This window comes from Rhodococcus sp. 05-2254-2, assembly GCF_002259095.1.
Classification (GTDB): Bacteria; Actinomycetota; Actinomycetes; order Mycobacteriales; family Mycobacteriaceae; genus Rhodococcoides.
The window spans coordinates 341,259-453,858 of the sequence record NZ_NOZJ01000021.1 but is presented as its reverse complement, the minus strand read 5'-3'; the positions used below and the strand labels follow the sequence as shown (position 1 = coordinate 453,858).

General features: G+C 65.0%; 114 protein-coding genes and 2 tRNA genes (2 of these 116 only partly in view). 47 read left to right on the top strand and 69 right to left on the bottom strand.

Annotated features, from left to right (window positions below):
- Together CH283_RS25005 and CH283_RS25000 are read right to left on the bottom strand one after the other, a co-directional pair.
- A protein-coding gene (locus tag CH283_RS25005; RefSeq protein WP_094639565.1) for an ABC-F family ATP-binding cassette domain-containing protein crosses the window boundary here: on the bottom strand, positions 1-1,536 show its 5' portion. Its footprint begins 261 nt before the window's first position; the window shows 1,536 of its 1,797 coding nt (coding positions 1-1,536); its start codon is at positions 1,534-1,536; the stop codon falls past the left edge of the window.
- Positions 1,536-2,471, bottom strand: coding sequence for a 4-(cytidine 5'-diphospho)-2-C-methyl-D-erythritol kinase (locus CH283_RS25000; RefSeq protein WP_094633226.1), 936 nt, complete (start codon positions 2,469-2,471; stop codon positions 1,536-1,538). Before CH283_RS25000 ends, CH283_RS25005 begins: the two co-directional genes overlap by 1 nt.
- Before the next feature lie 194 nt (positions 2,472-2,665).
- Between CH283_RS25000 and CH283_RS28510 the strand changes: the two genes are divergently transcribed.
- Genes CH283_RS28510 through CH283_RS24985 form a run of 4 tightly spaced genes read left to right on the top strand, consistent with a single transcriptional unit; the run spans position 2,666 to position 5,255 of the window.
- Positions 2,666-2,866 (top strand): DUF5708 family protein, encoded by a 201-nt coding sequence (locus tag CH283_RS28510; RefSeq protein ID WP_094686668.1) that lies wholly within the window; start codon positions 2,666-2,668, stop codon positions 2,864-2,866.
- The gene (locus CH283_RS24995) at positions 2,863-3,381 is read left to right on the top strand and encodes a TetR/AcrR family transcriptional regulator (RefSeq protein ID WP_176460554.1); all 519 of its coding nucleotides are present in this window, start codon (positions 2,863-2,865) and stop codon (positions 3,379-3,381) included. Before CH283_RS28510 ends, CH283_RS24995 begins: the two co-directional genes overlap by 4 nt.
- 56 nt (positions 3,382-3,437) lie before the next feature.
- The gene (locus CH283_RS24990) at positions 3,438-4,427 is read left to right on the top strand and encodes a helix-turn-helix transcriptional regulator (RefSeq protein ID WP_094639809.1); all 990 of its coding nucleotides are present in this window, start codon (positions 3,438-3,440) and stop codon (positions 4,425-4,427) included.
- 12 nt (positions 4,428-4,439) lie between these two features.
- Positions 4,440-5,255: a DNA/RNA non-specific endonuclease gene (locus CH283_RS24985; protein ID WP_094639563.1), complete on the top strand. Its 816-nt coding sequence runs from the start codon at positions 4,440-4,442 to the stop codon at positions 5,253-5,255.
- A gap of 10 nt (positions 5,256-5,265) precedes the next feature.
- On the opposite strand, the gene rsmA is transcribed toward CH283_RS24985, so the two are convergent.
- The 3 genes from rsmA to CH283_RS24965 all read right to left on the bottom strand — a co-directional run bounded on the left by rsmA (position 5,266) and on the right by CH283_RS24965 (position 8,349).
- Positions 5,266-6,141, bottom strand: a complete 876-nt coding sequence (gene rsmA / locus CH283_RS24980) for a 16S rRNA (adenine(1518)-N(6)/adenine(1519)-N(6))-dimethyltransferase RsmA (protein ID WP_094639562.1) — start codon at positions 6,139-6,141, stop codon at positions 5,266-5,268.
- Between the two features lie 151 nt (positions 6,142-6,292).
- Positions 6,293-7,420: a resuscitation-promoting factor gene (locus CH283_RS24970; RefSeq protein WP_068049795.1), complete on the bottom strand. Its 1,128-nt coding sequence runs from the start codon at positions 7,418-7,420 to the stop codon at positions 6,293-6,295.
- A gap of 101 nt (positions 7,421-7,521) precedes the next feature.
- Complete coding sequence (locus CH283_RS24965; RefSeq protein WP_094639560.1) at positions 7,522-8,349, bottom strand: TatD family hydrolase; 828 nt, start codon at positions 8,347-8,349, stop codon at positions 7,522-7,524.
- 21 nt (positions 8,350-8,370) lie between these two features.
- Here CH283_RS24965 and metG point away from each other — a divergent pair, with 21 nt between their 5' ends.
- Positions 8,371-9,915, top strand: coding sequence for a methionine--tRNA ligase (gene metG, locus CH283_RS24960; protein WP_068049793.1), 1,545 nt, complete (start codon positions 8,371-8,373; stop codon positions 9,913-9,915).
- A gap of 71 nt (positions 9,916-9,986) precedes the next feature.
- Here the strand turns inward: metG and CH283_RS24955 are convergent, their stop codons facing one another.
- Entirely contained in the window at positions 9,987-11,366 is a 1,380-nt protein-coding gene (locus tag CH283_RS24955; protein ID WP_068049828.1) for a WS/DGAT/MGAT family O-acyltransferase, read from the bottom strand.
- A 171-nt stretch (positions 11,367-11,537) separates the two neighbouring features.
- Here CH283_RS24955 and CH283_RS24950 point away from each other — a divergent pair, with 171 nt between their 5' ends.
- Both CH283_RS24950 and CH283_RS24945 read left to right on the top strand, forming a co-directional pair.
- Positions 11,538-12,557, top strand: coding sequence for an alpha/beta hydrolase (locus tag CH283_RS24950; RefSeq protein ID WP_068049791.1), 1,020 nt, complete (start codon positions 11,538-11,540; stop codon positions 12,555-12,557).
- A 14-nt stretch (positions 12,558-12,571) separates the two neighbouring features.
- Positions 12,572-13,000 (top strand): SRPBCC family protein, encoded by a 429-nt coding sequence (locus CH283_RS24945; RefSeq protein ID WP_094639559.1) that lies wholly within the window; start codon positions 12,572-12,574, stop codon positions 12,998-13,000.
- 4 nt (positions 13,001-13,004) lie between these two features.
- Here the strand turns inward: CH283_RS24945 and rsmI are convergent, their stop codons facing one another.
- Positions 13,005-13,829, bottom strand: coding sequence for a 16S rRNA (cytidine(1402)-2'-O)-methyltransferase (gene rsmI / locus CH283_RS24940; protein ID WP_068049826.1), 825 nt, complete (start codon positions 13,827-13,829; stop codon positions 13,005-13,007).
- A gap of 107 nt (positions 13,830-13,936) precedes the next feature.
- Between rsmI and CH283_RS24935 the strand changes: the two genes are divergently transcribed.
- Entirely contained in the window at positions 13,937-15,448 is a 1,512-nt protein-coding gene (locus tag CH283_RS24935; protein ID WP_068049825.1) for a dolichyl-phosphate-mannose--protein mannosyltransferase, read from the top strand.
- A gap of 4 nt (positions 15,449-15,452) precedes the next feature.
- Here the strand turns inward: CH283_RS24935 and CH283_RS24930 are convergent, their stop codons facing one another.
- The 3 genes from CH283_RS24930 to CH283_RS24920 form a co-directional block, all read right to left on the bottom strand.
- Complete coding sequence (locus tag CH283_RS24930; protein ID WP_068049787.1) at positions 15,453-15,875, bottom strand: DoxX family protein; 423 nt, start codon at positions 15,873-15,875, stop codon at positions 15,453-15,455.
- Positions 15,876-15,941: 66 nt separating this feature from the next.
- Entirely contained in the window at positions 15,942-16,310 is a 369-nt protein-coding gene (locus tag CH283_RS24925; RefSeq protein WP_068049785.1) for a GntR family transcriptional regulator, read from the bottom strand.
- A gap of 10 nt (positions 16,311-16,320) precedes the next feature.
- Entirely contained in the window at positions 16,321-16,989 is a 669-nt protein-coding gene (locus CH283_RS24920) for an NAD(P)H-binding protein (protein ID WP_094639558.1), read from the bottom strand.
- Positions 16,990-17,051: 62 nt separating this feature from the next.
- Between CH283_RS24920 and arsC the strand changes: the two genes are divergently transcribed.
- On the top strand, positions 17,052-17,399 hold the full coding sequence (arsC, locus tag CH283_RS24915; RefSeq protein ID WP_094639557.1) for an arsenate reductase (glutaredoxin): 348 nt from the start codon (positions 17,052-17,054) through the stop codon (positions 17,397-17,399).
- A gap of 4 nt (positions 17,400-17,403) precedes the next feature.
- Here arsC and CH283_RS24910 read toward each other — a convergent pair whose 3' ends face one another.
- A complete protein-coding gene (locus CH283_RS24910; RefSeq protein WP_094639556.1) occupies positions 17,404-18,642 on the bottom strand; it encodes an arginine deiminase in 1,239 nt (412 codons plus the stop codon).
- Between the two features lie 64 nt (positions 18,643-18,706).
- Between CH283_RS24910 and soxR the strand changes: the two genes are divergently transcribed.
- A complete protein-coding gene (gene soxR, locus CH283_RS24905; RefSeq protein WP_094639555.1) occupies positions 18,707-19,207 on the top strand; it encodes a redox-sensitive transcriptional activator SoxR in 501 nt (166 codons plus the stop codon).
- On the opposite strand, the gene CH283_RS24900 is transcribed toward soxR, so the two are convergent.
- From CH283_RS24900 to CH283_RS24845, 13 genes are all read right to left on the bottom strand, one after another.
- Complete coding sequence (locus tag CH283_RS24900) at positions 19,123-20,025, bottom strand: SDR family oxidoreductase (protein WP_094639554.1); 903 nt, start codon at positions 20,023-20,025, stop codon at positions 19,123-19,125. The genes soxR and CH283_RS24900 overlap by 85 nt on opposite strands.
- A 75-nt stretch (positions 20,026-20,100) precedes the next feature.
- Entirely contained in the window at positions 20,101-20,271 is a 171-nt protein-coding gene (locus CH283_RS28505) for a hypothetical protein (protein ID WP_176460553.1), read from the bottom strand.
- A 59-nt stretch (positions 20,272-20,330) separates the two neighbouring features.
- A complete protein-coding gene (locus CH283_RS24895; RefSeq protein ID WP_068049771.1) occupies positions 20,331-21,005 on the bottom strand; it encodes a ScbR family autoregulator-binding transcription factor in 675 nt (224 codons plus the stop codon).
- Between the two features lie 188 nt (positions 21,006-21,193).
- Entirely contained in the window at positions 21,194-21,616 is a 423-nt protein-coding gene (locus CH283_RS24890) for an effector binding domain-containing protein (RefSeq protein ID WP_094639808.1), read from the bottom strand.
- 11 nt (positions 21,617-21,627) lie between these two features.
- Positions 21,628-22,080: a GyrI-like domain-containing protein gene (locus CH283_RS24885; RefSeq protein ID WP_068049769.1), complete on the bottom strand. Its 453-nt coding sequence runs from the start codon at positions 22,078-22,080 to the stop codon at positions 21,628-21,630.
- 368 nt (positions 22,081-22,448) lie between these two features.
- Entirely contained in the window at positions 22,449-23,312 is an 864-nt protein-coding gene (locus tag CH283_RS24880) for a glycosyltransferase family A protein (protein ID WP_176460589.1), read from the bottom strand.
- 166 nt (positions 23,313-23,478) lie between these two features.
- Positions 23,479-24,123, bottom strand: a complete 645-nt coding sequence (locus CH283_RS24875) for an acyltransferase (RefSeq protein WP_255183328.1) — start codon at positions 24,121-24,123, stop codon at positions 23,479-23,481.
- Positions 24,120-24,962 (bottom strand): glycosyltransferase family 2 protein, encoded by an 843-nt coding sequence (locus CH283_RS24870; protein WP_094639552.1) that lies wholly within the window; start codon positions 24,960-24,962, stop codon positions 24,120-24,122. The genes CH283_RS24875 and CH283_RS24870 overlap by 4 nt, the downstream gene beginning before the upstream one ends.
- Before the next feature lie 368 nt (positions 24,963-25,330).
- Positions 25,331-25,403: transfer RNA gene (locus tag CH283_RS24865), tRNA-Ala, on the bottom strand.
- Between the two features lie 55 nt (positions 25,404-25,458).
- The gene (gene sepX, locus CH283_RS24860) at positions 25,459-26,328 is read right to left on the bottom strand and encodes a divisome protein SepX/GlpR (RefSeq protein ID WP_068049759.1); all 870 of its coding nucleotides are present in this window, start codon (positions 26,326-26,328) and stop codon (positions 25,459-25,461) included.
- Between the two features lie 137 nt (positions 26,329-26,465).
- Positions 26,466-27,113, bottom strand: coding sequence for a GNAT family N-acetyltransferase (locus CH283_RS24855; RefSeq protein WP_068049757.1), 648 nt, complete (start codon positions 27,111-27,113; stop codon positions 26,466-26,468).
- Positions 27,114-27,218: 105 nt separating this feature from the next.
- Entirely contained in the window at positions 27,219-28,478 is a 1,260-nt protein-coding gene (glp, locus tag CH283_RS24850; RefSeq protein WP_032395737.1) for a molybdotransferase-like divisome protein Glp, read from the bottom strand.
- A gap of 33 nt (positions 28,479-28,511) precedes the next feature.
- The gene (locus CH283_RS24845) at positions 28,512-29,465 is read right to left on the bottom strand and encodes a UTP--glucose-1-phosphate uridylyltransferase (protein WP_037192236.1); all 954 of its coding nucleotides are present in this window, start codon (positions 29,463-29,465) and stop codon (positions 28,512-28,514) included.
- A gap of 107 nt (positions 29,466-29,572) precedes the next feature.
- Here CH283_RS24845 and CH283_RS24840 point away from each other — a divergent pair, with 107 nt between their 5' ends.
- From CH283_RS24840 to mscL, 4 genes are all read left to right on the top strand, one after another.
- Positions 29,573-30,166 (top strand): 5-formyltetrahydrofolate cyclo-ligase, encoded by a 594-nt coding sequence (locus tag CH283_RS24840; protein WP_094639551.1) that lies wholly within the window; start codon positions 29,573-29,575, stop codon positions 30,164-30,166.
- Between the two features lie 153 nt (positions 30,167-30,319).
- The gene (locus CH283_RS24835) at positions 30,320-30,664 is read left to right on the top strand and encodes an FmdB family zinc ribbon protein (RefSeq protein WP_094639550.1); all 345 of its coding nucleotides are present in this window, start codon (positions 30,320-30,322) and stop codon (positions 30,662-30,664) included.
- Positions 30,665-30,753: 89 nt separating this feature from the next.
- Positions 30,754-31,416 (top strand): SAF domain-containing protein, encoded by a 663-nt coding sequence (locus CH283_RS24830; protein WP_094639549.1) that lies wholly within the window; start codon positions 30,754-30,756, stop codon positions 31,414-31,416.
- Positions 31,417-31,459: 43 nt separating this feature from the next.
- Positions 31,460-31,933, top strand: coding sequence for a large conductance mechanosensitive channel protein MscL (gene mscL / locus CH283_RS24825; RefSeq protein WP_068049748.1), 474 nt, complete (start codon positions 31,460-31,462; stop codon positions 31,931-31,933).
- A gap of 92 nt (positions 31,934-32,025) precedes the next feature.
- On the opposite strand, the gene CH283_RS24820 is transcribed toward mscL, so the two are convergent.
- From CH283_RS24820 to CH283_RS24785, 8 genes are all read right to left on the bottom strand, one after another.
- The gene (locus CH283_RS24820; RefSeq protein WP_094639548.1) at positions 32,026-32,469 is read right to left on the bottom strand and encodes a hypothetical protein; all 444 of its coding nucleotides are present in this window, start codon (positions 32,467-32,469) and stop codon (positions 32,026-32,028) included.
- 145 nt (positions 32,470-32,614) lie between these two features.
- Positions 32,615-33,388, bottom strand: coding sequence for an MspA family porin (locus CH283_RS24815; protein ID WP_094639547.1), 774 nt, complete (start codon positions 33,386-33,388; stop codon positions 32,615-32,617).
- A 564-nt stretch (positions 33,389-33,952) separates the two neighbouring features.
- Positions 33,953-34,156, bottom strand: coding sequence for a hypothetical protein (locus CH283_RS24810; RefSeq protein ID WP_094639546.1), 204 nt, complete (start codon positions 34,154-34,156; stop codon positions 33,953-33,955).
- Positions 34,157-34,164: 8 nt separating this feature from the next.
- Positions 34,165-34,662 carry a MogA/MoaB family molybdenum cofactor biosynthesis protein gene (locus CH283_RS24805; protein ID WP_037191958.1) on the bottom strand — a complete coding sequence of 166 codons (498 nt, stop codon included), beginning with the start codon at positions 34,660-34,662 and terminating at the stop codon, positions 34,165-34,167.
- A gap of 89 nt (positions 34,663-34,751) precedes the next feature.
- On the bottom strand, positions 34,752-36,257 hold the full coding sequence (locus CH283_RS24800) for a S1C family serine protease (protein WP_094639545.1): 1,506 nt from the start codon (positions 36,255-36,257) through the stop codon (positions 34,752-34,754).
- Between the two features lie 101 nt (positions 36,258-36,358).
- Positions 36,359-37,810, bottom strand: a complete 1,452-nt coding sequence (locus tag CH283_RS24795; protein WP_068049736.1) for a HAMP domain-containing sensor histidine kinase — start codon at positions 37,808-37,810, stop codon at positions 36,359-36,361.
- Positions 37,810-38,496 carry a response regulator transcription factor gene (locus tag CH283_RS24790; RefSeq protein WP_032395747.1) on the bottom strand — a complete coding sequence of 229 codons (687 nt, stop codon included), beginning with the start codon at positions 38,494-38,496 and terminating at the stop codon, positions 37,810-37,812. Before CH283_RS24790 ends, CH283_RS24795 begins: the two co-directional genes overlap by 1 nt.
- A gap of 55 nt (positions 38,497-38,551) precedes the next feature.
- Entirely contained in the window at positions 38,552-39,166 is a 615-nt protein-coding gene (locus CH283_RS24785) for a trimeric intracellular cation channel family protein (RefSeq protein WP_068049734.1), read from the bottom strand.
- A gap of 112 nt (positions 39,167-39,278) precedes the next feature.
- Between CH283_RS24785 and CH283_RS24780 the strand changes: the two genes are divergently transcribed.
- Both CH283_RS24780 and CH283_RS24775 read left to right on the top strand, forming a co-directional pair.
- Positions 39,279-39,560 carry a PASTA domain-containing protein gene (locus CH283_RS24780; RefSeq protein WP_068049732.1) on the top strand — a complete coding sequence of 94 codons (282 nt, stop codon included), beginning with the start codon at positions 39,279-39,281 and terminating at the stop codon, positions 39,558-39,560.
- 109 nt (positions 39,561-39,669) lie between these two features.
- The gene (locus CH283_RS24775; RefSeq protein ID WP_068049738.1) at positions 39,670-40,686 is read left to right on the top strand and encodes a magnesium and cobalt transport protein CorA; all 1,017 of its coding nucleotides are present in this window, start codon (positions 39,670-39,672) and stop codon (positions 40,684-40,686) included.
- Between the two features lie 63 nt (positions 40,687-40,749).
- Here the strand turns inward: CH283_RS24775 and CH283_RS24770 are convergent, their stop codons facing one another.
- The 5 genes from CH283_RS24770 to mrf all read right to left on the bottom strand — a co-directional run bounded on the left by CH283_RS24770 (position 40,750) and on the right by mrf (position 45,444).
- Positions 40,750-42,468 (bottom strand): metallophosphoesterase, encoded by a 1,719-nt coding sequence (locus CH283_RS24770; RefSeq protein WP_094639544.1) that lies wholly within the window; start codon positions 42,466-42,468, stop codon positions 40,750-40,752.
- Between the two features lie 230 nt (positions 42,469-42,698).
- The gene (locus CH283_RS24765) at positions 42,699-43,757 is read right to left on the bottom strand and encodes a VIT1/CCC1 transporter family protein (protein ID WP_094639543.1); all 1,059 of its coding nucleotides are present in this window, start codon (positions 43,755-43,757) and stop codon (positions 42,699-42,701) included.
- Positions 43,758-43,783: 26 nt separating this feature from the next.
- The gene (gene rpmF / locus CH283_RS24760) at positions 43,784-43,951 is read right to left on the bottom strand and encodes a 50S ribosomal protein L32 (protein WP_094639542.1); all 168 of its coding nucleotides are present in this window, start codon (positions 43,949-43,951) and stop codon (positions 43,784-43,786) included.
- Positions 43,952-43,954: 3 nt separating this feature from the next.
- Positions 43,955-44,215 carry a type B 50S ribosomal protein L31 gene (locus tag CH283_RS24755; protein ID WP_094639541.1) on the bottom strand — a complete coding sequence of 87 codons (261 nt, stop codon included), beginning with the start codon at positions 44,213-44,215 and terminating at the stop codon, positions 43,955-43,957.
- A complete protein-coding gene (gene mrf, locus CH283_RS24750; RefSeq protein ID WP_094639806.1) occupies positions 44,212-45,444 on the bottom strand; it encodes a ribosome hibernation factor-recruiting GTPase MRF in 1,233 nt (410 codons plus the stop codon). The genes CH283_RS24755 and mrf overlap by 4 nt, the downstream gene beginning before the upstream one ends.
- A 137-nt stretch (positions 45,445-45,581) precedes the next feature.
- On the opposite strand from mrf, the gene rpmB reads away from it, so the two are divergent.
- The 7 genes from rpmB (at position 45,582) to CH283_RS24715 (ending at position 48,703) form a co-directional block, all read left to right on the top strand.
- Positions 45,582-45,818 (top strand): 50S ribosomal protein L28, encoded by a 237-nt coding sequence (gene rpmB / locus CH283_RS24745; RefSeq protein ID WP_032404320.1) that lies wholly within the window; start codon positions 45,582-45,584, stop codon positions 45,816-45,818.
- Positions 45,815-45,985 carry a 50S ribosomal protein L33 gene (gene rpmG / locus CH283_RS24740; RefSeq protein WP_170944568.1) on the top strand — a complete coding sequence of 57 codons (171 nt, stop codon included), beginning with the start codon at positions 45,815-45,817 and terminating at the stop codon, positions 45,983-45,985. The genes rpmB and rpmG overlap by 4 nt, the downstream gene beginning before the upstream one ends.
- Positions 45,986-45,987: 2 nt before the next feature.
- A complete protein-coding gene (rpsN, locus tag CH283_RS24735) occupies positions 45,988-46,293 on the top strand; it encodes a 30S ribosomal protein S14 (RefSeq protein WP_068050178.1) in 306 nt (101 codons plus the stop codon).
- A 16-nt stretch (positions 46,294-46,309) separates the two neighbouring features.
- A complete protein-coding gene (gene rpsR, locus CH283_RS24730; protein ID WP_008719028.1) occupies positions 46,310-46,564 on the top strand; it encodes a 30S ribosomal protein S18 in 255 nt (84 codons plus the stop codon).
- 85 nt (positions 46,565-46,649) lie between these two features.
- The gene (locus CH283_RS24725; protein WP_094639540.1) at positions 46,650-47,576 is read left to right on the top strand and encodes an AEC family transporter; all 927 of its coding nucleotides are present in this window, start codon (positions 46,650-46,652) and stop codon (positions 47,574-47,576) included.
- Between the two features lie 46 nt (positions 47,577-47,622).
- A complete protein-coding gene (locus CH283_RS24720) occupies positions 47,623-48,087 on the top strand; it encodes a hypothetical protein (RefSeq protein WP_068050174.1) in 465 nt (154 codons plus the stop codon).
- Between the two features lie 25 nt (positions 48,088-48,112).
- Complete coding sequence (locus tag CH283_RS24715) at positions 48,113-48,703, top strand: DUF1707 SHOCT-like domain-containing protein (RefSeq protein WP_094639539.1); 591 nt, start codon at positions 48,113-48,115, stop codon at positions 48,701-48,703.
- Here the strand turns inward: CH283_RS24715 and CH283_RS24710 are convergent.
- The 9 genes from CH283_RS24710 to CH283_RS24670 all read right to left on the bottom strand — a co-directional run bounded on the left by CH283_RS24710 (position 48,684) and on the right by CH283_RS24670 (position 60,692).
- Entirely contained in the window at positions 48,684-50,630 is a 1,947-nt protein-coding gene (locus CH283_RS24710) for a vWA domain-containing protein (protein WP_094639538.1), read from the bottom strand. The two genes, CH283_RS24715 and CH283_RS24710, sit on opposite strands and share 20 nt — an antisense overlap.
- Complete coding sequence (locus tag CH283_RS24705; protein WP_094639537.1) at positions 50,630-52,015, bottom strand: ATP-binding protein; 1,386 nt, start codon at positions 52,013-52,015, stop codon at positions 50,630-50,632. The genes CH283_RS24710 and CH283_RS24705 overlap by 1 nt, the downstream gene beginning before the upstream one ends.
- A 116-nt stretch (positions 52,016-52,131) precedes the next feature.
- On the bottom strand, positions 52,132-52,860 hold the full coding sequence (locus CH283_RS28500; protein ID WP_230596304.1) for an endonuclease domain-containing protein: 729 nt from the start codon (positions 52,858-52,860) through the stop codon (positions 52,132-52,134).
- A 290-nt stretch (positions 52,861-53,150) separates the two neighbouring features.
- Complete coding sequence (purH, locus tag CH283_RS24695) at positions 53,151-54,704, bottom strand: bifunctional phosphoribosylaminoimidazolecarboxamide formyltransferase/IMP cyclohydrolase (RefSeq protein WP_094639535.1); 1,554 nt, start codon at positions 54,702-54,704, stop codon at positions 53,151-53,153.
- Complete coding sequence (gene purN, locus CH283_RS24690; RefSeq protein ID WP_068050161.1) at positions 54,701-55,324, bottom strand: phosphoribosylglycinamide formyltransferase; 624 nt, start codon at positions 55,322-55,324, stop codon at positions 54,701-54,703. The genes purH and purN overlap by 4 nt, the downstream gene beginning before the upstream one ends.
- A 71-nt stretch (positions 55,325-55,395) precedes the next feature.
- Positions 55,396-56,862, bottom strand: coding sequence for a cell division protein PerM (locus CH283_RS24685; RefSeq protein ID WP_094639534.1), 1,467 nt, complete (start codon positions 56,860-56,862; stop codon positions 55,396-55,398).
- 71 nt (positions 56,863-56,933) lie between these two features.
- Positions 56,934-58,145, bottom strand: a complete 1,212-nt coding sequence (locus tag CH283_RS24680) for a DUF5336 domain-containing protein (RefSeq protein WP_141215355.1) — start codon at positions 58,143-58,145, stop codon at positions 56,934-56,936.
- Positions 58,146-58,240: 95 nt separating this feature from the next.
- The gene (gene sfnG / locus CH283_RS24675; RefSeq protein ID WP_068050155.1) at positions 58,241-59,365 is read right to left on the bottom strand and encodes a dimethylsulfone monooxygenase SfnG; all 1,125 of its coding nucleotides are present in this window, start codon (positions 59,363-59,365) and stop codon (positions 58,241-58,243) included.
- Positions 59,366-59,468: 103 nt separating this feature from the next.
- A complete protein-coding gene (locus CH283_RS24670; protein WP_094639532.1) occupies positions 59,469-60,692 on the bottom strand; it encodes an acyl-CoA dehydrogenase family protein in 1,224 nt (407 codons plus the stop codon).
- 209 nt (positions 60,693-60,901) lie between these two features.
- Between CH283_RS24670 and CH283_RS24665 the strand changes: the two genes are divergently transcribed.
- Entirely contained in the window at positions 60,902-61,420 is a 519-nt protein-coding gene (locus CH283_RS24665) for a hypothetical protein (RefSeq protein WP_094639531.1), read from the top strand.
- Between the two features lie 7 nt (positions 61,421-61,427).
- Entirely contained in the window at positions 61,428-62,438 is a 1,011-nt protein-coding gene (locus tag CH283_RS24660) for a hypothetical protein (RefSeq protein ID WP_094639530.1), read from the top strand.
- 72 nt (positions 62,439-62,510) lie between these two features.
- Here CH283_RS24660 and CH283_RS24655 read toward each other — a convergent pair whose 3' ends face one another.
- Complete coding sequence (locus CH283_RS24655; RefSeq protein WP_094639529.1) at positions 62,511-62,969, bottom strand: hypothetical protein; 459 nt, start codon at positions 62,967-62,969, stop codon at positions 62,511-62,513.
- Between the two features lie 73 nt (positions 62,970-63,042).
- Here CH283_RS24655 and CH283_RS28105 point away from each other — a divergent pair, with 73 nt between their 5' ends.
- Positions 63,043-63,357: a hypothetical protein gene (locus CH283_RS28105; protein ID WP_141215354.1), complete on the top strand. Its 315-nt coding sequence runs from the start codon at positions 63,043-63,045 to the stop codon at positions 63,355-63,357.
- 7 nt (positions 63,358-63,364) lie between these two features.
- On the opposite strand, the gene CH283_RS24650 is transcribed toward CH283_RS28105, so the two are convergent.
- The 4 genes from CH283_RS24650 to CH283_RS24635 form a co-directional block, all read right to left on the bottom strand.
- A complete protein-coding gene (locus tag CH283_RS24650) occupies positions 63,365-63,712 on the bottom strand; it encodes a DUF2200 domain-containing protein (protein ID WP_094639528.1) in 348 nt (115 codons plus the stop codon).
- 135 nt (positions 63,713-63,847) lie between these two features.
- Complete coding sequence (gene sucD / locus CH283_RS24645; protein ID WP_068050146.1) at positions 63,848-64,759, bottom strand: succinate--CoA ligase subunit alpha; 912 nt, start codon at positions 64,757-64,759, stop codon at positions 63,848-63,850.
- Positions 64,760-64,767: 8 nt separating this feature from the next.
- Positions 64,768-65,931, bottom strand: a complete 1,164-nt coding sequence (gene sucC / locus CH283_RS24640; protein ID WP_032377331.1) for an ADP-forming succinate--CoA ligase subunit beta — start codon at positions 65,929-65,931, stop codon at positions 64,768-64,770.
- Positions 65,932-66,077: 146 nt separating this feature from the next.
- Entirely contained in the window at positions 66,078-67,943 is a 1,866-nt protein-coding gene (locus CH283_RS24635) for a hypothetical protein (RefSeq protein ID WP_094653738.1), read from the bottom strand.
- Between the two features lie 240 nt (positions 67,944-68,183).
- Here CH283_RS24635 and CH283_RS24630 point away from each other — a divergent pair, with 240 nt between their 5' ends.
- Positions 68,184-69,203 (top strand): M23 family metallopeptidase, encoded by a 1,020-nt coding sequence (locus CH283_RS24630; protein ID WP_094639526.1) that lies wholly within the window; start codon positions 68,184-68,186, stop codon positions 69,201-69,203.
- Between the two features lie 69 nt (positions 69,204-69,272).
- On the opposite strand, the gene CH283_RS24625 is transcribed toward CH283_RS24630, so the two are convergent.
- Complete coding sequence (locus CH283_RS24625; protein WP_094639525.1) at positions 69,273-71,777, bottom strand: UvrD-helicase domain-containing protein; 2,505 nt, start codon at positions 71,775-71,777, stop codon at positions 69,273-69,275.
- Between the two features lie 295 nt (positions 71,778-72,072).
- Between CH283_RS24625 and CH283_RS24620 the strand changes: the two genes are divergently transcribed.
- Entirely contained in the window at positions 72,073-72,363 is a 291-nt protein-coding gene (locus tag CH283_RS24620; RefSeq protein WP_068050144.1) for a chorismate mutase, read from the top strand.
- 47 nt (positions 72,364-72,410) lie between these two features.
- Here CH283_RS24620 and CH283_RS24615 read toward each other — a convergent pair whose 3' ends face one another.
- Entirely contained in the window at positions 72,411-73,862 is a 1,452-nt protein-coding gene (locus CH283_RS24615) for an NAD-dependent succinate-semialdehyde dehydrogenase (RefSeq protein WP_094639805.1), read from the bottom strand.
- A gap of 83 nt (positions 73,863-73,945) precedes the next feature.
- On the opposite strand from CH283_RS24615, the gene pgi reads away from it, so the two are divergent.
- Both pgi and CH283_RS24605 read left to right on the top strand, forming a co-directional pair.
- Complete coding sequence (pgi, locus tag CH283_RS24610; RefSeq protein WP_094639524.1) at positions 73,946-75,595, top strand: glucose-6-phosphate isomerase; 1,650 nt, start codon at positions 73,946-73,948, stop codon at positions 75,593-75,595.
- Positions 75,596-75,720: 125 nt separating this feature from the next.
- Entirely contained in the window at positions 75,721-76,689 is a 969-nt protein-coding gene (locus CH283_RS24605) for a type IV toxin-antitoxin system AbiEi family antitoxin domain-containing protein (RefSeq protein WP_094639523.1), read from the top strand.
- 67 nt (positions 76,690-76,756) lie between these two features.
- On the opposite strand, the gene CH283_RS24600 is transcribed toward CH283_RS24605, so the two are convergent.
- Both CH283_RS24600 and CH283_RS24595 read right to left on the bottom strand, forming a co-directional pair.
- The gene (locus CH283_RS24600; protein ID WP_094639522.1) at positions 76,757-78,373 is read right to left on the bottom strand and encodes an acyl-CoA dehydrogenase family protein; all 1,617 of its coding nucleotides are present in this window, start codon (positions 78,371-78,373) and stop codon (positions 76,757-76,759) included.
- The gene (locus tag CH283_RS24595) at positions 78,360-78,962 is read right to left on the bottom strand and encodes a TetR/AcrR family transcriptional regulator (protein WP_094639804.1); all 603 of its coding nucleotides are present in this window, start codon (positions 78,960-78,962) and stop codon (positions 78,360-78,362) included. The genes CH283_RS24600 and CH283_RS24595 overlap by 14 nt, the downstream gene beginning before the upstream one ends.
- Positions 78,963-79,023: 61 nt before the next feature.
- Here CH283_RS24595 and CH283_RS24590 point away from each other — a divergent pair, with 61 nt between their 5' ends.
- The 3 genes from CH283_RS24590 to CH283_RS24580 are packed head-to-tail and all read left to right on the top strand — an operon-like array spanning position 79,024 to position 81,294.
- Positions 79,024-79,788 (top strand): crotonase/enoyl-CoA hydratase family protein, encoded by a 765-nt coding sequence (locus tag CH283_RS24590; protein ID WP_068050127.1) that lies wholly within the window; start codon positions 79,024-79,026, stop codon positions 79,786-79,788.
- Positions 79,785-81,032 (top strand): hypothetical protein, encoded by a 1,248-nt coding sequence (locus tag CH283_RS24585; RefSeq protein ID WP_094639521.1) that lies wholly within the window; start codon positions 79,785-79,787, stop codon positions 81,030-81,032. Before CH283_RS24590 ends, CH283_RS24585 begins: the two co-directional genes overlap by 4 nt.
- 16 nt (positions 81,033-81,048) lie before the next feature.
- A complete protein-coding gene (locus CH283_RS24580) occupies positions 81,049-81,294 on the top strand; it encodes a DUF2630 family protein (RefSeq protein WP_068050123.1) in 246 nt (81 codons plus the stop codon).
- Between the two features lie 13 nt (positions 81,295-81,307).
- On the opposite strand, the gene CH283_RS24575 is transcribed toward CH283_RS24580, so the two are convergent.
- Positions 81,308-82,066, bottom strand: coding sequence for an SDR family oxidoreductase (locus tag CH283_RS24575; protein WP_094639520.1), 759 nt, complete (start codon positions 82,064-82,066; stop codon positions 81,308-81,310).
- A 29-nt stretch (positions 82,067-82,095) separates the two neighbouring features.
- Here CH283_RS24575 and CH283_RS24570 point away from each other — a divergent pair, with 29 nt between their 5' ends.
- Positions 82,096-83,526 (top strand): dihydrolipoyl dehydrogenase family protein, encoded by a 1,431-nt coding sequence (locus tag CH283_RS24570; protein ID WP_094639519.1) that lies wholly within the window; start codon positions 82,096-82,098, stop codon positions 83,524-83,526.
- Positions 83,527-83,581: 55 nt separating this feature from the next.
- Positions 83,582-84,358 carry an IclR family transcriptional regulator gene (locus CH283_RS24565; protein ID WP_094639518.1) on the top strand — a complete coding sequence of 259 codons (777 nt, stop codon included), beginning with the start codon at positions 83,582-83,584 and terminating at the stop codon, positions 84,356-84,358.
- On the opposite strand, the gene CH283_RS24560 is transcribed toward CH283_RS24565, so the two are convergent.
- The 5 genes from CH283_RS24560 to CH283_RS24540 all read right to left on the bottom strand — a co-directional run bounded on the left by CH283_RS24560 (position 84,346) and on the right by CH283_RS24540 (position 89,587).
- Complete coding sequence (locus tag CH283_RS24560; protein ID WP_094639517.1) at positions 84,346-85,335, bottom strand: 2-hydroxyacid dehydrogenase; 990 nt, start codon at positions 85,333-85,335, stop codon at positions 84,346-84,348. The genes CH283_RS24565 and CH283_RS24560 overlap by 13 nt on opposite strands.
- On the bottom strand, positions 85,332-86,255 hold the full coding sequence (locus CH283_RS24555) for a hydroxymethylglutaryl-CoA lyase (RefSeq protein WP_094639516.1): 924 nt from the start codon (positions 86,253-86,255) through the stop codon (positions 85,332-85,334). Before CH283_RS24555 ends, CH283_RS24560 begins: the two co-directional genes overlap by 4 nt.
- The gene (locus CH283_RS24550) at positions 86,256-87,476 is read right to left on the bottom strand and encodes a CaiB/BaiF CoA transferase family protein (protein WP_068050101.1); all 1,221 of its coding nucleotides are present in this window, start codon (positions 87,474-87,476) and stop codon (positions 86,256-86,258) included. It abuts the gene before it with no gap.
- Positions 87,477-87,508: 32 nt separating this feature from the next.
- Complete coding sequence (locus CH283_RS24545) at positions 87,509-88,900, bottom strand: GntP family permease (RefSeq protein ID WP_068050099.1); 1,392 nt, start codon at positions 88,898-88,900, stop codon at positions 87,509-87,511.
- Positions 88,901-89,026: 126 nt separating this feature from the next.
- Positions 89,027-89,587 carry a molybdenum cofactor biosysynthesis protein gene (locus CH283_RS24540; protein WP_068050097.1) on the bottom strand — a complete coding sequence of 187 codons (561 nt, stop codon included), beginning with the start codon at positions 89,585-89,587 and terminating at the stop codon, positions 89,027-89,029.
- 74 nt (positions 89,588-89,661) lie between these two features.
- On the opposite strand from CH283_RS24540, the gene CH283_RS24535 reads away from it, so the two are divergent.
- Positions 89,662-91,206: a carboxylesterase/lipase family protein gene (locus tag CH283_RS24535; RefSeq protein WP_094639515.1), complete on the top strand. Its 1,545-nt coding sequence runs from the start codon at positions 89,662-89,664 to the stop codon at positions 91,204-91,206.
- Here the strand turns inward: CH283_RS24535 and CH283_RS24530 are convergent.
- The gene (locus tag CH283_RS24530; protein ID WP_094639514.1) at positions 91,199-92,065 is read right to left on the bottom strand and encodes a DNA-formamidopyrimidine glycosylase family protein; all 867 of its coding nucleotides are present in this window, start codon (positions 92,063-92,065) and stop codon (positions 91,199-91,201) included. The two genes, CH283_RS24535 and CH283_RS24530, sit on opposite strands and share 8 nt — an antisense overlap.
- 29 nt (positions 92,066-92,094) lie before the next feature.
- Here CH283_RS24530 and CH283_RS24525 point away from each other — a divergent pair, with 29 nt between their 5' ends.
- The 3 genes from CH283_RS24525 to CH283_RS24515 are packed head-to-tail and all read left to right on the top strand — an operon-like array spanning position 92,095 to position 93,782.
- On the top strand, positions 92,095-92,895 hold the full coding sequence (locus CH283_RS24525; RefSeq protein ID WP_303396125.1) for a thymidylate synthase: 801 nt from the start codon (positions 92,095-92,097) through the stop codon (positions 92,893-92,895).
- On the top strand, positions 92,892-93,401 hold the full coding sequence (locus CH283_RS24520) for a dihydrofolate reductase (protein WP_094639512.1): 510 nt from the start codon (positions 92,892-92,894) through the stop codon (positions 93,399-93,401). The genes CH283_RS24525 and CH283_RS24520 overlap by 4 nt, the downstream gene beginning before the upstream one ends.
- Positions 93,402-93,455: 54 nt before the next feature.
- Positions 93,456-93,782 (top strand): cupin domain-containing protein, encoded by a 327-nt coding sequence (locus CH283_RS24515; protein ID WP_068050089.1) that lies wholly within the window; start codon positions 93,456-93,458, stop codon positions 93,780-93,782.
- On the opposite strand, the gene CH283_RS24510 is transcribed toward CH283_RS24515, so the two are convergent.
- Positions 93,775-94,635, bottom strand: a complete 861-nt coding sequence (locus tag CH283_RS24510; protein WP_068050086.1) for a universal stress protein — start codon at positions 94,633-94,635, stop codon at positions 93,775-93,777. The genes CH283_RS24515 and CH283_RS24510 overlap by 8 nt on opposite strands.
- Positions 94,636-94,786: 151 nt before the next feature.
- Positions 94,787-95,692 (bottom strand): acyl-ACP desaturase, encoded by a 906-nt coding sequence (locus CH283_RS24505; RefSeq protein ID WP_094639511.1) that lies wholly within the window; start codon positions 95,690-95,692, stop codon positions 94,787-94,789.
- Positions 95,693-96,059: 367 nt separating this feature from the next.
- On the opposite strand from CH283_RS24505, the gene CH283_RS24500 reads away from it, so the two are divergent.
- From CH283_RS24500 to CH283_RS24460, 8 genes are all read left to right on the top strand, one after another.
- A complete protein-coding gene (locus tag CH283_RS24500; protein WP_230596303.1) occupies positions 96,060-97,259 on the top strand; it encodes a PucR family transcriptional regulator in 1,200 nt (399 codons plus the stop codon).
- Positions 97,260-97,343: 84 nt separating this feature from the next.
- On the top strand, positions 97,344-98,045 hold the full coding sequence (locus CH283_RS24495) for an ABC transporter ATP-binding protein (RefSeq protein WP_094639803.1): 702 nt from the start codon (positions 97,344-97,346) through the stop codon (positions 98,043-98,045).
- 50 nt (positions 98,046-98,095) lie between these two features.
- Entirely contained in the window at positions 98,096-100,513 is a 2,418-nt protein-coding gene (locus tag CH283_RS24490) for an FtsX-like permease family protein (protein WP_141215353.1), read from the top strand.
- 411 nt (positions 100,514-100,924) lie between these two features.
- Positions 100,925-101,000, top strand: a tRNA-Arg gene (locus CH283_RS24480).
- Positions 101,001-101,104: 104 nt separating this feature from the next.
- Positions 101,105-102,448 carry an HNH endonuclease gene (locus tag CH283_RS24475; RefSeq protein ID WP_176460551.1) on the top strand — a complete coding sequence of 448 codons (1,344 nt, stop codon included), beginning with the start codon at positions 101,105-101,107 and terminating at the stop codon, positions 102,446-102,448.
- Between the two features lie 223 nt (positions 102,449-102,671).
- Positions 102,672-104,072 carry a DEAD/DEAH box helicase gene (locus CH283_RS24470; RefSeq protein ID WP_068050079.1) on the top strand — a complete coding sequence of 467 codons (1,401 nt, stop codon included), beginning with the start codon at positions 102,672-102,674 and terminating at the stop codon, positions 104,070-104,072.
- An 8-nt stretch (positions 104,073-104,080) separates the two neighbouring features.
- A complete protein-coding gene (locus CH283_RS24465; protein WP_369597671.1) occupies positions 104,081-106,096 on the top strand; it encodes a DUF2232 domain-containing protein in 2,016 nt (671 codons plus the stop codon).
- Positions 106,093-106,830: an energy-coupling factor transporter transmembrane component T family protein gene (locus CH283_RS24460; protein ID WP_094639507.1), complete on the top strand. Its 738-nt coding sequence runs from the start codon at positions 106,093-106,095 to the stop codon at positions 106,828-106,830. The genes CH283_RS24465 and CH283_RS24460 overlap by 4 nt, the downstream gene beginning before the upstream one ends.
- A gap of 1 nt (position 106,831) precedes the next feature.
- Here CH283_RS24460 and CH283_RS24455 read toward each other — a convergent pair whose 3' ends face one another.
- From CH283_RS24455 to CH283_RS24435, 5 genes are all read right to left on the bottom strand, one after another.
- Positions 106,832-108,520 carry a substrate-binding domain-containing protein gene (locus CH283_RS24455; RefSeq protein ID WP_255183327.1) on the bottom strand — a complete coding sequence of 563 codons (1,689 nt, stop codon included), beginning with the start codon at positions 108,518-108,520 and terminating at the stop codon, positions 106,832-106,834.
- Positions 108,521-108,580: 60 nt separating this feature from the next.
- The gene (locus CH283_RS24450; protein ID WP_094639506.1) at positions 108,581-110,212 is read right to left on the bottom strand and encodes a substrate-binding and VWA domain-containing protein; all 1,632 of its coding nucleotides are present in this window, start codon (positions 110,210-110,212) and stop codon (positions 108,581-108,583) included.
- Positions 110,213-110,261: 49 nt separating this feature from the next.
- On the bottom strand, positions 110,262-110,693 hold the full coding sequence (locus tag CH283_RS24445) for a type II toxin-antitoxin system Rv0910 family toxin (protein ID WP_068050069.1): 432 nt from the start codon (positions 110,691-110,693) through the stop codon (positions 110,262-110,264).
- An 82-nt stretch (positions 110,694-110,775) separates the two neighbouring features.
- Complete coding sequence (locus tag CH283_RS24440) at positions 110,776-112,410, bottom strand: solute symporter family protein (RefSeq protein ID WP_176460550.1); 1,635 nt, start codon at positions 112,408-112,410, stop codon at positions 110,776-110,778.
- Positions 112,410-112,600: the 3' portion of a DUF485 domain-containing protein gene (locus tag CH283_RS24435; protein WP_032378306.1), read on the bottom strand. Its footprint extends 109 nt past the window's final position; only the last 191 of its 300 coding nucleotides appear in the window; its start codon lies off the right edge, out of view; it ends in the stop codon at positions 112,410-112,412. The genes CH283_RS24440 and CH283_RS24435 overlap by 1 nt, the downstream gene beginning before the upstream one ends.

Here is a 112,600-nt window from a genome sequence, read left to right as displayed (position 1 = left end):
CGGCGTCGCGTCGGCGGCGAGGACGGCCCGCCTGCGCAGGTACTCCTCGATGCCGCCTGGCAGGTTGGTGAGCTTGCCGTCGCCGAACAGTGCCCACGTGGAATCACAGATGCGCTCGATCAGGTACCGATCGTGACTGATGACGACGAGAGTGCCCGCCCAGCCGTCGAGGATGTCCTCGAGCTGCTGGAGGGTGTCGATGTCCAGATCGTTGGTGGGCTCGTCGAGCAACAGCACGTTCGGCTCGGCCATCAACACGCGAGTGAGCTGCAGCCGACGACGCTCGCCACCGGAGAGATCTCCGACGGGAGTGCGTTGACGCGCCGGGGTGAAACCGAGCCGCTCCGCGAGCTGCCCGGCAGAAATCTCTCTGTCGCCCAGCGTGATCCGCTCGGCCACTTCCTTGACCGCATCGAGAACACGCAGCTTCTTGGGCAGGTCGTCCAATTCCTGCTTCAGCCAACCGATCTTGACGGTCTGGCCCTGGATGCGCTTGCCGGCAGCAGGCTGCAGTTCACCGGCGAGCGTGCGGAGCATGGTCGTCTTGCCCGAACCGTTGACGCCGACGAGACCGACGCGCTCACCGGGAGCCAGGCGCCAGGTGAAGTCCTTCACCAATTCGCGGCCGTCGGGGGTCTCGAGGCGCGCGTCCTCGAGTTCGATGACGACCTTGCCGAGCCGGCGCTGAGCGAACGAGGACAACGCGACGGAGTCACGCGGGGCGGGAACGTCGGCGATCAGAGCCTCGGCCGCCTCGATGCGGTACTTCGGCTTGGAGGTACGGGCCGGGGCACCGCGGCGCAGCCAGGCCAGTTCCTTGCGCGCGAGGTTGCGTCGACGCTCCTCGGACGCGTCGGCCTGACGGGACCGCTCGGCCCGGGCGAACACCCAGTCGTTGTAACCACCCTCGTAGGCCTCGACGCCGCCACCGACCACTTCCCACGTGCGATTGGCGACGGTGTCGAGGAACCAGCGATCGTGGGTGACGACCACCAGCGCACTGCGACGGCTGACCAGGTGCGCAGCCAACCACTGCACGCCCTCGACGTCGAGGTGGTTGGTCGGCTCGTCGAGCACCAGCAGGTCCAGATCCTGAACCAGGGCCGCTGCCAACGCAACTCGTCGACGCTCGCCGCCCGAGAGGTTGTCGATCGGCGCGTCGAGTCCCGAACTACCTGCAGGCCCGAGATCGGCAATACCGATGCCCGTCAGGATGTTTCGCACCCGAGAGTCGCCCGCCCACTCGTGCTCGGCCATTCCGAGGGGGTCGAGGACCACCTGGCCGACGGTAGACCCGGGAGGCAGCACTCCGCGCTGGGTGACGACGGCCATGCGCAGGCCATTGACGCGGCTGACGCGTCCCGAATCGGGCGGCTCGATGCCCGCGAGCACCTCGAGGGTGGTGGTCTTGCCGCCGCCGTTGAGGCCGACCATGCCGATGCGTTCGCCCTCCTGCACGCCGAGGGAGACACCGTCGAGCAGCGGCTTGACGCCGAAGGACTTGCTGACGTTTTCGAGATTGACGAGATTGACCATCAGGAAAAACCAATCGATTCGCTAGTGACAACACGAGCACCGGGAACCGGTCCACTCGCAACACGGACGGTGCGGCACACGCCTGCACCGGAGAGTTCAGCGCTCACCGACACCGCCGCGTCGGCGTCGGCGCACAGGAACGCGCAGGTGGGGCCCGAGCCGGACACGATGCCCGCCAACGCCCCGGCGGTGACTCCCGCACGCAGCGTGCGACGCAACTGCGGCATCAGCGACACCGCAGCGGCCTGCAGGTCGTTGCCGAGCAGCGGCGCGAGTGCACGCGCATCGCCGGACGCCAACGCATGCATCAGATCCTCGGTGCCGCCCAGGCGAGGCGGATCACCCTTGGCCCGCAGTTCGTCGAGCTCGTTGTAGACGGCAGGCGTTTGCAGACCGCCCTTCGCCAACGCAAGCACCCAGTGAAAACTGTTGCGCGAGAGCACCGGAAGCAGCTTCTCCCCGCGACCGGTTCCGACCGCCGTTCCGCCGTGCAACGAGAACGGCACGTCGCTGCCGAGTTGAGCCGCCACCTCGTCGAGCTCGTCGCGCGAGAGATCGAGGTGCCACATCGCGTTCAGTGCCACCAGAGTCGCGGCAGCGTCGGCACTTCCGCCTGCCATCCCACCGGCCACCGGAATTCCCTTGTCGATGGTGATCTCCACCGACGGCTCTCGCCCGACGCGATGCCCCAGCAACTCGGCGGCCTTCCACACGAGATTCCGTGAATCGGTGGGAACCACTCTCGCGTCGTCGCCGCGCACCCGAACCGAGAGCGTCTTGGCCGGAACCACCGACAGTTCGTCCGAGAGCGAGAGCGCCTGGAACACCGTCGTCAGCTCGTGAAAGCCATCGGGACGCAGGTCACCGACCGACAGATGCAAATTCACCTTCGACGGGGCCCGAACGACGACGGGTGTGGGAACGACAGACAGCACGAGTAACCACAGTAGTGGAGAAACAGCGACCCAGTTCACCACCAGGGCCGACACCTGTCGAGCCTCGCGCACCCCAGTTCGAGCAGCGGTCGACGATTCCATCCGGCTCTGCGGTCCGGCCATGGCACCTCCTTGCCGGTCCGCTCCGATTGCTATACGTTCGTACTATACATTCGTACAGACGAGGAGGATTCATGAACAAGCACGACGGGGCACTTGTTGTCGGAATTGCCATGCTCATCGGGGGACTAGTTCTGTTCTTCGCCTTCAGAGACGTGGAGACACCCGTCATCGGCGTCCGCCAGGCCGGTGCCGTCATCGCGATTCTCGGTGTGATCGATATAGCGGCGACTGTCGTGTCGAAGATCGGGTCGACGCGACCGCAGGATCGATGACCGACAACCGGCTACTCGAGGGTGTACTGACAGTCCTGGCGGAGCAGGGCGTCGGCGCCCTGAGCGTTCGCAGTGTCGCCGCCGCAGCGGGGGTCTCACCCGCACAGGTGCAGTACTACTACCGCACGAAGACGGAGTTGGTGCGCGCCGGCTTCGAGTACGCGGGCACCCAGTTCCTGGAGGATGTAGCGGCCGCACAGCCCAACACGCTGATGGATGTCGTGTGGCAGTGGCTCCCACTCGACGACTCACGCGAACGACGCGCGCGCGTTTGGCTGGCCTACGCAACTATTTCGGCAGTCGACCCGGAACTTGCTGCCGCCTCGGCACAGCTCGACGAAGAGCTTCGCCGATGGTTTGTCGACCGAGGCCTTTCCGCTACCGCCGCCTCGCAACTCTTCGCATTGATCGACGGCGTCACCGTCCAGTGCCTCATGATGCCTCGATCGGCACGACCATCGCTGGTCGAGCGAACAATAGTGCCGTTCATCTCCGGCCTCGAGGCAACTTCGTAAAGGTGACCCGATCGATGCGGACCGAACATGTCCGCAATGCGTGGCATCGTGACGTCATGAAGGAAACATCGGCTCGGTTGTTGCGGCTGCTGTCCCTGCTGCAGACGCGTCGGGATTGGGCGGGCGCGGAATTGGCGGAGCGACTCGACGTCACTCCTCGGACGCTGCGGCGCGATGTGGACAAGCTGCGCGACATCGGTTACCCGGTCAATGCGACGCCGGGAGTCGGTGGTGGCTATCAGCTCGGTCCCGGTGCCGAGATGCCGCCGCTGTTGCTCGACGACGACGAGGCGTTGGCGGTGGCGTTCGGGTTGCAGTCGGCGGCCGGTGGCTCGGTGGCGGGCATCGGCGAGGCGTCGTTGCGGGCGTTGACGAAGTTGCGGCAGGTGATGCCGTCGCGCATCCAGCATCGGCTCGACGCGTTGCGGATCGACGTGGTGGAGCAGACCTCGCGTTCGGCGGTGGATGCGTCGGTGCTGTCCGCGGTGGCGGCGGTATGTCATGCCCACGAGCGGTTGCGGTTCGATTACCGCAAGCACGACGGTTCCGAGTCCAGGCGCGAGGTGGAGCCGTACAGCCTGGTGCGGGCGGGGGCACGCTGGTATCTGCTGGGTTGGGATGTGCTGCGGGAGGATTGGCGGTCGTATCGAGTGGATCGCCTGGATCCGAAGATTCCGACGGGTCCGCGGTTCACTCCGCGGGAGCTGCCGCCGGGCGGTGCGGCCGCGTTCGTCTCGAAGGGAATCGATCGTGCGTTCACTCAGGTTCAGGCGCGGATCGCGTTGCACGCCCCGATCGAGCAGATCGCCCCGATGATCGACGAGCAATGGGGCACACTGGAATCCATCGATGAGGGCACCTGCGCGGTGGTGTTGGCCGGAGATTCGCTGCCCTCGATCGCGCGGTGGCTCGCAGCGTTCGACACCGATTTCACAGTGCTCGATCCACCGGAACTACGCGAGGAATGCCGCATCGTGGCCGAGCGGCACGCGAGACTGAACGAGCGATACCTGGCGGCGGTTCACCCTCCGGTAACCGGTACGTGAGTCAATGGGCAGATGACGACACCACTCGGTTTCGACCCGAAGTTCCTGGCCGACATCGACGTTCCCTTGCCCGATCGCGCCGATGTGGTGGTTCTTCCGTACACGCACTTCTCGGTGTCCATCGACCCTGCCCGACGCCTCGCCGCGGTCACCGGCGTCAACATCGACGGCGCGAGCCTGCAGGATGTCGGACGCGGAGACAACTGGCGACTCGACGATCGACTACCGCCAGCGCAGCAGGCCGGCAACGAGTTGTACCGGAACAACGACCTCGATCGCGGGCATCTGGTTCGCCGGCGAGATCCGGTGTGGGGTGAGCGTGCAGTGGCCGAGCGCGCCAACGAGGACACGTTCCACTACACCGTGTGCGCTCCGCAGACGGCCACGCTGAACCAGTCGAAGACACTGTGGCTGGGGCTCGAGGATTACGTGCTGGGAAACGCCGAGCAGTACGACCGAAAGCTCTCGGTCTTCAGCGGCTGCATCTTCGCCGACGACGATCCGATCTACCGGGGCGTCGCCATTCCGCGGCAGTTCTTCAAGATCGCGGCCTGGTCGCAGGATTCGGCTCCAGCATGCACCGGATACGTTCTCGATCAATCGCCGTCTCTGGACCCGATCCTCGACAAACCGCTGCGGCTCGAGACCGATCCCCCGCCTCTCGGCCCGTACCGGACCTATCAGGTTCCGGTGGCCGACATCGCGTCGATGACAGGCCTGGACGTGGGCATTCTGATCGACGCCGACCGCTACGCGCCGGTGGCTGCTGCCCGCGAGGGCGCGTCGACGTGGACCGAGCTGACTGTCCTGACGGACATCCACCTGTAGAGAGTGGGCCTCAGGCTTCGGTGGCGGCCAAACGGACGAAAGCTGCGGCGTCGATGGTCTCGCCGCGAGCAGTGGGGTCGATCCCGGCCTCACGCAACCGCCGTTCGGCGGCAACCGGGGAGCCTGCCCACCCGGCCAGGGCTGCTCGTAGAGTCTTGCGTCGCTGCGCGAAGGCGGCATCGATCACCGCGAACACGGCCTTGCGATGCGCGGTGTCGGTCCGCCACGGCGGCTCGGCGTAACGATCGATGCGGACCAGCCCCGACTCGACCTTGGGTACCGGCCAGAACACCGAACGGCCCACTGCGCCTGCCCTTTTGACATCCCCGAAGAATCTGGCCTTGACGCTGGGGATGCCGTAGATCTTGCTTCCCGGTACCGCGGCGAGTCGATCGGCCACCTCGGCCTGGACCATCACCACGGCGACGCGAAGGCTCGGCAGTTCCGAGAACAGATGGATCAGTACGGGAACGGCAACGTTGTAGGGCAGGTTGGCCACCAGAGCGGTCGGCTCCCCCGCAATGTCCGCGGCTCGTACGCGCAGCGCGTCGGCCTCGATCACCGTCAGCCGATCGGCCAGAGTGGGGGCCCGGTCGGCCACCGTCGTGGGCAATCGGTTCGCGAGCTTGGGGTCGATCTCGACGGCGATGACGGCCTCGGCGACATCGAGCAGCGCGAGTGTCAGCGATCCGAGGCCGGGGCCGACCTCGAGGACCGTGTCCTGCGGGCCCACACCCGCGGAGGCGACGATGCGTCGAACAGTATTGGCGTCGTGCACGAAGTTCTGCCCGAGTTGTTTGGTGGGGCGCACGTCGAGCTCGGCGGCGAGGGAGCGGACTTCGGCAGGACCGAGCAGAGCCGCAGATCCCCTCACATGTTCGGACACGGCGGAAACTCTACGGGGCCAGGAGTGGAGCCCGCGGAACGACCCAGAAACGCAGGAGTGGAGCCCGCGGAACGACCCAGAAACGCAGGAGTGGAGCCCGCGGAACGACCCAGAAACGCAGGAGTGGAGCCCGCGGAACGACCCGGGACAGTCAGCGGTAACCCAGGCGCGAGGTGCAGGCGGGCCATGCGCCCCAGCCCTGCGACTTCTGTGTCACCGACGCGATGGCGATCTGTTCCTCGCGGGTGGCGAGGTCGGCGCGCGGTGCGTACTTGAGTCCGCCCTGGCGTTCCCAGGTGTTCTGGTCGAATTGCACGCCGCCGTAGAAGCCGTTGCCGGTGTTGATCGCCCAGTTGCCGGTCGCCTCGCACTGCGCGAGCGCGTCCCAGATCGCACCGTTCTCCACCGGCGGCACTTCGGTGCCCGGCTTGGCTCCGACGCGAACGGTCTTCGGCTGCGCGGGTACCTTGACCGTCTCGTCGACCTTCTCGCGACCGACCTCGATGCCGTTCACCATGTTGATCTTCCAGGTGATGTCGGAGACCCCCGGGGCACCCGGGTTCTCGACGACGGTGCGGCTCATGTTCATCGTCGGATCCTCGATGCGCTGCTCAGGAGCATCGGTGTCCGTGGTTTCGGTCTTGGTGACGGTGCGGTCACGCGTGACGACGATCTCGGCGCCGTCGGTGACGGCTGCGTCGGGATCGGGGCTGACGGTGTCGGCTTCCTCGAGCGGCGCGCCCGCTGCTTCGAGGAATTCACGCACGGTCGGTGCGGCCAGGGTGACCGGCGCGGCAGGTGCTCCGCCGTCGAGGAGCGAGACCTGCTTGGGCAGTGCCACATCGAGTTCGGTGCCGTCGAGCGGCAGTCGCTCGGAGCGCGAGGCGGAGACGTGCACGTCCTCGGCCAGACCGGTCTGCTGCAGAGCTTCCTCGACGGTCAGGGCGGTGGTCCAGATGTTCTCGGGCTGCCCGTCGACGTTCAGCGTGATCTCACGGGCGCGGCGCAGGACCACGGTGTCGCCGTCACTGAGATCGGAGTCCGGCGCAGGAACGACCAGATCCTTGTCCGACGGCGCGTAGCCGGCGTCGGCCAGAGCACTGTTGACGTCGGTCTTCATCGTGCTGAGCGAAATCATGTCGCCGTCGACATCGATGGTCACGGTCTTGTGACGGCTGACGGCCATGACGCCACCGGCGACCAGCGTCATCAACAGGGCCGCGACGACCAGGTAGAGCGTGGTCGAACGGGCGGAGTTGAGGCGTCTGATAGTCGACAAGTTTCGTATTCCTGGCGTTTGCGAGCTGACGTCGGCGTCGGAACGCCCGAGTTCGGTCACGGTACGGTAACGAATTAGTACCCACGCCGCAACTTCAGCAGCTACAGGCCGTACACGCGCTCCGCGTTGGCCGTGGCGTGTGCAGCGAGCTCCGCCGGATCCTGGCCACGAATCTCGGCTAGCGCCCGCGCGGTGTACGGCAGGCAGTACGACTCGTTGGGAGCACCGCGGAAGGGATGCGGAGTGAGGAACGGTGCGTCGGTCTCCACCAGCACCAGCTCGTCGGGCACCAGTACCGCGGCCTCCCGCAGTGCGTGCGCGTTCTTGAAACTGACGGTCCCCGAAAAGCTGAGAACGTAGCCGGCGTCGACGCACGCCTTCGCGGTCTCGGGACCGCCGGAGAAGCAGTGGAAGATCACCGTCTTGGGAGCGCCTTCCGTCGTCAGCACGGCGAGCAGGTCCTCGTCGGCCTCGCGATTGTGGATCATCAGCGGCTTACCCAGTCGTTTCGCCAGATCGATGTGCCACCGAAATCCGTCGTGCTGCTCGGCCACCGTGGCGCATCCGTCGAGCTTGCCGGGCCAGTAGTAGTCCAGCCCGGTCTCCCCGACGGCAACCACGCGAGGGTCGGACGCCAATCGCTCGATCTCGGCCTTGGCCGCGTCGTCGAGCACGTTCGCGCGCGTGGGATGGATCGCAACCGCGGCCCACACCCGAGGATCCCAGGACGCCGCGTCGACCGCGAACCGCGCGGCATCGAGATCGTCGGCGATCGTGACCACGCGCGTGACACCGACGGACTCGGCCTTGTCCATGATCGCGGCCACACTCGCCGCGTCGGTCGCCCCACACGCGTCGAGGTGGGTGTGCGCGTCGACGAGAGTGCCGACGGGCTCGGGCAACGGTGGTGCGGGACGGTCTCTGCTCACGCTAGTTAGAGTAGGCGCACCATGACTGCGCCAGCTGATGCCTCACGGCCACCCTTCTACGTCACCACGGCGATCGCGTACCCCAACGGCGCTCCGCACATCGGACACGCCTACGAGTACATCGCCACCGACACCATCGCGCGCTTCAAGCGCCTCGACGGCTACGACGTGCGATTCCTGACGGGCACCGACGAGCACGGCCTCAAGATGCAGCAGACCGCACAGACCGAGGGCGTGGACGTGCGCGAGCTCGCCGCGCGCAACTCCGACGCGTTCCAGGCTGCGCAGGACCTGCTGAAGATCTCGTACGGACGGTTCATCCGCACCACCGACGCCGATCACCACGCCGCCAGCCAGGAACTGTGGAAGCGGATGGAGGCGAACGGCGACATCTACCTCGATTCCTACTCCGGCTGGTACTCGGTGCGAGACGAGGCGTTCTACACCGAGGCCGAGACCACCCTCGCCGAGGACGGCTCGCGCGTCGCGACGGAGACGAACACTCCCGTCGAGTGGACCGAGGAGTCGTCGTACTTCTTCAAACTGTCGCAGTACCAGGACAAACTGCTCGAGCTGTACGACGCGTCGCCGGAGTTCATCGCGCCGAACACGCGCCGGAACGAGATCGTGAATTTCGTCAAGGGTGGCCTGCGGGATCTGTCGATCTCCCGAACCACGTTCGACTGGGGCGTTCCCGTCCCCGGCGATGAGAAGCACGTGATGTACGTGTGGGTCGACGCGCTCACCAACTACCTCACCGGTGCCGGCTATCCCGAGACCGAATCCGAGTCGTACCGGAAGTTCTGGCCTGCCGACCTGCACATCATCGGCAAGGACATCACGCGCTTCCACACCGTCTACTGGCCGGCATTCCTGATGTCTGCGGGCATCGAGCTACCCAAGCGGGTGTTCGTGCACGGGTTCCTGAACGTCAAGGGCGAGAAGATGTCCAAGTCCCTCGGCAACGTGCTGGACCCGAAGTCGTTGGTGGAGAACTACGGTCTCGATCCGGTGCGCTTCTTCTTCCTCCGCGAGGTCTCGTTCGGTCAGGACGGCAGCTACAGCCACGAGGCCATCGTTGCGCGCGTCAACGCCGACCTGTCCAACGAACTGGGCAACCTCGCGCAGCGTTCGCTGACGATGGTCGCCAAGAACCTCGAAGGAAAGCTCCCCACCCCGGGCGAGTTCACCGCCGAGGACGAGGCGATGTTGGCTCGCGCGGACGCGTTGCTGGAGATCTGCCGACGCGAATTCGACGTGCAGGCAATCCATTCCGCGCTCGAGGCGATCTGGTCGGTACTCGGCGAGACCAACCGCTACTTCTCGCTGCAGCAGCCGTGGGTGCTGCGCAAGACCGATCCCGATCGCATGGCCACCGTGCTGTACGTGACGATCGAGGTGCTGCGCATCGTCAGCATCCTGGCGCAACCCGTCATGCCCGATTCCGCGTCGCGCATCCTCGACCTGCTCGGGGCGTCGAACCGCGAATTCACCGACATCGCAACACGTTCGGTACCCGGCACTGCACTGCCGACCCCGACGCCGGTGTTCCCCAAGTACGAGTAGAGCGCTCCGCGCACGTGAGCGAAACCTCGACCCCCACTACGAGTTTCCGCTCACGTGCGGCGAAGCCGCTCTCACAAGGTCTTCTCGAGCTCCTCCAACGTGTTCTCCAGATGCGTCAGCATGCGCTGCAGATGCGGCACACTGCGTCGGCATCCGATGAGACCGAAGTTCAACGAATCACCGTTGCTGGCGACGGTGATGTTGAGCGCCTGCCCATCGGCCACGATCGACGCCGGGTAGATGCCGTCGAGTTTCGCGCCGTTCCAGTACAGGTCTTCCTTCGATCCGGGCACGTTGGAGATGATGACGTTGAACGGCGGCGGGGTGTAGTCGACGAATCCAGGCACCGGCCCGAACAGCAACGGGGCCATGGTGATCGCACCGACGGTGAGCGCTTCGAGGGTGTTCAACTCGCTCATCATCTGCTTGCCCTTGACGGTCGAATCCTTGATCCGCTCGAGCCGCAGGATCGGATCCGATTCGTCGGTTCCGAGATTGCACAGGATGGTCGTCACCGAGTTTCCGGCGTCCTTGTCGTCGCCCTCCTTGCGCAGCGAGACCGGCACCATGGCGATCAGCGGTTCCTCGGGCAGTTCGTTCTGGTCGATGAGATACGCACGGAGGGCCCCGGCGCACATCGCGAGCACCATGTCGTTGAGCGTGGCGTCGAGCGCAGTCCCGACCGTGCGAATGCGCTCGATCGACCAACTTTCGGCGGCGAAACGGCGGGCTCCTCCGATGGGCACGTTGAACATCGTCCTCGGCGCCTGCAACGGCAGTTGTGCACCCTCTTTCTTCAACGCGCGCAACCCGATTCGAGCCGATGCCGGCGCAAAATCCACCAGGTCCCCGACGATCTTGCGTCCCATCGAGAGCCCACTGCCCAGCTGCGCCAACCGCCCGGGCTGCTCGACGGCGACCTGCTTCTTGCGCCTACCGAACAGCGACGGGTCCCACGTTGCGACGCCGTTTCGATCGTCGGGATCGGTGGTGAGCGTGCGCTGCATCAGCTTCAGTGCACTGACACCGTCGACCAACGAGTGATGCACCTTGGTGTACAACGCGATTCGGCCGTCTGCCAATCCCTCGATGATGTGTAGTTCCCACATCGGCCGGTAGCGGTCCAGCGGTGCGCTGTGGTTGAGCGAAAGGAACTGGAACAGCTCGCGAATTCGTCCCGGTTGAGGCAACACGGTTCGTCGAACGTGGTACTCGAAGTCGACGTCCTGATCGAATGCCCACGCCAGGTTGCCCATGATCTGCACCGGACGCGACGGCCGCTTGCGGAAGAGCTCGTGCACCTCACCGGTGGTGAACTTGCGGTGCACTTCCTCGGCGAAGTCGTGCGGATCGCCGGGCGGGACGAACAACTCCAGACCGCCCACGTGCATCGGGTGCTCCCGTGACTCGGCGATCAGAAACATCGATTCGGTGATGGGCATGAGTGCCATGAGCTGTCCCTTTTCCATTTGTTTTAGGTCACGGTACGGCACCGAATGTGACTCAGAACACGACCTTACGTCTGGTCACGAAAAGCTACCCGCTATTGTCCGTTACCAGGGGTTCCAAATAGAGCGGGGTTCCAACGCACGGTGCACACGCGCCGCGCAACGACAACGGGGATGGAGGCGACGGCTATGAATCCGGCGCTCACCGTAGTGAAATCGACCGACCCGACAGCCACCGCACGCAGGCGCGATATCCGTGGCGCGAGTGTGCAGTCACAGATTCTGTCCAAGTCCCTGCAGTTCACGGTGCGACCGTTCCTGACCGTCTGGGCACAGGCACCGTCGCTTCCGTGGCCGATGGGGCTGGTCGACTACGCAGGCCTGCTCGTTCCGCAGATCAGCGGTACCACCCGCAGCCGGGTCATGTTGGCCGAGTGCGAGGCCGAATGGATTCGCGCCGAGGGCACCGGAAGCGATCGCGTCGTCCTGTACATGCACGGCGGCGCATTCGTCTGCTGCGGCCTGCGCACTCATCGCCGGATGACCTCGCGCGTCTCCGAGAACATCGACGGCGCTGTGCTGTCGGTGAACTATCGCATGATGCCTCGCAATCCGATCAGCCACGCGGTCGAGGACGGCGTCGACGCGTACCGCTTCCTGCTCGACTCCGGTTACCGCCCGGAACAGATCGTCCTCGGCGGTGATTCGGCGGGCGGATATCTCGCGTTCATGGTCGCGCTGGCGCTGCGCACCGTCGATTTGCCCGCCCCCGCAGGGATCTTCACCATGTCCCCGCTGACCGACATGGACCCCTCCGGCAAACTCGACCACGAGAACGCGTCGAAGTGTTCGATCTTTCCGCCCAACGCCGTTCCCGCACTGACAGCATTGGCCGATCGCGTCGATGCGCGCATCGTCGTCGAGGGCCAACGGGGCCCGCGGGTCTCACCCGTCGACAGTGATCTGGCCGGCATGCCGCCGGTGCTGATCCAGGTCGGTTCCACCGAAATGGTCTATGCCGACGCCGAACTCATGGCTCAGCGTCTCGCTGTCGCCGGAGTCGAGTGCGAACTTCAGGTGTACGAGGATCAGGTCCACGTGTTCCAGGCAGCCGATTTCGTTCCCGAGGCCCGCCGCGCGCTCAGAGCGATCGGCGAGTTCGCGCGGAACGTCAGCCCCCGTAGAGAAAGCTGAGATACCTTCTCCCCATGGCAGTCACAGCGAACAAGTCCGTCGACATCGGCGCAGACGCAGCGGCAATAATGGAAGTACTCGCAGACGTCGAGGGCATCCCGTCGTGGTCCCCGGTCCACAAGAAGTGCGAGGTCGTCGATCGGTTCGACGACGGCAAGCCACACCACGTCAAGATGAACGTCTCGATCATCGGCGTCAACGACGAGCAACTCGTCGAGTACACGTGGTCGGAGAACGAGGTGTCGTGGACACTCGTCGAGAGCACTCAGCAGAAGGCCCAGGACGGCCGATACACGTTGACGCCCAAGGGCAACGGCACCCATGTCGAGTTCGAGCTGACCGTGGACCCGAAGATCCCGCTACCCGGCTTCCTGGTGAAGAAGGGAACCAAGACGATCCTCGAAGCGGCCACCGAGGGTCTGCGTCAGCAAGTGGTGGGCTGAGCCCCTACTGCTCCTTACGTGCGGCGAGAACGGCCTCGTAGACCTCACGTTTGGAGACGCCGTCGACCGCCACCTGAGCGCAGGCGTCCTTCAACCGCATGCCCGACGCCACCAGCGTTTCCACGTCGGCAACGAGATCCTCGGGCTCTTCGGCGACGGCGACGGCTCCTTCGAGCACGACGGTGATTTCTCCGCGCACCCCGTCCCTCGCCCATTCGAGCAACTCCCCCAGGCCGCCGCGGCGCACCTCCTCGTAGGTCTTGGTGAGCTCCCGGCACACCGCGGCGCGGCGGTCGGGGCCGAGGACGTGGACGGCGTCCTCGAGGCACGCGACGAGACGGTGCGGTGCTTCGAAGAAGACGATGGCACGCGGTTCGGCGAGCACGGTTCGGAAGTAGGTGCGTCGCTGTCCTTGCTTGCGCGGCGCGAATCCGTCGAAGCAGAAGCGTTCGACGGGCAGACCGGACAGCGCGAGGGCCGTGGTGACCGCGCTCGGCCCGGGCAGACAGGTCACCGGCAGACCGGCCTCGACGCAGGCTGCCACGAGGCGGTAGCCGGGGTCGCTCACCGACGGCATCCCCGCGTCGGTCACCAGCAACACCGTCTTGCCCTCGCCCACTGCCTCGACGAGAGCCGGAAGGCGGGCGGTTTCGACCTGGTCGTAGAAGCTGACCACTCTTCCTGCGATCACCACGCCGAGCGAGGACGCGAGTTGTTTGGTGCGCCGGGTGTCCTCGGCGGCGACGATATCGGCAGTGCCGAGGGCATCACGCAGGCGCTGCGAGGCATCACCGACGTCGCCCATCGGGGTGGCGGCAAGGATGAGCATGCCTCCAGTGTCCCGCACGCTGTGCAGCGGCGTGCCGGGCACTGCCGATCAACGCCTACGATCGGTACGTGACCTTGCTGACCTCTGAGCGCTCCGGCGACCGGTCGATGGTCAGTCCCGGGCCCACCGTTGCCGCGCGCGACTGGTTCCACGACACCGATGCCCGCCGCGGGTGGATCGTCACCATCGTCATCACCGTGATCTGCGCGATCACGCGCTTCACGATGCTGCGATACCCCACCGACGCCGGAACCCCGGTGTTCGACGAGAAGCACTACGCCCCGCAGGGCTATCAGGTACTCACCGGCGGCGGGCTCGAGGACAATCCGGCCTACGGGCTGGTGGTGCATCCGCCGGTCGGCAAGCAACTGATCGCCATCGGTGAGGCGCTGTTCGGCTACAACGGCTGGGGTTGGCGCTTCTCTTCGGCCGTGGCCGGAACCCTGTTGGTGCTGTTGGTCATTCGAATCGTGCGACGCCTCGCCCGATCGACACTGGTCGGGGCTATCGCAGGCATTCTGCTCATCGTCGACGGCGTGACGTTCGTCAGCAGCCGCATCGGCATGCTGGACATCTTTCTCGCGCTGTTCGTCACCGCTGCGCTGGGTTGCTTGGTCGTCGACCGCGACGACATGCGACAGCGTCTGTCGAGGGTGCGCGCCGAAGGTCGAATGGACGTCAGCGTGCTCGGTCCGCGAATGGGTGTGCGGTGGTGGCGATTCGGAGCCGGCATCATGCTGGGACTCGCCTGCGGCACCAAGTGGTCGGGTCTGTACTTCATCGCATTCTTCGGATTGTTGAGCGTGGCATTCGATGTGGCGGCACGCCGCGCATACGGAGTTCGACGCCCGTGGCGGGGAACGGCGTTGCGCGACATCGGGCCTGCCCTGTACGCGCTGGTGGTCGTTCCGATTGCCGTGTATCTGATGACCTGGTGGGCGTGGTTCACCTCCGAGACCGGCGTGTATCGACACGAGGTCGGCAGTGGCGTCGGTGCGGGAGGTCCGTTCTCGTTCGTGCCCGACGCGTTGCGGTCCCTGTGGTTCTACAGCAGCAGCGTGCTGCAATTCCATGAGGGACTGACGAACTCGGCGGGCAACCGACACCCGTGGGAATCGAAGCCGTGGACCTGGCCGATGGGTCTGCGCCCGATGCTGTACTACTTCGCCGACGGCGAGAACGTGTCCGGTTGCTCGGCGTCCTCGTGTGTCAAGGCGATCATGCTGATCGGCACGCCCGCGATGTGGTGGCTGGCCCTGCCGATGCTGGCCTGGGTGATCTGGTCGGTGTTCGTCCGACGCGACTGGCGTTACGCCACAGTGCTCGTGGCGTACTCAGCAGCACTGCTGCCGTGGTTCACCACACTCGACCGACAGATGTACTACTTCTACGCGGTGGCTCTGGCACCGTTCATGGTGATGGGCTTCGCGTTGGTGCTGGGCGACATCATCGGCAAAGCCACCGCATCGGCCGAACGGCGAGGTACCGGACTGCTACTGGTGTCCCTGTACCTCGCCGTGGTGATCGCAAACTTCGTGTGGCTGTGGCCGATTCTGACCGCAATGCCGATCACGCCGGAGATGTGGCAGCAACAGTTGTGGCTGCCGAGCTGGCGCTGAGCGTTTATGCAAGCAGCGCAGTCTTGCCCTTGGTGAGTCCGTCGATGCTGATGCGTCCGGCACCGAAAGCGGCGAGCAGCAGCGCGCCGACCCCGAGAGCGACGACCAGTTCGTAGCCGTTGTCCGCAGCGAACACGCCGTTCTCGAAGTGCACGAAGACGGCCGCACCGAGCATGTTCAGAAACAGCAGCAGGCCGGCGACCGGAGTGAAGATGCCCAGCACGAGCGCGCCGCCGCCGACGAGTTCGACGAATGTGGCGAAGTAGGCGGACGCCGTCGGCAGCGGAATGTTCATCATCTCGAAGCTTGCTGCGGTGCCGTCGAGGCCGTAGGTGTTGAGCTTCTGCCAGCCATGGGCGATGAAAACGATACCCAGGCCGATTCGAGCTACGAGGGCAACGACGTCGCGTACGACGGTGGAGTTCATGACAATTCCTTCTGACAGGGCTACACGGGCAGCCCTACCCTGACAGAAGTAGGTTGAAGCGTCAACTTAACTGCCGTTCGCACCCTTGAGGGCAGATTCGAGGAACGATCGAGCCTGATCGTCGTCCAGTCCGATGGACCGGACCGTCCTGACGAACTCCGTCGCCGCCCGGGCCGCGATGTCGCGCGACGGATCGCCGCCCGACGCGACGAACGAACCGGACCGGCCCCTCGTCTCGATGATTCCCTGCTGCTCGAGCTCCCGGTAGGTCTTCGCCACCGTGTTCGGTGCGATCTTGAGTTCCTCGGCCAGACCTCTGACCGTCGGGATCTTGGTACCGGCGATGAGATCGCCCGATCGCACCAGCCCCAGAATCTGCATTCGTAGCTGCTCGAACACCGGGGTGGTGTTCGACGAATCGATGTGTACGCGCACGGTCGATGCCTTATCCGATCGCGTCGACTGCGTCGACGATCGAAGTCGGCCCGGACGTCAACATCAGCGTCTTGCGCACGGCCGAGCCGGTATCGAGTAACTGCGCGATCACCGCGGCCACATCGGCGCGGGTCACCTCACCCGAGTCCAGCGGCGGCTCGGTCAGCGATACCGAGCCGGTGGGGTCCTCATCGGTCAACTTGCCCGGACGCAGAATCGTCCAGTCCAGTCCACTTCTTGCCGAAACATCCTCTTCCGCAGCAGTTTTGGCCTCGATGTACGCCTTCCAGCCGGCATCGAGATCCTCGGCGACCGGCTCCCCGGCACCGAACGAGCTGATCAGCACGTAGCGCCGAACGCCTGCCTTCTCTGCCGCATCGGCCAGCAGCACTGCGCCGGCACGATCGACCGTGTCCTTGCGCTCGGGACCGCTGTTCGGGCCCGCACCTGCAGCGAACACCACCGCGTCCGCGTCGGCGAGCAGGGCAGCAACCTCGTCGACGGAGGCCGATTCGAGATCGATCACCTGCGGCAGCGCGCCCAGCGCGGTGACGGCATCGACGTGGTCGCTGTTACGAATCAGCGATACCGCACGATCTCCGTGCGCCGTGAGCACCTGAGTCAGATGTTGCGCGATCTGGCCGTGGCCACCTGCAATGACAATGCGCTTGTCGGTCATAACCACTCCCGTTCCTGACGTGAATCTGTCGGGGTGGCTACCCGCGTGGCAGGATTGCAAACATGACTGGCTCGGCGACCATCTACCACAATCCCCGGTGCAACACCTCTCGTACGGTCCTCAAAGCAATCGAGGAAACCGGTGTGGTGCCGCGGGTGATTCGGTACCTCGACTCGCCTCCCACCGAGGAGGAACTGCGCGCTCTGCTTGCCGACGCCGGACTCGAACCGCGTCAGGCCATTCGAACTCGCGAGAGCATCTACAAGGAACTGGGGCTGGCAGGCGCGGACGCCGACACGCTGATCGCGGCGATGGTCCAGCACCCGATACTCATCGAGCGCCCGATCGTGGTGACCGACAAGGGCACCGTGCTCGCCCGCCCGGCCGACGAAGTACAGACCGTGCTGTAGAGCGCTACAACCTCTCGCGCGACACCGGGCACGACATGCATCGGGGGCCGCCTCGCCCCGAACCCAGTTCCGATCCGGAGATCCGCAGCACCTCGATGCCCGACGCCTCCAGCCGTGCGTTCGTTTCGACGTTGCGCTCGTACGCGACGACGACTCCCGGCGCAATGGCGAGCGTGTTGTTGCCGTCGTCCCATTGTTCGCGCTCGGCGGTGACGTGATCGAGTCCGGTATCGATCAACCGCAGCTTGCCGATGCCCATCGCATCGGCGGCCGCCTCGAGGAACGGGTCACCGCCGCGGATGGTGACCCCTGCATCTTCGCGGTGAATGGTGAACGCGGACAACGTGTCCTGAATCGCCGGGTACATCACCACCGCGTCGGTATCGACCATGGTGCACACCGTGTCCAGATGCATGGACGCGCGCTCCTGCGCGATCGGCACCACCAGCACACTGTGCGCCGAATCGTCCTCGAACAGGCTGCGCGCCAACGCTTCTGCGCCTGCGGGTGTGGTGCGCTCACCGACTCCGACTGCCACCACACCCGGAGCGAGCAACAGCACGTCGCCGCCTTCGACCGGAGCGGTCCGCGACTCGTACGCGCGCCGCACGCCGCGAAACATCGGATGGAATGCATAGATCAGATCGGTCAGCGACGTCTCCCGCACACGGGCAGGCAGCGCCAGCGAGGTGATCGCCACTCGGTCGTCTATCCAGAACGACGAGTCGCGGGTGAACAACAGGTTCGGCAGCGGGTCGATGACGAAGTCCCCACCGTGATGCATTCGCCGAACCAGCGATGCCCCGCTCGGTTGCGGGTCCCCCGTCTCCGCCTCGAGCAACTCGTCGAAAGTCATTCCCGCCATGAGGATCTGCGCCAATTCGGCCGCGGGCACACCCCGCAGATGTTGGGCGAGGTCCTCGGCGAGCGACCGGCCGAGCCGTCGGGCATCGACGGCGGCGGAGATACCTTGCATTCGCGCTGCGCCGCTGACCGTCATGGCCTCGGTGAGAAGTTCGCCGAGGAGCAGCACCGTGACCCCTCGACCTCGCAGGAGATCGGCGAACGCGTCGTGCTCGTCCTGTGCGCGATCGACCCACGGCAGACCGTCGAACAGCAGCTGATCGTTGTTGCGCGGTGTGAGGCGTCGAAGCTCGTCTCCCGGCCGGTGCAGCATGACGGTGCGCAGCACCCCTACCTCGGAGTCGGCACCCAACGGGCCCGCAACCGCATCGACACTCATGAACGAACGGTAATCCCATTCGCCTGCCGCCGCTGGGATCAGGACCTGAAGTATTGTCGAGGTCGTGCCGATGCCCGAGTGGAACGTCCGAGAACTGACTCCCGGCCAGCTGTCCGAGCGCAGCGGAGTTGCGGTCTCGGCCTTGCACTTCTACGAGAAACAGGGGCTGATCAGCAGTCGCCGAACCTCGGGAAATCAGCGCCGATTTCATCGCGAAACTCTGCGCCGGGTTGCCTTCATCCGGATCTCGCAGAAGGTCGGGATCCCACTGGCGAACATCCGGCAGGCGTTGAGCGAACTACCGGACGAGCGGACTCCGACACGCGAGGACTGGGCCAGGCTCTCGACGCAGTGGCATCGCGAACTCGACTCTCGGATAGAGCAATTGATCCGGCTTCGGGACAACTTGACCGGGTGCATCGGGTGCGGTTGCCTGTCGCTGGCCGGCTGCGCATTGGTCAACCCACACGACGAACTGTCCTACTCGGGGCCCGGTGCGCGCACACTGGACGTCGATTTCGACGAACCCTCGACTCGACGCGGCTCGAGCAGCTTGGAGAACTGATCGTTCGCCTTCTGCAGTACGAATTCGTAGGGCGGGGCGAATTTTCTGGCGACCCAGTACCCGAACCGGATGTCGTTGGAGGAGTAGACGAGGTACTTGCGCTTGGCAATTCCGGCGAGAATGGCATCGGCGACAACCGAGGGTTCCACGGCACGCTTCTCGAACCGGTGTTGCAACTTCTGTACCCGCGGATCGTCACGATCGACGCCGGCGATCTGAAGCGTCTGCACCAGCCCGGTCTTGACGCCACCGGGCACCACCAGGCTGACGCCGATTCCGTGGCGCTTGAGGTCGTATTTGAGTACTTCGGAGACTCCGCGCAGGCCGTACTTGCTGGCGCTGTAGGCAGCGTGCCACGGAAGGGGAATCAATCCGGCGGCGGACGAGACGTTGACCAGATGGCCACCCCGTCCGGCGTCGATCATCGGAGGTAGGAACTTCTCGATGATGTGAATAGGCCCCATCAGATTGACGTCGACCATCGACTTCCAGTGCCGGTGTTCGAGATTCTCGACGGTTCCCCATGCGGAGATGCCGGCAACGTTCATCACGACGTCCAGGCTGCCGAACTCGGCGTGAATGTCGTCCGCGAACGCGGTGACGGCCTCGAAATCGGACACATCGAAGGGCAACGAGTGACTGACGGTACCGCCCGCGCGACCGACCAGGTCCACCGTCTCCGCCAAACCGGTGCCGTTGATATCGGTCAGGAAGAGTTCCGCTCCCACTCCTGCAGCAGCGATGGCCGTTGCCCGACCGATTCCGCTGCCTGCTCCAGTGATCAACGTCTTCTTACCGCGCAGATCGTATGTAGCCATCGAAGCTTGTAACCCCCACCGGTTGCCACGTGTCAGTTCGATTTCGACCCTACGCGGTGACGACCGGGAGGGTTGTCACAATCTTTGCGACATCTCGTCTCGGTAGTCGGCGATGGTGCGCTCGATTCGCGCAGCATCGTCGTCGGCACCCTGTTTGCGTGCGTCGTCTGCGCGCTGCTGCAGGGTTCCGATCGCTTTCCGGAGTTCGTTGTCCGACATTCGAGGCCGGTGCACAGTGTGTTCCATGTCACACAGTGTGCCCGGCAACCGGGTGTGCGGCAAGCACCCCGAGATCACGGAATTTCTCAGACTGTGACAGATGCCGACGTGATGCTCTCGCGCACGAAACTGGACAGACTCCGCGCCGCGAATTCGCGGAAGTAGGCAAGTTTGTCAGCGGGCACCAGCGACGGGAGGACCGTGTTCCAGACCTTCTCCATGCGCGAGGGGGCATCCTCCAGCCGGGACTGCGCCTCGGACACCATCAGAACTCCGGCGAGCATCTCGCACACCAGCAGCGCCGCGTTGCCCGCATCCAGATGGTCGGCGACGTCACCGTGCTCGATTGCCCGCTCGAAGAGGTGCTCGAAGATGTTTCCCCAGGTACCGAACACACTGCCACGGGCGGTGTCGGATCCGTCGATCTCCATCTGCAACCGGTACATGACGCGCACCAGGGGATCCGATGCGGCGAGCTCGAGTACCGAATACGAGATTCCGATGACGGACTCGAGAGCCGGGCTGCGACTGTCGACCAAGCCGGCGCACGCAGTGGACACGCGATCGTGCCCCTCGTCGACGATCGCACGCGCCAGTTCTTCCTTGGACGCGAAATGGAAGTACAACGCACCTTTGGTCACACCGGACTGCGCTGACACCTGACTCAGCGTGGCATTCGCATGCCCCACCTCGAGGAAGAGATCTGCTGCAGCCCGCAGTGCGGCCGCTCGCGTTGCTTCTGCTCTCAGTTGTCTCACCATGTTGGAACACCCCTGCTCTGTCGACCTTGCATGACATCGACGCTCTGTATCCGCTGCCTACCCGTAGTCCGATCGAGGTGAACGTGGAATTCACTTCGCCCTGTCGGGCTGCCAGCGCTCGACAATAGTAACCGGTTCGGTGGCGATTTTGTGATTCGAAAGTGACAATTGCATGAAGAACGGCTCGTTTACAAAACGATTGAAATGAAAAGTTCCACTTCTCCGGTATTCGTAACGACTTCGACTTCCTCTTTGTAGGCGCGAAATATCGATCCGGACATAACGCACTCTTCGACCTGAGCCCACACGTCCTCGATCGGATCCGCCAATGCTCCGGTGGGCGTGAATACCGCGAACACGCCGGTCGGTACCGACACGAAGACATCCCCCACCGCGACGTCGCCGGGCGAGTCCACCGAGACGGCGACCACCGCGTTGACCGTACCGTGGGGATCCGGAACGTACACCGTGCACACCTGATGCGCGTCGATATGCTTCTCGCACAGACGATCTCGCAAGAATCGCATCCATTCGCTGCCGCTCGATTCCGCGCCGGGCTCCACTCGCGGTGCCACCAACCCACTGAACAGCTCTGCACTGCGTGCGGTCACCCGGAAGGTCATCACGAACCGCCGGGCGCGGTGATCGCCAGATAGAGGTCGATCTTGTAGGCGTGGGGATAGCACTCGTAGTCGCCGGTGAACGATCGCACTATCTCGCCCTGCTCTTCGGCATGATCGATCTGGTTCCACAATCGGGTGAGAACGTCAGGGAAATACCCCACCGCAGAAAACCGTGCGTATTTCGCCGCGGGCACTTTTGCCACCAGATGTCCGCGCGCAACTCGATCGAGCGAAGAACACTGATAACCGACTACCTGCGTATTGTACGAGCCGATACCGGGGGCGAAGTCGGTATAAATGGACGCGAGCGGACCCGAGGTCTCCTGATTGAGAACTGCGGACCACGCTTGATCGAGAGCCGGGTCGTCGAGGCGGCCGAGCGCCCGTTTGGGGCTGCGAACGGGGAGACCCGCGACCCACGTTTCAGCGAGGTCGACGATCTCGAACGACATTCACACTCCGTAGAGAAGTTGCAGGGGCAGATCCTGTGCTCGGAACCGGTCCGTTCACAATATCGCCCGTCAATCTACCGGCGCGACTGGTAGGTGGATCGTCAATCGATCAACCGTACTTCGCACCCGTTTCGATCGCCGCAACAGCCGTCGCCGACGGTTTCTCCACAGATCCGGAAGCCGCATCGGTTACCGCGTCCCACCCTGTCCCGTCGACCGGACGCGGTCGATTCCGCGGTCAACTCCGGCCGTGCCTGCACCTGTCGAAGAATCGATACGTGAAACCGGTACGGATCGACGGTCCCCGCGCACAGCGCGGTCCTATATTCCCCCGACTGCGAATCGGGCACAGAACAATGTCGAACGATTCACTCTCCGCGCGTTGCGGCAGCGTAACTCTCGTCGCGAATACCGGACAGCTCACGCACAGATGAAGTGCCCGCTCCGGAATGCGACACCGGAAGAATCCGAGATTCGCACGACGACAGAATTCGCGTCAGGGGCCAATGCATCGTGTGCAGAACCAGGTCCGAAATCAGCAATCTGCGCAACCAACCGCCGGCCAGCCCATGATGGGCCCACGTGCGATACGAACTCCGGACGTAGTGCCGGTACTCGAGCGGTGGCGTCAGCAAACGACGTCCGGACACCTCGACGCGCATCGGCTCGATCTGCGCGATCCGCAAACCGACCTTGTCGATACACAGCGACAGATCGATGTCCTCGTGCAGATCGGTACGCAGACTCGTGCGAGCGCGAACCGCTTCCCACGCGGATCTGCGGATGGCGAAATTGTTGCCCGAAGCTGCGGAAACCCAACGCTCAGAGGGCCTTTTCCGTACGGAACGGTCGACGAACGCCCGGTACGGTCGCGCCCACGGGGAGTCGTAGAGGTAGATCGGCCCGGTGACTGCGACGTAGTCGAGGCGGCGCTCGAAGAAGTCGAGAACCGAGTCGACCCAGCCTGCCTCGATCCGGGTATCGGCGTCGATGCGGCCGATGACCGATCCGCGAGCGTGATCGAAACCGGCGTTGCGGGCGTGCACGACGCCGCGCTCGGACTCTCGCAGCAGAACCACCTGCGGAAAGCGCCGCGCGTATTCGGTGACGATGGCCGCGGTGTCGTCGGTCGAATTGTTGTCGACGACAATTATCTCGTGAATGCGTTCGCGCTGAACGAGCAAAGCGTCCAGGCATTCGCCTATGTGAGCCGACTCGTCGAACGCAGGCACAACAATGGAAAGAGTATTCACAACGCCAACCCCTGACACATTTTTGGCAATCGTGTAGCCCGACATCCTTACACGGTGAATGCATTCGGTTCCGAGCCGCTGACGTTGACGATGCTACATCATTACTTCAAGAAAAGAACCCGTCGAATTATTCGGACTTTATGGTTCAGAATTCGGAATTCGGCGGAAGTATCAATCGTTGCATTGCCTCCCGATCACGAGAACCGGCCTTGTCCCCGATCCACTGCTCCGCTACGGGAGGGGCGTTCAACTCTCTGCGACGGCGCGCCGGGGACCCGACGTACACGCCATCCGGTTCGCAGTCTCGCGTCACCAGCGAGTTCGCCCCGATGATGCATCCGGCACCGATGCGTACACCCGGCATCACGACCACGCCGGACCCGATCCACGCTCCTGGACCGATCACCACCGACTCTCCCCGCAGTGCGCCTGCTCGACGCCGCGACGGCCCGGTCTCGTGCGTACTGGTGAGAATGCGAACGTGATCGGCGATGAAGACATGATCACCGATCACGATGTCGGCAACGGTGTCGAAATAGCAGCCGAAGTTCACGAACACGCCGGTTCCCAACCGAACCGATGCCTGTCCTTGAATCATCGAACCGCCGTACATCAGGCACGGACCGGTCGTCCGTAGACCCGCAGGCCGCAGAACGGATGCGCGCAGCACTGCAGGCAGGAACGGCACGTTCGCCAACGAAACGACGGTCGCCTGACGCATCTGCACCAGGGCCCAGCGCACGTCCCCCGGGTCACGCATCCAGTCGCGGACACGCGAGAGAGCCGTCACGCGGCAGCTCGCATCCGTTCGTCGGACTCGGCACGATCGTCGACCGGCAGCGCCCGGCACGGCACGGCTGCGAACAGTCGCGAGATGGGCCAGCGCAGTGTGTGCATCAGCCAATCCATGGCCACGATGCGACCCAGCTTGCGCGACGCGAGACCGTGCTCCTCGTACGAGCGGTAGCCGGCCAACGCATAGTGGACGTACTTCACCGGCGATGTCGTCGCGCGCCTACCGGACACTGCGGCCTTCATCCATCCGTTCTGGGCGACGGGCAGATGCTCGGCGGCCAGGCACAGGCACAGGTCGATGTCCTCGTGTACGCAGGTTCGCTCACTGACCGCACCGCGAACCGTGCGCCAGGCCGATGCCCGGATCGCGAAGTTGTTACCCGATACCGCCAGCGCAGAGCGCACCGAGGGCTCACGTCGCTCGGCGCGCGAGTGCATCCACGCCAGAGGTCGGGCCCAGGGTGATTCGTACAGGAACGTCCGGCCACCCGTGGCAGCGACGGTGGAATGCTCGTCGAAGAAATCGACGATCGAGCGCGCCCACCCGGGTCGTACACGGGTGTCGGCGTCGATTCGACCGATGATCGACGAGTCCACCAGGTCGAATCCGGTGTTGCGAGCATGGACCACACCGCGATTGGGTTCGTGCACCAGCACGACCTTGTTCGTCCGCGCGCGAACGTTGTTCACCAATTGAAGCGTTCCGTCGGTGGACCCGTTGTCCACCACGACGATGCGGTCGATGTCGTCGCCCTGATCGAGCAGCAGCGTCAAGCATTCGCCCAGATGATCGACCTCGTCGAGCACCGGAATTACCACACTGAGCGTGTTCATTTCGATCCCCTGACAAATTTCGACATTTCAATTCTTCACAGCAACCTCTTAGAACTTACGACATGTCCCGGTAATTGCCTAAAGATGTCCGAATTGCATATCCGCAGCTCACGGGTCCGAAAGATTCCCGAAGACAGGCCCCGACGCTTCAAACAATCGAATCGAAGGTTTTGCGCGCCGATAATGCAATTGGGGTTTATCCAGCACCCGCCTTCGAGAATGAACCCCCGAACCGACCACCTAGTTCGGTCGATACAAATCCATTCGGAATTCACTTCGCGGTAATATTCGCCGCCGTCGCTATCGGACAACTGCTACCGGACAACGAAAAAACCGCCACTCGTGTGAGTGACGGTTCTCGGCTGGGGTGGAGCTGAGGGGAATCGAACCCCTGACCTTCTCGATGCGAACGAGACGCGCTACCAACTGCGCCACAGCCCCTTCGCCGTCATGTCGACCGGCTGGGTAACTCTAGCAAAGCCGCTTCGGGCGGCAGCTACGCGCCCTGGGCTCTGCGCATGTCCCGGTCCTCGTCACGACGTGCCTGGAACGGCTCCTCGTAGTGATCGAGATGCTCGAATTCGGGATCCTCGTCGTCGATCTCGAGCACCACCGCACCGGGGCGACGCAACCGCTGCGGGACGAGCTCGAGTTCGTCGTCGGTCTCCGATTCCACACCGAGACGGGACCGGCCCATCCGGGTGAGCCGACGTCGACGGACCTCTTCCTCGATCTGCACCTGACGACGCAGGTAGTACAGGTAACCGACGAGGACGGCGACGGACAGTCCGCACAGCCACCAGACCGTCGGAGAAATGATGAAGGCCAGAGCTGCAGTGGTGATCGCCGCGAATACCAACCCCAGAACTGCGCGCTGTCGAAACGCGTACCGCGCGGCACGGGCGATCGCATCGGCCTCGGGGTCGAAACCGCCGCGGCCGCGTCGGCGAGGGACGAAATCGTCGTCGACGACACCGGGTTCGTGCGCGGGCGAACTTGCACTCGATGCCTCCGAGTCGGGTGCATCGCGCTCGAGGTCGCTGTCTGCTGCGTGAGTGTCCATCGGGTCCTCCGCGGTACCGGGTAGATCGGGTGAGTCTGGACGAACAGTCGCAATCGCGGGGCCGAAGATCTCTCGGGCCGGCGCGGAGACTCGCAGGTCGTCCTCCGGTCGCCAGTGGGGATCACTGCGGTGCCCGGTCGCGGGGCCGCGCTGCTTTCGCTTAGTGCCACCCCGATGCAGCACGCGGGTCGCGAGCGCTGCGTCGGTCGTCTGCATGATCTGCGGACGCTTGGTCATCAGCATGGGCAGAAGAACGAAGAGCCAGACGGCTACGAGACCGATCCAGATGATCGAGTTCGGCATCGGCGATGTTCTCCTCCCTGGGCAACGGTGACACTTGTGACGTCATCAGGCTATGGGGAGGAGGCGCGAGAACGATGCAGACGCGCCGACCCGAATTACACTCCTGTCACTTTGACAACATCAGACGCGGTCGGCCGTCAGGCCCACGCAGCCCGGCCCGCGCGAACCAACCGATCGACGACGGTTCCCTGCACCTCACCCGAGGTGATCGCGACGAGCTTGTGATCGCGCCATTCGCCGTCGACGTCGAGGTACTTGTAGAGCAGTCCCTCTTCGCGAAAGCCGACGTTGCGCAGCACTGCTTGGCTGGCCAGGTTCTCCGGCCGCACCGTCGCCTCGACGCGATGGAGTCCGACCGGGCCGAAGCAGTGATCGAGACCGAGTGCCAGCGCCGCGGTGGCCACACCCTTGCCGTTGACCTCCTTGGAGACCCAGTACCCGATCCAGGCCGAACGCAGTGCGCCCCGCACGATGTTTCCGGTGGTGATCTGGCCACAGAATTCGCCGTCGACTTCGATGACCATCGGCAGCATGTGTCCCTTGCGCGCCTCGGACTTCAGGCCAGAGCACAAGGTCGGCCACGAGGAGATGTGGTGTCGCGAATTCCAGCTGCCCTCACCACTGGGCTCCCAGGGTTCGAGGTGGGCGCGATCCGCAGTACGAATCCGACTCCACGCGGCCGCGTCGCGCATCCGTACCGGCCGCAACGTGACAGTTCCGCCGGCCACTCGCACTGGACCCAATTTCGCCGGCCAACCTGGGTGGCTCGACCACGTTCGCGGCATCCGTCGATCGTATGCGCTGCGCGCAAGTGAGCGGAAACTCGTAGCAGAAGTCGAGGCGGGAGTGGAGCCTGCGGAACGACCGGCAGGCCCCGCGCTCACATGGCGTCAGCCTCGCTGAGCGAGGAACGAGACCTTGACTTCCTCGCCGGTTCGGATTTCGGTGACCTCGGGATCGATGACGACCAGGCAATTCGCCTCGGCGAGCGTGGCCAACAGATGCGAGGACGATCCCGGTGCACCGCCGAGGGCCTGAACCAGGTATTCACCGGTTCCCTCGTCGCGCATGAGCTGGCCGCGGAGAAATCCCTTGCGGTCCTCGATCGAGGTGATCGGCGCGACGGTTCGGGCGGTCACGGTCCGACGCATCGGCTGCCGTCGGCCCAGAGCGATGCGAATCAGCGGACGCACCATCACCTCGAACACCACCAACGCGCTGACGGGGTTGGCCGGCAACAGAAAGGTGGGGACCTCGTCGCGTCCGAGTTGGCCGAACCCCTGAACGGAGCCGGGGTGCATGGCAACTCGCTCCACTTCCATGTCGCCGAGTTCGCCGAGCGCCTCACGCACACCGTCCGATGCACCGCCGCCCACCGCTCCGGCGATGACCACGATCTCGGAACGGATCAACTGACCCTCGACCACTTCGCGCAGTCGCTTGGGATCGGTGCTGACAATCCCGACGCGGTTGACGTCTGCTCCGGCGTCGCGCGCCGCGGCGGCCAGCGCATAGGAGTTCACGTCGTACACCTGACCGGGCCCCGGGGTCCGATCGGTGTCGACCAACTCGCCGCCCACGGAGATCACCGAGAGCCGCGGCCGCGGATGCACCAGCACCTTGTCGCGCCCGACGGCTGCGAGCAGTCCCACCTGAGCTGCGCCGATGATCGTGCCTGCGCGCACCGCCACGTCGCCGGGCTGCACGTCGTCGCCGATCTTGCGGACGTAGTCGCCCGAGCGCACCGGACGGAACACCTTGACGCGGGCGCGACCGCTGTCGGTTCGATCCAACGGCAACACCGCGTCGGCCAGAGTGGGCAGCGGTGCCCCGGTGTCGACTCGCACAGCCTGACGCGGCTGCAACCGGATGGGTTGACGCGACCCGGCGGACACCTCGCCGACGACGGGAAGCGTCAGGTCGATGCGTTCGTCGTCCTCGTTGCGCAGGTCGGTGCCCGCGGCCGCCACATCGACGCTCCGCACCGCATAGCCGTCGATGGCTGCCTGGTCGAAACCGGGAAGGGGACGCTCGGTGACCACTTCTTCTGCACACAGCAGGCCCTGTGCTTCCGAGATGGCGACCCGAACAGGCCGTGGAGCCACCGCCGCGGCGGTCACCCTGGTCTGCTGATCTTCGACCGAGCGCATCTGGCCCTTCCTCTATGGCATCGACCCGCGATGCTATTCGTACGTGGTCAGTTCCGGTGCCCAGCTGTCGCTCAAGCGTTCGTTCAGCCATTCACGCAGCGCCGGACCGTAGTCGTCACGCTGTAGAGCAAAGTCAACCGCAGCGCGCAGGTATCCCCCGGGATTTCCGAGGTCGTGTCTCGATCCGCGGTGCACCACCACGTGGACGGGGTGGCCTTCTTCGATCAGCAGCGCAATGGCGTCGGTGAGCTGCAGCTCGCCGCCTGCACCGGGCTTGATCCGTCGCAGAGCGTCGAAGATCGCGCGGTCGAGCAGGTACCGGCCCGCAGCGGCCAGGTTGGACGGGGCGTCCTCCTGCTTGGGCTTTTCGACCATACCGGTGACCTTGAGGACGTTCGGGTTGACCGCGTCGGGCACGATCTCGACGGAGAAGACGCCGTAGGAGGAGACCTTGTCATCGGGAACCTCGATGGCGCACAACACCGAGCCTCCACGCTTGGCGCGGACGCGGGCCATGACGTCGAGCACACCGCGGGGCATCACCAGATCGTCGGGAAGCAGAACGGCAACGGAATCCTCGTCGTCGTCGAGAACTTCCTCGGCGCAGGCGACGGCATGTCCGAGTCCGAGCGGCTCGTGCTGAATGACCGACTGGACGTCGAGCAGACCCGGGGCAACCCGCACCTTCTCGAGCATCTCGAGCTTGCCGCTGGCCTCGAGCTTGTTCTCGAGGACGAGGTCTTCGACGAAGTGGGCGACGACGCCGTCCTTGCCTGGGGAGGTGACGATCACCAGTCGCTGTGCGCCGGAATCTGCGGCTTCGCCGGCGACGAGCTCGATACCGGGAGTGTCGACCACCGGAAGCAGTTCTTTCGGAACGGTTTTCGTGGCCGGCAGGAACCGGGTACCCATGCCCGCTGCGGGAACGATGGCCGTGCGGAAATGCACGGGCGTGGCGGCGGTCGTCGCTGTAACGGCTTCTGTCATGGTGCTCACCCTATCCATGGTTTCTGGTGATCTGCTCGCCGTGTGCTGCGTTTTACCCCCGAGTGCATATCGTTGAACGACAGCACAGGAAGGGAGGACGAATCGTTGTGACCGTTCCCGATTTCACGGAGAACACGCCCAAGGATCGATGGCGAAAGTATGTTCTCGCCGAACGCCGACTGCTCGACGGTGCGCAACGCGCAATGGAGTCCTCTGCACTCTGTCACGTCCTCGGTGAATTGGCTGCCGAACACCCCGTCGTCGCCGCGTACGTTCCGGTCGGCCGGGAGCCGGGTTCGATCGAGATGCTCGACGCGATGGCCGCGGCCGGGTCGGCCGTTCTGCTTCCGAGTGCGCACGAGCCGGGTCCCCTGCGCTGGGCTCGATACGCCGGGCGTGAGTCGTTGGTGAAAGCCCCGTTCGGTCTGTTGGAACCGTCGGGACCGACGCTCGATCCCGACGCGGTGTCGGAGTGCACTCTGGTTCTCGTTCCGGCGCTGGCCGTGGACCGGAACGGAAACCGGCTGGGCCGAGGCGCGGGCTTCTACGACCGAACACTCGACCTGTGCAGACCCGACGCGATGCTGGTCGCGGTGGTGCGCGAGAGCGAAGTGGTCGATCGTCTACCTGCCGAATCGCACGACAGACCGGTGACACACGTGCTCACCGCCGGCGGGCTCGTACGCTTGAGTACGGAATAACGCTAGGATTCGATTCGTTGGCACTCCTGACTGTAGAGTGCTAATGCTCTCCCCAGTTTCGACAGTTTCGACGAACAGACAAGACACCGGCGGTGTTCGGCCTCGGCCAGCAGAGCGGCGAATTTCCTCGGTGACCAGCGCGGAGGAAACACGATGCCCACTTACTCATACGCATGCACCGAGTGCGACAACCGCTTCGACATCGTTCAGTCCTTCACCGACGACACACTGACGGTGTGCCCCGCGTGCTCGGGCAAGCTTCGCAAGCTGTTCAACTCCGTCGGCATCGTCTTCAAGGGCAGCGGCTTCTACCGCACCGACAGCCGCGGCGGCTCCAGCACCTCCAGCGAGGGCGCAGGCGAGAAGAAGTCCGATGCGGCGGCCACGAAATCGGACAGCAAGACCGACTCGAAGCCCGCCGAGAAGAAATCTTCGGATTCGTCGTCGTCGAGCAGTTCTTCTTCGTCTTCGACCACGAAAGCTGCTGCCAGCCAGTAGTTTTCCGCTTCATCCACAGGCCGGGCTGTTATCCACAGCCCGGCCTTTTCGGTGCCTGTTCCGGCTCGGGCAGCGATACCGTTTGCGCCATGGCTGCAGGCAAGAATCGACTCGACTCGACGCTGCTCGATCGCGTCACCCTGCGTCCGGCATGGGTCGGATCCACGAAATTCAGAAAGATCGCCGCCGGGGTTCTGGTCGCGATCGCACTGGTGCTGTTCCTCGACGACGCCGCCGGCGACGACCGCGTACGGGTGATCACGGCCGGACGCGACCTGACACCCGGCACCGTACTGACGCAGGCCGATATCGCCGTCGCAGAGTGGGACGGGGCGAACGTCCCCGAGGGCGCACTCGTCGAATCCGAGGCCGTGGACGGCCAGACCCTCACCGGGCCGGTCCGAGCGGGCGAACTGCTCACCGACGTGCGGCTTCTCGGATCTCGGACCGCCACGACGACGCTGGGGACCGAGGCACGCGTCGTACCGGTGCATCTCGCCGATGCCGCGGTGACCGACCTGCTGCGTGAAGGTGATCGCGTCGACGTGCTGACGGTCGAGGCTCAGGACGACCCGAATGCGGTGCCCGCAGCACGGGTGCTGGCGTCGGGAGCGATGGTTGTGCTCGTCTCCGCCGACGCCGGTGGCAATCGGCAGCGAGACCGAGTCGTCTTACTGGCCCTACCGACGAACGACGCTACGACGGTGGCGGCCGCCTCCTTGGTCAGCGCGCTCACGGTCACCCTGCACTAACGTCTCTCGAGACAGAACAAACCGAACGTTGGGAGAAGGGCTCATGCTGAAGGGCTTCAAGGACTTTCTACTCCGCGGCAACGTGGTGGACCTCGCAGTTGCCGTGGTCGTCGGCGCAGCATTCACCGCTATCGTCACCGCATTCACGACGAACGTCATCAACCCCCTTGTCGCCGCTCTCGGTGGCAGCAACGAATACGGCTTTGGGTTTCAGATCACGTCGTCGCCGGAATCGTTCGTCAACGTCGGTGCCGTCATCACCGCGGTCATCAATTTCGTCATCATCGCGGCGGTGGTCTACTTCGTGCTGATCCTGCCGGTGAACACGGCGAAGAAACGCTTCGTGAGCCAGCCGGAGAAGGAACTGAGCGACGTCGACGTGCTGGTGCAGATTCGCGACATCCTCGCGGGTGGAACCGCTGCGGGACAGAAATTGTCGACCGCAGCCGACACCACCGGCGGTAGCGGCGAGGCCATGGACGCAGCCCCCGATCTCGGCAAACATTCCAAGGACTGACGTCGGACTGCTTCGACGAATGAATGCGCCATTCACGTTGTCTGACAGCGTGAATGGCGCATTCATTCGTTGTGGGGGTGACCCAGCAGAACTCAGTTGGTGAACGTCGACAGCGGAAGCGCGTCGAGTGTGATCGTGGTGCCGTCGGCCTCACACGCCGAGGCTACGGCCGCACCGTTGTCGACAAATGCGGTACCGGACTCACTGTCGGTGGTCGAGAGCTCCAGGGTGTCAGCAGGCAGCGCGTCGACGAAGGTCGTGAGCGCGCCGGCTACATCACCCGATGCGGTGCCGGGTAGCGCACTCAGCTTGTCGACAGCGGCTTGTTTGTCTGCAGTCCAACTGTCGATATTTTCCGCTGATCCGGGTCCCGCAGCAACCAGACCGACGAACGCGTTGTGGTCGGTGGCGAAAGTGTTGCAGACGTCGGCGTTTTCGCCGGACGCCGCGGACTCGTCGCTGCTGCAGCCGGCAGCCAAGCCGAGAGCGAGGATCGCCCCTGCGGCGACAACTGTGAAACGGGCTTTGGAGTGCATCTTTGTTCCAGGGCCTCTCTGTACAAGTCGAACTACTGTGTGCCGAACATAGTTCAGGCCCGCACGGAGTGATCCGTGCGGGCCTGGACTTGTGTCGATTTACAACAGGTGAAGCTATCTCACCGGGCTACAACCGATTCGGAAATCAGTTGAGGCGAACCGGGACACCGTAGGTGATGGCCGTGTCGCCCGCCGCGCTGGTCAGCGAAACGTACGGACGGATCGTGACGTTGCCCAGGATGCCGGTGGCGGTGCCGTGCAGGTTCGCGATCTGGATGGATCCGCTGGTGCCTGCTGCGTCACCCTCGGAAGAGGTGATGTCGGCCTCTTCGTTGAGAACTGCGTATGCGCTCTCGGACTGAACGACGCCGGGGCCGTTGGACAGTGCGATCGTGCCGGTGGCCTGCGGGATCAGCTGAACGCCGACATCGAGGCCGGTGCTCGAGGTGCCGACGCCGCCGAGTTCGATCTCGGGATCTCCACCGGGCAGAACGGGGAACGTGCCGGTGACGCTGGACTCGTTGCCCGAACCGAGGTTGAACTCAGCCGAAGGCGAGGACCAGGAGACCTCGACGCCACCGTTGAGGCTCATCGGGTAGCCGATCTGGTAACCGATCTTGAGGGTGCCCTCGAAGTCGTCGGCCGAGGGGCCCTGGACGTCGTAGGATGCGCGGCCGTTGGCGAACCACTCACGAGTGAGCGGGTTGCCGTCGAGCGGAGCGACACCGTTGATGAAGGTGTCGGACAGCGTCACCGTGACGGTGTTGCCGTCGGCGTCGACGATCGAGTTGGAGCTGTCGACAGCGGCTGAAGCGGTTCCGGTACCGAGCACCAGGCCGACTACCGAAGCGCCGGCAGCAACTGCAACGCTCATGGACTTGAGTCCCCGGCTGCGCCGCGACTTCTGGATCTCCGTCATTTATTCCTCATCATGTTCAGTCCCAGCGCGGTGTCGCACGGGGAAGCTTGTGGCTTTCACCCTCGAACTAGATCGGACGCAACGATGCGTACGAGCCCGAGCCGGATGGAGCCGTGAAGGCCACATCCTCGATCCTGCAGTCCCGTGGTTGAGGGCGCGGTACCGGTCGGTCCCACGCCCTCGTTGTCGGAAGCTGAGGGGAACATTAGAGGAGATGCCTGATCGTGACAATCCCTACGGTTGCGAGCGGAATGTTGCTGTCGCGTGATGTGTTTCGGCGGCGTGAACAACTTTCACACCCGAATTGGTGGTAACCCGCGTCACACCATCTCTCGATGACGCCAAACCGTTACACACGGGATCGCTGAGTAAAACTGCCCTGATATGGGCCGACGGTGATCTGAGCCTGACCGATACGGGCAAATCGTCGTACTTGCGAGCAATCGAAACGGGCGAAAATCATCCCCGCACACGGAGTCGACGCCCCACTCGGCCGCTAACGACAGGTAAACGAGTGACTAACAAGTCTGTGATTCCGGACCGTAAAATGTGTCGTGGATCACATCAGAAGTAATGAGGTGGTCGCTGTTGCTTCAACCATTCGTCCGAGGACGGGCCGCCGGATTCGGTGCCCGCACCGTCGCTTCGCTCGTCTCCGGTCGTCTCCGGCAGAACTTCACCGAAGATGCGAGCGAGCCGGGCCCGTTCTGCTCGGGCCCGGCTCGCGTCGTCTTCGGCCGATCGATCGTCGTTCGGCTCTTCGCTCATCGGTATCGCTATGCGTCCAATCCGGACAGCTCGGCGATGACCTGACTCGCCAGCGGCGTCAGCGTCGCCATTCCGTCGCGAATCGCAGCCCGCGACGAGGCCAGGTTCACCACCAGCGTGCTTCCGGATACACCGACCAGTCCACGGGACAGACCGGCGTCCAGCGAACCGGCTGCCAGTCCCGACGATCGCAATGCCTCGCTGATACCCGGAATCTCGCGGTCGAGCACCTCCGCGGTGACGTCGGGAGTGACATCGCGCGGCGAGACACCCGTGCCACCGATGGAGACCACCAGGTCGACACCGCCGATCACCGCGGTGTTGAGTGCGTTCCGCACATCCACCTCGTCTGCCGTCACCGCGACGACGCCGTCGACGAGGAAACCTGCCTCGGTCAGCAGTTCCGTGACGAGCGGGCCCTTCGAGTCCTTCTCGGTGCTGTGCGCTGTTCGGTCGTCCACGATGACGACCAACGCGCGCCCTGCCAGTGGTGCGTCGAGTTCCATACCGCTCACCGTAGTAGTAAGGCCTCCACCCGGCTCACGCTGTGCGTAAATCGTTGCAACCGTTCCGTGCCTGCCTGGTTCTCGTAACATCAGCGACCGCCCGGGAACGACGGAACCTGGAAGGGCAGTTGCTGTTCTTGCTGTTGCGTCTGAGTCTGGGCCGGGGCGGCCTCCGCGGTACCGAGCGTCACCGTGGCCGTCTTCTCGCTGCCACCCTCGTTGTAGGTGACGGTGACGGAGTCTCCCGGAGCGTGCGAGCGCACCGCGGCGATCAACGCGTCACCGCTGGAAATGACGCGGTCGTCGAGCTTGGTGATCACGGCACCCGTCGGGATGCCTGCCGATGCGGCGGGGCCACCCTCGGTGACCTCGACGACGGTTGCGCCGTTGGCGTCGTCCTGCGACGGCACCTGCACCCCGATCATCGCCTGGGTGGCCTTGCCTGTGGTGGTCAGCTCGTCGGCGATGCGCTTGGCCTGATCCACCGGGATGGCGAACCCGAGCCCGATGGATCCGCTCTGGGCTCCGGATCCCTGGCTGCCGCCGATCGTGGCGATCGCAGTGTTAATTCCGATGAGTTGTCCGTCGGTGTTGACCAGCGCGCCGCCGGAGTTACCCGGGTTGATCGCAGCGTCGGTCTGGATGGCGTCGATCACCGAGTTCTGGTTGCCGGACTCCCCCGAGGTGGACACCGGCCGGTTCAGAGAGGACACGATGCCCGTGGTGACCGTTCCCGCGAGGCCGAGCGGAGAGCCGATCGCGACGACCTGCTGACCCACTTCGAGGTTCGACGACGAACCCAGCTCGATGGGCGTCAGGTTCGACTTGCCCTCGGCCTTGATGACGGCCATGTCCGAGACCGAGTCGGCACCGACGATCGTCGCGTCGGCCACCGATCCGTCGGAGAACGCGACGGTGAGTTTGCCGTTGGCACCTGCGCCCGTCGCCACGTGGTTGTTGGTGAGGATCAAGCCGTCGCTGCTGAGAATGACGCCCGAGCCCTCGCCTTCCTCCTGCGAACCCGTCACCTGGATCTGCACCACGCTCGGCAGGACCTTGTTCGCGACGGCCTGAACGGAACCGTCGGGGAAATTGGCGGCCGGCTCTGCGGCGGTGACGGTGGAGTTCAACGAGTTGGTCACTCCCCCGCCGCCGTTGGCGTTGTTGGTCGCGATGGCACCGACTGCGCCGCCGATTCCGCCGCCGACCAGTACGAGGGCGATGGCACCGGCCACCAGCGCAGAACGACCCGAGCGAGTCTTCACCGCGGCAGGCGCAGAGTTGGATTGCGGTGCAACGTGTTGCGGCTGGGCGTGGGTGTGCTGGGCGGTCCGTGGGTCGCCCTGCTGACCGTACGGCCCGTAGCCGGGCTGGTAGGGGTTCTGTCCGTAGCCGGCGTACTGCTGCGGATAACCCTGCTGCGGGGGTTGCGAGCCGGCGTGCTGCGGGTTGGCCTGCTGGGGGTTTACCTGCTGAGGCGGGTGCTGCTGGGTGGGGTAGCTCTGCTCGTCGCCGCGTGAAGCCCGGTCCGCCGGATGCTGCTCGCCACCGGCACCCTGTCCGGTCTGTTCGGATTCGTTACGGTCGTCGCTCATCGTTGTTGCTTCCTTCAGTAGAGACCTCGTCGTAGAGGTCCGCCCGCCTTCTTGCTACTCACTGTGCAGGGCGGTACTGAGAGGTCGCTGAGATCCGGCTATCAGTTTGCCGAGAGTGTCGTGGGATCAGGAGCACCCTCACCGGGCAACACGATTCGAATGAGGGCACCGCCGCGCTCGGACACCTCGACCCCGATGGTGCCGCCGTGCTTGACGACCACCTGTCGCACGATGGCAAGGCCCAGGCCACTTCCGGGCATGGAGCGTGATGCCGTGGAGCGATAGAAGCGCTCGAACACCAACTCACGATCTTCCTCGGGAATGCCCGGTCCTGCGTCGTCCACCGTCAACTCGAGCAGACCATCGCCGATCTGCCGCATGGCGATTCGCACCTCACCGCCGCTCGGGCTCCACTTCGCTGCATTGTCGAGCACGTTCAGCACGGCCCTCGACAGGCCCGCTTGATCGCCGTAGACGAACCACGGCATCAGCGTCGCATCGAAGTCGATCTCGTTGCGACGGCGGCGTGCTCGCTCGAGACTGCGTTCGACGGCATCGGCCAGGTCGACTCGCTCGAACACCGTCTCCGGCGCATCCTCGCGCGCCAGATCGACCAGATCACCCACCAGGGTGGACAATTCCTGGATCTGCGCGACCACGTCGGTTCGGAGCTCGGCCATGTCCTCGTCCGGGATGGACGGGGCTCCGGGGCGTCCGGCCGCGATCAGCAACTCCATGTTGGTCCGCAGCGAGGTCAACGGAGTCCGCAGTTCGTGGCCGGCGTCGGCGACCAATCTGCTCTGCCTGCCTCGAGATTCGGCGAGCGCGCGGAGCATCGTGTTGAAACTCTCTGTCAGACGCGCCAATTCGTCGTCACCGGTCACCGGAATCGGCGTCAGATCGTCGGTGCGCGCCACTCGTTCGGCGGCAGCCGTCAACCGGGCGATCGGACGTAAACCAGTGCGGCCCACGGCCATACCTGCTCCAGCAGCCAGCACCACTCCGCACGCACCGACGATCAACAGCACCCACGCCAGACGGTCGAGTACTTGTCCGGTCGGCAGCAGTCTCTGTGCGACGACGAGAGTGCTGCCGTCCTTGGTGCGTAGCGCGAGCACCCGCTGATCGTCGAGTGTGCGCAGAGACGATTCCTGTTGTCCGCTCACGACAGCGAGTTCGGCATCGCCGATCGGCACCTTGGGCCCGGGCGGGTTGTAGCTGGACATGTCCGGGTAGATCAGGGCCACACTCACATCGGTGCTGTACAGCGTGGCTCCGGCAACGAAGCGCGGGTCGTAGGACACCAGAGTCGACTCCGCCAACGCGGTTGCGCGAGAACGCAACTGAGTGTCCACATCGCCGTACAGCGCCCGCGAGACAACCGTGTACGCGGCAATGGCCATGACAGCCACCGCAATTGCGACGACGGAGGCCGCGAGCAACGTCACCCGCCACCGCAGCGACACCGACCGTGTCAGGGGCATCGGTGGTCGCATCCCCGTCGGCGACGAGCCGACACCGTCGGTCGACTTGCGCCCGAACGAAGCGACCATCACGGAGGCGTCTCGCGCAGGACGTAACCCACACCGCGAACGGTGTGGATCAGCCGCGACTCCCCCTCCGCCTCGGTCTTGCGCCGCAGGTAACCGACGTACACCTCGAGGGCGTTGCCCGACGTCGGGAAGTCGTAACCCCACACTTCCTCGAGGATGCGACTCCTGGTGAGCACCCGTCGCGGATTCGTCATCAGCATCTCGAGCAACGAGAACTCGGTCCGGGTGAGGCTGATCGAGCGTTCGGCGCGCGAGACCTCACGGGTGACCGGGTCCAACGACAGGTCCGCGAACGTCATGGTCTCCGAGTCGATGCCCGCTTCCATCGCGGTCCGGCGAAGCAGTGCACGCAGTCGAGCCAACAGCTCCTCGAGCGCGAACGGCTTGGGCAGGTAGTCGTCGGCACCGGCATCGAGGCCTGCGACGCGCTCGGACACCGAGTCCCGGGCCGTCAACACGAGAATCGGCAGGTCGTCGCCAACACTGCGCAATCGACGACACACCTCGAGGCCGTCGAGCCGAGGCATCATCACGTCGAGCACCAGAGCGTCGGGACGCGCCGCCGCAACCTGCTCGAGCGCGTCGAGACCGTCGACCGCCAGGTCCACGGTGTACCCGTTGAACGTCAGCGACCTGCGCAGCGACTCACGCACTGCTCGATCGTCGTCGACCACCAATATCCGCATCCGTACAGTTTGTCCTGGTCGACTGAGATATGTCTGAGAGGGGTGCCCAATCCGACTACGGAGTGGGTAGGTGCTTGGCCAGCGGGAGGTTCCACTTTCGCCACAGCGCGAGCAGACGCAACCCCGTCGCGAGCAGTGTTCCCACGATCAGACCCACGTTCTCCGGCAGGCTCGCAGCGTCGGCCAACACGACAGCCGACGCACCGAGCAGAGCCGGCAGCGCATAGAGGTCCCGATGCAGCAGCAGCGGAACTTCGTTGACCAGAACGTCTCGGATCACGCCGCCCGCCACGGCCGTCGTCGTGCCGATGAGAGCTCCGGCCAACGCGCTACCGCCCGAAGCCAAGGCAATCGTCGCGCCGGTCGATGCGAACAGGCCCATGCCGAATGCGTCGAGCACCAGAACTCCGCGTCGCACCTTGCCCATCTGCCGATGCGCGACGAACACGACCAGCGAGGCGAGGAAGCCGACGGTGAGGTTCGGCCACGTGTCCAGGGACGTCGGCGGGTGGATGCCGAGCAGCAGATCACGAATGATGCCACCGCCGATGCCCGTCGTGATTCCGACGACGCACACCCCGAACAGATCCAACCGGCGATGTACTCCGATCAACGCACCGGAGGCCGCGAAGGCCGCGATACCGATCAATCCGAGCACGTCGAGAAGCATCGGACCAGCATGTCACGGCGCTGACAGGGATCTGACAGCAACATCCGAGGCCAGCCCCAGCATCGGGGAGCACCTTCGAGTTGTAACCGATGTCAACCCCCAGGAGCACCTCATGCGTATTGGATTCAAGAAAACCATCGCCACAGTCGCAGCGGCGGGAGCACTTGCACTCGGTGGCGGCGCGGTCGCCCAAGCCTCCACGGATCGGGCCACGATCCCCGATGTGGCCGGCAGCTCCGAAAGCGCAGCCTTGGAGGCACTCTCGGATGCCGGTTTCACCAACGTGAGTGTCAACTACGACCGACCCGACGCCATCGTCCTCGGAACCAGCTTTCAAGCAGGGGCCAAGGTCAACGAAAACGCGTCCATCCTGGTGATCGTCGGACGCGACTAGCTCGCCCGCACCGTCCCGTCGTAACCGGCGGCGGGACTGTCCGCGTTGCGGTTGCAAGCGATAGTCTCGGTGCGCAGCAGAATTTCGCAGAACCGAGGTGAACGAACAAGTGCCGATCATCGACAATGCCGTCTACGTGAACGGAAAACGCACTGCCAATCCCGAGAGCCTCGATATCACCTTCGAGGTCATGCGGGAGCGGCACGGAATGGCATGGATCGGGTTGTACCGACCCGAGGTCGCCGAAATCATGTCTGTGGCAGACGAGTTCGGCCTGCATCGGCTCGCCGTCGAGGACGCCATCGCAGCCCACCAGCGGCCGAAACTGGAACGGTACACCGAGCAGCTGTTCGTCGTTCTCCGGCCCGCGCGATACGTCGACGAGACCGAAAAGGTCGAATTCGGCGAATTGCACATCTTTCTCGGTCCGGATTTCGTCGTCACCATTCGCCACGCCGAATCCCCCGACCTGGCGATGGTGCGGAAGCGCCTCGAAGGATCTCCCGAACTGATCGAACTCGGACCCGAGGCGATCCTCTACGGCATCCTCGATCAAGTGGTCGACGAGTACGTCCCGGTGGTGACCGGACTGCAGAACGACATCGACGAGATCGAGGATCAGCTGTTCACCGGCGACCCGTCGGTCTCGCGTCGAATCTACTCACTGCTCCGTGAAGTGTCCGAATTCGACCGTGCTGCAAAGCCACTCGTCGAGATGATCGAATCGCTCAAGCGAGGGTCGGACAAGTACAACGTGGACGTTGAACTGCAACGCTACCTGCGCGACGTGCACGATCACGCGATCCGCGTCTCCGACCGCATCGAGTCCTTCCGATCCAACCTGCAGAATGCGTTGACCGTGCACTCGACCATCGTCGCGCAGCAGCAGAACGAAGAGATGCGCAACATGACCGAAGCCAGCCTGGAGCAGAACGAACAGGTCAAGCGCATCTCGTCATGGGGTGCAATTCTTTTCGCACCCTCCTTGATCGCCGCAATCTACGGTATGAACTTCGACGACATGCCGGAATTGAAGTGGCAACTCGGCTACCCGATGGCACTGCTCGCCATGGCGATCTGCTCGACTGCACTGTTCGTGGTGTTCAAGCGTCAGAAATGGTTGTAGAGCGGCTCCGCCGCATGTGAGTGAAACTTCGTAGCAGGGGTCGAAGTTTCACTCACAAGGGTGTCAGGACGAACCGAACCTCGGGCCGATCGGGATGTCGCGGGTGAAGGTCAACCTGTCGAACTCGTTGCCGTATTCGTCGATGGCACCGATCGTCATTCTGCTGGCCGTGATGCCCGGAATGCCCGGCACCACATCGACTCTGACGAACGAGTAGTTCAGGAATCGCACCCTCGACCAGGTGATGGATTCGGCCGACTTCGTGCCGTCCGGTGCCCAGACGTAGCTGTTGGGAACTGCGGTGTCGGGCAACTCGTTGCCGCGGTAGCTCACGCCCTCGCCGTCCTGGAACGTGTAGCGGGGACGACCACCACCGCCGACGGTGTAATACACGGTGCCGTCGGTCTTTCCGTCGACCGTGGCGTTGTCACCGGCGACCCGCGTCGCGCGATTGCCACGGATCGGATCGGTGCGCTCGAAGACGTGATTGTGGGCCTGGAGCACCACATCCACCTCGTAACGGTCGAACAGCGCAACCCATGCGTCGCGCACGCCGCCGTCGCTCGCATGCGTCGACGTGGTCGAATACGCACAGTGGTGGAAGAAGCAGACGATGAAGTCGATGTTCGGATCGGCACGGTACCTCGCCAATGTCTGCTCCACCCAGGTGTTCTGGGCTCCACCGCTGTACCCGGCATTGGCCTTGATCTCGTAGCTGACGTCGTTCGCGTCGAGCGAGAGCACCGCGGTGTTGCCGTAGACGAACGAGTACGCCGACGGGCAGCCCTTGGGCCCGTTGCTCGGCTGATCCAACCGCGCCGCATGGCCGCCGTATCCGTTGGGGCTGTACAGCGCTTCCATGTCGTGGTTGCCGGTGGCGAACAACCATGGCGCGGTCGACGCACTGGCTTCGATCGCCTGGAAATAGCCGTCCCAGACGAAGGGGTTGAACTTGTCGAATCCCTTCGGCGGCGTCTGTCCGTGCTTCGCGAATTGCGGGGGCAGACCGGCACCCGACGGGTCCGCATAAGCGATGTCACCGGCGAGGATGTGGAAGTCCGGGTGCGAGGCCTCGATCTGCCGATTGATGTTGCGCGCGTGCTTGACCGACGGTTCGTTGTCGGCCTTGTAGTACTGGTCGTCGTAGTCGCCGGCCACCAAACCTGCTGGCTGCGATGGAGTTTCGTCGACACCCTGATCGCCCATCATCGTGAACCTGAACGGTGCGATGCGGCCCGACGGCAGCGCCGGGGATGCGCTGCGAATATCGCTCACGAAGCCGTCGGCGGTGCGCCAGCGGTAGTAATGAGGCAACTTCGGCGTCAGATTATCGACGGGAACATGCACGTAGTACTGCTCTGCCGACAGAATTCCGCCGTCGGTCTGCGGTACCTGGCTGATCAGGTTGCGCACCTCGGCAGAGGTCGTCGCGCCCAGCGCCGGCGTGGGGCCGTGGTCGAGAAAGACTCCGGTGAGCCCGGGGTTCCGAGAAAGCTGAGCGGAGAACCGCAACTGCGTCGCCGGGTCGTTTCCGAAGCCCATGTGCCGACCGGCCACAGCCAGTGGAGCGTCCTGCGCATAGGCGGTGCGTGCGAACACCGAATTCCCGACGCCTACCGCGGCGGCCGTTGCGGCTGCTCCCACCAGGAAGTTTCGGCGACTGACCGGGTGCCGCCGCAGGAACGACCGATGCCAATCGTGCTGCTCGGCCATGGTCATGTTCTCGGCGAGCGTGCCCGGGATACCGGTCGCGACGGTCTCGCCTGCGGGATTGAGCGTCATGACTCGATCGTGGCGGTGACGCCCGCTCTATCCGTTAACCAAGCGAAGCACTTGAGTGAACAGTACGAGAACACCGATGCACAACGGGACGAACGAGGACAATCCCGTCGTGCATGGAAACTCGTGACACTTCGAGAGGTGGTGGGACTGAATGCACAGAGGTGTGCTGTGATGACGGGATCCCGTCGCTGGGGACCGATAGTGTGCAAACCTGCCCACATCGCCGGGACCTACACTCCCCCACCGAATGCGAGTCCCAGTAGATACGTCGCCCCAGCCGCGCCGTAGCCGATGGCCAGTTGGCGCAGAGCGCGTTTGACTGGTGGCCCACCGCTGAGCAGTCCCACCACCAAGCCGGTACAGATCAATGCGATTCCGACGAGGACGGCGGCAACGGCAAGTGCCACATAACCTTCGAGGCCGAACAGATACGGCAGCACCGGGATGACGGCACCGGAGGCGAAGAAGCAGAAACTGGCCCCGGCGGCACCGAGGCCGGTTCCGATGGACTCGTGCTGATCGACGTCGGGGGCCATCTCGTCGGCAGGTAGTACTCGCAGCACTTCGGCGGCTTTGGCGTCGGCTTCCTCGTGGGTCATGCCCCGCGCCCGGTAGACCAGCGCCAGTTCGTTGGCGTCGACGTCGAGGTGTTGGACGGCATCGCGCGCGGCACTGTCCGGGGACGACGCCTCGAGCAGTTCCCGTTGCGAGCGGACCGAGACGTACTCGCCCGCGCCCATCGACAGCGCGCCGGCGAGCAGTCCTGCCAGTCCTGTGACGAGAACGATCTGCTTGGACACACCGGATCCGCTGATACCGAGCACCAGAGCCAGGTTGCTCACCAAGCCGTCGTTGGCACCGAACACTGCGGCCCGGAACGTGCCGGACAGTCGATTGCGACCGCGAGCTGCCAGCGCCCTGATCACCTCGGCATGGATCTGCTCGTCGGCCGTCATGGCGTCGGTGGCATCGGAGTCGGTGGCATACGGAGAGCGCGTTTCGGCGCGCTGCGCCAATGCGAGCACGAACACCGACCCGAACCGACGCGCCAGCACACCGAGGATGCGGGTGCGGATGTCGCCCTTGAGCGGCATGCCGACCCGCTCGCCCAGCAGGTTTCGCCAATGCTGCTCGTGGCGGCCCTCTGCATCGGCGAGTGCGAGCAATATCTCGCGTTCCTCGCCGACGCGTCGACCTGCCAGATCGCGATAGACGGCAGCCTCGGCCCGCTCGTCGGCGAGATACTGCCGCCACCGCTTCACATCTCGCGCACTGGGTCCGTCGTTCATGAAAGTGAAGATAGACCCGTGGAGGGTCAGCTCGGGTCGTACACCCCGGTCTGTACTGCTTTGACCAATCTCCGTGGCACTCGGAACTCTCGACCTTGGAACCGCACGGCCACCAGATCGGGAGCAACGGCTTTCCACTGCGCACGACGGCTCCTGGTGTTCGAGCGCGACATCTTTCTCTTCGGAACAGCCATGATTCAGGCGTCCTTTCGGCTTCGTCGACCGTAACGCTTCTCGAATTTCTCGACGCGTCCCTGCGTGTCCATCACGCGGGCGGCTCCGGTCCAGAAGGGGTGCGATTCGGACGAGACGTCGACGACGATCAGCGGGTAGGTGTTGCCGTCTTCCCATTCGGTCTCGCGCGCGGACGTGACGGTGGACCTGGTGAGAAACCTGTTACCGGTGCTCGAATCCTGGAACACGACCGGGTGGTAGTCGGGGTGGATGCCTGGTTTCATTCTGTAGCCTCTCGTGATTGTTCTGCGTACGGGGATTCACTGCTGTCGCAGGGGTCTTCGTGCCACTGGCCGAACGGATCGGTCCAGCCGGACCACGCCGAGGGGTCCGTCATCTCGTCGTCGGATACCAACGCCCACTGCAGGGTTCGGTCGATCTCGGTGGGGTCGGCCTCGTGCACGAGGACCACCAGAGAGGTGTCACGGTCGCCGAACGTCTCGTCCCATCGCAGCGCCGCCATTGCCCGACGGGTGGCGTCGACGCGGTCCTGTTGCTCCGGTTCCATTGCGGCAAGCCACTTTCCGGCGCTCGCAACACGAAGACCGCCGCCTGCCGATTCGATCCACAGCGCTTCGTCGGGCTGAGTGGCGACCCACGCCCGCCCTCGTGCGGTCACGACGCCGTCGAGCAGCACGTCGATGGCCTCGTGCAATCGCTCGGGATGGAACGGCCGCGTTGCGGTGAACTCGACCAGGGTGACGCCGCAGTCGACGGCCAGCGGCGGCTGACCGCGCAGCAGTGGCGAATGCGCGTCGGTGATCGCGCCGCGACGGGCATCGGCGGGCACGGACGCGAGAAGCGCTGGGGCGTCGACCATTGCGTCCCGGGACACCCAGACGACGGGCGCATTCGGTGCCAGCCGCGCGAGGACGGCAGCAAGCCGGGCCCGCTCCCACGCGTCGACGTCCGGGCCCGCGGTGACGACGAGCGCATCGGCGTAGTCGACCTGCCCCACCACCAACTGCGCGACGGTTCGGTCGTCGTCCCCACTGGCGACGATCCCTCGGTCGGCCATGGCGTCGTCGCCGGTGGCGTCGGCCAGCCAGGTTGCGGCATCGAGGCAGTCGACTACTGCCTCGATGCGGACGTCACGCGAGGCCGGGCCGTCGATCTGCCCGACGACACCCGCCACGACGACGTTGTCCACGGCCCAGCACAGCGCCTCGGGCTCGAGCGCGGGGTCCATGGCGAGCACGATGCGATCGACGTTGCTGCGAGCGGACAGTGCGCGCAGCAGCGGCAGCAGATCCTCCCGAAGCGTGCACGAGACGCATCCGTGCGCCAGCTCCAGAATGGTCTCGCGCGGGTTCTCCCCCAGTACGGAGAGTGTGCGACGCACGACACCTTCGGCGACGCGGCTCAGATCGTGGCGGACCGCTACTGTCCCCGGCGCGAGCAGCGATGTCACGACTGCGTCCATGGCTCCGGTCCAGCCGGAGACGAGGACCATCGGGGTTCGATCGTCCGGTGAGTTGTTCACGAGCACCCTTCTTCTCGACAACGATTGTCATTCTCTGAGGATGCACGCTACATTCGAGATCACGCTTTGTCGAAAACGATTGTCATAATGGAAAGAAAGGAGTGCTCGTGTCCGCGCACTGCCAAGTCACCGGCCGCACCCCCGGCTTCGGAAAATCCGTCTCGCACTCCCACGTGCGAACCAGCCGTAGGTGGGACCCCAACATCCAACGCAAGACGTACTACGCACCCAGCCTCGGCCGACGCGTCACTCTCACGCTCTCGGCCAAGGGCATCAAGACCATCGACCGCGACGGCATCGATGCCGTCGTCGCCAAGATCCGCGCACGTGGGGAGAAGATCTGATGGGCAAGAGCACGGACGTCCGTCCGATCGTCAAGCTGAAGTCGACCGCGGGGACCGGCTACACCTACGTCACTCGCAAGAACCGTCGCAACGATCCCGATCGACTGGTGATGAAGAAGTACGACCCGGTCGTGCGCAAGCACGTCGATTTCCGAGAGGAGCGGTAGCCGTGGCGAAGAAGTCGAAGATCGCCAAGAACGAACAGCGCAAGGTCGTCGTCGCCCGGTGGGCAACCCGTCGCGCCGAGCTCAAGGAGACCATCCGCAGGCCCTCGAGCAGCGACTCCGAGCGCGCACAGGCCCAAGCAGCACTGCAGCGTCTGCCGCGCGATTCGAGTCCGGTACGATTACGCAATCGTGACGCTGCGGATGGACGTCCGCGCGGTTATCTACGGAAATTCGGGCTGTCCCGCGTGAAAATGCGCGAGATGGCTCACCGTGGGGAGCTGCCAGGCGTCCACAAGTCGAGCTGGTAAAGGGAAAAGGTTTCAGATGGCAGTCAAGAGAGCACCGTCGAAGAAGGTCCGCGCAGAGGCAGGCCGTCGACCGAAGAAGAACCCGTTGAACGCCGCCAAGGTCACCACGGTGGACTACAAGGACATCAACCTCCTTCGTCAGTTCATCTCGGACCGCGGCAAGATCCGCAGCCGCCGGGTCACCGGCCTCACCCCGCAGCAGCAGCGCCAGGTCGCTGTTGCAGTGAAGAACGCTCGTGAGATGGCATTGCTGCCGTTCACCAGCCGCTGATCCAAACTTTCGTTCAGAGAGGCCACGTAGCCATTGGCTACGTGGCCTCTCTGTCGTTCCCGATCCAGAGATGAGCAGTCCGTAGATGTCCGGCGTCCTCGAGGGCTTCACCGTCATCTTCGTCGTCATCGCACTGGGTTACCTGCTCGCCCACCTGAAAGTGCTCGGCGAACACGGCCAGTTCGTACTGAGCCGACTCGTGTTCTTCGTCGCGACGCCCGCGCTGCTGTTCGTCACGCTGGCGAACTCGGATCTGTCGGTCATTCTGTCGCCTGTACTGGCCGTAGCCGGCACCACGGCACTGCTCGTCGGCGCCGTCTATTTCGTCATAGCCAAGCTGGCTCTGAAACGAACCGTGCCCGACGCGACCGTCGGCGCACTTGCGAGTTCGTACGTCAACGCCGCCAACCTGGGTATCCCGATTGCCGTCTTCGTGCTCGGCGACGCGAACTTCGTCGCTCCCCTGCTGCTGTTCCAGATCATGGTCTACACCCCGATCGCGGTGACGATTCTCGACGTCTCGACGGAGATAGAGAAGGTCTCGGTGCTCAAGACCGTCACCACACCGTTCCGGAATCCGATCGTGCTGGCCGGCGCTGCAGGACTGGTTCTGTCCATCACCGGCTTCGAGCTGCCCGAGGCGTTGATGCAGCCGTTCCAGCTCGTCGGGAACGCGTCCGTCCCGGGCGCGTTGCTCGCCTTCGGCCTGTCTCTCTACGGTGCCCGAGTGCTCCAGAAGGGCATCAGTCCACGACGGGACGTAGCCCTGGCCACGGTGTTCAAGATGGCACTGCAACCCCTGCTCGGCTACCTCATGGCCCGGTTCGTGTTCGGTCTGGACGGGCACGATCTGTTCGCCATCGTCGTCGTCTCGGCGCTGCCGACCGCACAGAACGTGTTCGTCTTCGCCAGCCGCTACCAGCGCGGGGTGGTACTCGCCCGAGACACTGCGTTCGTGACCACGCTCGTCTCGATCCCCGTCATCGCGCTCGTGACACTCTTCCTCGCATGAGCCGAACACAAAGGTTCTCCTCAGCTCACAGCGCTAGTTTGGTTTCATGAGGTTTCTCGCTGCAGGAGTCATGTTGTGCCTGCTGCTGGTCGGCTGCAGCACCGCCTCCGGCAGCGACGACGAGACGACGCCGACGGTCGGATCCACCACGCCGGTCGGTCTCGCTCAGCAACCCAGCGCACCTCCGGTTCCTCACGAAGTGCCCGTCGGCGACGTGGGCACGATGTTCGAGCCCACCCCCGATCTGATCCGCGCCACCACCACTCCGTTCGAGTCGTGGAGCCAGGTCTCCCCCAACACCATCGCGGTCCACTTCGTCACCGGCACTCCCGAGTGCTACGGAGCCGACGCGTCGGTGACCGAGACCGACACCACCGTCACCATCGAACTGCGTACCGGGACCAAGCCCGACGCCGCCGACAAGTCCTGCATCATGGTGGCCGTCTACGCCACCATGCAGATGACTTTGGCCTCTCCCCTCGGGAGCCGCACCATCCTGAATGCGGCCTGACCCTCACGCAGGTAGGGTCCGGGCGGTGAGCGATCATCTGCCAGACCGAGATCGAAGCCGGATTCGCGCGGCCGATGCGGACCGGAATCTGGTCGCGCAGCTGCTGAGCGACGCCTTCGCAAACGGCCAACTCACCATCACCGAGTACGACGAACGCACGGCAGCGGTGTACCGGGCGAAGACCTACGGCGAACTCGACGTACTGACCGGGGACCTGGTCCTGTCTCCGCCTCCCGCACGTGCGCCATCCGGTGGCTCCGCGAACGACCGCGTGATCGCCATCATGAGCGGTGCGATGCGTAAAGGAGAGTGGACCGCGGCGGCGCGCATCGACGCGTTCGCCTTCTGGGGTGGCATCGAACTCGACCTACGCCGTGCATCGTTCTCCGCCGAGGAAACCACCATCAACTGCGTGGCCATCATGGGCGGCATCGAAGTCACCGTGCCGCCCGGAGTGAGCGTCGAGGTCCGCGGCATGGGGATCATGGGCGGATTCGAGCACGTGAGCGCGGCGCACCCGGGCGCACCGCGCGTGGTCGTCACCGGCTTCGCGTTCTGGGGTGGGGTGTCGGTCGAGATCAAGGACCCCGACAAACTTAGGATCGCCGACGCTTGAGGTAGTCGGTCACCACTGCCGCACCCAATCCGTCCAGATCCGGCGCGATGACCCGTCCACCCACTCGTTCGGCCATCTTGTCGACAACTCTGGCCAGGCCGGGATCGTCACCGAGCCGGAAGATCGTCACCTGCGCACCGAGTTTCGCGACGGTATCGAGCTCCCGCACAGTCAATCCCAGAGTCTTCGACGACGGCGGATAGTCGAAATACGCATGGCCGTCCGGCTCGAGATGAGCAGTCGGCTCACCGTCGGTCACGATCAACACCACCGGCTGTGCGTTGGGATGACGCCGCAGGTGACGTACTGCCAGCATCAGTGCGTGGTGCAGGTTGGTGCCCTGATCGTAGGCACCGTCCAATCCCGCCAGCTCCGACGCCGTCAATGTCTGTGCGTGCCTGCCGAATCCGATCAGCTGCAGATCGTCCCCTCGGAACCTGGTGCTGACCAGATGGTTGAGAGCCAGTGCCGTGCGCTTCATCGGCACCCAGCGGCCGTCCATCACCATCGAGAACGACGTATCGACCAACAATGCAACCGCGGCCTGCGTTCTGGTCTCGGTCTCGCTGATCTCCACATCGGTCACCTGCAGCTGCACCGGAAAGCCCGATCCTGTTGCCGCTGAACGCAGTACCGCATTGTTGACCGTACGGGTCACGTCCCACGGTTCGGTATCGCCGAACTCCCACGCCCGCGATGCTCCCGTCGGCTCGCCCATAGCACCCGCCTTGCGAGTGTCCCGCTCGCCGCCGCGTCGAGACAGCTTTCCTGCGACATCCTTCAGCGCGGACTGCCCCAGCTGACGCATCGCTTTGGGTGACAGACGCCATTGCCCGTCGGCACCCTTGTCCATGAAACCCTGCTGCTGCAGCGCTTTTTCGAGTTCGGCGAGCATTCTGGCATCGGCCGCCGCCTCGGGCCCGAGTTGCTTCAGCAGGGCGTCGGCATCGATGTCGTCCAGTGCGGCACCGTTGTACTGCTGCGAGAGCTGATTTCCCAGGTTCTCGAGATCTGCGATGTCCTGGAGCGCGCCGGTACCGTCGCCGAGTCCCATACCGTTCTCGCCGCGGAAGTTCTGCGAGCCGTCCCAATCCTCACCGGGCCGGGCCTGCTGGAGATTCTGATCGAGTTGATCAAGCTGGTTCAGCAGATTCGAGTCGCCGAAGGCCTGCTGAGCCAACGCATCGAGCTCGGCCCGCTGCTCGGGCGTCAGAGAGTTGCGCAACCGCTGCGCCGCTGCCGCCCGCTGGGCGAGCGAGTCCAACAACTCGTCGACATTCTCGGGGTTCTCCGGAAAATGCTGACCGTGCTTGTCCATGAACTTCTCGAACTGCTCGTCGGTGTCCTCGCCCTTGTTGTGGGCGTCGAGCAATTCGTTGAGGTCCTTCAGCATGTCGCTGATGGCCTGACGGTCCTCCTCGGTGGCACCTTCGAGAGCTTGCTTCATGCCCGCGAAACGCTGATCGAGCATTTCGCGTCCGAGCAGATCCTTGATCTTCTCGTAGTTCTCGCGACCCTCGGACGAACGCCAGTCGTAGTCCGAAAGTTCCTGCACCGCTTGGGCAGTGGACGGAGACAGATCGCCGATCTGCATCTCTTGGAAGCGCGCGTCGTCGTCGAGGGCACGCGCCAACGCCTTGCGCTCCTCGAGCACCGCCTTGTCCAGCAGCTCACGTACTTCCTGCAGCGTGCCGTCGAGGTTGTTCTTCTTCAACAGATCTCGACGACGCTTCGCGGCCTGCGCAGCCAGGTCGTCGAGCCCGCGCATGTTCTTCGTCCCGCGACGCAGCATCTCCTGCAATGCCCGACGCGGTGACGCGCCCTCGAGCACGTCCTCGCCGATCGCGTCGAGCGCCTCGCGCAGATCCACCGGTGGCGCAAGGGGATCCGGACCGTCGTGATACCGCCCGTATCTGGAGCGACGCATCAGCTGTACACCGTCTGACCGTCGTCGTCGGGGTCCTTGGAGATGCGACGCGCCAGGTAGAGGCCCTCGAGAGCGAGTTCGACGGCGGCCGCCTTCTCCCCGTCCGAGGTAGCGTTCAGCCGCTCGTGGATGTCGCCGATGACCTCGACGTCGGGCAGCTCGTCGAGCAGCGCCTTGGCGGTGATGCGGTCGCCGGTGACGATCGGTTCGCCGGTCTCCACTGCCGTCACCAGAGCTGCGAGATTGATGCCGCCGAGGTGTGCTCGAACGGTATCCGCGGTCGCGCGGCGCAGCATGTGTTCGAGCACCTCGATTTCGCGGCCTTCTTCACCGGATTCGAATTCGACCTTGCCGCGCAGCACCTCGATGATGGTGCCGAGATCCACCGGCCGGGCCACGGGCTCGGCCTCCCCCAGGATCGCGGCGCGGTGAACGGCTGCGGCAGCGATGGTTTCGGCTGCGGCGATCGCGAATCGGGCGGAAACGCCGGAGCGCTGGTCCACCGACGGCGACTCGCGCAGCAGTCGGGTGAATCGGGCCAACACCTCGAGCAGATAGGTCGGGACTGCGGCCTGCAGCTCCGCTTCCTGCTCGATGACGGCCACCTCGGCGTCGAGTTCGAGGGGGTAGTGAGTCCTGATCTCGGCTCCGAAACGGTCCTTGAGCGGGGTGATGATGCGTCCGCGATTGGTGTAGTCCTCGGGGTTCGCACTCGCGACCAACATGACGTCGAGCGGCAGACGAAGCGTGTAGCCGCGGACCTGGATGTCGCGCTCCTCCATGACGTTGAGCAACGACACCTGGATGCGCTCGGCAAGGTCGGGGAGCTCGTTGATCGCCACGATGCCGCGGTGGCTACGCGGGACCAGGCCGAAGTGAATGGTTTCCGGGTCGCCGAGGCTGCGGCCCTCGGCCACCTTCACCGGATCGACGTCGCCGACGAGGTCGGCCACCGAGGTATCCGGGGTCGCGAGCTTCTCGGCGTACCGCTCGCTGCGATGCCGCCACTCGACGGGAAGGTCGTCGCCGAGTTCCTTCACCTTCCTGATGCTGGCGGGAGTGATCGGCTCGTATGGATGCTCGCCCAGTTCGGCTCCGGCGATCACCGGCACCCACTCGTCGAGCAACAAATTCAGGGTGCGCAGCAGTCGCGTCTTGCCCTGACCGCGCTCGCCGAGCAGAACCACGTCGTGACCGGCCAGAATCGCGCGCTCGAACTGCGGCAACACCGTCGAGCCGAATCCGACGATCCCCGGCCACGGATCTGTGCCGTCGCGCAATGCCTTCAGAAGATTTTCCCGCAACTCTTCCTTGATCGACCGCTGCCGATGTCCGGATGCCTTGAGTTCGCCGAGAGTGGAGATGCCAGGTTTGGTAGAGGTCACTTCTCCACGCTACGAGCGTTTGCCGAAAGCTGCCATCGAGTCGTCGGTTGTGGTTCCGTCGAGTTCGCACTTATGCCACCTGAACTGGACAAATCGCCCGCATAAGTGCGACCTCGCTACACCGGGGCACCCGCGGCGCGGAGCTTTGCCCGCACGCGTGCCACCACCTCGTGCGGTCGCAGCCGCATCTGCTCGGAATTGACGCGGACGATCTGCCACTCGGCACGATCGAGATCCTCGAACCGCTCGATGTCACGGGTCCGCTGACGCTCGTCGAGCCAGTGGTGAACGCCTTCGTATTCCACCCCCACCCGCCAACGACGCCACCCCATGTCGATGCGTGCCACGAATCTGTTCGAACTGTCACGAATTTCGATTTGAGTCTCGGGCTTCGGGAGCCCCGCCTCGACCAGAAGCAATCTGGTGCGCGTCTCTTGTGGCGACTCTGCACCGCAGTCGACGACATCGAGCGCACCGAACAGGCGCCGGATGCCTCGGGTGCCCGGTCGCTGCAGCGCATACGCACGTATGGCTTCCCCGTCGACGCAGGTTGCGGCGAGTAGTGAGTCGAGAAAGACCACCGACAGCGGCGACGGCACCCAGCGACCGATATCGAATCCGGTGCGCACGGGTGTGGACACCGCGAATCCCTGAGCGATCATGACGTCGTCGGTATCGAACGCGTCGTGGTGGATTCGGAGCCCGGGCAACTGGTGCGATCTCCCGGTCGCCAACACACTCGGAGGAGTACTCGGGTCGATCCACTTCGCGCCGTGGACTGCCGCCGCGGAGACCCCTGCAATCACGGCACCATCGCCGACGCAGATCGATGCGGCGATAGCCATTGTTCGCGCATCGACAATGGTCCCGTCGCAGACATACGTGTCGCGAAAGACCCTCACATATTTGCGACTCAGCTCGTGCCTGCTGAGAGCGCCCGAGCGTATTGCCTGCGAACCCCGAAACGGTCCGCCCTGAATCCCCATGGCTCAACCCTGGCAGGGTCGACACCTCGAAAAGGGCCCGCTCAGCGATCTGTGGATAACTTTTCATCCATCCACAGATTGTCGAGTTCGCAGTTATGCGGCCGAAAGTGAGGTATGTGGTTGCATAACTTCGAGCTCGGCGTCAGGCACTAGTGCGCGAAGTGTCGCGATCCCGTCAGATACAGCGTCACGCCTGCATCCTGCGCCGCGGCGATCACTTCGTTGTCGCGTACCGAACCACCCGGCTGCACAACGGCTTTGACGCCTGCGGTCATCAGTACCTGCAAACCGTCGGGGAACGGGAAGAAGGCATCGGAGGACGCCACCGAGCCGACGACGCGATCCCCGGCTCGCTGAACGGCGAGGTGGGCGGCATCGACGCGGTTGACCTGGCCCATTCCGACGCCGACCGACGCACCGTCGTGGGCGAGCAGGATCGCGTTGGACTTCACGGCCCTACCTGCGCGCCAGGCGAATTCGAGATCCTTCAGGGTCTGCTCGTCGGCAGGCTCGCCGGCAGCGAGGGTCCAGTTGGCAGGATTGTCGCCGTCTGCGTCGAGAACGTCGCGCTGCTGCAGCAGTGCGCCGCCGGAGATCGGCTTGAGTTCGACGCCCGAGGTGGACGGCGCCTCCGCCAGCAGCACACGAATGTTCTTCTTGCGCTGCAGCACTCCGAGAGCACCGTCGGCGTAGGACGGCGCGATGATGACCTCGGTGAAGATCTCGGCCACCTGCTCGGCCATCTCGACGGTGACCTCGCGGTTGGCTGCGATGACGCCGCCGTAAGCACTCACCGGATCGCACGCGTGGGCCTTGCGGTGCGCCTCGGCGATGTCGTTGCCGACAGCGATACCGCACGGGTTGGCATGCTTGATGATCGCGACGGTGGGGTCGGCATGATCGAACGCCGCCCGCCACGCTGCATCGGAATCGGTGAAGTTGTTGTACGACATCTCTTTACCGTGCAGCTGCTCCGCCCGCGCGATGCCGGAGCTTGCAGGATCGACGTAGAGCGCCGCAGCCTGGTGCGGGTTCTCGCCGTAGCGAAGCACGGCCGAGCGATCCCAGGTTCCGCCGATCCATTCCGGAAACGACGATTCGGTATCGGGGGTCAGCACATTGCTCATCCACGACGCCACCGCGACGTCGTAGGCGGCCGTGTGCTGAAAAGCCTGTGCCGCAAGGGAAGTCCGCTCGGCGAGGGTGAATCCGCCACCGGCCACGGCCGTGAGCACGTCCTCGTAGCGGGCCGGGTCGACCACCACGGCAACCGAGGGGTGATTCTTGGCTGCGGCGCGCACCATCGACGGTCCGCCGATGTCGATCTGTTCGACGCATTCGTCCGGCGTCGCCCCGCTGGCGACGGTCTCGGTGAACGGGTACAGGTTCACCACGACGAGCTCGAACGCCTCGATGCCCAGTTCCTCGAGCTGCGAAAGGTGTTCGGGCTTACGGGTATCGGCGAGCACGCCGGCATGCACCCGAGGATGCAGCGTCTTGACGCGACCTTCGAGGGTCTCGGGGAATCCGGTGAGATCCTCGACCTTTGTGACCGGGATTCCGGCGTCGGCGATCTTGCTCGCCGTCGATCCGGTGGACACGAGAGCGACGCCCGCACCGTGCAAGCCGGTCGCCAGTTCGATCAGTCCGGTCTTGTCGTAGACGCTGACCAGCGCGCGGCGCACTGCTTTACGTTCACTCATCGGATTATCTGAGCCTTTCGTCCATCGGAGGTGACACCTGTGGTGGCCACGGCTGCGATCACGTCGACCAGCAACCGTCGCTCGACAATCTTGATGCGTTCGTGCAGAGCAGCTTCGTCGTCGCCGTCGAGAACCGGTACGGCTTCCTGCGCCAGGATCGGCCCGGTATCGACGCCGGAATCGACCAGATGAACCGTCGAACCGGTCAGTTTGACGCCGTGGTCGAGAGCGTCCCGCACAGCATGTGCGCCGGGGAACGACGGCAGGAGCGCGGGGTGAGTGTTGACGATGCGTCCGGTGAACGCCCCGAGAAATTGCGGGCCGAGGATCTTCATGAAACCGGCGGTGACGACGAGATCGGGCTCGTGCGCCAGAACGGCGTCGGTGAGCGCGATGTCCCACTGGGCTCGATCGGCGTAGTCCTTCAGTCCGACTCGAAAGTTCGGCATTCCGGCCTCGTCGGCACGGCGGGCTGCGTCGCACTCTCGATCGACTCCGACGGCGACGATGCGCGCGGGATAGCTCTCGGCAGCAGTCGCGGAGATGAGCGACTGCAGAAGCGAGCCGGTCCCCGATGCGAGGACGACGACCCGCGCGGGTGTCTCACGCAAGGCAGTCAGCGCACTACTCCTGAATTGTCGAGGCGGATCGTTCGAGCCAGCGGAAAGCCTAGTCGCTGCGCCGCAGAGCTCTACCGGGCAGGTCCGTCCCGGTCTCCTGGAGGTGCAACGACCTCGGCATCCAGCGGTTCGGCGGTAGCGGCCTCGACGATCGCGTCCGGTTCTTCGGCCGCTGGCATCTCGGCCGGGACGTCGTCGACGACCTCCGCCTCGACGACATCCTCGACCACCTCGGTCTGTTCGTCGTCCTCCGGTTCGGACGGGGCGGTCTCGGACGGGTCAGGCTCGGATGGGGCCGGTTCGATCGCCAACTCGGCCACAGGTACCGGAGTCGGAGCGGGATCGTCGCGAGTCGGCTCGGGTTCTGCTCGACGCCACACGACGAAGGCTGCGGAGGCGGAACCGACGACGGCCAGCCAAGCGAACGTCAACAGCCCGAAGCTCCAGACGGTGACTTCGACGGTGCCGAACGTGCCGAGGTTTCCGCCCGCGGCGTAGCCGAGCAGTGCTGCGAGCGCTCCGGCCGCGGCCGCCACGACCCATACCGAGGACACTGCAACCTGGATGTCGGCGCTGCGGATGGCGCAGTCGCGGCCGAGCAGCAGTCCGGCGCCGATGGGGACGACGAGCATGACGACCCAGATCGTCTGGGCCGATCCTTCGGGGAGGACGGCCAGGATCGGCAGCGGTGGTAGCGGTCCTCCGGTGGTGGAGAACAGGCTGACCGACGTCTCGCCGAACCCGGCTGTGGAACCGGTTGCCACCGCGAGTGCACCGATGACGATGTTGGGGAGATAGAGCACGGACAGCACGGTCAGCCCGAGCATGCCGACAACATCGCCTCCGCTCTCGAGCAGTGCGCCGGCGGTCTCCCAGGAGACGAGCAGGGCGAGCAGTACGACCGCCGCCCCGCCTGCAGCGAGGATCGACAGCACGCGCACGAAGGGCGCAACGAGCGCGCGAACCCAGTCCGGAAGTCCGCGGCGGATCACCACCGAGTCCCAGCACGCGAAGAGCAGACCGGTTCCGGATGCGGCCCCGTGCACGCCTGCGACCCAGGAGAAGGCCACGAGAGCATTGGGACTGGACAGTCCGATGACGGTGGACGCGTCCTTGGCGACGGCCAGAGCGATGGCGGTGACGGCGAGCGGGCCCGCCATCGACGCCGCGAATATCCACCGAAGCACGCGACGGTCGGTGTCGGAGTCCACCGCGTGGTGGACGGTACGAGCGACGGACCAGCCGATGATCAGGGTCGGCAGCAGCGGTGCGACGCCGAGGGATGCGCCGCCGATACTCAGGGGCACCAGGTGCACGGCGAACCACGAACCGGCGATCGCTCCGAGCGTTCCGGTGAGGTCGCTGTTGGCCGAGACGAGGGTGACCAGAGCAAGGGTCGTCGCGATCACCACGACGAGTCCGGAGGTCTTGAAGGCCACTGCGGCGAGCATGCGCGACTGATCGGGCGTCGGTCCGGTGCTCGCGCGGGGAGCCCGGGCGGCCGCGCGTCGCGTCTCTCGGTTCAATAGATCGCTCATCGCAACGAGAGTCGCATCATCTTCGCGGCGCGCCGGTCAGGCGCGCCGCGAAGTGGGTTGTGATGCCTGAATCAGTCGTGCTTCTTCTCGTCGTCCACAGCAGGAGTGGCACCGAACGACTGCGTGGGCGCGCCGTACGGCGTCGACTGCTCGCCCGATTCGGGCTCGTCCGACTTCGCCGGAGGCTGGCCGTATCCCGAAGGCTGGCCGTACTGGTACTGGTTCGGCGGATAGGCCTGCCCGCTCGGACCGGTGTACGGCGGCGGTGCATAGCCGCCCTGGGGCGACGAGGGGTTGGGGGCGGACTGTCCGTACGGCGGCTGCCCACCCGGGTTGTAGGAATGCTGACCCGACGCCTGTCCGCTCGGTGCTTGACCGCTGAGACCTTGACCGCTGGGACCTTGACCGCTGGGACCTTGACCGAAGTTGGACGAGGTTCCCTGAGGCTGACCGTACGACGGCGGGTTGCCGTAGGCCTGCGGTTGCGAGGGTCCACCGAACGACGTCGTCGGCGCGTTGTACGGGTTCTGCTGGCCGTATCCGGGCTGCTGATTCTGGTTGCCGTAGCCCGCAGGCTTGGGAGCCGGAGCCTTGACGATGCCCGCGTCGAGCAGCAGTGCCAGCACCGCGGCGGCTGCTTGGACGAAGCCGAGGACGAGCACCAGGATCGCACCGATACCGAGCGAGCTGGTGGTGCTGGCGAACTCGTTGCCCTCTGCGCTGGGCAGACTGAACGACTGGAAGACCAGCACCAGCCAGCCGGCGATCGCCAGGGCGGCAACCACGGCCTGGTTCCTGGCGTCCTTCTGTATGAGCGAGGCACCGGCGATCAAGCCCGCTGCCAGCAGCAGAGCAACCGACACGGCGCTTCCGCCGGAGGCGAAGAAGGTGGTGCTGAACGACGTCTGGATGCTGCTCGGCAGTTCCTGAGACGAGGTGACCTCGGCGGTGACGAGGTCCAGCAGGCCGAGCAGGAAGGTGACGACGCCGAGCCCGAGGATCACGAACGTGAGAATTTTCGGCAGATTCGCCAGTCCTGATCCGGGCGACTTACGTCCGGACGCGGCCGGCCCCGGTCCGGCCGGTGCCGAGGTGCCCGGCACCGGAGGGCCGAAGGGATTGGACACCGACGGCTGGTGAAAGGGCTGGTTCTGTCCTGGATGACCCTGCGGGTTGGACGACGGCTGATTCGGCGAGGACGACGGGCCGTAGGACGGGCCACCTCCGCCGTAGCCACCAGAGTTGGAGCCCCCTGTTTCAGGGCCGCCGGGCGAGTAGGTCATCGCGTCTCCTCATCTGAGATTGTCCGTACCCCAGGTCGGTCGGGTCCGAGAACTCACGCTACTGCACGGACCCGACCGATCACGGAACCGAAAGGTCAGCGGGCTGCCACCAACTCCTGGTCGTTCGCCTCGGCGGCCTCGAGTTCGCGAACCAGCGGCAGGACTTTCGCCCCGAAGTACTCGATCTCCTCCTGGAAGTGCAGGAAGCCGCCGAGAATCAGGTCGACGCCGCGGCGACGGTAGGCCACGATGCGCTCGGCCACCTGCTCCGGGGTGCCGATCAACTGCGTCTTGAACCCGTCGTTGTACTGAACGAGGTCCTCGAACGTCGAGTCGGCCCACATTCCCTTCTTGTCGCCCGTCGAATTGCCGGCCTGTTGCACCGCTCCCTTGAAACCTTCGACGGCAGGCTTGTTGGCCTTCTCGATGATCTCGCGCAATGTGTCTCGCGCTTCCTTCTCGCTGTCTCGCGCGATGATGAAGCCGTTGAGCCCGAACTTGACCTCACGCTGGTGATCACGCGCGACGCGTCGGAGATTGTCGAGTTGCTCGGTGACGCCGTCGAAATCCTTGCCGTTGCTGAAGTACCAGTCCGAGTACCGTCCGGCATTCTCCTGCGCTGCAGACGAATTGCCGCCCTGGAACAGTTCCGGGTTGGGACGACCGGGAGTGTTCAGCGGTTTGGGCTTGAGGGTGAAGTCGTGGATCCGATAGAAGTCGCCGCGGAAGTCGACGTCGTCCTCGGTCCAGATCTTGCGCAGCACCTGCAGGAATTCTGCACTGCGACGGTATCTTTCGTCATGTTCGAGCCATGGCTCGCCGAGGTGGGTGAACTCGTCCTTGAACCAGCCACTGACGACGTTGACGGCGAAGCGGCCGTTGGACAAGTGATCCGCGGTTGCGCCGAGCTTGGCCAGTACCGCCGGCTGCCACAGCCCGGGATGCACTGCAGCAATGACTTTGAGCCGTTCGGTGGCCAACAGCAACGCAAGCGAGAAGCTGGTCGACTCGTGCTGGAACTCGGCCCCGTAGCTGGCTTCGTAGCGAACCTGACTCAGGGCGTACTCGAATCCGTTGTTCTCGGCCGTCTGCGCCAGCTTCTTGTTGTACTCGTAATCCCAGCTGGTGCGCTGTTCGATGGTGCTGGTGACCAGGCCTCCCGAGACATTGGGAACCCAGTATGCGAATTTGATCGCGTCGGTGATTTTTTCGGTGCTCATGTGTGCGTCATCCTTCGGCGGATCAATGTGCCATCCACGCGCTCAGATGGTGTGAATGGCACATCCGGAAATCGGGGGTCGGATCGGGGCAGAAAGGTGGGGACTACGAGTACCACGTGGGCTCGGGCAGCTCGCCCGTGAGAACCCAGCGCCCGACCTCGCGTCGCTTGTATGCGACCGGATCGTGCAGGGTGTGCGTACGTACGTTGCGCCAGAATCGGTCGAAGCCGTACTTGCTGGCCGTCGCACGCGCGCCGAGCGCCTCGAACACCGTCGAGGTGATCTCCAGCGAGACCTCGGTGGCGCGAGCCTTGACGGCGGCGACGCGCACCTCGTGATCACCGCGCTCCTCGGCGGTGACGTTCCAGGCGTTGTCGTGAATCTTCTGTCCCTCCAATGCAACTGCGTCGGCGAGAGCTTCGACGGCCCAGAGCTTGGCGGTCAGATCGCCGTAGATGTCGATGATGTACGGCTCGTCGACGGCCTTGTCCACGGCGCTGTGCAGCCAGGCACGGGTTTTGTCCTTGGTGTACGACGCGGCCTCCTCGAGTGCGCCCCTCGCGATACCGAGGTAGAAGTTGACGAACACCAGCTGGATGGTCGGAACGTTGAGGGTGTTGTAGACGCGGGGCTGAAAAGCTTTGTCCACGAATCCTGCTGCGCTGGCCCAGTCGACGCGAACCTTGTCGATGGTGACACTGCCGCTCTCGGTCTGACGCTGGCCTATGTTGTCCCAGTCGTCGTGGAAGGACAGACCCTCGATGTTCGACGGCACGATCGCGAACACATGATCGGTGCTGCCCTCGAGAGCACCTTCGAGCACGGTGACGTCGGAGACGCGGCTGCCGGTGGAGAAGGTCTTGGAACCGTCGAACACGATGGTGTCGCCCTCGTCGGTGACGGCGACGTCGTTGTCACGAGGGTTGACGGCACCGCCGAAGAACCACTTGTTCTTCGTCGCGTCTGCCTCGACGGCCTCGATCTGTTCGGGGGTGCCGACGAGTCGTGCGGCCCAGAACCACAGCAGGTGGTATCCGAGCAGCTGACCGATGGAACCGTCGGCCTTCGACACGGTGCGAATCACTTGATATGCCGTCGGCCAATCCTGTCCTGCGCCACCGTGTTCGACGGGGCCGAGCAGGGTGACGAGGCCGGCGTCCTTGAGTAACTGGACCTCGGCGGTGGGGATGTCGCGGCCCTTGTCGCGAGCGACGGCATCGACAGCGAGGAGTTGAGCTACCTCACCCGCGCGGGAAATCCATCCGGCAGCAGTGGTGGGGGCGTCGGGCCAGTTCTTGGTGAGGGCGCGATTTTCTGTGGTTGTCATGACGATCAGTGAAGTCCGGCTCCGAGCCCGGGACCACACTTCGAATCAGCGTGATTTCAAGAATTATGTGCCAGGTCCGTTTCTGACGCCAAAAAAGACCCCGTGACAGTTATCCGCAATTTGTAACGCGTCATCAACAGCGGAGATTAATGTGTTGCACATCACAAACCGGCGGGACAACTCTCTCGCCCTCCCCTAGGACGCCCCTCATGCGCAAGTCACTCTTCGCCACCGTCGCCGCCGCCGGTGCTCTCGCTGTTGCCGTCATCTCGCCTGCCGTCTCCAACGCTGCCGACACCGTCCTGACCTTTACAGTGCTCGGAGGCGCACTCAACATCACCGCGCCGGCAAGCCAAGCGCTGACCGTCACCGGGGACGTTGCAAGCGGAGGAATTACGCCGGTCGTCGTCTCGGATCAGCGCCGTGGAATCAACGGTTGGACCGCGTCGGCATTCAGCACCGATTTCGAGAAGCCTTCACCGGACCCCGCAACGATCCCCTCGACCGCCGTGACCTACTCGGCACCGCTCCTGCCTGCACGCACGGGAATCTCGACGGTGGCCGGAGTACTGCTGCCACAGGCCATCGACACCACAACGGCAGTCGTCGTCGCTACCGCAGTCGTCGGCTCCAATACCGCCACCTGGACCGGCACCGTCGAGGTCGACCTGCCCTCCGATGTCATTGCCGGTGACTACACGGGCACCGTCACACATTCGGTGGCTTGATCTGTAGATGACTGCGAATCGGGGATTGGCAGTCGGAGTTCTGGCTCTACTGACGTTCGCTTCAGCGATCGTCGCCCAGGCTCCGGCTGCCGCTCAACAGCCAACCGAACCGGCGCCGGTGGGCAGCGTCGGAATACGACTGCTCGAAGCGCCGGTATCCCTACAGGACGACCCACGAGCGATGGCGTACATCATCGACAACTTGCCTCCTGGCACCACTATCACCAGGCGCATCGAGGTCAGCAACGGCAGCAATCAAGAACAACCGGTCACTCTGTACCCCGCTGCCGCATCGATCGGCGCCGACGACGGCGGCTTCCAAGTGGGTGACGACCGTGCCGTCAACGAGCTCACGACGTGGATGTCGGTGACGCCGACAGACCTCACGCTGGCTCCGAACTCGGCGGCCGAAGCGGTGGTGACCATTGCGGTTCCACCCGACGCCCCCGAAGGTGAGCAGTACGCCGTCGTGTGGGCGCAAACTGCCGGTGCACCGACGGGAACCGGCATTCAGAACGTCAGCCGCGTCGGGATTCGCACCTACCTGTCGGTAGGTCCAGGGAACGGTCCCGCAGCCGACCTGTCCATAGATGGGGTCACCGCTGCTCGCAGCGACGACGGTGCACCACAGGTCGTCGCGAACATCACCAACACCGGCGGCCGCGCTCTCGATCCGAGCGGCACGGTCGAGCTCTCCGGTGGCCCCGGCGGTATTTCCAGTACGCCGGTGAAGGGTTCGGGAGGGTCCATCGCGCCTGGGCAATCAGGAAGCGTCACGTTCACGCTCGACCCAGCTCTTCCCTCAGGGCCGTGGCAGGCCGCAGTCACCGTTACGAGCGGGTTGGTGAACAAGACGTCGAACGTCGAACTCACCTTCCCCGACCAGGGCTCGGTCGCCGCACAAGACTCCTCGTCCGAGTCGGGTACTCCAGCCTGGATCTGGGCGGTCGTTGCGTTGGGAATCATCGCCGTCGCGGCGGCGGTACTCATTGTGATTCGGCGACGAAAGACCAGCTGACATGCGACGTCTGACATTGGCAGTCGGATTGGCGGTGGTCCTTGCGGCCACCGTCGATCCGGTGGTGTCGGCTCAGCCCTCCCCCGAAATACCCACCGCCACAACGCAATGCGCGTTGGACTCGACGCCGACGACTACCCCCGTTCCAGCCGACACGATCGCACCGACCACCACACCGATCCCGACGGCCGAGTGCACACCCTCTGCACCGATCGTTACAACCTCACCGACGGCATCCACCGAGGCTCCGACGGTGTCGACCGTGCCGACGACGACTTCCCCCACCGTGACGGTAGCGGCTCTGCCGACGATGGAATCGACCCCCACCACCACGGCAGCCCCGACGACCTCAGCAATTCCCACGACCACGGCAGTCCCGACGACCACAGTGACTGCTGAGCCGACGGGCGCGTCATCGACAACTGCGACGCCGACGTCGGATCCGATAGCCACCACCTCGATCAGCGCTGTTCCATCTCCCGAGCCTGCCGCTCGCGCAGCTGCAGCACCCGCCGCGAGCTTGCTGAACATTCAGGCGAACAGCGGACTGATCGCACAAGCCGGACAGGGTGCGTTGACTCCTGGGGTGCCGTGGACCGGGAACATGAGTCTGAGCGTGGTCAACGTACTCGGTAACTGGACTTCTACGGTGAGCCTCTCGCCGTTCCAAGGCCAAAACACTGGTAGGACCGTCACGCCGGTCGCGTCCTACTCCGCTCCCGAGACCAATTGCCTGCTTCTGTTGGCGAAATCCCCTGGCGTCACCAACGTGCCGCTCTCGGCTACCGCCGTCAACGCGAAAACCGGTGGGGGCGTGGCGTGCCTGACGAGTTGGACGGCCACGGTGAACATCTTGGTGCCCAACAGCGATCTGCTTGCCGACACCTACACCGCAACTCTCACTCATTCGATTTACTGAGCAAGGATCATCCGCGCAGGATCTTTTCCATCTTCTTGCCCTTGGCGAGTTCGTCGATCAGCTTGTCCAGGTAGCGGATTTTCTGCATCAGAGGGTCCTCGACATTCTCGACGCGAATGCCGCAGACGACTCCGGTGATCAGGGTCGCGTTCGAGTTGAGGTCCGCTGCCGCGAAGAACTCGTCGAACGTCGTGTCGTCCTTCAGGTGGCGCTCGAGAGTTGGCTGATCGAAGCCGGTGAGCCAGCGGATGATCTCGTCGACCTCGGCTTTCGTCCGACCTTTGCGCTCGGCCTTGTTCACGTAGTGCGGATAGACCGAGCTGAAGGCGGTGGTGAAGATCCTGTGCACGCGCATCAATCTAGACCCCGCCGCGTGAATGTGACTTTGCCGCGCCCAGACGTGTGCAGTGGTCCATTGACGCGAACCGGGGCGCGCGCACGAAAAAGCCCGCCACCGAAGTCGGTGGCGGGCTTTTCACAGAAGCGAGTCCTACTTGACGGACAGCGATTCCAGGATTTCGCGCGCGAGGGCAGCGGTCTCGGACGGCGTCTTGCCGACCTTGACGCCTGCGGCCTCGAGTGCGTCCTTCTTGGCCTGCGCGGTTCCCAGCGAGCCGGAGACGATGGCGCCTGCGTGGCCCATGGTCTTGCCCTCGGGAGCGGTGAAGCCTGCGACGTAGCCGACGACCGGCTTGGTCACGTTGGCCTTGATGTAGTCGGCTGCGCGCTCTTCGGCGTCGCCGCCGATCTCACCGATCATGACGATGATCTTGGTGTCGGGATCCGCTTCGAACGCCTCGATGGCGTCGATGTGGGTGGTTCCGATGACGGGGTCGCCGCCGATGCCGATGGCGGTCGAGAAGCCGAAGTCACGCAGCTCGAACATCATCTGGTAGGTCAGCGTGCCGCTCTTGGAGACCAGGCCGATGGGGCCGGTTCCCGAGATGTTGGCGGGCGTGATGCCGACGAGAGCCTCACCGGGAGTGATGATTCCGGGGCAGTTGGGCCCGATGATGCGGGTCTTCTTGCCCTTCTCCACGTTGTAGGCCCACGCGTACGCGGAGTCCTGCACGGGGATGCCCTCGGTGATGACGACGAGCAGCGGGATCTCGGCGTCGATGGCCTCGACGATGGCGTCCTTGGAGAATGCCGGCGGGACGAACGCGATGGAGACGTCCGCTCCGGTCTTCTCCATGGCCTCGGCGACGGAGCCGAAGACCGGGAGTTCGATGTCGTTGCCGTCGGCGTCGACGTGCTTGACCGTGGTTCCGGCCTTACGTGCGTTGACGCCACCGACGACCTGGGTTCCGGCCTTGAGCATCAGGGCGGTGTGCTTGGTGCCTTCGCCGCCGGTGATGCCCTGGACGATGACCTTGTTGTCCTTGTTCAGAAAGATAGACATTGTTTCCTCTACTTCGCTGCCAGCTCGGCGGCCTTGTCGGCGCCCTCGTCCATGGTTCCGGCGAGCGTCACCAGCGGGTGCGCGGCGTCGGCGAGAATCTTGCGGCCCTCTTCGACCTTGTTGCCGTCGAGACGGACGACCAGCGGCTTGTTGGCGTCGTCGCCCAGCTTCTTCAGTGCGCCGACGATGCCGTTGGCTACTGCGTCGCATGCGGTGATGCCGCCGAAGACGTTGACGAACACGCTCTTGACCTGCTCGTCACCGAGGATGACGTCGAGGCCTGCGGCCATGACCTCGGCAGAAGCGCCGCCGCCGATGTCGAGGAAGTTGGCGGGCTTGACGCCGCCGTGTGCCTCGCCCGCGTATGCGACGACGTCGAGGGTCGACATGACCAGTCCGGCACCATTTCCGATGATGCCGACCTGTCCGTCGAGCTTGACGTAGTTGAGGTCGTTCTCCTTGGCCTTGGCCTCGAGGGGATCGGCTGCGTCCTTGTCCTCGAACTCGGCGTGGCCGGCCTGACGGAAGTCTGCATTGGCGTCGAGCGTCACCTTGCCGTCGAGGGCCAGGATCTGATCGTCCGGGGTGCGAACCAGCGGGTTGACCTCGACCAGGAGAGCGTCTTCGTTGATGAAGACCTCCCACAGCTTCTGGATGGTCACCGCAGCGGCGTCGAGCACCTCGGCGGGAAGCTTGCCCTTTTCGGCGATTTCACGAGCAAAAGCAAGGTCGACACCCTTGACGGCGTCGACCGGGATACGTGCGAGTGCGTCGGGGTTCTCCTCCGCCGTCACCTCGATTTCGACGCCACCCTCGACCGAACACATGGCGAGGTAGGTGCGGTTGGTGCGATCGAGCAGGAAGGAGATGTAGTACTCCTCGGCGATGTCGGAGGCTTCTGCAACGAGAAGCTTCTTGACGACATGGCCCTTGATGTCGAGTCCGAGAATCGCTTCTGCGTTCTCGGTGGCTGCTGCGACGTCCTTGGAGTACTTGACGCCACCGGCCTTGCCGCGGCCGCCGACCTTGACCTGTGCCTTGACCATTACTGGCTTGCCGATTTCTTCGGCAATCTGTGTTGCTCCGGCGACCGTGTCGGTGACACGACCGGCGGAGGTGGGTACGCCATGCTTGGCGAACAATTCCTTCGCCTGGTATTCGAAGAGATCCATCAGCTCACCGTCTCGTCTACGTTGACGCCCGCTCCAGGGGTGTGAGCGGGTCTGAGCATGGACTTTATCCAGGTGTCTCGACAGCGCATCGGGCGCATGCATGCTATGTGGCCTATCTCACCGCTACCGGCTCGATGAAACGGCCGTCACCGATCGGCGCGGCGGGCCGAAAGTGCCGCGGCGACACCGAGAACGACGATTCCCGCCACCAACGGGAGCACCGCAGGGCCCATTTCCGGATCGGTGGCGCGTGCAGATGTCAGCGGCCAGGACGCCAGATGGACTATGCCTGCGACGGCTGCTCCGCCGAGCAGGACGCTGCCGCGTGCGGCCCGAGCTCGCGCCGCGACGACGGCGGCCACGATCACTCCGACGGCGAACAGCATCTGCCCCCAGGTGTCCCAGCCCCACGGAAATTCGGTGACGGTGGCGGCAGTGAAATCGCTGCCCCGATACAGCGGCAGGGCCAGGCCCACAGCGAGAAGTGCTGCACCGAACAAGCCGGTACCGAGCACCACGCCGTCGGTTGATGCGTCCGCGGACGTGTCGACGTCGTCGCGTTCGGCCGAGCCGGCGAACAGGGCCAGTAGTCCGGTGGCGGCCGCTGCGACGACGCCCGCGATGATCGCCAGAGCGCCGATGCCGGCACCGACGCCGTCCACGTCCTCGGCGAGCACCACCGACTGCAGCACCCCAGCCGCAGCGGCCACCGCGCCGAGCCAGAACATCGAGACGAAGGGCCGCGCAGCCGAGGCGAATTCGGAGAACAGCAGCGGCACCGAACCCAGAATCATCACGAACCCCGCGACCATCACCACGCGAGTGGCCAATATCTGAGGCACGGCGATCCCCGAGTCGGTCTCCAGAATCGGCAACAACGATCCGACGACGAACAGCACACCTGCAAGAACGCCGACGCTGCCGGCCGCGGCATGCCACCTCGTCGATCCGAGGCCTGCGACACCGCGGACACCTCGCGCACCCGACTCGCGCTGCTGCGCTCTCTCCAGCGCCCGACGGTCACGCGCAGCAGCGACGGGTGCAAGCACTGCGCCGCAGATCAGCAGTCCGAGACCCGCCAGCGTTCCCAGATAGGCACCGAGCCCGGCGTCGACCCGAGCTCCGGTGCTCAGCCCAGCGAGCAGACCGACCCCGGCGAAACCGAGTACGCCGAGCCCGGCACCGACGGCCGCACCCGACGCCACCTGCGGCGACAGGGAGGCCAGGGCCGACGCAGCCACCACGAGCGCCGCGATACCGACGACTCCGGAGCCCACCGCTACGAACACCGGCGACTCCACCACTGCCGTCACGATCACCACCGGATCGGCCGAGCGGTACAGCGAGGCGAACGCCGCAACGGCCGCCAGCACACCGAACGCGCCGAGCAGCGTCGCGAGCAACGGACCGACGCGCCCCGCCGCCGCGCGCCCCACGTGTTCCGAATACACCGAATGGCCGTACCCGTCACCGAGCCCGGCGCGATGCACCGCAGACCACCCCGCAATACCCGCCAGCACCGACACAGCGTGACCGGCGAGCAGAACATAGGCACCGGCGGTCGCGTCGAGCATGGCGGCGCTCAGCGGGCGGAAGAGCTCGAGCCGATTCGCATCGATGGGATCGGACAGCAAGGCAACGTCGAGCAACGTGAGGCCGAGTGCCACTGCGCCGTATCCGGCCAGCAGAGCTGCGGCGAACTCGACGCGTTTGCCGACCACACCCACCGCGGCTCCGAGGACAACGACGACGGGGACGGCAGCGGCCAGGATCGCGGCCGCCATTGCCCCGGTACCCACCGGCGAACCGTCGGCGCTGCGGACGACGCCGATCAGCTGGGCCGCCACTGCGGCAACCGCAGCGATCAGAGCGAGTGCGACGGCAAGCGCGATGCGCGGAGTGGGCGACGGATCGTCGGCTCGGCCGAACTCTCCGTCCTGGGGTCGGATTCGCTGCGGTTCCGCTCGCTCGGAGCCGGAGGCGGACGAGTCGTCGAAGGTGGGAGTCGGCACTCGGATCACGGTATCGGCTCGATCGATGCAAGAACCGTTACTGTCACCGTGTGCCGTCCACGTGTTCTCGTGTCCGATTACGAATGTGGCCCGTCACGACATAACCGCTGGTCGCCTTGTGAGCCATCTCACATATGCCGCCGGTTTGGGCTGTTAACTTGCGCGCCTCGCAATCATTTCGTTACCGTCTGCCGAGTCTTTCAGTAACGGCCAGGTCACGGATAACGGAGGTTGTAGGTCTTGCAGCAACACCGTGCGTCCTTCACATCGAGCAGATTCTCTCGACCCTCGGCCGAAGACGCGACCACGGTCTACAGCTACGAGCCCGCTGCCGCGCCTGCCGACAACGGTGCTTACGACGCGTACGCCTATCCCGCGTACCAGTACGCCGAGGCCGAGTACGTAGATACCGCCTACGTCGCAGCCGACGAGTCGCCGACCGTCGTCACCACATTCGCCACCACTGCAGACGCCACCCCCGTGGCCCGTCGCGGCGGAGCGCACCGCATCCCCCTTCCCCCCACCGCACTCAAGGGCCGAGCTGCAGTTCTCGCCGTGGCCGCAGGTGCGGTCGTCGCGGCCGGCCAGGCCGTCGTCAACGACGACGCACCCACCGCGGTCGCCACCTCCGAGTACGCACTCGCCGCAGGTGAAGCACCCGCTGCGGCAGCAGTCGCGGCCACCACCGCTCCGCAGACCACCGAGGTCGAAGCCGACTCGTCCAGCGCGACGCCGTCGGAGGCTCCGCAGATCCTCAGCATCGCTGCGCCGGTGGATCTGAGCCAGTTCAACGACCTGCTCGCCAAGGGCCAGCGCTTCAGCGAAGAGCGCGCCGCCCGCGAAGCCGCTGCTCGCAGGCCGCTGTTCGCACTGCCGGCGCAGGGCACCTACACCTCCAACTTCGGCACCCGCTGGGGCGTTCTCCACGCCGGCGTCGATGTTGCCAACGCCATCGGAACCCCGATCTACGCCGTCGCCGACGGCAAGGTGATCGACTCCGGTCCGGCCGCAGGCTTCGGCATGTGGGTTCGCGTGCAGCACGCCGACGGCACGATCACCGTCTACGGCCACATCGACACCTCGACCGTCACGGTCGGCCAGGACGTCATGGCAGGCGATCAAATCGCGACGATGGGCAACCGCGGCTTCTCCACCGGCCCGCACCTGCACTTCGAGGTCCACCTTCCGGGCGAGGTCAAGATCGACCCGCTTCCGTGGCTCGCTTCCCGAGGAATTTCCCTCGGCCCAGAGATGGACTGAGTACACCAGCTTTCGACTCGAAGCCGGACCCCGCTGTTGCAGGGTCCGGCTTTCGCGTTCTCTGCTCTGTTACAGCTTGGTCATCGGGACGCCGCCGATGAGCATCATCTTCACGCGACCAGCCGAACCGAAGTCGACCAACACCATCGCCTTGACTCCGGCACCGGTCGATTCCAGCACCGTACCCAGGCCGTACTTGTCGTGGCTGACTCGATCCCCCACCGCGAGAACGAGATTGGAGTTGCGCCCCTTGGCGGCACCGAAACTCGGCGTCGAACTCTGGCCGCGATTCGAGGAGCCGTAGCTGCCGGAGCCGTAGCTGCCGGAGCCGTAGCTGTTCGAGCCGTAATTGTTCGAGCCGTATCCGCCACCCGATCCGTAGCTGCCGGATCTGCCCCCGCCGATGGCTCGGCCTCCCCCGGTGCCCGGATCCTCGCGTCGCCAGTCGATCAGGTGCTGCGGAACTTCTTGCAGGAAGCGCGATTCCGGGTTCGCGATCGGCTGCCCCCATGCCGAGCGCATGATCGCGCGCGTGAGGTAGAGCCGCTGCCGCGCACGGGTGATGCCCACGTACGCCAGGCGTCGCTCCTCGGACAGTTCGTTGGGGTCGCCGAGCGCCCGCATGTGCGGGAATTGGCCGTCCTCCCAACCCGTCACGAAGACGACCGGGAATTCCAGACCCTTGGCGGTGTGCAGCGTCATCAGGGTGACGACGCCGGTACCCGAATCGGGGATCTGATCGGTGTCGGCCACCAGAGAGACCCGCTCGAGGAACGCCGCGAGCGACCCCGGCTCGGCCAACCCGTCGACGCCACCGTCCGCGTCGCCGTTCTCGTCGTCCCCGGTTTCGAGAGCCTCTGCCGCCACTGCGGCCTGATTACGCGCTTCCGAGGTGAATTCCCGTGCGACGCTGACGAGTTCGTTGAGGTTGTCGAGGCGCGCGCCGTCCTGCGGATCACTGCTGGCTTCGAGTTCTGCGCGGTAGCCGGTGCGGTCGAGAACGGCTTCGACGACATCACCGATGTCTGCGATGTCGTTGCCGTCTCCGTCGGTGGCGGTGAGCACTGCACGTAGTTCGTCGAGCAACTCCATGAACTGCGCGATCAACTTCTGCTGCCGCGAGTTGAGCAACGCCACCTTGCCCGCAGCCGCGTCGTGCAATGCGCGTGAGAAGCTGATGTCTCGTTGCTCGGCGTGCACGGCGACACAGGCCTCGGCACGATCGCCGATCCCCCGGCGCGGAGTGTTGAGGATCCGTCGCATGCTGACGGTGTCGTCCTCGTTGGACAGCACCCGCAGGTACGCGACGAGGTCTCGTACCTCCTTGCGCTCGTAGAATCGGACTCCGCCGACGACCTTGTACGGCAGTCCGAGTCGGATGAAGATCTCTTCGAGCGCACGCGAGGAGTTGTTGGTTCGATAGAAGACGGCCACCTCGTCGAAGCGCACGTCTCCGCCGTCGACGAGCCGATCGATCTCGGAGGCCACGAACGACGCCTCGTCGTGCTCGTTGTCGGCGACGTAACCGACGATCAACTCGCCCTCGCCGGTGTCGGTCCACAGTTTCTTCTCACGCCGGCCGATGTTGCGCGAGATCACCGCGTTGGCGGCCGAGAGGATGTTCTGCGTCGATCGGTAGTTCTGCTCGAGCAGGATGGTGCGTGCGTCGGGATAGTCGCGCTCGAATTCCTCGATGTTGCGAATCGTGGCACCACGGAATGCGTAGATGGACTGATCCGCGTCGCCCACCACACACAGCTCGCCCGGCGCGACGGTGCCCTCGAGTGCACCGTCGGCGTCGGGGGTACCGACCAATTCGCGGACCAACATGTACTGGGCGTGGTTGGTGTCCTGGTACTCGTCGACCAGAACGTGCCGAAACCGGCGTCGATAGTACTGAGCCACCTGGGGGAACGCCTGCAGAATGCCCACCGTTTCGCCGATGAGGTCGTCGAAATCCATCGCGTTGGCCGCGCGCAGCCGCTGCTGATATATGCCGTAGACCTTGGCCACCAGCCGCGGGAGCTCGGCGGGATCGCCGTCGGCGTCCTCCGCTGCCTTGTCGGGGCCGATCAGCTCGTTCTTCAGGTTCGAGATGGCCGTCGAGAGCAGCCGCGCCGAGAACTTCTTGGTGTCGATCTGCAGATCCTTGGAGATCATCGTCAGCAGTCGCCGAGAGTCGTCCGCGTCGTAGATGGAGAAGTTCGAGTTCAGACCGGGCAGCAGCGCAGCCTGCGCGCGCAGGATCCGCACGCAACTCGAGTGGAAGGTCGACACCCACATGGCGTTCGCACGCGGTCCCACGAGTCCGGCGACTCGCTCGCGCATCTCGGCAGCGGCCTTGTTGGTGAACGTGATGGCCAGAACCTGGCCGGGTGACACTCCTCGCTCGGCCAGCAGATACGCGATACGACGCGTCAGCACCGCCGTCTTGCCCGACCCGGCTCCGGCCACGATGAGCAGCGGAGATCCGGTGTGCACGACGGCCTCACGCTGCTGGGGATTGAGACCTTCCAGCAGTGTGTCGGACGAGGTGTTCTGTCGGGATTGGAGGCCCTGGAGGAATGTGTTCATCGTGTGGTCAGGTTACCGGCGCGTACCGACAAACCCACATCGCGTGGTCGTCGGCCGAACCGACGACTTTTCAGGAGGGTTGACCCGTGGCACACTGGATCGGTGATCGAAAAAACCGTACGTCATCGCCTGCATCGGGTCGGCCACTGTTCGGCCACGCGTGCAGGAGCCTGTCGATAGACGCAACGCCCAGGTTCCGGACGGGACCGAACCGACCGGCGATGCAGTTCCGAATACGAAAGGCGTAACGGTGACGGACGACGCAACGATCCAAGATGTGACCCGAGGAGAGACGATGGCCATGACGACGAAGATCGACTCAGAGACCGCAGTGCCCACGAGCGAAGCCGAGATCAACGACCTGCGCCAGGAAATCGATCGCCTCGATGCCGAGATCCTGACGGCCATCAAGCGTCGCTCCGAGGTATCGCAGATCATCGGACGCACCCGCATGGCCTCCGGCGGACCGCGCCTGGTGCACAGCCGTGAGATGAAGGTTCTCGAGCGTTTCAGCAGCCTGGGCCAGGAAGGCCACACGCTGGCCATGCTCCTGCTCCGCCTCGGTCGCGGTCGCCTCGGCCACTGATCCGCCCTCGGTTGGGCGCGCGGTGCGCACGCCCAACCGTCAGTAGCTCACTTCAGAGCGATGTACTTGGTCTCGAGATACTCCTCGATTCCCTCGGATCCGCCCTCGCGGCCGAATCCGGATTCTTTGACTCCACCGAACGGCGCTGCCGCGTCCGAGATCACTCCGCGGTTGACGCCCACCATGCCACTGTCGATAGCGTCGGCCACCCGTAGCGCCCGATCGAGACTCTCGGTGTAGATGTACGACGCCAGGCCGTACTCGGTGGCGTTGGCGGCGTCGATACCTTCCTGCTCGGTGTCGAAGCCCACGATCGGAGCCACCGGCCCGAACACCTCTTCCTTCAGAATCCGTGCATCGGCAGGCACTTCGGTGAGCACGGTCGCCGGGTAGAAGTAGCCGTCCCCGCCCGGCGCGGTGCCCCCGAGAGCCACCGTCGCGCCCTTGGCCACCGCGTCGTCGACGAGTTCCTGCACGGTCTCGAGCTGATCGACATTGATCAGCGGTCCGAGCTTGGTATCGGGGTCGACGCCGGGTCCGAGCTTCATCTCGGCCATCTTTTCCACGAGTTTGGTGGTGAACTCCTCGCGCACGCTGTTGTGCACGTGCAACCGGTTCGCGGCGGTGCAGGCCTCGCCGCCGTTGCGCATCTTGGCGAGCATCGCTCCGTCCACCGCGTCGTCGATGTTCGCGTCGTCGAACACCACGAACGGGGCGTTGCCGCCCAATTCCATCGACGTGCGCAGCAACCGAGTCGCGGACTTCTGGACGAGAGACTTGCCGACGCCCGTCGAGCCGGTGAAGGTGAGCTTGCGCATCCGCGGATCCTCGATGAGGGGGCCGGTGACGTCACCGGACTTGGATGTCGTCAGCACCGACAGCACGCCTTCGGGCAAGCCGACCTCGTCGAAGATCTGCGCGAGCAGCAGCATCGTCAGCGGGGTCTCACGAGCTGGCTTGACGACAATGGTGCAGCCGGCGGCCAGAGCGGGCCCGATCTTTCTGGTACCCATCGCCAACGGGAAGTTCCACGGCGTGATCGCCAGGACGGGCCCCACCGGGGCCTTGGTGACGAGGATTCGACCGTTGCCCGCCGGGGCCGGGGTGTAGCGACCGCCGATGCGTACCGCTTCCTCGGCGAACCAGCGGAAGAACTCGGCACCGTATTTCACCTCGGCCTTGGACTCCGCGAGGGCCTTACCCATCTCCAGGGTCATCAGCAGCGCGATGTCGTCGGCGCGTTCGGTGACCTTCTCGAACGCCGCTCGGAGAATCTCACTGCGCTCGCGGGCGGGTGTTGCCGCCCAACCCTTCTGCGCCGCCGCGGCGGCGTCGAGCGCCTTCATCGCATCGGCGGGCGATGCGTCGGCCACCTCGGTCAGGGGCTTGCCGGTCGCCGGATCGTTCACCGGGAACGTCTTACCTCCCTCGGCGTCGACGGCCTTGCCGCCGATCCACAGTTTTGCCGGAATCGAATCGATCAATGCACGTTGGTCCATACCGTCCATGATGCCTCCGCAGCGCCCGATGCAAACGACAAACGACGCGCGCATGACTCGGCACCGGATTACTGTTGGTTCGTATGAGCGTCGATATCACCGGCACGGATGCCTGGCAGAAGCTGACCGATCACTACTCCACGATCGCCGATACTCATCTTCGGAACCTGTTCGCCGAGGACGCCGACCGAGCGCACACGTTCACGCTCGACGCCGCCGATCTGCATATCGACTACAGCAAGCACCGGATCACCCGCGAGACCATCGAACTGCTCGTCGAACTCGCGCGCACCGCCGACGTCGAGGGCAAGCGCGACGCCATGTTCGCCGGTGAGCACATCAACACCTCCGAAGACCGCGCCGTACTGCACACCGCGCTGCGCCTACCGGCCGACGCGTCGCTGACGGTCGACGGCCAGGACGTCGTCGCCGATGTGCACGAAGTCCTCACTGCGATGGGCGAATTCACCGACCGAGTGCGTTCGGGCGAATGGGTCGGTGCCACCGGCGAGAAGATCGCCACCGTCGTCAACATCGGCATCGGCGGTAGCGACCTCGGACCGGTCATGGTCTACAACGCGCTCCGTCATTACGCCGACGCGGGGATTTCCGCGAAGTTCGTTTCCAACGTCGACCCCGCCGATCTCGTCGGTGCGCTCGACGGGCTCGACCCAGCGTCGACGCTGTTCATCATCGCGTCCAAGACGTTCTCCACCCTGGAGACACTGACGAACGCCACCGCGGCCAGGCGCTGGCTCGTCGACGCGCTCGGTGAAGACGCCGTCGCCAAGCACTTCGTCGCCGTCTCCACCAACGCCGAACGGGTCGCGGACTTCGGGATCGACACCGCCAACATGTTCGGCTTCTGGGACTGGGTGGGCGGACGCTACTCCGTCGATTCGGCAATCGGGTTGTCGGTCATGGCCGTTGTGGGCAAGGAAGCGTTCGGCGAGTTCCTCGACGGCTTTCATCGCATCGACGAGCATTTCCGGTTGACGCCGCTCGCCGAGAACGCGCCGGTACTGCTCGGCCTCGTCGGCCTGTGGTACAGCTCCTTCTTCGGCGCGGAAACCCGTGCGGTGCTTCCGTATTCGGATGACCTCTCCCGTTTCGCGGCGTACCTGCAGCAGCTGACGATGGAGTCCAACGGCAAGTCCGTCACGGCCGACGGCTCCCCCGTCACGACGCCGACCGGCGAGATCTTCTGGGGCGAACCGGGCACCAACGGCCAGCACGCTTTCTACCAATTGCTGCATCAGGGAACACGTTTGGTGCCTGCGGACTTCATCGGATTCGCCGAGCCCACCGACGATCTGCCGACCCGCGACGGCAGCGGATCGATGCACGATCTGCTGATGAGCAACTTCTTCGCCCAGACCAAGGTGCTCGCCTTCGGCAAGACCGCCGAGGAGATCGCCGCGGAGGACACTCCCGCAGATGTTGTGCCGCACAAGGTGATGCCCGGCAATCGGCCCACCACCTCCATCCTCGCCCCCAAACTCACGCCGTCGGTCGTCGGTCAGTTGATCGCCCTGTACGAGCACCAGGTCTTCGTCGAAGGCGTCATCTGGGGCGTGGACTCCTACGATCAGTGGGGCGTCGAACTCGGCAAGACCCAAGCCCTCGAACTGACGCCGGTTCTCACCGACGCCGAAGCGCCTGCTGCACAATCGGATTCATCCACCGATGCCCTGGTGCGCTGGTACCGGGCGCAGCGGGGTCGTTCGGCCTGAGTTGCGGCGGCGGATCAGCTCCCCAGTTTCGGATTTCAGACTCCGATCGGCGTCGGATATCCAAAACTGGGGAGCTTTTCCGTTGCTGATGGATCCGTTTCGGTACCCGGCGCGTCCAAGCAGTCATGGACTTACCCCAGACGGATCTGTTCACCCGAGCCGATGCGCTCGCATTCGGATTGACCGACGACGACCTGCGACGACACCGCCGCACCGGGGAACTGTCGGTCCTGCGGCCGGGGTTCTACGTGTCGACAGCATCGATCGAGTCGGCGAGTCCTACCCAACGACATTCCTTACTCGCGCGGTCCTATCTGATGTCGGCTCCCCCGGACCACGTGCTCAGCCATGTCTCGGCCGCGATCGCCTGGGACTTCGACATCTGGCAGCTACCGCTGGACAAGGTGCACATGACACACGGTCTCGACTACGCCAGCAAGCGTCGGCCGCTACGAATCCTTCACGGCACCGCACTCGAGCCCTCCGAGCGGGCGACGATCAACGGCTATCCGGTCACCTCGGCAGCCCGCACCGTCGTCGACATCGCACGCACCACGACCGTCGAGCGGTCGGTGTGTGTCGGCGACAGCGCACTCAGGTCGGGTCACACCGACACCGACGCTCTGTCTGCTGCAGTGGAGACGGCGCGGTTCCGCACGGTTATCTCCGCCGCCCGGCGAGCGGTGTCGCTGATGACCGGGCGCAGTGAGAGTGTCGGCGAATCTCGAAGTCGGGTGCTGTTCGAGACGCTCCCCCTGCCGACTCCGTTGCTCAATCAATGGGTGTACGACGGTGCGGGCCGCTTCGTCGGACGTGTCGACTTTCTGTTCTGGGAGTTCGAAGTGATCGGAGAGTTCGACGGCGAGTCGAAGTACGACTCCAAGCGGGTACTGCTCGACGAAAAGTATCGCGAGGACCGACTACGCCAGTTGGGCTGGGTGATCGTCCGGTGGAATTGGCGGGACCTCGACGATCCGCAAGCGCTACTTCGCCGCTTCGAGCAAGCCTTCGCCCGCGCAGCAGGCCTTCCCACACCGGCCGGGTGGTTCGGAGACCAGCGCCTTTCAACGGATCAGCTCCCCAGTTTCGGATAACCGACTCCGATCGGCGTCACAAATCCAAATGTGGGGAGCCGATCCCCCTCAGACTCGAGCCGAGAAGTCACACCCGCGCCAACACCGCCTCCGTATCGACGCCGACGGGCAGGGTGCCGAAAGCAATGCCCCAGTCACGGTCGAGTCGAGTGGCGCAGAAGGCATCGGCCACAGCGGAATCGCCGTGCATCACCAGCTGCGCGCCTTGGAAGGTCAGAGCCATCAGTTCGACGACTCGCCTGGCCCGGTATTCCATGTCGGAGGTGTCGGAGAGTTCCTTGCCGACGCGGGCGATGGCGTCGTCCAGGCGAGAATCCACGCCCGACGCCTGGCCGATCTCACCGAAGAAGGCCTCGACACTGTCGGGCTGACGCGCCAGTGCGCGTAGGGAATCGAGTGCGGCGACGTTGCCGGAGCCTTCCCAGATCGACATCAGCGGCGATTCACGGAATAACCGAGGCATCCCGGATTCCTCGACATAGCCGTTACCGCCCAGGCATTCGAGGGCCTCGGCTGCATGTGCCGGTGCCCGCTTGCATACCCAGTACTTGGTGACGGCCAACGCGATTCGGCGCAGTGCACTTTCCTGCTCGTCGCCGCGGGCCGAGCCGTCGGTGGCCTGCGCCAGGCGGATCATGGCAGCGGTGGCGGCCTCGGATTCGATGGTCAAGTCTGCCAGCACGTTTCGCATCAGGGGCTGGTCCACAAGGGCAGCCCCGAACGCAGCTCGATGACGCGCGTGATGGACTGCGCGCACTGTGGCGTTGCGGATTCCGGCAGCCGACCCGATGACGCAGTCCAACCGGGTCATGTTGACCATTTCGATGATGGTGCGCACGCCGCGCCCCTCTTCGCCGACGAGCCAGCCGGTCGCCCCGTGGTATTCGAGCTCACCGGATGCGTTCGACTTGTTACCGAGCTTGTCCTTCAAGCGCTGCAGCATCATTCGGTTGCGGGTACCGTCGGGCAGCACGCGCGGCAGCATGAAACACGACAGCCCGCCGGGTGCTTGCGCCAGGGTGAGAAATATGTCCGACATCGGCGCGGACGTGAACCACTTGTGGCCGGTGATCGAGTACGTTCCGTCCGACGACGGAGTGGCCGTGGTGGTGTTGGCGCGGACATCGGATCCGCCCTGCTTCTCGGTCATCGACATTCCGGCGATCAGTCCGCGCTTCTCGGACGGAACACGCAGCCCGAAGTCGTATTCTCGCGAGGCCAGCAGCGGCTCGTACTGCGCGGCCAGAGAAGGATTGTGCCGCAACGCCGGAACGGCGGCATAGGTCATCGAGATGGGGCACATGTGCCCGGCCTCCGCCTGCCCCCAGACGTAGAACTTCGCGGCGCGGGCAACGTGAGCACCGACGCGATCGTCGGCCCACGGACTGGCGTGCAGCCCGTGCTCGACGGCAACGGTCATCAGATCGTGCCAGTGCGGGTGGAATTCGACTTCGTCGATCCGATTGCCGTATCGATCGTGAGTCTTCAGCACCGGCGGGTTCTCGTTGGCGATCCGGCCCCAGTCCTGTGCCGCCACTCCACCGGCGAGGACTCCCAGTTGCCGAATCTCGTCGAGCGCCCAGCCGCCACCGGTACGCGCGACGCCGTCGAGCAACGACGGGTCCGCGGACGTGTCGAACGGACTCAGGTCGACTGCCTGGTTGAATACCTCATGCGTGTCCATCTCGAACTCCTAACGTGCGCAACGACAATGCGACCAGACCCGGTATCACGTCCACCGAGTTCTGCGATGACAACGGACCTACCAGCACTTCGCCGACGGCACCGACCAGCCCTGCTGCCGAGATGCGGACGTCCTGCTCGGGGATCTCTCCCGCTGCTATGCCGGCCACGATGGCGTCGGCGAAGGCATCGGTGAATTTCTGCCGGAACACCAACCGCTCGGCGTCGACGGCCGGGTCCACCGGTTCGGCCAACAACGCGTACGCCATCGTTCGGTTCTTCAAGGCCCGCCCGGCGAAGGTCTGCACCACTGCCGTGACCCGCTCGGCGGTGCTGCCGTGCCCGGAAACGGCCACCACTGCAGCGACCTCGCGGCTGCAGACCTCGCGAAAGATAGCGACGACCAGATCCGACTTGCCCTCGAAGTGCGTGTAGACGCTGCCTGCGGACACCCCTGCTGCCGCGGCGACCGACGCGATCGACAGACCTGCGTAGCCCTGTGTGGAGAGCACCTCGATGGCAGCGTCGAACAGCTTTTCACGACCGGCGTCGAGTCTGGCCTGCACCGCGGGCGTCCGTCGATAGGGCATGCAAGGATTGAAGCACTGATTCACTGCTTCACGCAAGAGAACTCGAGTAGGGTTCACAGACATGTCGGTACGGATCGAACGATCAGGCCCCGTCACCACAATCGTCCTGTCGCGCCCTGAGGTGCGGAACGCTGTCGACGGCCCGACCGCCCAGGAGCTGATCCAGGCGTTCGAGGAGTTCGACGCCGACGAGTCCGCCTCGGTGGCCGTGCTGTGGGGCGAAGGCGGCACGTTCTGCTCGGGAGCCGATCTCGAGGCACTCGGGACATCACGCTCCAACCACGCCACCGAACACGGCGACGGCCCGATGGGTCCGACGCGAATGCGGTTGTCCAAGCCCGTCATCGCGGCTGTCTCCGGGTACGCCGTCGCGGGCGGACTCGAACTCGCACTGTGGTGCGACCTTCGCATCGCCGAGGACGACGCGACGTTCGGCGTGTTCTGCCGACGCTGGGGTGTTCCCTTGATCGATGGCGGCACAGTGCGTTTGCCGCGCATCGTCGGAACCGGCCGGGCGATGGACATGGTCCTCACCGGTCGTGCAGTCGATGCGCAGGAAGCTCTGAACATCGGACTGATCACCCGAGTCGTTCCGGTGGGGCGAGCTCGTTCGGAGGCGGAGGCCTTGGCTGCCGAACTCGCCCTGCTACCCCAGACCTGCATGCGCGAGGATCGCCTGTCCGTCCTCGAACAGGACGGCCTCGACGAGGAGTCAGCGCTCAAGAACGAGTTTCGGCACGGAGCCATCTCGATCACCGCCGACGCACTCACCGGCGCGAGCAAGTTCGTCTCGGGCGCGGGACGCCACGGCACCCCGAGTCCGTGAAGTCCACGCGTCTGTCGGTGATCGACGAGATATTTCTCCGGACCCACCGCGGCTACGGAATTCCCATTGCACTGCAGGGTATCTGGCGCACGACCGAGACGGTGAGCAGGGAAGAACTCGACAGGATCCACGACGAACTGGCCGTCGGGCAGCTCGGTCGTCGAGTCGGCAAGCCCCGCATCCCCGGGGCGCGACTTCGATGGGACATCTCATCCGAATCGCTTCCCCTCGAGTACGGCACCGACGCGGTCGACGACATCATCGGCTGGGCCGACGCGCAGGCAGACGTTCGACTCGATCCGCAGTACGGGCCCGGCTGGCGGTTGACGGCCGCGCCCGTTGCACACGGCGGAACCGTGCTGTCCCTGGTGTGTTCGCACGCGCTGGCCGATGCCCGTGAGCTCATCGACGCTGCGGCACAGGGATTCTCAGGATCGACACCGGTGCATGTGCTGCACCCGGGCTCGGACGTGAAGGATGCGCTCGCGATGATCGTCACCGTTCTCCTACGCTCCATCGCGGCGACGGCAAGATTGTGGGTCAGCAAGAAAGCCAGAGCCGAATTGCGAGCGTTCACCACCGCCGACAGCGGCGGTATCGCACCGCACCACGCGAACAGAATGACGTCGGTGATCGTGGATGTCGATGCTGCGGAGTGGGATTCGGCTGCCCGACGCGTCGGCGGATCGGCCAATTCGCTGTTCGTCTCCGTCGTCGCCGCCACGATGAACGAACTCGGTTCTCCCGCAGTGACCGTCGACATTCCTTTCCGCACCGGGTCCGGTGATGCCAATGCGATCGGCATGGCCACCGTCGCCGTGCGCGGAGACGACTCACCCGCGGCCATCCGGGCAGCGTGCAAGGCAGCGTTCGGCAAGCCCGTCGGAGCTCCGGCAGGCTATCCACCCGAGATCGTCCAGCTGCTCCCCCACCGTGTCGCCGCGAAGCTGACGTCGACCCCGGGGCGCGGAGGAGTGTTGTGCTCCAACATCGGCGACATTCCCGACGGCATCGCCGCGCTCGGCTCCCATCGATCGTGCGGACTCGCGACCCGGGCGATCCATCCGAACCCGTCGGGCGCACTGTCGACGATCCGAATGTCCACCTATCTCTCCCGACTGAACGGCAACTACACGCTCTCGCTGGTGTGCACCGACGACGCCCTCGCTGGATCGCCGGCCGAGCTCACCGCGGCCGTGCACCGAGCCCTGGCGACGCGGAACCTGGCCGCCAAACCCTGGTAGGTCTAGCGTTGTCGCCATGAACGAGCACGATATCCACACCAAGATCCAGCAGCTCATCGCCACCGAGCACAAGCTCCGCACCGAAGCCCAATCCGGGGACGTCGACCCGGACACCGAGAAGGCACAACTGGCCTCCCTCGAGCACGCCCTGGACCAGTGCTGGGACCTGCTCCGTCAGCGTAGGGCGCGTATCGATGCAGGCAAGAACCCAGACGCGGCAACCGCCAACAGCGTCGACCGGGTCGAGGGATACCTGCAGTAGCCCGGCCCGGAACCTAGACCATTCGATCCGTCAGCACATTCGGCAGGAACCGCAGCGCCGCGTCGATGCCCCGCCACTTGAGTCCCGGTAGCGCGGCGCGGCGGGTTTCGCTCTCGATCGCGTCGACCATCGCCGATACTCCCTCGTCCAGAGTGGCTGTGAGAGCGGCACTGTCACCCGCGTTGGCCGACATGTCGGTGGCGATGAAGCCGGGCAGCAGTGTGGTGACGGCGATGGCGGTTCGCGACAGTTCCGTCGCCAACGATTCACCCAGCGAGGCCACTGCGGCTTTGCTCGCCGAGTAGGTCGCCTTGGCCCCCGGCAGTCCCCGATCGGCGCTGACGGACGAGACGAACACCAGGTGCCCGTGTTTCTGTGCTCGGAAGATCGACAGGGCCGCCTCGGCCTGCGACAGCGCCCCGATGAAGTTCGTGTGGGCGGTCTGCAGGTTGGCCTCGGCTCGCCCGGTCCCGATCTTCGCACCCTTGCCGAGCCCGGCATTGACGATCACTCGATCGAGTCCACCCAATTCGTCTCGCAATTTTCCGAACACCTCACCGACCGCATCGTGATCGGTGACGTCGAGCGCCCGGACCGCCACGGTGATGTTCGGGTTGTGGTGCATCAACTCGGCGCGAAGGTCGTCCAACCGCTCGACCCGACGCGCACAGAGCGCCAGATCCCGGCCCATGCCTGCGAACCGTCGCGCCATTTCCTCACCCAGCCCCGAGCTCGCTCCGGTGATCAGAATCTTGTTCCGAGTGGTCGCCATAAGCGGCGAGCCTATGTCACTGTGGAGCAATGGCCTCAGAAAGCTCGGAATTCGATGTCATCGTCATCGGCGGTGGACCGGTCGGCGAGAATGCCGCCCAGTACGCCATCGCAGGCAGCGACCGCACCGCAGTGATCGTCGAGCACGAACTTCTCGGTGGTGAGTGCTCCTATTGGGCATGCATGCCGAGCAAGGCACTGCTGCGCCCCAGCGAGGTTCTCGACACCGCGCGAAATATGCCGGGCGTCAAGGAACTGGTGGGCGATCAACCCCTCGACGCCGACGCCGTCCTGGCCCGACGCGAATCCTTCACCCACGGTCTCGACGACTCCTCGCAGGTGGCGTGGGCCGAGTCGGCCGGCATCTCGGTGATCCGTGGCCACGGTCGCCTCACCGGGGAGAGAACCGTCGAGGTCGACGGCCGCACGCTCACAGCCCGTCACGCAGTCGTCCTCGCCACCGGAACCACCGCATCCGTACCGAACACACCCGGCCTGCGCGATGCCCTGCCGTGGATCTCCCGCGATGCCACCAACATTCACGAGACCCCCGGTCACATCGCGGTCATCGGCGGTGGCGTCGTCGCGACGGAGGCGGCAACCTGGTTGCTCTCGCTCGGCGCGAAAGTGACGATGATCGTGCGCGGATCGTCGCTGCTGGCCGGTTCCGAACCGTTCGCAGGCGAACTCGTCGCCGAGGCTCTGAAGGGGCGAGGCGCGAAGATCATGCTCGACGCCTCCCTCGAGTCGGTGTCACGAGAGAACCCGGTCGACACCGGAATCGGCCGAATCCACGGGGGCACTATCCGTCTCGTCGTCGACGGCAGCGAGATCGTCGCCGATGAAGTGCTCGTTGCTGCGGGACGTACTCCGGCGAGTTCCGACCTCGGATTGTCGAGCCTCGGACTCGAGGACGGGCGCTACATCGACGTGGACGACCATCTGACCGTTCCCGGCCACGACTGGCTCTACGCGGTGGGTGATGTCAACGGCCGAGCTCCGTTGACGCACATGGGCAAGTATCAGGGCCGGGTGGCCGGGGACGTCATTGCCGCCAAGGCCGACGGCAAGCCGCTGAACAGCAAGCGATTCCGCGCATCAGCGGATCACGGCCAGATCCCCCAGGTGGTGTTCACGCCGGTCGAGGTGGCATCCGTCGGACTGACAGAGGCCAAGGCCCGAGAGGAAGGCATCGACGTCGAGATCGTGGCCCAGGACATCGCCGTCGCGGGTTCGTCTCTGCAGCAAGACGATTACTCGGGGCGAGCGCAGCTGGTGATCGACCGCGCCACCGACACGATCGTGGGCGCGACCTTCGTCGGACCGGGTGTGGCGGAGCTGGTGCATGCCGCCACTGTGGCTGTGGTCGGCAAGGTGTCGCTCGACGACCTGTGGCATGCGGTGCCGTCGTACCCGACGGTCAGCGAGATCTGGCTGCGGCTGCTCGAATCTCGTCGCTGAGTACGCGCTCGGCCACACTTGCCTCACGGATCGCGTGGCCGAGTAGATTGGACGGGTGACCACCGAGAGCGCGTCGAAGCAGCAACCGCTTCTGGTGCTGGGCAAGATCACCGAGATTCTCGACGCCTTCTCGTTCGACCGTCCGTCCATGACCCTCGGTGAGATCCAACAGACCACCGGCCTGCCGACCTCGACGGTGCAGCGCCTCGTGACCAATCTTGTGCAGCAGGGATTTCTGGATCGGAGCGGCGACCGCATTCGCATCGGGGTGCGCATGGCCTACTGGGCCGCGACGGCCACCAAGGACCTCGACGTGCTGTCGATCGTCAACCCCGTGCTCAAGGACATGCGAGACCTGACGACCGAGACCGCATGCTTCTTTCGGCCCGAACAGAACTACCGCGTGTGCGTCGCAATCGCCGAGACGCGGCATGCCCTGCGCCGAGACATGTACGTCGGCAAGGTCATCCCGCTCAGCGCGGGATCGGCCAGCCGCGTCCTGTTGGCCTGGGACGACGAGCTCGCCGAGCGCGTCCTGTCTCGCGAACTCGAATCGATGACCGAGCAGACGGTGACCGAAGCCGAGACGATGCGGACCCTGTTGGCGCAGACCAGGTCCGACGGCTACGCGATCACCACCGGCGAGCGCGAGACCGGCGCGTCGGGACTGTCAGCGCCGGTGTTCGACTCGGCCGCGGACATCGTCGGTGCCGTCACCATCAGCGGACCGACGCTGAGGATGCCGCAGTCGCAGTGCGAGGACTGGGTGGATCTGTTGATCTCCCATGCCGAGCGGATCACGAGGACCCTCGGCGGCCGCTACCCCGCGTGAGACCAGGCGTCGGGATTGACCGGATGCGGTGGCATCGAACCACCGAACATCGCGGCAGCATTGGTTGCACACAGCCGCGCCATCTCCGACCGCACCGATACCGTCGCACTCCCCACGTGCGGGAGCAACACCGTGTTGGGCAGATCCGCGAGACCGGGTTCGAGGGCCGGCTCGCGTTCGTAGACGTCCAAACCTGCTGCAGCAACGGTGCCCTCGCGCAGCGCGGTCACCAGAGCGGCCTCGTCGATCACCCGTCCGCGCGCGGTGTTGATCACGATCGCCGACGGCTTCATTGCTCCGAGTACGGCTGCGTCCACCAGATGGTGAGTGGAATCCGACAACGGAACATGCAGGGACAGAAAGTCGCTGGTCGTGACGATCTCGTCCCACGACGCATGCTCGACGCGACCCGTGAACTCACCGAGCTCGTTCTCGGAGACCTCTCGGTCGCCGGGCGGACGGGGGCAGAACTTGACCGTCATGCCGAAGCCCAGTGCTCGGCGCGCGGTGGCGCGGGCAATGCGGCCGAACCCGGCCAGCCCCAGCACCCGGCCCGAGACATCGCTGCCGAGAAGCAGTTCCGGCTCCCAGCCGGTGAACGAGCCGGAACGGACGAATGCATCGGCCTCGACGGCCCGGCGGGCCGTGGACAGGATGAGCAGCATCGCGATGTCCGCGGTCGAATCCGTCAGCACCCCAGGGGTGTTGGCAACCGTGATGCCGTTGGCGGTTGCGGCTGCGATGTCGATGTTGTCGAATCCGACGGCGTAGTTGGAGATCCCGGTGATCGACGCCGAGGCCAGTAACTCCGCGTCGAACCGATCTCGCAGCTGGGAGACGACCACGGAGTAGTCCCCGGAGGCGCAGGCGTCGAGCAACTGCTCGTGATCGACCTCCCGCAGGTCCACGTCCCCGGCGGCACGCAGAATGTCCATGCCCGGAGCCGGGATCTCGGTAGTGACGAGGATGCGGCTCATAGGACCCACTCGAAGGCGCGCGCTTCGGACCTGGCACCCTGAACGGTTTTCGATCGCATGGGCTCGCCCAGTTCGGTGAGCAACTCCTCGGACAGAGTCACCATGGCGGCCAGGGTTTTCGGCTCGAACCAGTCCGGACGCGTCGCGAAGAGGATGTCCTCGGAGGAGGTGTTGCCGCTGGCGCCCGGGGCGAAGGGACACCCGCCGAGCCCGCCGAGGGAACCGTCGACCATCGTGGCTCCGGCCGAGATCGCGGCGAGTGTGTTCGCGACGCCCAGGCCCCAGGTGTCGTGTCCGTGGAAGACCACTCTGCGATCGGGAGTTTCGGCGCGCACACGCTCGATCAGCGACTGCACCTGCACCGGTACCGCCTGCCCCAGGGTGTCGCAGATGACGATATCGGTTGCGCCGGTGGCACGTTGGTCGTTGGCGATCTCGATGACGCGATCCGGCGACACCTGTCCCTCGAACGGGCAGGTGAAGGAGGTCGCGATGCACAGCTCGATCTCACCGTCCACCGATCGAGTGATGTCCACGGCATCTGGCATCGCGGCCAGGGACACCTCGGTGGTCCGACCGATGTTGGCCTGATTGTGCGAGTCCGACGCGGAGAAGCAGTACTGAAAGTTGCGAGCCCCAGCGGCCGCGGCCTTCTCGACATGCCGCGGAGTGGCAACCCACACCCAGCATCGGGCGAGTTCCTCGGCGGTGAGCTCACCGATGACCTCGAGAGTGTTGGCCATCGGGGGCACCTTGTCGCCCCGCGCCATCGACCCGATCTCGAGCGACGGTACGCCGAGTTCGATGAGGGTCCTGATGATCTCGAGCTTGCGATCGGTGGGGAGCATCTTGCCGGTCAGCTGCAGACCGTCGCGCATCGTGACGTCGCGCAGCTCTGCGGCGGGAGCGAAGCGGTACATTTACAGGCCCATCTCTTCGTCGGTGCGGCCGAGCAGGGTCGAGAGTACTTCCCTGGTGTGTTCGCCCAGATCCGGTCCGACGGAACGAATCGGCAGGGACGCGTCGCCGATCACCGGGACGACGCCGACGAATCCGACGTCGGTGGGCTTGTCGCCTCCGGTGTCGACCGAGAAGTGCTGAATCATGTTGCGGGCGGCGTACTGCTCGTCGGCGACGATGTCCGCGGCGGTGTAGATCGGGCCCGACGGCACTCCGGCGTCGTCGAGAATCTTCAAAGCCTGCTCGCGCGAATGCAATCCGGTCCAGGCCGAGATGGCGGCATCCAGCTCGTCGCGTCGACGCCACCGACCGGCGTTGGACGCCAGGTCCGGATCGGCTCCGAGGTCGGGGCGATCGATGGTCTCCATGTAGCGCTGGAAGATCGCGTCACCGTTGCCGGCGATGATGATCGAGTGACCGTCGTTGCACGGGTACGCGTTCGACGGGGCGATGCCCTCCATGCGGCCGCCCGTGCGCTCACGTTCGACACCGTAGGCGAGGTAATCCGGAATCAGCGATTCCATCATCGACAGGATCGATTCGTTCAGCGCCACATCGATGGAACGCTGCGCCAACGTCAGCGGCGACTGCTCGTCGGGTGCCTGCGCCGCGCGCTGTGTCTGCCGCTGGAACAGTGCCATGACGCAACCGAACGCGGCGTACAGTCCGGCGATCGAGTCGCCGATCGAGACTCCCACTCGGACCGGTGGCCGGTCCGGATCACCCACGAGATTGCGAAAACCGCCGTATGCCTCTGCGACAGCGGCGAATCCGGGTCGCTGCGACATCGGGCCGGTCTGACCGAAAGCCGAGATGCGCGTGATGATCAATTCAGGGTTGGCGGCAGAGAGCACCTCCGGCGAGATACCCCATTTCTCCAGAGTGCCGGGCCGGAAGTTCTCGAGCACGATGTCGCACTTGGCAGCGAGGTCGACGACGTCCTTGCGTCCCTGTTCGGTACGCAGGTCCAGCACGATCGACTTCTTGTTTCGATTGATCGTGCGATACAGCATCGATGTGGTGCCCGAGTACAGCCGCCAGTTACGCAGTTCGTCTCCGGTTCCCGGCCGTTCTACCTTGATCACCTCGGCACCGAAATCGGCAAGCATGCGCGCCGCGGTAGGGGCGGCGATGTAGTTGCCGAGCTCGAGAACTCGAACTCCGCTGAGCGGCAATGCCATCGTGTTCCTTTCGATACTCACAAAATCAGGGCTCACAGGATCCAGCTCATCGGCACGATCAACGCGATGGCGATGACCGATGCCACCGAGACGCCCACCGAGCACGTCTTGAGTGTGCCCCTGGTCGACTGTCCCATCAAGGACTGCAGCAGCCAGAATGTGTTGCTGGTGACGTGCACGGCGAACAGCGATCCGGCACCGGCGGCGAGCGCGATGAACACCGGATCGAGCCCGATCAACGGAGCGACCGGTGCCAGAATGCCCGCGGACGTGATGGCCGAGATCGTCACCGAGCCCACGGCGATGTGCAACGCGGCAGCGATGACCCACACCATCAACAGCGGAGCCGCGGTGCTGGCGGTGAAGTACTGGCCGAGGATGTCGCCGAGACCCGCCTCGTTGATGACGGCCGCGAGCGAACCACCGACACCGGTGAGGATGAGAATCTGGCCGCTCTCGGCGAAACCACGGGCGAGAGCTTTCTCCACTCGTGCCTGTCCGACGTGATAGCGGCCGATGAGGCAGGTGCCCACCAAGCCGATGAGCAGCGCGATGACCGGGCTGGCGATGAATTCGACCACCGGAACCGATATTTCGGCGACTTCGAGTACCGCTCCGACTGCGATGAGAACGAGCGCGAGCAGCAGCGGCGAGAGCAACACCAGCAGCGACGTCTGCTTCTCGGTGCGCACCTTCTGCGCCACGCCACCTCCGGTTTCGAGGGGCTCGTCCTCGGAATCGGCGGGCTCTGGAACCACAGGCTGCTCGACTACGGTGATCTGCTGCTCGTCCTTCTCCTCGTTCCACCAACCGTGTCGGAAGACGAACGACATGATGGCCACCGACAGCACGACGACGGGAACGATCAGGATCAACCCGTAGATCATCATCTTGCCCAGGGGCACTCCGAGCAGTCCGGCCAGCGCGAGCGTCGCGACACCGGGGACCATGAACACGATGCCGCATTCGAGCGAGATAGCCAGTGCGGTGGCCATTCTCGCCGTACCGTACTTGCCGATCTTGGGGGCGAGGTTTCGAGCGAGCGGAGCGGAGATCACCAGGAGCACGTCGAGGAAGATGGACTGCAGCACGGTCGCGATGGTCAGCGACAACGCGTACGGGAGTCGTTTGGGCCCGAACGTTTTGAGCAAGGTGCCGACGAGTCGCTGGATGGCGCTCATCTCCTGCAGCACCGAACCCATCAGGACTCCGAAGGCGATGAGCAGCCCCACCTCGGCCATGATCTCGCCGAACCCGCCCGTGATGGTGTCGACGGTGGTCGACACTCCGAGCTTGGTCGCCAGACCCAGATACGCGGCCCCGAGAACCAGCGAGATCACCGGATTGAAGTGAAAACGAACGATGAAGACCACCACCGCCAGCACGGCGACGACGGTGTTGATCACGATCCACATGTCGGACATCGGCAGTTCTTCCCACCAGACAGAGTGACCGTCGCCATTGAAGGCGGACCGGTGTGATGCGTCGCACCATTGCTCACATTATGGGCACAGATTTACTTCGTGAGCAAGAGTGGACCCGACTCGACGTCAGATGGGCTGTGCGCGCCGAACCGACAGCGCGGCTCGGGAGGCATCGAGCTCGACCGGCGAGCGCACCGCCACCTCGCCGACCCGCAAGATCCCGTCGGACAACGGTTCCACGCGAAGCCCGCCGCGACCGATCAACGCTTTACGGGCACCGTCGACGACCATCCGGTCCATCCACGCGCACGGGTGAGCCGGTCGTCCACCGCGAAAGCGGATCCACCCGTCACCGGAATCGAGTTCGAATTCCCGACCTCGCAACGGGTCGAGCTCGAGCCCACGCACGACGACGTTTCGCCTGGCCACGGCCGGGTCGGGGACCTCGACGCCGAGCACATCCCCCACTGCCTCCCAGGCCTCGACGGCCAGAAAGCTCACCGCCGCTTCGGTGTGCGCCCGCACGCCGAAGAACCGATCGCCCCGAATGCCCTTGTGGGCCACGATCTCGACACTCTCCGGCAGGTCGGTCGGTACGTCGGCCGGGCCGTCCTTGGATCTGCCGAAATAGGCGTGTGTGGGCGCTCGCAGCAGCTGCACGATCTCGGCGCGGTACTCGAAGTACATGCCCTCGAGTCTGCCGTGTGCCCGTCCCCCGCTGTTCTTACCCGCGGGTAAGGAGAGATCAGTACACTCGCGACATGGCTGTGACGACCCGCGTGACCACATCGGACGGCATCATCGAGGGAAAGCCGGTGGGTGATCTGATCACCTGGCGAGGCATTCCCTACGCCGCCCCGCCCGTCGGACCGCTTCGTTTCAGAGCGCCCCAACCGACCGAACCCTGGTCGGGTGTGCGCGACGCCACCGAGTGGGGCAATGCCTCCGTTCAGCACAAGCGCGGAACGATGCTCGCAGTGGGCAAGTACCAACCGTCGAGCGAGGATTGCCTGACGCTCAACGTGTTGGCCCCGAGCACACCGAGCGCGAGCCCGCGGCCGGTCATGGTGTTCATCCACGGTGGTGCCTACACGCTCGGCACATCGGCGACCCCGCTGTACGGCGGCGGCTCTCTGGTACGCCGCTCGCTGAAGGACGGCGACGGCATCATCTACGTGTCTGTCAACTACCGACTCGGCGCACTGGGTTACCTCGACATGTCCCAGTTCTCCACTCCCGAGCGGCCGTTCGACTCCAACCTGGGCTTGCGGGATCAGGTTGCGGCGCTGGAATGGGTGCAGCGCAACATCGCGAACTTCGGCGGCGATCCGAACAACGTCACCATCTTCGGCGAGTCCGCGGGCGGCAATGCGGTCACCACTCTCATGACCGTTCCCGCCGCGAAAGGCCTGTTCGCGCAGGCCATATCCGAAAGTTCCGCCCCGGGAATGACGGCCACCAAGGAGCGCGCCGACCAGTGGGCGCGCGAGTACGTCGGCTACCTCGGCGGCACGGTCGAGACCGCCACCGAGACCCTCGACAACGCCGAGGTGCTCCGGCTCGGTCGGGCGGGCACCAAACTCGGCCTCACCACCCTGCACCGCACCCCGGGGCTGCTCCCGTTCGGCCCGGTGATCGACGGCGACTTCCTCCCGGTCAGCCCGGTCGAGGCCTACGCGAACGGAACGGCGCACCGCGTCCCGCTGATCATCGGCACCAATGCCCGTGAGGGAACACTGTTTCCGAAGTTCCTCGACGCATTGCCCACCAATCCCGAGCGGATCACCAAGCTGTTCTCCCTCACCGATCCCGACGCCGAGGCCGTGGTCACTTCAGGCTACCGGGGCTACCCCAACGAGCGGGCAGCCATCGACTTCGGCGGCGACTTCACCTTCTGGAAGCCCTCGCTCGAAGTGGCCGAAGGACATTCGCGTCATGCACCCACGTACTTCTACCGGTTCGACTTCGCCCCGCGGTCGATGAAGCTGCTCGGCTTCGACGCCACCCACGGCTTCGAGTTGTTCGCCGTGTTCGGCATCAGCGAGACACTGTTCGGCAAGGCGCTGACGCTGGCAGGCGGGCGGAAGGCCTTCGCCGAGGTCACCGAGCAGGTCCAGTCGAACTGGATTGCGTTCGCCACCAACGGAAAACCCCTCGAATCGTGGCCGGTGTACAACGAGGCCGACCGCAAGACGTTGATCTTCGACACCCGCACCCGCGTACAGAAGGACCCACGGAGCGACCGTCGCAAAGCGTGGGAAGGCTACCGGGGCTACGACAGCCAGAAGCTAGAGCCCGTCACTTGAGCAGTCGCGACATGCGACGGTCGGCGAGAATCTTGCCGGCCGTCTGACACGTCGCGCAGTACTGAAAAGAGCGATCGACGTAGGCGACTTCGCGGACCGGGTCGCCGCACACCGGGCACGGAAGTCCGGTTCTGGCGTGCACGCGCATCCCCGATCTCTTCTCCCCCTTCAGACGCGCCGCATCCTGCCCGGCCGAGCGGGCCACCGCGTCGGACAGCACCGAGCGCATCGCCGCGTACAGCGCCCCGACGGCCTCGGGATCGAGCTTGCTCGACGATGCGAACGGCGAGAGCTTCGCCACGTGCAGTATCTCGTCCGAGTAGGCATTGCCGATGCCGGCCAACAGCGATTGATCCACCAACGAGGTCTTCAGCCGCGCGGTGGTGCTGCTGAGCATCTCGGCGAATTCGAGCTCGGTGACCGTCATCGCGTCGGGTCCGAGCCGGGCGATACTCGCCACCTGTTGCGGATCGCGTACCACCCATACCGCCAGCCGCTTCTTGGTCCCCGCTTCGGTCAGATCGATCGCGGGCGTCGCTCCCTCGGGGGTGAAGAAGTGGATCCGCAGCGCGAGGGGCCCTTTGCCCGGCTTCGGCGGCGCGGCGCTGGGGTTGTCCACCCACCGCAGCCATCCTCCACGCGAGAGATGGGTGATCAGCCAGAGGTCACCGGCTCGAAGTGCCAGGTGCTTTCCGAAGCGGGCGGCATCGGTGACGTCCTTGCCCTGCAGCTCGGTGATCGGCGGATCGAATGTCTTGAGAACGCTGAGCGCAGCGATGTCGATTCGGCCGATCACGGCTCCGACGGCATGCTCGCGCAGAAAGCCGGCAAGGGCTTCCACCTCGGGTAATTCCGGCATGCGTCCAGTATGCAGCTACGATGACCGTCGTGATGGTTCCGACTCCGTACGAAGATCTGCTGCGCCACATCCTCGATACCGGGACGGCGAAATCCGACCGCACAGGAACCGGCACCACCAGCGTGTTCGGGCATCAGATGCGCTTCGATCTGGCAGCGGGCTTCCCGTTGATCACCACCAAGAAGGTCCACCTGAAGTCGATCGTCTACGAGCTGTTGTGGTTCCTGCGCGGAGACTCGAACGCCACGTGGCTCCAAGAGCGCGGCGTCAGCATCTGGGACGAGTGGGCAGCTCCGGACGGCGAGCTCGGCCCCGTCTACGGAGTGCAGTGGCGATCGTGGCCCACCCCGTCGGGCGAGCACATCGACCAGATCAGCCAGGTCATCGAGACCCTGAAGACCGATCCGGATTCGCGGCGAATGATCGTCTCGGCATGGAACGTCGGCGAGATCCCGCGGATGGCGCTCCCGCCGTGCCACGCGTTCTTCCAGTTCTACGTGGCCAACGGAAGACTCTCCTGCCAGCTCTACCAGCGCAGCGCAGACATGTTTCTCGGCGTGCCGTTCAACATCGCCAGCTACGCACTGCTCACGCACATGGTGGCGGCGCAGACCGGCCTCGAGGTCGGCGAGTTCGTCTGGACCGGCGGCGACTGCCACATCTACGACAACCACCGCGAGCAGGTCACCGAGCAGCTCTCACGCGAGGCGTATCCGTACCCCACTCTCAAACTGGCGCAACGGGATTCGATCTTCGATTACACCTACGAGGACATCGAGATAGTGGACTACCAGCATCACCCGGCGATCAAGGCACCGGTAGCGGTGTGAGTGCACCGCAGTTCGTCGGCCTTATCTGGGCTCAGACCACCGCCGGCGTCATCGGAGACGCGGGATCGATCCCCTGGCACGTCCCCGAGGACACGGCTCACTTCAAGTCGAAGACGGCCGAGCATCCGGTGATCATGGGCCGTAAGACCTGGGACTCACTGCCCGCGAAGTTCCGTCCACTGCCCGGCCGTCGCAACATCGTGGTCACCCGCAACTCCTCGTGGACCGCCGACGGTGCCGAGAACGCATCGAGTGTCGCCGACGCCGTGGCCCTGGTAGGCGAGAGCCCGGTCTGGGTCATGGGCGGCGGCGAAATCTATCGCAGTGCAATGGATATCGCGACCCACCTGGAGGTGACCGAAGTCGATCTCGACGTCGAGGGCGACACGAGGGCTCCCGAGATTCCGGCCGGCTGGGTCGCGACGGCGGGCGAATGGCAGAACAGCCGGGTCGGCGGGACCCGATTCCGCTTCGTGGAGTACGGAAAGCCTACCCAACCTTCTTGAGCGCGTTCAGGATTCCCCCGTCGCGACTGCGATCGGTGCGTCATACTGACGATCATGGACAAGAAGTCACTCACCGCCCTTGCCCGCCAACAGCTCAAACTTGCAGTCGGCGCGTCGAGTGGCCGCAGTTCGCAGACGGTGTACGGCGGTCACCAGCGCCACCTGCGGCAGACGGTCGTGGCTCTGGCCGCAGGGAACAAGCTGGCCGAACACGACCTCTCCGGCGAGTCGACCGTCCTGGTACTCAGTGGCAAGCTCGAACTGATCTCCGGTGAGCGCTCCTGGAAGGGCTCGACCGGCGACCTTCTCGTCATCCCCGACGCCCGCCACAGCGTCGAGGCCCTCGAAGACGTGAGCTTCCTGCTGACCGTCGCTATGTGAGCGCTTTCCGCACCACCAGCACGGGGCAGTCCGCGGTGTTGACGAGCGCGAAACTCGTGGAGCCCAACAGCATTCCACCGAATCCGCCGCGCCCCCGGTTGCCCACCACGATCAACGCCGCGGTTTCGGACAGTCCGCTCAGAACCCGCACCGGACGGTCCTGAGCGACGACGCGCTGCACTTCGACGTCGGGGAACCTCTCCTGCCAGCCGGCGAGGCTCTCTGCCAGCAGAACCTCCTCGCCGTCGGCGATGGCCTGCCAGTCCTTGGGCGCACGGCCGAACGACTGGGTGAGATCGACATCGGACCACACGTGAACCGCGATCAGCACGGCACCCCGAGCGGATGCTTCGACGAAAGCCCACTCGACCGCAGCCTGGTTGACGTCCGAGCCGTCGATACCGACGATCACCGGCCCCTCGGCAACCGGGCGGCCATCGATGTCGCGGCCTCGCACCACCGCGACCGGGGACACGCTGTGCGCGGCCAACGAGAGTGTGACAGCGCCGGTTTCGCTGGCCCCGATCACCAGCATCTCGGCCTGCGCCGAGACGCCGATGAGAACATCCATCACGCCGCCCTCGACGGCACTGGAGGTCACCTCGAAGGCTGGATCGTCGACGACCAGTGCGGCCAGCGTTTCTGCCGCCACCAACCTCGACTTGGCAGTGGCAACGAATTCGGTTGCTTCTCCTGCGAATTCGCTCAGGTCGACCACCCCCGGCATGTCGACGGCAGTGACGATGTGCAATCGCCGATCCCGTCGGTGAGCGCAGAGAGCCGCCCAGATCACGGCCTTGTCCGCTGCAGCGGATCCGTCGATACCGACGATGATCGGTCGAGAGCCTGTCACGTTTCGGGCCTCCGGTCTTGCGCGAGAACCAATCCTCGCGCGTATGACGAATAGGCGTTCAGGCTAGTCGATGGGGTCCGCCCGAGCGCCTCTTCGATTCGAATCGAACCGAAGAGGCACCGGTCCCACGGACCCCCCGGGGTATGTGGTGTCAGCTGGCGCGCAATGCGTTCGAGTATTCCCGGACTCGTGTGCGGCCGAGCTGGGTTGCGGCGTCCTGGGCGTCGAGATGATCGAGATAGTCGGCCAGTTGGTCGCGGCTGCGGGCTCCGGCACCGAGATCGGTGCGCTCGAAGATGCGCCACTGCGCCAACAGGGGTCGCAGAACATCGTCGAGATGGCGGCGCAGATCGTAGATTCCGTCCCGCGAGATGAGCATCGCGCTGCGCGCGAACCCCGGCAGGTTGGTGCCCGGCAGCTGAAAGTTCATGACGACCTCGGTGATCGCCGTGACGGTGAGCGACGGTGCCACCTCGAGCGCCGCGGAGACCAGGTCGGAAAAGAAGCGGACATGCAGATCCTGATCGGCGACGATGCGTCCGAGCAGGCGATCGGCCACCGGATCGTGGCACTGAGCGGCAGTGTTGCGATGACAGATGCTCGACACCGACTCGTCGAGGGTGACCTGGGCCAGCGACCGGAGCAGGTGCGCTCCGTTCATCGGGGCGTCGAAACCCACCGTCATGCACTGCGCTCGGGCTCGACCGAGGGCGACCGGATCGACGCTGCGGGTGGCCACCAGGTAGTCGGTGACGGCCACTGCATGCCGGGTCCGTTCGTCGCTCCACTCCGTGAGCCACGACGGCCAGACCCCGACCTCGGAGGCTGCAGTATCCCGCCGGTAGAGCGGAATGTTCTGTTCGACCAGCAGAGTGGTCACCAGTGCCGCTTTGGCGGCCTCGGTCAAGGTCGAGGGCCGCGAACCCCAGTACATCTCGGCTCGGACGTAGTCGGCCGGTTCCCACCGCGCGGCCTCGGCGCGATGACGAGCCAGGTTGGCCTCGATGGTCGGCAACAGTTCTCGCAGAACCGCGAACTGCCCGATATCACTGCGCATGACCGCCCCTTCGTCGCCCGACTACCACTCCGACGGAGACAAAGGTAGATCCGCCGAACTCGCACCGCGGAGCGCTTGCGGATTGTTTAGGGCAAGTCGCAAGCGCTCGGGGAGCGCGCTCGAGACAGGTCACAACGAGTTTTGCCGAAATGGTGGATCACGCGTTGATAACAACCTATGATCGACCCTGTTAGAGGCCGGGAAACAAACTTGAAGTACGAAAACGCCGCGGTTTCGTCGGGGATTGCATACATTGAGCCGCGGAAGCGCATCGATACGCGCAAGTAAGTTTGCTCTCCGATGACCTGAAGATCCCAACACGAAGGGTTGATCTGTGACCGTTCACAACTCGACTAGCCTCGGAATCATGGTCGCGGGTCAGCCTGCGTCGGCTCCTCTTCGCGACTTCCGTGCAGTGGCACGGCTCCTCGTGGGGCACTTCGCCGCCAACACCCCCTGCGGGTCGTTGCCGGGCGAACAGCTCCACGGCGACGTCACCGAATTCACCGTCAAGTGCATCAGTATCGCCGTGCAGATGCTCGACGAACGGCGTGCTCCGGCCGAGTCCGACCTGGCCGAACTCCGCGCCAAGGCCAGCCAGTGGGCCCGCGAGGGTGTGCCCCTCGAGTCCGTGCTCAGCGTCTACCACGAGGGCATCCAGATCGGCTGGAATCTGGTGTCCAAGAGGGCAGGCGAGGGTGATGCCGCGCAACTGATCGAGGCCGCCCGGATGTTCGTGCTGCTGTCGGAGAAGGTGTCCATCGCCGCCAGCAAGAGCTACGTCGAGGAACTCCAGGCGGTCGCCAGCGAGCACCACACGGCAGCACACACCCTGGTGACCTCGCTGCTCAGCGGACACAACGCGGTCTCGATGGCCCGTCAGTCCGGCATCGAACTCGCCGACAGTTACCTCGTGCTCGCCATCTCGGTGCCGCCGCACCCCGACGAGAACGACCCCAACATCCAGAAGACCGTCGCCGCCCGCAGAAAGCTGCGCCGCGTCCAGGCCGAGCTGGCCACGATCTGCGGTCGCACTCCCCTCTCTCTGCTCAGCACCGAGGGTGGCACCGTGCTCATTCCCGGCACACACGACGACGAGTGGGTCGAGGCCCTGGTGCATCGCATCGGTACCGCCGCCGAGGTTCCCGTCACCGTCACCGCCGAGCAGGCCGCAACCGCCGACATCCCCACCGCAGCCGATCAGGTACACGAACTGCTGTCGCTGGCACACCAGCTGCACCGCCCGTCCGGCCTGTACCGCATGGACGACCTGGTGCTGGAGTACCAGCTCACGCGGCCCGGCCCCGGGCGGCGCCACCTGACCCAGATCCTCGAGCCACTCGATTCGTCCCCCGAGCTGCTCGAAACCCTCGAGATCCACATCTCCCACGATCTGAACCGTCAGCGGTCCGCTCGCCAGCTCCATCTGCACACCAACACCGTCGATTACCGCCTCAAGCGGATCGCGCAACTCACCGGGTTCGATCCCACCCGTCCCTCGGGAATTCGGCACCTGCAGGCCGCACTGGTGGCCCGGCGGCTCGAATCCTCGCGCGGCGCAGCGTGATCTGAGAACTCCGACCGGTTTCTCGACCCGACGGCAGGTAGCGTCGGAAGTATTCGAGGAGCAGGGGATCGTTGCATGACCAATTTGAAGCTCGAGCTGTCCGGTGTGGTCAAGGAGTACCCCACCGGCGAGCAACCGGTACGCGCGTTGGACGGTATCGATCTCACGATCGAGGGTGGCCAGTTCGTCTCGCTCGTCGCGCCGTCCGGTGCCGGAAAGTCGACGCTGCTGCACATGCTCGGCGCTCTCGACACGCCGACGTCTGGTTCCATCCGGTTCGACGACGTCGAGGTCACCACCCTCGACGACAACGCCCAATCCGATTTTCGACGCCACCAGGTGGGGTTCGTCTTCCAGTTCTTCAACCTGCTGCCGACGATGTCCGCGTGGGAGAACGTCGCCGTGCCCAAGCTGCTCGACGGCACACCGATCAAGAAGGCCAGGACAGACGCGATGCGTCTGCTCGAGATGGTCGGACTCTCGAACCGATCCGAGCACCGGCCGGCACAGTTGTCCGGTGGTCAGATCCAGCGCATCGCGATCGCCCGGGCATTGATGATGGATCCGGCGCTGCTGATCGCCGACGAACCGACCGGCAATCTCGATTCGAAGACCTCCCACAACGTCCTCGAGATCCTCGCCGACGTGGCGCACGCCAGCAACGGTCGTCGAGCAGTGGTGATGGCGACCCATGACCTCGAGGCGGCACGGTCCACCGATCGCATCGTCAGCATGATCGACGGTCGAGTCGAGACCGATACCCTGACGGCCGGCCTCGATCGGTGATAGGCACCGCGCTCAGCAGATTCAGAGTCATCAGCCTTCGCGATCTCCGCATGCACTGGGTGCGTTCGCTGGTCTCGGCCGGCGTCGTCGCCGTCGCGGCCGGGCTGCTCATCGCCGTCCTCGGCACGTACGGCTCCTTGACCGGATCCGTCGAGCGTCTCGCCGTGTCGATCGCCGGTAACGCGAACTACGAGATCGTCGGTGTCACCGACTCGGGCTTCGATCAGAGCGAACTCGACGCCGTCCGTGCTGTTCCCGGCGTCGAGACAGCGGTTCCATTGCTGCGCAGCACCGTTCGATCCGACGTCGGAGACCTGACGATTCTCGGTGTCGACTCATCCATCACGGCACTGCAATCCGATCTGGAAGGCGCAGTCGGCAACGCGGCAGGGTTGCTCACCGATCCGGCCGGCGTATTGGTCGGAGCCGCAACGGGTCTGACGCAGGGCGACACCGTCATCATCGACGATGTTCCGACGGCGGTGGTCGGTGTGGTCGACGGCCCGGGAACGCAGCGCATCGGTGGGGGCATGTTCGCCGTCGCGCTCATCCCGACGGCTCAGACGCTCACCGACCGCGCGGGTCAGCTCGATTCGATCTTCGTCCTCGGCAGCGGCGACACTCTGCGCGCCGACCTCGATACCGCATTGGCGGGCCGGGTGTCGGTGATGAATCCGGACTTCCGGGCCGACCGCGCGAACCAGGCCATGAGCCTGACTCGCAATGCGACACTGATGGTCTCGCTCATCGCGTTCGTCGTCGCGGCGTTCCTCGTCTTCAACGTCATGAACATGGCCATCGCGAAACGTCGACCCACCATCTCTCTGCTCCGGGCAGTCGGCGGCCGCCGCGGCGACATCGTCCGCGACCTGCTGTTCGAGTCCGTGTTGGTCGGTCTCGTCGGCGGTGCCGTCGGTGTTCCGCTGGGAATCATGATGGGCCGCATCGCGATCGAAAGTCTGCCGCCGTTCCTCTCCCAAGCCTTCGATGCGCGAATCGAATACGTGCTGCCCGGCTTCGCGATTCCGGTGGCGATCGTCGCGTGTGTGCTGGCCTGCGTCGGGGCGTCGGCCGTCGCCGCCGTGCAGGTGTATCGCATCTCGCCGATCGAAGCGCTCGCAGTCGGCGGCGGAGAGACCTCCGGTGGCCCCGGTCTACGATTCACCCTGGCCGCGACCGTGTTCGGTGTGTTCGCCGTCGCCGGATCCTTCCTGTTCGCCGTCAACGTCGACGGGCAGTTGACCCTCGGAGCCGGTGCGTTGTTCATGTTCGGCGTCGTCGCGCTGTGCGTCGGCGCGACCGGTCCGATCGTGTCCGTCACCGCAGCGGTCCCCCGCCGCTGGGGTGGTGCCGGACGCCTCGCGACCGCCACCATCGAACGCGCCCCACGGCGAATCTGGGCAACCGTGATGACGATCGTGATCGCCGTGGGAGTCAGTGTGGGAGTGTCGGGTTCGCTGACCAACATGACCGACTCGGCAGCCGAATCGTTGTCGTCCTTGGCGAACACCGACCTGTACGTGTCGATGACCTCACCCGACGCCATACCGTCGGGCCCGATCGTTCCCGCCTCGGTCGATGACGCTGTCCGGGCGACGCCGGGGGTCTCTCGCATCGTCGAGGGACAGTGGGCATACGCGACGATCGACAGCGAGACGGTATCCATCCAGGGGGTCGCCGACGGTAGCAACGCGGTGACGCTCGCATCGCTCTCCGACGACGTGCGCGCGGCAGTGCTCGCCGGTGACGGTGTGGTGCTGTCAGAGGGGTTCGGTAGAACACGCGGTGTCTCGGTGGGTGACTCCATCGATCTGCCGACGCCGACCGGGGTGCAGACCGTGCGAGTGCTGGACCTGGTCGAATACATCAACGCCGCCGGCGGGACCATGGCGATCTCGCTGGATTCGATGCAACGTTGGTACGACCGACCCGGGGCTACCTACCTCGAGATCAGCGTCGACGGAGACGTTGCGGCAGTCCAGGATTCGCTGCGCGCGGCGCTGCCACCCGAGGCTTTCGTCTACACCGGCGACGCCGCACTAGAGGGAACGAGCGCCGCTATCCGACAGTCCGGTGCCCTGGCCATCGCGTTGCAGTGGATCGTTGCGCTCGTCGCTGCCGTCGCGTTGCTCAACACGTTGACACTGTCGGTACTCGAGCGTCGCCGCGAACTGGGGGTGCTGCGCGCCATGGGCGGTGGCCGCGGAACCCTGGCGCGAATGGTGCTCGCCGAGGCGCTCTCGGTCGGCGTCGTCGGTGGTGTGCTCGGCCTGATCATCGGTGCGGGTCTGCAATACCTGAGCACCCTGATCCTCGGAGCCAGCATCGGAATTCCGGTCGCCTACACCGCGAGCTGGTCGGTGCTGCTGTACGGACTCGTTGCCCTCGGCCTGTCGCTGTTGGGTTCGGCTCCACCTGCCGTGCACGCCTCTCGACTGAGCATCGTGGACGCTATCGCGGCGGATTAGATGGTGGGCGGGCTGGTCCTCGGGATCCGCAAATGCGCTCGCGTTTGTCAGGTGCGAGCGGAATAGACAGCCAGTGGCCGGCGACTCTGCGCGCGTTTGGCGAATGCGCGCGCGTTCGCACGAGGATGGTCGACGCCTTCGCCCGCGACATTCGGTGCTTCGTCGGCATCGAATCGGCTGCCGATTACTCCGCTCACCAGCACCGCACCGCCCTGAACTTGATCGCATCGCCGACCGGGACAGGGAGGAGCAGCGGCAACCTGCTTCACGATCGACACCATGGGCCGCTAGACTAGCGAGCGCGATGTGGGCCAGCTGTGCAGTGCGGCGGCAGACCCATCCGCAACCGATTGTTCGATGGATCGAAAGCCGTTGCTGGACAATGGCTTCGGATCAGCAGAACGATCACCAGCCTTCGTAGCTCAGGGGATAGAGCAACCCTCTCCTAAAGGGTAGGTCGCAGGTTCGAATCCTGCCGAGGGCACCACGAGTCGACTTCGCGCTCCACCCTCCCCAATTGCTGGCAACTATTGCGCGGCCAGGAAACTCTCCGTACTATCGAACATGCATTCGAGTACTGGGGAGGAACTCGTGGTCACAGCTGTACAAGATTCACCACTCACGTCCGATGAAGTGCTGCGCTTCGTCGCGCGTCTTCAGTCATCGGAGTTCGACGCCGACGCAGCAGCCGGCATCGATTTGATCTCCGCCCTCGAGACCGTCAAGTGCGCCAGCGTGGCAACGCAAGCCGTGGTGACCGACGCCGTCGCGACAGCCATCAGCAACGAACGCAGAGAGCATGGCAAGCCGAAAGCCCAGTGGCGCAATGGTATTGCGTCACAGATCGGACTGGCTCGGCGCGAATCACCGAACCGTGGGGGCACTCACCTCGGTCTCGCTCGCGCGCTGGTGCACGAAATGCCGCACACCCTCGCGCGACTGAAAGCCGGGGAGCTCAACGAGTGGCACGCCATGATCCTCGCTCGCGAAACCGCATGCCTCACCGTCGACGACCGCCGCACCATCGACGAACGACTGTGCGCAGACCCCGCCACACTGGCCGGTGCCGGCGACCGCAACATCGAAGGCCGCGCCCGCGCACTCGCCAACGAACTCGACGCCGCCTCCCAGGTGAAACGACGCGCCAAGGCCTACGCAGCCAGGCGCACCAGCACCCGTCCCGCACCCGAATCGATGGGCTTCTTTACGGTCCTCACCTCGATGGAAAAGATGGTCAGCATGTGGGCGACGCTGCGACGAGATGCCGACACCATCATCAACTCCGGCGGTGACACACGCACCCGCGATCAGATCATGGCCGACCTCGTATTCGAGCGGGTCACCGGGGCATCAGCAGCACAGGGACCGCCAGTGACCGTCGACATCGTCATCTCGGATTCCACCCTCCTCGCCGGCGGTGACACGTCCGCCTACATGCACGGCTACGGCGACATTCCGTCCGATGTCGCACGGCAACTGATCCGAGACACACTCGACAGTGAGACGCACGTCGCATTACGCCGCCTCTACGCGCACCCGACGTCCGGTGCGCTGACGGCAGTGGAGTCCACTTCGCGCGCATTTCCCACCGCGCTGGGACGCCTGATAGATCTCCGCGATCGCACCTGCCGAACCCCGTGGTGCGACGCACCGATCCGTCACCACGATCACATCAGACCTCATTCAGCAGGCGGCAGAACGAGTGCCGAGAACGGCGCAGGCCTTTGTGCCGCATGCAATTACGCCAAAGAAGGTGAGGGCTGGACAGCCGAAGCATGGCGAGACAAACGCAACGCGCGACACCGCTACCGGCTCATCTCACCCACCGGGCACAGCTATGACTCGAGTGCGCCGCCGATGCCGGTGGTCGAGCTGTACAGCTCGACGATCGAGAACGTGATGATCACCGGTCTCTTCGACGACGACGCCGCATGACGGGTTGCGGCGGGAAGATACCGAGCACCGACTCGGTTACACTCGTCAACGGCGCGCGTAGCTGCACGCCAGACGTCGTGGAATGCTCCCGAACCTCCATGTGCACCCTGCACAGGCTTCTCTTACGGCGATCGAAACTGCCCACCGGCAGTCTCGCCACCTTGCATCTCGGCCCGAAGGCCCGCAGGTGCAACACCCTGCCCGAAAGGCACTTTTCATCACTATGACGACCCCACAGACTTTTTCTGCACTCGGCGTACCCCAGGCCATCGCGGATGTACTCGCGAGCCAGGGCAAGACCGAGGCATTCCCCATCCAGGCCGACACACTCCCCGACACACTGCAGGGACGCGACGTGCTCGGACGCGGAAAGACCGGCAGCGGCAAGACACTCGCCTTCTCGATCCCGATGGTTGCTCGCCTCGCCGGCCAGCTTCCCGGTAACCGCAAGCCCGGCCGCCCCCGTGGCCTGATCCTCGCGCCGACGCGTGAGCTCGCCACCCAGATCGCCGTCGCGATCGAACCCCTCGCGTCCGCGTACTCGCTGAAGGTCACCACGATCTTCGGTGGTGTCTCGCAGGTCCGCCAGGTCTCCGCACTCAAGGGTGGAGTCGACATCGTCGTCGCGTGCCCCGGTCGCCTCGAAGACCTGATGAAGCAGCGCCACCTCACCCTCGACGGCGTTCAGATCACCGTCCTCGACGAGGCAGACCACATGGCCGATCTCGGGTTCTTGCCCGTCGTCACCCGCATCCTCGCCGCCACCCCGGACAAGGGCCAGCGCATGCTGTTCTCCGCGACCCTGGACAACGGCGTCGACAAGCTGGTCAAGCGATTCCTGCACAACCAGATCACGCACTCCGTCGACGAGGCCACCTCACACGTCGAGGCCATGACGCACAGCGTGTTCGAGGTCGACGGCGTCGAAGCCAAGAAGAAGCTGGTCCACCAGCTCGCCTCCGGCACCGGACGACGCATCCTGTTCATGCGCACCAAGCACCAGGCCCGCAAGCTCGCCAAGCAGCTCACCGACGCCGGAATCCCGTCCGTCGACCTGCACGGCAACCTCTCGCAGGCCGCCCGTGACCGCAACCTCGCTGCGTTCTCCTCCGGCCAGGCCCGTGTTCTCGTCGCCACCGACGTCGCAGCCCGCGGCGTTCACGTCGACGACGTCCAGCTGGTCGTCCACGTCGATCCCCCGGCCGAGCACAAGGCGTACCTGCACCGTTCCGGCCGCACCGCTCGCGCGGGAAGCGCCGGAGACGTCGTGACCGTCGTCCTGCCCGAGCAGCGCAAGGACACTGCCGTTCTGCTGCGCAAGGCCGATATCAAGGTCACGCCCGTCCGCGTCACCGCCGACTCGCCCGCAGTGGCGAACCTGGTCGGCGAGCAGGCTCGCTACGTCCAGCCGATGCCGAAGGCCGAGCCGGAAGTTCGCGCCGCGAACCCTCGCAACAGCAACAACGCCCGACGCGGCGGCCCGGCCCGCTCCGGTGGGCAGCCGCGCTCCGGTGGACAGCCCCGCAGCGGTGGACAACCCCGCAATGGTGGTCAGCCGCGTAGCGGTGGCGGCGGCCACAGCCGTCGTGCAGCAGGCCCCGCCACGAGCCAGCGCAGCCGCTGACCCAGCCCGTGCGCACGCCCAAGTCCGGCCCTCTCGGTCCGCAGGAAATGGCGACCGCTGCCGTCATGAGCAGCTTCACCGTCGCGTTGACGGTGATCGGTGTGCTGGTACCGATGGCGGCGATCCTTCAGGTCGTCGCGGCGATTCCCATGTCGGTGGTCGCACTTCGGTATCGGACCCGCGCACTGGTCACCTCCGCGGTGGCCGGCACCCTGGTCGGTTTCGTCGCGGCCGGAACCCAGACGGCCATCACCGTCGCCAGCGCCGCCCTACTGGGCGGCCTGGTCGGGCGGGCGAAACGCAGGAAGCAAGGACTGTTCGGCGTTCTCGTCACCTCGATGGTCGTCGGCCCGGTGCTCGGGGCGTTGACGGTGCTGATGCTGCTGATCCTCGTTCCGTTGCGCGAGCTGTTTCTCGAGACTCTCCGCAACACCTTCGAGGGCATTTCTCGACTGCTCGAGCGAACGTCGGCACTGCAAGGCATGGCCGACGTGATCCGCACCAGCTCCACGACCGTGCTCGACAACTGGTGGTGGTGGGTCGGCGGGTCGATCGCCTTCGGCATCGTCACCGGAACGTTGTTCGCGTGGCTCATCCTCACCGCGATTCTGGACCGTCTCTCCACCATCCCCACCCCCGAGCCCCTGGCTTCCAGCACCGACGACGAGATCGGGCCGCTGCCGGTCACACTCACCGCGGTCGGGTTCCGGTACCCGGGAAGCACGACGTCCGCGTTGACCGGCGTCGACCTGCGCATCGACACCGGTGAATTCGTGGCGATCGTCGGCCACAACGGTTCCGGCAAATCGACGCTGACGCGGATCCTCGCCGGCCTCGAACCGTCGGAGGGCACCGTGGACAGGCCCGGCTCGACCGGACTCGGACGGTACGGCGGCACCGCGGTGGTGCTGCAGCGCCCCGAAAGCCAGATCCTCGGCACCCGCGTCGCCGACGACGTGGTGTGGGGACTGCCGCCCGGCGATTCACGCCCCGACGTGGAGGCCTTGCTCGACGAGGTCGGGCTCGGCGGTATGGGAGCGCGCGACACTGCCTCCCTCTCCGGCGGCGAAATGCAGCGACTCGCTGTCGCCGCAGCACTTGCTCGCCGTCCTGCACTGCTCATCGCCGACGAGGCAACCGCCATGATCGACGCCTCCGGGCGCGAACATCTGGTCTCGCTCCTCGCCGAATTGCCCCGCAGGCACCGGATGTCGGTTGTGCTCGTCACCCACCACGTCTCGGAAACCGTCGCCGCGGATCGCGTCGTACATCTGCACGAGGGTTATCAGGTGCAGCACGACTCGACGTGGATGCACGCTCGGACGGAGAACCCCGCTGCGCTGCACGACAATTCGAGCGAACGTCTTCTGGAACTGAGCGGCGTCGAACACACGTACAACCGGCGCACACCGTGGGCGCAGGTAGCACTGAACGGCATCGACATCACTGTCAAACGCGGTGAGGGTGTGCTCGTTCTCGGCGGGAACGGTTCGGGCAAGTCCACTCTCGCCTGGATCATGGCCGGCCTCACCGGCCCGACCAGAGGCACCGCCGAGCTCGGCGGCAAGGCGATGACCTCACGTGTCGGCGATGTCGGACTCGCATTTCAGCACTCGCGCCTGCAGCTGCAGCGGCGCACCGTCTCCGAGGACATCGCTGCCGCTGCCGGTCCCGAAACAGGTTCTGCCACAGTGTCGGCCGCGATGGATGCCGTCGGCCTGGACAGGTCGTTGGCGGCTCGCGACATCGATTCGCTCAGCGGCGGTCAGATGCGACGCGTGGTGCTCGCCGGGCTGGTCGCGCGTCGTCCTCGGCTACTGGTTCTCGACGAACCCCTGGCCGGGCTCGACCCTCCCGGCCGCGACGACATCATCGGCGTTCTCGCCGGACTGCGCGATCGCGGCGTTGCCATCGTCGTCATCTCGCACGACGTGGACGGTATGGACACCGTCTGCAGTCGCACCATCACGATGGCCGACGGCCACATCGTCTCCGATTCGATCCTGGGGAGCGTGCACTCGTGACCACCGTCGTCTTGCGTCAGGTCCCGCGATTCTCACCGATCCACCGCCTGTGGGCCGGCACCAAACTCGTCGCCGTGCTGCTGCTGAGCATCACTCTCGTGGTGGCACCGACGTGGCCTGCCCTCGGAATAGTGTTCGCGCTGTTGGTCATCGCCGCGATCATCGCTCATGTCCCGATCACCGCGGTGCCGCGTCCACCGTGGTGGATCTGGGCACTGTTCGGCGTCGGAGCTCTCATCAATCTGCCGATGGGCGGCGCGGCAGTGCTGGTGTATCTGCGCGCGACGCTGTTCATCTTCGTCCTGCTCGGCGCATCGATGATGATCGGCTGGACCACGTCGATGAGCGACATCGCCCCTGCGGTCTCCAAACTGGGCGCGCCGCTGAAGAAGCTGAAGTTGCCGGTCGACGAGTGGGCCATCGCCGTGGCCCTGAGCCTGCGGTCGCTTCCGCTGCTGATCGAAGAGATGCGCACCCTCAATGCTGCCCGACGCCTTCGCCCCAAGCCGGTCGTCAACAGCGCGTCGGACAATTCTCTGGTCGACATCGTCACGACGGTGATGTCGGTGGCGATCAGGCGGGCCGACGAAATGGGTGGGGCCATCACCGCCCGCGGCGGAACCGGAATGATCACCGCCACCGACGCCCGGTTCAAGGCCTCCGACGCGGTGACGCTGACCGTGGTGACTCTGGCGTGCGCCGCAGCCATCGCGATCAGCTTCCTGTTGGGCTGACCTACTCCCCCGCGAGACGTTCGGTGCGCGAGTTCAAGGCCTTGACGAACACGTCCGGGATGTCTCGCGGATCCTCGGCGACATAACTCGTTCCGCCGGTCGCAGCCGAGATCTGCTGCAGTGCAACCGGATCTGCATCACTGGTGACACCGACTGTGATGATCACGATGGGTCGCACCGGATCCTGCTCCTTCTGCAGCGACGCCAGCAGCTCGTCGAGGGAGATACTGCCCTCGTCCTCGTTGGCACCGTCGGTCAGGATGATGACACTGTTGACGTAGTCGGGGTCGTATCCCTCCTTGACCCGCCGGAATGCAGCCAACGTGGTGTCGTAGAGCCCCGTTCCGCCGCCGACGAGAGCCGGGAGCCCCCGGATCGAATCGAGAATGGCGTCGCGCTGCGATTTTCCGTTGAACGTACCGTCGGCCTTACCCATCGGCACCAGCTCACGGTGGTCCTGCTTGCCACCACCGAGCCCGATCGAGAACGCCCACAACCCCATCTGCGTCTGATCGCTGAAGAGTGAGTTGGCACCTACCGACGCGTCCACGGTCAGCGCGATGCGGGTGGAGTCGCCCGATTTCGCGGCCATCGAACCCGACACGTCCTCGACGACGAGGGTGCGCAACGGCAGTGCGAGTACGGCCCAGTCCCGCAGCGTCGTCTCGATGGACAGCGGGTTCTTGATCTCGAGCGACGCAACGGACCCGACGCCTCGGCCGTCGGGAAGTGGTGTGCCACTCGATGTTCGGAAGCCGGCTGCGACCAAGGTCTCGGCGGCAGACGCGGTGGCGAGAACCGAGCCCAGTGCGGCTCCGGCCTGCTTGACGCGGTCGTATTCGGGGCCGGCAGGCGCGGTCACGGCCAGCGGGTAGTTGAGGAAATAGCTGCCGGTCGGCGGAACCGACTCGGTCAGTCCCGATCCCGGATTGTCGGCCTCGTACGCAAGCAGTGCCTGCTCGGTCGCCACGCTGGTGCCACCCTCGGCGGCCACCTGGGCCACCAGATCCGGGGTGTCGTGTGGAGTGTCCGCGATTCGTCCGAAGTCCTGAGCCATCGGGACCAGGGCCGCCGACACGGCCTTGGCGTCGGAGATTGCCACCTCGGATTCGGCCAGCGCACCGAGGATCGCGGCATTCGAGGCGCTGCTGGTCAGGGGATCACCGATGCGTTGCCCGGGAAGCTGGAGCACGCTGAGCCAGGTATCGGTCACCGGCGCGGCATCGGACTTCGAGACCAGGACCGGCAGCGTGTTCGCGACGGAGGCCTTGGCCAGCTCGGGAAGCGCACCGGTCGAGCGAAGAGTCTTGAGCAGCCACAGCGTCGAATCCGGTATCCACAGGTCCGGGCGATTTTCGGTTCCGGCGATCTCGGTGGCGGTGTCGGCGGGACGTTCGGGGCGAACCTCGAAGTTCACGCAACCACGATCGAACTCGGTGGCCTGCGCGAGAATCTGCTCGACGGGCTCGGCGATGGAGGTGTCCACGGCGAGCGAGACGGTGTCGACGGAATCGCAGGAATCAACACCGGACGCGCGGACGGCCTGAACGCCGAACCAACCACCGACCACGACGACGACTGCCACCAGCGCAAGCACCGACCAGATCGCGGCCGAACCGAACCGCCGCGCACTACCGCTGTGACGTCCCGACATCGATGCAACCCCCTGCTCGCCCCCCGCTGCACTCACAGGACGAGTGCAAGCGCACGCGCCCTCAGAAGTGACGCGACGCACAGCATAGTAGCCTTCTCAGCGACCGGAGCGACTTCTCAGCGCATTGACGAAAACGTTCGGGATCTCCGCGGGATTTCGAGCAACGAAGCTCGTACCACCCGTTGCTGCCGAAATCTGTTGCAGCACACCAGCATCGGCGTCGTCGGTGATGCCGATGGTGACGATGACGACCGGCCTGGACGGGTCCTGCTCGGCGCGCAGAGTGGACAGCAGCTCGTCGAGCGCGATGCTGTCGGGGTCCTCGTTGGTGCCGTCGGTGAGGATGATGACGCTGTTGACCGCGTCGGGATCGTAGCCCTGCTGCACCGTGCGGAACGCTGCCAACGTGGTGTCGTAGAGACCGGTACCACCTCCGACCAGGGCCGGAAGCGTTCGAGTCTGCTGCAGCAGCACCTCACGCTGCGTGGTGTTGCCGACTTTTTCGTCCATTCGCCGGATCGGTGCGAGCTCACGGTAGTCCTGCGATTCGCCGCCGAGTCCGATCGAGAATGCCCACAACCCCATCGACGCGTTGTCGGGGAACAGTCGATTTCCGGTTTCGCTGGCCTGCACCGTCAATGCGATACGTGAGTCGGCCCCCGCGCTGTAGTTCATCGATCCGGAGACGTCCTCCATCACCAGAGTCCGCGACGGCAGCGCCAACACCTGGTACTGGCGCAGCGTCGACTCGGCGGCCTGCTGGTCGGCGATCGTCAGAGGCGTCACGTCACCGATCCCGCGATCGGAATCGAGGGGTGCGTTGTCCGCGGAGCGGAACCCCGCATCGGACAGAGCCCGCTGCCCCTGGTCGGATTCGATGGCCGTGGCCAGTGCCGTCCCGACGGATTTCGCGGTCTCGTGTCGATCCCCTGCGGGCTCGGTCACGGCCAGCGGAAAGTTGAGGAAGATGCTGCCCGTCGGCGGCACCGTCGCGCCCAGTTCGACGTTGTTGTCCTGCTGGTAGGCCAGGAAGGCCTGCTCGGAGACCACTGCGACACCGCCGTCGGCAACCAGATCGTCCAGCCGTACCGTCGGATCGGCCTCACCGCGAGTGGCGGCCTGGGCCTGAGCGATGGGGACGAGCGCCGCTCCGACCGAGTCCAGGGCGGTCTCGTCCGATCCGGCCTCGGCCACCGCGCCCAGGATGGCCGCATCGGATGTGGTGTTGGTCAGCGGGTTGCCGATGCGCAGACCTTCGAGCTTCAACGCGGTGAGCCAGGTGTCGAAGAACGGCACCTCGTCCTTGCGGGCCGCGAGCACAGCCGGGGTGCCGGCCACCGACTGACTCGCCAGGTCGATCAGCGACGCAGTGGACCGCACGGTCTTGCCGATCCACAGCGAGGAATCCGGAATCCAGAGAGAGGGAACGTCGTCGCCCTTGGCGACCGCAGCCGAGACCTGGCCGGATTCGGTTGCGGTGACCTCGATCCGAGCGCAACCGAGGCTTTCCGCGGACGTCTCGTCGACGATCTTCTGCAGCACCGGCGCGATGGCAGGGTCCGCGGCCAGAGAGTAGGACGCGGGATCGCCGCATTCGGAACCGAATGCCTTCTGCGCGACGACCACTCCGCCGCCCACCACGAGAAACAGGGCCACGGCCACGACGCCGTACTTGGCGAATCCTCTGCTGCTCGTCGCGGACGACGGGGCACTGTGTCTACCGGGCATGGACGGCTCCTACTTCACTGGTCGTTCCACAGGCTCCACCCCTGCCGCGTCAGGCGTAGATCTTGACGAACGTCTTCAGCGAGTTCTCGATGTCGCCCTTGAGGGCGCGTGCGACGCCGGACCCGATCGGACCGAACAGCGGCGCGCCGCCGAGGTTGACGTCGATGGTGATCTCGGAGCCTTCACCCTTGGATTTCACGGACAGGTTCAGGCCGATCTTGACGCCGCCCTTACCGTTGCCCTTGAGCTCGAGCTTCTTGGGCGGATCGTAGGACTCGATCTTCCAGGACACCCGGTTGCGCATGCCCTTCACGCTGGCGACGGAATCCAAGGTGGTGCCCACGGCCAGTTGCTCGGGCAGCTCACCGCGCCACGCTTCGTGGATGGAGAGCCACTGCTCGTATCCGGACAGATCGGACGCGTGCGCCCACGTCTGCTCGGGGGTGAGTGGGACGTCGAGGGAAACCTTCAGCTTGGCCACAGCAGGGATGGTAACCGCTGCACGAAAAATGTCCGTGTGAGGCCTTGCTCACACGGACATTTTCGGGGGGACCTGCTATCGACTAGTGAGCGCTGGCCTTCTCCGCACCGATACCGGTGAGGGAGCGAACCTCCATCTCGGCCTGCTTGTCGGTGTTCTCGGTGTCCTTCGAGATCAGAGTTCCGACGATGCCGAGGATGAATGCCAACGGGATCGAGACGATGCCGGGGTTGGAGAGCGGGAACCAGGCGAAGTCCGAGCCGGGGACCATCGACGTCGGCGATCCGGAGACGGCCGGGGAGAAGATGATCAGCACGATCGTCGAGATCAGGCCGCCGTACATGCTGAACAGTGCGCCGGTGGTGGTGAAGCGACGCCAGAACAGCGAGTACAGGATGGTCGGCAGGTTCGCGGCCGCAGCAACGGCGAACGCGAGTGCCACCAGGAAGGCGATGTTCTGCCCGTTGGCGAGGATGCCGAGGCCGATGGCCAGGACGCCGATTACGACGGCGGTGATCCGCGAGACCTTGACCTGCTTCTTGTCGTCGACCTTGCCCTTCTTGATGACGCTCGCATAGATGTCGTGAGCGAACGACGCCGAGGCGGTGATCGTCAAGCCGGCGACCACGGCGAGGATCGTCGCGAAGGCGACCGCCGAGATGATGCCGAGCAGGATCACGCCGCCGAGCTCGAAGGCCAACAGCGGAGCCGCGGAGTTCTGGCCGCCGGCCGAGGCCAGGATGCGGTCTGGTCCGACGATCGCTGCGGCTCCGTAGCCGAGCACGAGGGTGAACAGGTAGAACGCACCGATGAGCGCGATGGCCCACACGACGCTGCGGCGAGCTTCCTTGGCGGTGGGCACCGTGTAGAAGCGCATCAGCACGTGCGGCAGACCCGCGGTACCGAGCACGAGTGCGAGACCGAGCGAGAGGAAGTTGATCTTCGAGGTGGCACTGCCGCCGTACTGAGCGCCGGGCTCGATGACGTCACGTGCAGCCACGGCCTCGTTGGCCGATCCGGCCACCATGGCCTGCGCGCTGCCGAGCAGTTCGGAGAAGTTCATGCCGAACTTCGCGAGAACGAGGACGGTCATGAACGCTGCGCCGGTGATGAGCAGGACGGCCTTGATGATCTGCACCCAGGTGGTGCCCTTCATTCCGCCGATGAGCACGTACGCGATCATCAGCACGCCGACGATGGCGATGACAATGGACTGTCCGGTGCGGTCGGAGATGTCGAGCAGCAGTGCGACGAGTCCGCCGGCACCGGCCATCTGCGCGAGCAGGTAGAACAGCGAGACGGTCAGGGTCGACAGCGCGGCCGCGGTGCGAACCGGGCCCTGCTTGAGCCGGAAGCTCAGTACGTCCGCCATCGTGAATTTGCCGGTGTTCCTGAGCAATTCGGCGACGAGGAGCAGCGCGACGAGCCAGGCGACGAGGAAGCCGATGGAGTACAGGAAGCCGTCGTAACCGTAGACGGCGATGGCACCGGCAATGCCGAGAAAGCTTGCTGCAGAGAGGTAGTCACCGGCGATCGCGACGCCGTTCTGCGGTCCGGAGAATCCGCCGCCTGCGGTGAAGAACTCCGCGGAGGTCGCATTCTTCTTCGATGCGCGGATGACCACGAACATCGTCACGAGTACGAACGCACCGAAGATCGCGATGTTGACGAGTGGTTCACCGACGGTGGTGTCGGTGGCCTGGGCAAGGATGTTCATCAGCTTTTCGCTCCCTGGGAGGCTTCCATCTCGGCGCGCAGGGCTGCGGCGCGAGGATCGAGTTCACGGTTGGCGAACTTCACGTAGATGCCCGTGATGGCGAACGTCGTGACGAACTGGCCGAGGCCGAGCAGCAGCCCGACGTTGATGTTGCCCCACACCTTGGTCGACATGAAGTCGACCGCGTAGG

Excerpts from the sequence above, each read along its gene's own strand:
- CH283_RS24625 (WP_094639525.1), bottom strand. The coding sequence starts at position 71,777 with ATGAACACATTCCTCCAGGGCCTCCAATCCCGACAGAACACCTCGTCC.
- CH283_RS24955 (WP_068049828.1), bottom strand. The coding sequence starts at position 11,366 with ATGGCACTCATGCCCATCACCGAATCGATGTTTCTGATCGCCGAGTCA.
- CH283_RS24855 (WP_068049757.1), bottom strand. The coding sequence starts at position 27,113 with ATGCCGCGAACGTGGTCGAGCCACCCAGGTTGGCCGGCGAAATTGGGT.
- pgi (WP_094639524.1), top strand. The coding sequence starts at position 73,946 with ATGAGCGTCGATATCACCGGCACGGATGCCTGGCAGAAGCTGACCGAT.
- CH283_RS24545 (WP_068050099.1), bottom strand. The coding sequence starts at position 88,900 with ATGTCCGACATGTGGATCGTGATCAACACCGTCGTCGCCGTGCTGGCG.
- CH283_RS24835 (WP_094639550.1), top strand. The coding sequence starts at position 30,320 with ATGCCCACTTACTCATACGCATGCACCGAGTGCGACAACCGCTTCGAC.
- CH283_RS24515 (WP_068050089.1), top strand. The coding sequence starts at position 93,456 with ATGGACAAGAAGTCACTCACCGCCCTTGCCCGCCAACAGCTCAAACTT.
- CH283_RS24770 (WP_094639544.1), bottom strand. The coding sequence starts at position 42,468 with ATGACGCTCAATCCCGCAGGCGAGACCGTCGCGACCGGTATCCCGGGC.
- CH283_RS24900 (WP_094639554.1), bottom strand. The coding sequence starts at position 20,025 with ATGGCTACATACGATCTGCGCGGTAAGAAGACGTTGATCACTGGAGCA.
- CH283_RS24995 (WP_176460554.1), top strand. The coding sequence starts at position 2,863 with ATGACCGACAACCGGCTACTCGAGGGTGTACTGACAGTCCTGGCGGAG.
- sepX (WP_068049759.1), bottom strand. The coding sequence starts at position 26,328 with ATGCCGAACTCGATCATCTGGATCGGTCTCGTAGCCGTCTGGCTCTTC.
- CH283_RS28105 (WP_141215354.1), top strand. The coding sequence starts at position 63,043 with ATGAGTCTGAGCGTGGTCAACGTACTCGGTAACTGGACTTCTACGGTG.
- mrf (WP_094639806.1), bottom strand. The coding sequence starts at position 45,444 with ATGGTCCTCGTCTCCGGCTGGACCGGAGCCATGGACGCAGTCGTGACA.
- sfnG (WP_068050155.1), bottom strand. The coding sequence starts at position 59,365 with ATGAGCACCGAAAAAATCACCGACGCGATCAAATTCGCATACTGGGTT.
- CH283_RS24830 (WP_094639549.1), top strand. The coding sequence starts at position 30,754 with ATGGCTGCAGGCAAGAATCGACTCGACTCGACGCTGCTCGATCGCGTC.
- CH283_RS24555 (WP_094639516.1), bottom strand. The coding sequence starts at position 86,255 with ATGTACCGCTTCGCTCCCGCCGCAGAGCTGCGCGACGTCACGATGCGC.
- metG (WP_068049793.1), top strand. The coding sequence starts at position 8,371 with ATGACTGCGCCAGCTGATGCCTCACGGCCACCCTTCTACGTCACCACG.
- CH283_RS24795 (WP_068049736.1), bottom strand. The coding sequence starts at position 37,810 with ATGGTCGCTTCGTTCGGGCGCAAGTCGACCGACGGTGTCGGCTCGTCG.
- CH283_RS24805 (WP_037191958.1), bottom strand. The coding sequence starts at position 34,662 with ATGGAACTCGACGCACCACTGGCAGGGCGCGCGTTGGTCGTCATCGTG.
- CH283_RS24725 (WP_094639540.1), top strand. The coding sequence starts at position 46,650 with ATGTCCGGCGTCCTCGAGGGCTTCACCGTCATCTTCGTCGTCATCGCA.
- sucC (WP_032377331.1), bottom strand. The coding sequence starts at position 65,931 with ATGGATCTCTTCGAATACCAGGCGAAGGAATTGTTCGCCAAGCATGGC.
- CH283_RS24785 (WP_068049734.1), bottom strand. The coding sequence starts at position 39,166 with ATGCTTCTCGACGTGCTCGGATTGATCGGTATCGCGGCCTTCGCGGCC.
- CH283_RS24615 (WP_094639805.1), bottom strand. The coding sequence starts at position 73,862 with ATGGACCAACGTGCATTGATCGATTCGATTCCGGCAAAACTGTGGATC.
- CH283_RS24935 (WP_068049825.1), top strand. The coding sequence starts at position 13,937 with ATGGTCAGTCCCGGGCCCACCGTTGCCGCGCGCGACTGGTTCCACGAC.
- rpsR (WP_008719028.1), top strand. The coding sequence starts at position 46,310 with ATGGCAGTCAAGAGAGCACCGTCGAAGAAGGTCCGCGCAGAGGCAGGC.
- purH (WP_094639535.1), bottom strand. The coding sequence starts at position 54,704 with ATGAGTGAACGTAAAGCAGTGCGCCGCGCGCTGGTCAGCGTCTACGAC.
- CH283_RS24595 (WP_094639804.1), bottom strand. The coding sequence starts at position 78,962 with ATGCCCTATCGACGGACGCCCGCGGTGCAGGCCAGACTCGACGCCGGT.
- CH283_RS24660 (WP_094639530.1), top strand. The coding sequence starts at position 61,428 with ATGACTGCGAATCGGGGATTGGCAGTCGGAGTTCTGGCTCTACTGACG.
- CH283_RS24535 (WP_094639515.1), top strand. The coding sequence starts at position 89,662 with ATGGCTGTGACGACCCGCGTGACCACATCGGACGGCATCATCGAGGGA.
- CH283_RS24985 (WP_094639563.1), top strand. The coding sequence starts at position 4,440 with ATGACGACACCACTCGGTTTCGACCCGAAGTTCCTGGCCGACATCGAC.
- CH283_RS24950 (WP_068049791.1), top strand. The coding sequence starts at position 11,538 with ATGGAGGCGACGGCTATGAATCCGGCGCTCACCGTAGTGAAATCGACC.
- CH283_RS24930 (WP_068049787.1), bottom strand. The coding sequence starts at position 15,875 with ATGAACTCCACCGTCGTACGCGACGTCGTTGCCCTCGTAGCTCGAATC.
- CH283_RS24820 (WP_094639548.1), bottom strand. The coding sequence starts at position 32,469 with ATGCACTCCAAAGCCCGTTTCACAGTTGTCGCCGCAGGGGCGATCCTC.
- CH283_RS24665 (WP_094639531.1), top strand. The coding sequence starts at position 60,902 with ATGCGCAAGTCACTCTTCGCCACCGTCGCCGCCGCCGGTGCTCTCGCT.
- CH283_RS24870 (WP_094639552.1), bottom strand. The coding sequence starts at position 24,962 with ATGAACACGCTCAGTGTGGTAATTCCGGTGCTCGACGAGGTCGATCAT.
- CH283_RS24575 (WP_094639520.1), bottom strand. The coding sequence starts at position 82,066 with ATGGCGACCACTCGGAACAAGATTCTGATCACCGGAGCGAGCTCGGGG.
- CH283_RS24570 (WP_094639519.1), top strand. The coding sequence starts at position 82,096 with ATGGCCTCAGAAAGCTCGGAATTCGATGTCATCGTCATCGGCGGTGGA.
- CH283_RS24500 (WP_230596303.1), top strand. The coding sequence starts at position 96,060 with ATGGTCGCGGGTCAGCCTGCGTCGGCTCCTCTTCGCGACTTCCGTGCA.
- CH283_RS24815 (WP_094639547.1), bottom strand. The coding sequence starts at position 33,388 with ATGACGGAGATCCAGAAGTCGCGGCGCAGCCGGGGACTCAAGTCCATG.
- CH283_RS24505 (WP_094639511.1), bottom strand. The coding sequence starts at position 95,692 with ATGCGCAGTGATATCGGGCAGTTCGCGGTTCTGCGAGAACTGTTGCCG.
- CH283_RS24650 (WP_094639528.1), bottom strand. The coding sequence starts at position 63,712 with ATGCGCGTGCACAGGATCTTCACCACCGCCTTCAGCTCGGTCTATCCG.
- CH283_RS24810 (WP_094639546.1), bottom strand. The coding sequence starts at position 34,156 with ATGAGCGAAGAGCCGAACGACGATCGATCGGCCGAAGACGACGCGAGC.
- CH283_RS24600 (WP_094639522.1), bottom strand. The coding sequence starts at position 78,373 with ATGGACACGCATGAGGTATTCAACCAGGCAGTCGACCTGAGTCCGTTC.
- CH283_RS28510 (WP_094686668.1), top strand. The coding sequence starts at position 2,666 with ATGAACAAGCACGACGGGGCACTTGTTGTCGGAATTGCCATGCTCATC.
- CH283_RS24440 (WP_176460550.1), bottom strand. The coding sequence starts at position 112,410 with ATGAACATCCTTGCCCAGGCCACCGACACCACCGTCGGTGAACCACTC.
- CH283_RS24605 (WP_094639523.1), top strand. The coding sequence starts at position 75,721 with ATGGACTTACCCCAGACGGATCTGTTCACCCGAGCCGATGCGCTCGCA.
- CH283_RS24670 (WP_094639532.1), bottom strand. The coding sequence starts at position 60,692 with ATGACAACCACAGAAAATCGCGCCCTCACCAAGAACTGGCCCGACGCC.
- CH283_RS24780 (WP_068049732.1), top strand. The coding sequence starts at position 39,279 with ATGCGTATTGGATTCAAGAAAACCATCGCCACAGTCGCAGCGGCGGGA.
- arsC (WP_094639557.1), top strand. The coding sequence starts at position 17,052 with ATGACTGGCTCGGCGACCATCTACCACAATCCCCGGTGCAACACCTCT.
- CH283_RS24895 (WP_068049771.1), bottom strand. The coding sequence starts at position 21,005 with ATGGTGAGACAACTGAGAGCAGAAGCAACGCGAGCGGCCGCACTGCGG.
- glp (WP_032395737.1), bottom strand. The coding sequence starts at position 28,478 with ATGCGCTCGGTCGAAGATCAGCAGACCAGGGTGACCGCCGCGGCGGTG.
- sucD (WP_068050146.1), bottom strand. The coding sequence starts at position 64,759 with ATGTCTATCTTTCTGAACAAGGACAACAAGGTCATCGTCCAGGGCATC.
- mscL (WP_068049748.1), top strand. The coding sequence starts at position 31,460 with ATGCTGAAGGGCTTCAAGGACTTTCTACTCCGCGGCAACGTGGTGGAC.
- CH283_RS28505 (WP_176460553.1), bottom strand. The coding sequence starts at position 20,271 with ATGGAACACACTGTGCACCGGCCTCGAATGTCGGACAACGAACTCCGG.
- CH283_RS24470 (WP_068050079.1), top strand. The coding sequence starts at position 102,672 with ATGACGACCCCACAGACTTTTTCTGCACTCGGCGTACCCCAGGCCATC.
- CH283_RS24550 (WP_068050101.1), bottom strand. The coding sequence starts at position 87,476 with ATGGCATTGCCGCTCAGCGGAGTTCGAGTTCTCGAGCTCGGCAACTAC.
- CH283_RS24765 (WP_094639543.1), bottom strand. The coding sequence starts at position 43,757 with ATGAACGACGGACCCAGTGCGCGAGATGTGAAGCGGTGGCGGCAGTAT.
- CH283_RS24755 (WP_094639541.1), bottom strand. The coding sequence starts at position 44,215 with ATGAAACCAGGCATCCACCCCGACTACCACCCGGTCGTGTTCCAGGAT.
- CH283_RS24800 (WP_094639545.1), bottom strand. The coding sequence starts at position 36,257 with ATGAGCGACGACCGTAACGAATCCGAACAGACCGGACAGGGTGCCGGT.
- CH283_RS28500 (WP_230596304.1), bottom strand. The coding sequence starts at position 52,860 with ATGGCTATCGCCGCATCGATCTGCGTCGGCGATGGTGCCGTGATTGCA.
- CH283_RS24845 (WP_037192236.1), bottom strand. The coding sequence starts at position 29,465 with ATGACAGAAGCCGTTACAGCGACGACCGCCGCCACGCCCGTGCATTTC.
- CH283_RS24540 (WP_068050097.1), bottom strand. The coding sequence starts at position 89,587 with ATGTACTTCGAGTACCGCGCCGAGATCGTGCAGCTGCTGCGAGCGCCC.
- CH283_RS24920 (WP_094639558.1), bottom strand. The coding sequence starts at position 16,989 with ATGACCGACAAGCGCATTGTCATTGCAGGTGGCCACGGCCAGATCGCG.
- CH283_RS24620 (WP_068050144.1), top strand. The coding sequence starts at position 72,073 with ATGGCCATGACGACGAAGATCGACTCAGAGACCGCAGTGCCCACGAGC.
- CH283_RS24530 (WP_094639514.1), bottom strand. The coding sequence starts at position 92,065 with ATGCCGGAATTACCCGAGGTGGAAGCCCTTGCCGGCTTTCTGCGCGAG.
- rpmF (WP_094639542.1), bottom strand. The coding sequence starts at position 43,951 with ATGGCTGTTCCGAAGAGAAAGATGTCGCGCTCGAACACCAGGAGCCGT.
- CH283_RS24580 (WP_068050123.1), top strand. The coding sequence starts at position 81,049 with ATGAACGAGCACGATATCCACACCAAGATCCAGCAGCTCATCGCCACC.
- CH283_RS24885 (WP_068049769.1), bottom strand. The coding sequence starts at position 22,080 with ATGTCGTTCGAGATCGTCGACCTCGCTGAAACGTGGGTCGCGGGTCTC.
- CH283_RS24685 (WP_094639534.1), bottom strand. The coding sequence starts at position 56,862 with ATGAGCGATCTATTGAACCGAGAGACGCGACGCGCGGCCGCCCGGGCT.
- CH283_RS24710 (WP_094639538.1), bottom strand. The coding sequence starts at position 50,630 with ATGCGTCGCTCCAGATACGGGCGGTATCACGACGGTCCGGATCCCCTT.
- CH283_RS24655 (WP_094639529.1), bottom strand. The coding sequence starts at position 62,969 with ATGTTCAGCAAGCTCGCGGCGGGTGCTGCAGCTGCGCGAGCGGCAGGC.
- rsmI (WP_068049826.1), bottom strand. The coding sequence starts at position 13,829 with ATGCTCATCCTTGCCGCCACCCCGATGGGCGACGTCGGTGATGCCTCG.
- CH283_RS24790 (WP_032395747.1), bottom strand. The coding sequence starts at position 38,496 with ATGCGGATATTGGTGGTCGACGACGATCGAGCAGTGCGTGAGTCGCTG.
- CH283_RS24720 (WP_068050174.1), top strand. The coding sequence starts at position 47,623 with ATGAGGTTTCTCGCTGCAGGAGTCATGTTGTGCCTGCTGCTGGTCGGC.
- CH283_RS24945 (WP_094639559.1), top strand. The coding sequence starts at position 12,572 with ATGGCAGTCACAGCGAACAAGTCCGTCGACATCGGCGCAGACGCAGCG.
- CH283_RS24490 (WP_141215353.1), top strand. The coding sequence starts at position 98,096 with ATGCACTGGGTGCGTTCGCTGGTCTCGGCCGGCGTCGTCGCCGTCGCG.
- CH283_RS24910 (WP_094639556.1), bottom strand. The coding sequence starts at position 18,642 with ATGAGTGTCGATGCGGTTGCGGGCCCGTTGGGTGCCGACTCCGAGGTA.
- CH283_RS24450 (WP_094639506.1), bottom strand. The coding sequence starts at position 110,212 with ATGCCCGGTAGACACAGTGCCCCGTCGTCCGCGACGAGCAGCAGAGGA.
- CH283_RS24560 (WP_094639517.1), bottom strand. The coding sequence starts at position 85,335 with ATGAGCCGCATCCTCGTCACTACCGAGATCCCGGCTCCGGGCATGGAC.
- CH283_RS24990 (WP_094639809.1), top strand. The coding sequence starts at position 3,438 with ATGAAGGAAACATCGGCTCGGTTGTTGCGGCTGCTGTCCCTGCTGCAG.
- CH283_RS24590 (WP_068050127.1), top strand. The coding sequence starts at position 79,024 with ATGTCGGTACGGATCGAACGATCAGGCCCCGTCACCACAATCGTCCTG.
- CH283_RS24680 (WP_141215355.1), bottom strand. The coding sequence starts at position 58,145 with ATGACCTACTCGCCCGGCGGCCCTGAAACAGGGGGCTCCAACTCTGGT.